Annotated in this window: 96 protein-coding genes and 2 tRNA genes (1 of these 98 running past the window's edge); 23 read left to right on the top strand and 75 right to left on the bottom strand. The window is 62.8% G+C overall.

The annotated features are described in order from the left end of the window. Window positions 1–81, bottom strand: the start of a protein-coding gene (locus HFRIS_RS10720; RefSeq protein ID WP_006463353.1) for an FMN-binding negative transcriptional regulator. It extends 555 nt beyond the left edge of the window; 81 of the gene's 636 nt are visible here — the first part of the coding sequence; it begins with the start codon at window positions 79–81; the stop codon falls past the left edge of the window. Window positions 82–159: 78 nt separating this feature from the next. After that, window positions 160–636, bottom strand: coding sequence for a PACE efflux transporter (locus HFRIS_RS10715; RefSeq protein WP_006463352.1), 477 nt, complete (start codon window positions 634–636; stop codon window positions 160–162). A 162-nt stretch (window positions 637–798) separates the two neighbouring features. Between HFRIS_RS10715 and HFRIS_RS10710 the strand changes: the two genes are divergently transcribed. Next, window positions 799–1,704, top strand: a complete 906-nt coding sequence (locus HFRIS_RS10710) for a LysR family transcriptional regulator (protein ID WP_006463351.1) — start codon at window positions 799–801, stop codon at window positions 1,702–1,704. Window positions 1,705–1,770: 66 nt separating this feature from the next. Here HFRIS_RS10710 and HFRIS_RS10705 read toward each other — a convergent pair whose 3' ends face one another. Both HFRIS_RS10705 and HFRIS_RS10700 read right to left on the bottom strand, forming a co-directional pair. Next, complete coding sequence (locus HFRIS_RS10705) at window positions 1,771–3,936, bottom strand: TonB-dependent siderophore receptor (protein ID WP_152486683.1); 2,166 nt, start codon at window positions 3,934–3,936, stop codon at window positions 1,771–1,773. 364 nt (window positions 3,937–4,300) lie between these two features. Beyond that, complete coding sequence (locus tag HFRIS_RS10700) at window positions 4,301–4,759, bottom strand: GNAT family N-acetyltransferase (RefSeq protein WP_006463349.1); 459 nt, start codon at window positions 4,757–4,759, stop codon at window positions 4,301–4,303. A 413-nt stretch (window positions 4,760–5,172) separates the two neighbouring features. Here HFRIS_RS10700 and HFRIS_RS10695 point away from each other — a divergent pair, with 413 nt between their 5' ends. After that, on the top strand, window positions 5,173–6,747 hold the full coding sequence (locus tag HFRIS_RS10695) for a DUF3300 domain-containing protein (RefSeq protein WP_006463348.1): 1,575 nt from the start codon (window positions 5,173–5,175) through the stop codon (window positions 6,745–6,747). 145 nt (window positions 6,748–6,892) lie between these two features. Beyond that, entirely contained in the window at window positions 6,893–8,590 is a 1,698-nt protein-coding gene (locus tag HFRIS_RS10690) for a peptide chain release factor 3 (RefSeq protein WP_006463347.1), read from the top strand. Window positions 8,591–8,833: 243 nt separating this feature from the next. Here HFRIS_RS10690 and ppa read toward each other — a convergent pair whose 3' ends face one another. The 5 genes from ppa to hemC all read right to left on the bottom strand — a co-directional run bounded on the left by ppa (window position 8,834) and on the right by hemC (window position 13,781). After that, a complete protein-coding gene (ppa, locus tag HFRIS_RS10685) occupies window positions 8,834–9,367 on the bottom strand; it encodes an inorganic diphosphatase (protein ID WP_006463345.1) in 534 nt (177 codons plus the stop codon). A gap of 206 nt (window positions 9,368–9,573) precedes the next feature. Then, window positions 9,574–10,773 carry a heme biosynthesis protein HemY gene (locus HFRIS_RS10680; RefSeq protein WP_006463344.1) on the bottom strand — a complete coding sequence of 400 codons (1,200 nt, stop codon included), beginning with the start codon at window positions 10,771–10,773 and terminating at the stop codon, window positions 9,574–9,576. 20 nt (window positions 10,774–10,793) lie between these two features. Next, window positions 10,794–12,008: a uroporphyrinogen-III C-methyltransferase gene (locus HFRIS_RS10675; protein ID WP_039875273.1), complete on the bottom strand. Its 1,215-nt coding sequence runs from the start codon at window positions 12,006–12,008 to the stop codon at window positions 10,794–10,796. Between the two features lie 35 nt (window positions 12,009–12,043). After that, entirely contained in the window at window positions 12,044–12,841 is a 798-nt protein-coding gene (locus HFRIS_RS10670; RefSeq protein WP_006463342.1) for a uroporphyrinogen-III synthase, read from the bottom strand. Then, window positions 12,825–13,781 carry a hydroxymethylbilane synthase gene (gene hemC / locus HFRIS_RS10665; RefSeq protein ID WP_006463341.1) on the bottom strand — a complete coding sequence of 319 codons (957 nt, stop codon included), beginning with the start codon at window positions 13,779–13,781 and terminating at the stop codon, window positions 12,825–12,827. The genes HFRIS_RS10670 and hemC overlap by 17 nt, the downstream gene beginning before the upstream one ends. 209 nt (window positions 13,782–13,990) lie before the next feature. On the opposite strand from hemC, the gene ppc reads away from it, so the two are divergent. Both ppc and HFRIS_RS10655 read left to right on the top strand, forming a co-directional pair. Continuing rightward, on the top strand, window positions 13,991–16,903 hold the full coding sequence (ppc, locus tag HFRIS_RS10660) for a phosphoenolpyruvate carboxylase (protein WP_006463340.1): 2,913 nt from the start codon (window positions 13,991–13,993) through the stop codon (window positions 16,901–16,903). A gap of 404 nt (window positions 16,904–17,307) precedes the next feature. Next, window positions 17,308–18,246, top strand: a complete 939-nt coding sequence (locus HFRIS_RS10655; protein ID WP_006463339.1) for a dienelactone hydrolase family protein — start codon at window positions 17,308–17,310, stop codon at window positions 18,244–18,246. A 120-nt stretch (window positions 18,247–18,366) separates the two neighbouring features. Here HFRIS_RS10655 and HFRIS_RS10650 read toward each other — a convergent pair whose 3' ends face one another. Then, the gene (locus HFRIS_RS10650; protein ID WP_006463338.1) at window positions 18,367–19,191 is read right to left on the bottom strand and encodes an HDOD domain-containing protein; all 825 of its coding nucleotides are present in this window, start codon (window positions 19,189–19,191) and stop codon (window positions 18,367–18,369) included. Window positions 19,192–19,650: 459 nt separating this feature from the next. Between HFRIS_RS10650 and argH the strand changes: the two genes are divergently transcribed. The 7 genes from argH (at window position 19,651) to HFRIS_RS10615 (ending at window position 26,462) form a co-directional block, all read left to right on the top strand. Continuing rightward, window positions 19,651–21,045 (top strand): argininosuccinate lyase, encoded by a 1,395-nt coding sequence (gene argH, locus HFRIS_RS10645; protein WP_006463337.1) that lies wholly within the window; start codon window positions 19,651–19,653, stop codon window positions 21,043–21,045. Window positions 21,046–21,495: 450 nt separating this feature from the next. Next, on the top strand, window positions 21,496–22,653 hold the full coding sequence (locus tag HFRIS_RS10640; protein WP_006463336.1) for an ABC transporter substrate-binding protein: 1,158 nt from the start codon (window positions 21,496–21,498) through the stop codon (window positions 22,651–22,653). Between the two features lie 275 nt (window positions 22,654–22,928). Further along, window positions 22,929–23,810 carry a branched-chain amino acid ABC transporter permease gene (locus tag HFRIS_RS10635; RefSeq protein ID WP_006463335.1) on the top strand — a complete coding sequence of 294 codons (882 nt, stop codon included), beginning with the start codon at window positions 22,929–22,931 and terminating at the stop codon, window positions 23,808–23,810. Between the two features lies 1 nt (window position 23,811). Beyond that, entirely contained in the window at window positions 23,812–24,687 is an 876-nt protein-coding gene (locus tag HFRIS_RS10630; protein WP_006463334.1) for a branched-chain amino acid ABC transporter permease, read from the top strand. Next, window positions 24,687–25,448, top strand: a complete 762-nt coding sequence (locus HFRIS_RS10625) for an ABC transporter ATP-binding protein (RefSeq protein WP_006463333.1) — start codon at window positions 24,687–24,689, stop codon at window positions 25,446–25,448. The genes HFRIS_RS10630 and HFRIS_RS10625 overlap by 1 nt, the downstream gene beginning before the upstream one ends. Continuing rightward, entirely contained in the window at window positions 25,445–26,176 is a 732-nt protein-coding gene (locus HFRIS_RS10620) for an ABC transporter ATP-binding protein (protein ID WP_006463332.1), read from the top strand. The genes HFRIS_RS10625 and HFRIS_RS10620 overlap by 4 nt, the downstream gene beginning before the upstream one ends. Window positions 26,177–26,377: 201 nt before the next feature. Further along, window positions 26,378–26,462, top strand: a tRNA-Leu gene (locus tag HFRIS_RS10615). Window positions 26,463–26,550: 88 nt separating this feature from the next. Here the strand turns inward: HFRIS_RS10615 and HFRIS_RS10610 are convergent. The 9 genes from HFRIS_RS10610 to HFRIS_RS10570 form a co-directional block, all read right to left on the bottom strand. Next, window positions 26,551–27,618, bottom strand: a complete 1,068-nt coding sequence (locus HFRIS_RS10610) for a LacI family DNA-binding transcriptional regulator (protein WP_006463331.1) — start codon at window positions 27,616–27,618, stop codon at window positions 26,551–26,553. After that, on the bottom strand, window positions 27,615–28,382 hold the full coding sequence (locus HFRIS_RS10605) for an alpha/beta fold hydrolase (RefSeq protein ID WP_006463330.1): 768 nt from the start codon (window positions 28,380–28,382) through the stop codon (window positions 27,615–27,617). Before HFRIS_RS10605 ends, HFRIS_RS10610 begins: the two co-directional genes overlap by 4 nt. Then, window positions 28,372–29,193 (bottom strand): HpcH/HpaI aldolase family protein, encoded by an 822-nt coding sequence (locus tag HFRIS_RS10600; RefSeq protein ID WP_006463329.1) that lies wholly within the window; start codon window positions 29,191–29,193, stop codon window positions 28,372–28,374. The genes HFRIS_RS10605 and HFRIS_RS10600 overlap by 11 nt, the downstream gene beginning before the upstream one ends. A 31-nt stretch (window positions 29,194–29,224) precedes the next feature. Next, the gene (locus tag HFRIS_RS10595) at window positions 29,225–30,364 is read right to left on the bottom strand and encodes a cupin domain-containing protein (protein ID WP_006463328.1); all 1,140 of its coding nucleotides are present in this window, start codon (window positions 30,362–30,364) and stop codon (window positions 29,225–29,227) included. A gap of 43 nt (window positions 30,365–30,407) precedes the next feature. Further along, a complete protein-coding gene (locus HFRIS_RS10590) occupies window positions 30,408–31,466 on the bottom strand; it encodes an ABC transporter ATP-binding protein (protein ID WP_006463327.1) in 1,059 nt (352 codons plus the stop codon). A gap of 46 nt (window positions 31,467–31,512) precedes the next feature. Then, window positions 31,513–32,355 carry a carbohydrate ABC transporter permease gene (locus HFRIS_RS10585; RefSeq protein WP_006463326.1) on the bottom strand — a complete coding sequence of 281 codons (843 nt, stop codon included), beginning with the start codon at window positions 32,353–32,355 and terminating at the stop codon, window positions 31,513–31,515. Next, window positions 32,356–33,231 carry a carbohydrate ABC transporter permease gene (locus HFRIS_RS10580; RefSeq protein WP_039875269.1) on the bottom strand — a complete coding sequence of 292 codons (876 nt, stop codon included), beginning with the start codon at window positions 33,229–33,231 and terminating at the stop codon, window positions 32,356–32,358. It lies immediately after the preceding gene. A 98-nt stretch (window positions 33,232–33,329) separates the two neighbouring features. Then, complete coding sequence (locus HFRIS_RS10575; RefSeq protein WP_006463324.1) at window positions 33,330–34,643, bottom strand: ABC transporter substrate-binding protein; 1,314 nt, start codon at window positions 34,641–34,643, stop codon at window positions 33,330–33,332. A gap of 23 nt (window positions 34,644–34,666) precedes the next feature. Continuing rightward, window positions 34,667–35,809, bottom strand: coding sequence for a porin (locus HFRIS_RS10570; RefSeq protein WP_152486681.1), 1,143 nt, complete (start codon window positions 35,807–35,809; stop codon window positions 34,667–34,669). 378 nt (window positions 35,810–36,187) lie between these two features. On the opposite strand from HFRIS_RS10570, the gene HFRIS_RS10565 reads away from it, so the two are divergent. Next, window positions 36,188–36,272 (top strand) — tRNA-Leu (locus tag HFRIS_RS10565). A gap of 66 nt (window positions 36,273–36,338) precedes the next feature. Here HFRIS_RS10565 and pbpC read toward each other — a convergent pair. From pbpC to HFRIS_RS10550, 3 genes are all read right to left on the bottom strand, one after another. Beyond that, a complete protein-coding gene (pbpC, locus tag HFRIS_RS10560; protein WP_006463322.1) occupies window positions 36,339–38,609 on the bottom strand; it encodes a penicillin-binding protein 1C in 2,271 nt (756 codons plus the stop codon). Beyond that, window positions 38,606–44,494, bottom strand: a complete 5,889-nt coding sequence (locus HFRIS_RS10555) for an alpha-2-macroglobulin family protein (protein WP_006463321.1) — start codon at window positions 44,492–44,494, stop codon at window positions 38,606–38,608. The genes pbpC and HFRIS_RS10555 overlap by 4 nt, the downstream gene beginning before the upstream one ends. Before the next feature lie 103 nt (window positions 44,495–44,597). After that, on the bottom strand, window positions 44,598–45,479 hold the full coding sequence (locus HFRIS_RS10550; protein WP_006463320.1) for a LysR family transcriptional regulator: 882 nt from the start codon (window positions 45,477–45,479) through the stop codon (window positions 44,598–44,600). A gap of 134 nt (window positions 45,480–45,613) precedes the next feature. On the opposite strand from HFRIS_RS10550, the gene HFRIS_RS10545 reads away from it, so the two are divergent. Both HFRIS_RS10545 and HFRIS_RS10540 read left to right on the top strand, forming a co-directional pair. Continuing rightward, complete coding sequence (locus tag HFRIS_RS10545) at window positions 45,614–46,795, top strand: MFS transporter (RefSeq protein WP_006463319.1); 1,182 nt, start codon at window positions 45,614–45,616, stop codon at window positions 46,793–46,795. A gap of 16 nt (window positions 46,796–46,811) precedes the next feature. Further along, window positions 46,812–47,897 (top strand): SDR family oxidoreductase, encoded by a 1,086-nt coding sequence (locus tag HFRIS_RS10540; protein WP_006463318.1) that lies wholly within the window; start codon window positions 46,812–46,814, stop codon window positions 47,895–47,897. Window positions 47,898–47,994: 97 nt separating this feature from the next. Here HFRIS_RS10540 and HFRIS_RS10535 read toward each other — a convergent pair whose 3' ends face one another. The 15 genes from HFRIS_RS10535 to ndk form a co-directional block, all read right to left on the bottom strand. Next, window positions 47,995–48,525, bottom strand: coding sequence for a phosphoribosyltransferase (locus HFRIS_RS10535; RefSeq protein WP_006463317.1), 531 nt, complete (start codon window positions 48,523–48,525; stop codon window positions 47,995–47,997). Window positions 48,526–48,575: 50 nt separating this feature from the next. Next, a complete protein-coding gene (locus tag HFRIS_RS10530; protein WP_006463316.1) occupies window positions 48,576–49,889 on the bottom strand; it encodes an adenylosuccinate synthase in 1,314 nt (437 codons plus the stop codon). Window positions 49,890–49,892: 3 nt separating this feature from the next. Next, window positions 49,893–51,053 (bottom strand): ATP phosphoribosyltransferase regulatory subunit, encoded by a 1,161-nt coding sequence (locus HFRIS_RS10525; protein WP_006463315.1) that lies wholly within the window; start codon window positions 51,051–51,053, stop codon window positions 49,893–49,895. 292 nt (window positions 51,054–51,345) lie between these two features. Further along, window positions 51,346–52,239, bottom strand: coding sequence for a protease modulator HflC (gene hflC, locus HFRIS_RS10520; protein ID WP_006463314.1), 894 nt, complete (start codon window positions 52,237–52,239; stop codon window positions 51,346–51,348). Continuing rightward, complete coding sequence (hflK, locus tag HFRIS_RS10515) at window positions 52,239–53,597, bottom strand: FtsH protease activity modulator HflK (protein ID WP_039875267.1); 1,359 nt, start codon at window positions 53,595–53,597, stop codon at window positions 52,239–52,241. Before hflK ends, hflC begins: the two co-directional genes overlap by 1 nt. Window positions 53,598–53,686: 89 nt before the next feature. Continuing rightward, the gene (gene hflX / locus HFRIS_RS10510) at window positions 53,687–54,811 is read right to left on the bottom strand and encodes a GTPase HflX (RefSeq protein WP_006463312.1); all 1,125 of its coding nucleotides are present in this window, start codon (window positions 54,809–54,811) and stop codon (window positions 53,687–53,689) included. A 39-nt stretch (window positions 54,812–54,850) separates the two neighbouring features. Beyond that, on the bottom strand, window positions 54,851–55,090 hold the full coding sequence (gene hfq, locus HFRIS_RS10505; RefSeq protein ID WP_006463311.1) for an RNA chaperone Hfq: 240 nt from the start codon (window positions 55,088–55,090) through the stop codon (window positions 54,851–54,853). A gap of 139 nt (window positions 55,091–55,229) precedes the next feature. Then, on the bottom strand, window positions 55,230–56,573 hold the full coding sequence (gene der / locus HFRIS_RS10500; protein ID WP_006463310.1) for a ribosome biogenesis GTPase Der: 1,344 nt from the start codon (window positions 56,571–56,573) through the stop codon (window positions 55,230–55,232). Window positions 56,574–56,600: 27 nt separating this feature from the next. After that, window positions 56,601–57,800, bottom strand: coding sequence for an outer membrane protein assembly factor BamB (gene bamB, locus HFRIS_RS10495; RefSeq protein ID WP_039875264.1), 1,200 nt, complete (start codon window positions 57,798–57,800; stop codon window positions 56,601–56,603). Between the two features lie 136 nt (window positions 57,801–57,936). Beyond that, entirely contained in the window at window positions 57,937–58,581 is a 645-nt protein-coding gene (locus tag HFRIS_RS10490) for a YfgM family protein (RefSeq protein WP_006463308.1), read from the bottom strand. Window positions 58,582–58,624: 43 nt separating this feature from the next. After that, complete coding sequence (hisS, locus tag HFRIS_RS10485) at window positions 58,625–59,986, bottom strand: histidine--tRNA ligase (RefSeq protein WP_039875262.1); 1,362 nt, start codon at window positions 59,984–59,986, stop codon at window positions 58,625–58,627. Between the two features lie 163 nt (window positions 59,987–60,149). Further along, a complete protein-coding gene (gene ispG / locus HFRIS_RS10480) occupies window positions 60,150–61,412 on the bottom strand; it encodes a flavodoxin-dependent (E)-4-hydroxy-3-methylbut-2-enyl-diphosphate synthase (protein WP_006463306.1) in 1,263 nt (420 codons plus the stop codon). A 14-nt stretch (window positions 61,413–61,426) separates the two neighbouring features. Next, window positions 61,427–62,503, bottom strand: coding sequence for a helix-turn-helix domain-containing protein (locus tag HFRIS_RS10475; RefSeq protein ID WP_039875260.1), 1,077 nt, complete (start codon window positions 62,501–62,503; stop codon window positions 61,427–61,429). 300 nt (window positions 62,504–62,803) lie between these two features. After that, complete coding sequence (rlmN, locus tag HFRIS_RS10470; RefSeq protein WP_039875259.1) at window positions 62,804–63,976, bottom strand: dual-specificity RNA methyltransferase RlmN; 1,173 nt, start codon at window positions 63,974–63,976, stop codon at window positions 62,804–62,806. A 96-nt stretch (window positions 63,977–64,072) separates the two neighbouring features. After that, a complete protein-coding gene (ndk, locus tag HFRIS_RS10465; protein ID WP_006463303.1) occupies window positions 64,073–64,498 on the bottom strand; it encodes a nucleoside-diphosphate kinase in 426 nt (141 codons plus the stop codon). Window positions 64,499–64,777: 279 nt separating this feature from the next. On the opposite strand from ndk, the gene HFRIS_RS10460 reads away from it, so the two are divergent. Further along, the gene (locus HFRIS_RS10460) at window positions 64,778–65,467 is read left to right on the top strand and encodes a Bax inhibitor-1/YccA family protein (RefSeq protein WP_006463302.1); all 690 of its coding nucleotides are present in this window, start codon (window positions 64,778–64,780) and stop codon (window positions 65,465–65,467) included. Between the two features lie 87 nt (window positions 65,468–65,554). Here HFRIS_RS10460 and rlmD read toward each other — a convergent pair whose 3' ends face one another. From rlmD to HFRIS_RS10360, 20 genes are all read right to left on the bottom strand, one after another. Next, window positions 65,555–66,916 (bottom strand): 23S rRNA (uracil(1939)-C(5))-methyltransferase RlmD, encoded by a 1,362-nt coding sequence (gene rlmD, locus HFRIS_RS10455; RefSeq protein ID WP_006463301.1) that lies wholly within the window; start codon window positions 66,914–66,916, stop codon window positions 65,555–65,557. A 177-nt stretch (window positions 66,917–67,093) separates the two neighbouring features. After that, the gene (rpoS, locus tag HFRIS_RS10450; protein WP_039875256.1) at window positions 67,094–68,116 is read right to left on the bottom strand and encodes an RNA polymerase sigma factor RpoS; all 1,023 of its coding nucleotides are present in this window, start codon (window positions 68,114–68,116) and stop codon (window positions 67,094–67,096) included. A 3-nt stretch (window positions 68,117–68,119) separates the two neighbouring features. Then, a complete protein-coding gene (locus HFRIS_RS10445) occupies window positions 68,120–69,106 on the bottom strand; it encodes a peptidoglycan DD-metalloendopeptidase family protein (RefSeq protein ID WP_039875254.1) in 987 nt (328 codons plus the stop codon). 229 nt (window positions 69,107–69,335) lie between these two features. Then, complete coding sequence (locus HFRIS_RS10440) at window positions 69,336–70,307, bottom strand: protein-L-isoaspartate(D-aspartate) O-methyltransferase (RefSeq protein WP_006463298.1); 972 nt, start codon at window positions 70,305–70,307, stop codon at window positions 69,336–69,338. Beyond that, window positions 70,304–71,041, bottom strand: coding sequence for a 5'/3'-nucleotidase SurE (gene surE, locus HFRIS_RS10435; RefSeq protein WP_006463297.1), 738 nt, complete (start codon window positions 71,039–71,041; stop codon window positions 70,304–70,306). The genes HFRIS_RS10440 and surE overlap by 4 nt, the downstream gene beginning before the upstream one ends. Window positions 71,042–71,113: 72 nt before the next feature. Further along, window positions 71,114–72,061: a flagellar brake protein gene (locus HFRIS_RS10430; protein ID WP_006463296.1), complete on the bottom strand. Its 948-nt coding sequence runs from the start codon at window positions 72,059–72,061 to the stop codon at window positions 71,114–71,116. A gap of 1 nt (window position 72,062) precedes the next feature. Beyond that, a complete protein-coding gene (locus HFRIS_RS10425; protein WP_006463295.1) occupies window positions 72,063–74,180 on the bottom strand; it encodes a DNA repair helicase YoaA in 2,118 nt (705 codons plus the stop codon). A gap of 254 nt (window positions 74,181–74,434) precedes the next feature. After that, a complete protein-coding gene (locus tag HFRIS_RS10420) occupies window positions 74,435–74,641 on the bottom strand; it encodes a YdcH family protein (protein ID WP_006463294.1) in 207 nt (68 codons plus the stop codon). A gap of 101 nt (window positions 74,642–74,742) precedes the next feature. Next, entirely contained in the window at window positions 74,743–75,663 is a 921-nt protein-coding gene (locus HFRIS_RS10415) for a hypothetical protein (RefSeq protein ID WP_006463293.1), read from the bottom strand. An 11-nt stretch (window positions 75,664–75,674) separates the two neighbouring features. Then, window positions 75,675–76,772: a cell division protein ZapE gene (gene zapE, locus HFRIS_RS10410; protein ID WP_006463292.1), complete on the bottom strand. Its 1,098-nt coding sequence runs from the start codon at window positions 76,770–76,772 to the stop codon at window positions 75,675–75,677. Between the two features lie 128 nt (window positions 76,773–76,900). Next, window positions 76,901–78,328: a dihydrolipoyl dehydrogenase gene (gene lpdA, locus HFRIS_RS10405; RefSeq protein ID WP_006463291.1), complete on the bottom strand. Its 1,428-nt coding sequence runs from the start codon at window positions 78,326–78,328 to the stop codon at window positions 76,901–76,903. Between the two features lie 212 nt (window positions 78,329–78,540). Further along, complete coding sequence (odhB, locus tag HFRIS_RS10400; protein ID WP_006463290.1) at window positions 78,541–79,782, bottom strand: 2-oxoglutarate dehydrogenase complex dihydrolipoyllysine-residue succinyltransferase; 1,242 nt, start codon at window positions 79,780–79,782, stop codon at window positions 78,541–78,543. 83 nt (window positions 79,783–79,865) lie between these two features. After that, window positions 79,866–82,730: a 2-oxoglutarate dehydrogenase E1 component gene (locus tag HFRIS_RS10395; RefSeq protein WP_006463288.1), complete on the bottom strand. Its 2,865-nt coding sequence runs from the start codon at window positions 82,728–82,730 to the stop codon at window positions 79,866–79,868. Window positions 82,731–83,103: 373 nt separating this feature from the next. Next, entirely contained in the window at window positions 83,104–84,405 is a 1,302-nt protein-coding gene (gene gltA / locus HFRIS_RS10390; protein ID WP_006463286.1) for a citrate synthase, read from the bottom strand. A gap of 159 nt (window positions 84,406–84,564) precedes the next feature. Beyond that, window positions 84,565–84,849 carry an FAD assembly factor SdhE gene (locus HFRIS_RS10385; RefSeq protein WP_008329929.1) on the bottom strand — a complete coding sequence of 95 codons (285 nt, stop codon included), beginning with the start codon at window positions 84,847–84,849 and terminating at the stop codon, window positions 84,565–84,567. Between the two features lie 132 nt (window positions 84,850–84,981). Next, window positions 84,982–85,692: a succinate dehydrogenase iron-sulfur subunit gene (locus tag HFRIS_RS10380; RefSeq protein WP_006463281.1), complete on the bottom strand. Its 711-nt coding sequence runs from the start codon at window positions 85,690–85,692 to the stop codon at window positions 84,982–84,984. An 11-nt stretch (window positions 85,693–85,703) separates the two neighbouring features. Next, the gene (sdhA, locus tag HFRIS_RS10375) at window positions 85,704–87,482 is read right to left on the bottom strand and encodes a succinate dehydrogenase flavoprotein subunit (RefSeq protein ID WP_006463280.1); all 1,779 of its coding nucleotides are present in this window, start codon (window positions 87,480–87,482) and stop codon (window positions 85,704–85,706) included. 2 nt (window positions 87,483–87,484) lie between these two features. Further along, a complete protein-coding gene (sdhD, locus tag HFRIS_RS10370; RefSeq protein ID WP_006463279.1) occupies window positions 87,485–87,850 on the bottom strand; it encodes a succinate dehydrogenase, hydrophobic membrane anchor protein in 366 nt (121 codons plus the stop codon). A gap of 2 nt (window positions 87,851–87,852) precedes the next feature. Next, window positions 87,853–88,263 (bottom strand): succinate dehydrogenase, cytochrome b556 subunit, encoded by a 411-nt coding sequence (gene sdhC, locus HFRIS_RS10365; RefSeq protein WP_039875248.1) that lies wholly within the window; start codon window positions 88,261–88,263, stop codon window positions 87,853–87,855. A 162-nt stretch (window positions 88,264–88,425) separates the two neighbouring features. After that, window positions 88,426–89,211: a GntR family transcriptional regulator gene (locus HFRIS_RS10360; protein ID WP_006463277.1), complete on the bottom strand. Its 786-nt coding sequence runs from the start codon at window positions 89,209–89,211 to the stop codon at window positions 88,426–88,428. A 464-nt stretch (window positions 89,212–89,675) separates the two neighbouring features. On the opposite strand from HFRIS_RS10360, the gene HFRIS_RS10355 reads away from it, so the two are divergent. The 5 genes from HFRIS_RS10355 (at window position 89,676) to HFRIS_RS10335 (ending at window position 96,681) form a co-directional block, all read left to right on the top strand. Next, the gene (locus HFRIS_RS10355; RefSeq protein ID WP_006463276.1) at window positions 89,676–90,665 is read left to right on the top strand and encodes a malate dehydrogenase; all 990 of its coding nucleotides are present in this window, start codon (window positions 89,676–89,678) and stop codon (window positions 90,663–90,665) included. 120 nt (window positions 90,666–90,785) lie between these two features. Next, complete coding sequence (locus tag HFRIS_RS10350; protein WP_006463275.1) at window positions 90,786–91,787, top strand: HpcH/HpaI aldolase/citrate lyase family protein; 1,002 nt, start codon at window positions 90,786–90,788, stop codon at window positions 91,785–91,787. A gap of 21 nt (window positions 91,788–91,808) precedes the next feature. Then, complete coding sequence (locus HFRIS_RS10345; RefSeq protein ID WP_006463274.1) at window positions 91,809–92,357, top strand: hypothetical protein; 549 nt, start codon at window positions 91,809–91,811, stop codon at window positions 92,355–92,357. A gap of 152 nt (window positions 92,358–92,509) precedes the next feature. Continuing rightward, window positions 92,510–95,221 carry an aconitate hydratase AcnA gene (acnA, locus tag HFRIS_RS10340; protein WP_006463273.1) on the top strand — a complete coding sequence of 904 codons (2,712 nt, stop codon included), beginning with the start codon at window positions 92,510–92,512 and terminating at the stop codon, window positions 95,219–95,221. A 212-nt stretch (window positions 95,222–95,433) separates the two neighbouring features. After that, window positions 95,434–96,681 (top strand): DUF2863 family protein, encoded by a 1,248-nt coding sequence (locus HFRIS_RS10335; RefSeq protein WP_006463272.1) that lies wholly within the window; start codon window positions 95,434–95,436, stop codon window positions 96,679–96,681. A gap of 236 nt (window positions 96,682–96,917) precedes the next feature. On the opposite strand, the gene HFRIS_RS10330 is transcribed toward HFRIS_RS10335, so the two are convergent. The 15 genes from HFRIS_RS10330 to phaC all read right to left on the bottom strand — a co-directional run bounded on the left by HFRIS_RS10330 (window position 96,918) and on the right by phaC (window position 112,534). Beyond that, window positions 96,918–97,424, bottom strand: a complete 507-nt coding sequence (locus HFRIS_RS10330) for a chemotaxis protein CheW (protein WP_006463271.1) — start codon at window positions 97,422–97,424, stop codon at window positions 96,918–96,920. A gap of 18 nt (window positions 97,425–97,442) precedes the next feature. Continuing rightward, window positions 97,443–99,638, bottom strand: coding sequence for a chemotaxis protein CheA (gene cheA, locus HFRIS_RS10325; protein ID WP_006463270.1), 2,196 nt, complete (start codon window positions 99,636–99,638; stop codon window positions 97,443–97,445). Between the two features lie 53 nt (window positions 99,639–99,691). After that, window positions 99,692–100,057 carry a response regulator gene (locus HFRIS_RS10320; RefSeq protein WP_006463269.1) on the bottom strand — a complete coding sequence of 122 codons (366 nt, stop codon included), beginning with the start codon at window positions 100,055–100,057 and terminating at the stop codon, window positions 99,692–99,694. A 130-nt stretch (window positions 100,058–100,187) separates the two neighbouring features. Further along, entirely contained in the window at window positions 100,188–100,742 is a 555-nt protein-coding gene (locus HFRIS_RS10315; RefSeq protein ID WP_006463268.1) for a hypothetical protein, read from the bottom strand. 72 nt (window positions 100,743–100,814) lie between these two features. After that, on the bottom strand, window positions 100,815–101,753 hold the full coding sequence (motB, locus tag HFRIS_RS10310) for a flagellar motor protein MotB (RefSeq protein ID WP_006463267.1): 939 nt from the start codon (window positions 101,751–101,753) through the stop codon (window positions 100,815–100,817). 66 nt (window positions 101,754–101,819) lie between these two features. Next, complete coding sequence (gene motA / locus HFRIS_RS10305) at window positions 101,820–102,680, bottom strand: flagellar motor stator protein MotA (RefSeq protein ID WP_006463266.1); 861 nt, start codon at window positions 102,678–102,680, stop codon at window positions 101,820–101,822. Between the two features lie 175 nt (window positions 102,681–102,855). Then, on the bottom strand, window positions 102,856–103,650 hold the full coding sequence (locus HFRIS_RS10300) for a class I SAM-dependent methyltransferase (RefSeq protein WP_006463265.1): 795 nt from the start codon (window positions 103,648–103,650) through the stop codon (window positions 102,856–102,858). A 103-nt stretch (window positions 103,651–103,753) separates the two neighbouring features. Continuing rightward, on the bottom strand, window positions 103,754–104,365 hold the full coding sequence (gene flhC, locus HFRIS_RS10295; RefSeq protein ID WP_039875244.1) for a flagellar transcriptional regulator FlhC: 612 nt from the start codon (window positions 104,363–104,365) through the stop codon (window positions 103,754–103,756). Between the two features lie 174 nt (window positions 104,366–104,539). After that, window positions 104,540–104,857: a flagellar transcriptional regulator FlhD gene (gene flhD, locus HFRIS_RS10290; protein ID WP_006463263.1), complete on the bottom strand. Its 318-nt coding sequence runs from the start codon at window positions 104,855–104,857 to the stop codon at window positions 104,540–104,542. A gap of 668 nt (window positions 104,858–105,525) precedes the next feature. Further along, entirely contained in the window at window positions 105,526–106,704 is a 1,179-nt protein-coding gene (locus HFRIS_RS10285; RefSeq protein ID WP_039875242.1) for a cystathionine beta-lyase, read from the bottom strand. A 134-nt stretch (window positions 106,705–106,838) separates the two neighbouring features. Then, complete coding sequence (locus tag HFRIS_RS10280; RefSeq protein WP_039875280.1) at window positions 106,839–107,249, bottom strand: hypothetical protein; 411 nt, start codon at window positions 107,247–107,249, stop codon at window positions 106,839–106,841. Between the two features lie 17 nt (window positions 107,250–107,266). After that, window positions 107,267–108,643, bottom strand: a complete 1,377-nt coding sequence (rimO, locus tag HFRIS_RS10275; RefSeq protein ID WP_006463260.1) for a 30S ribosomal protein S12 methylthiotransferase RimO — start codon at window positions 108,641–108,643, stop codon at window positions 107,267–107,269. A 196-nt stretch (window positions 108,644–108,839) separates the two neighbouring features. Continuing rightward, on the bottom strand, window positions 108,840–109,406 hold the full coding sequence (gene phaR, locus HFRIS_RS10270) for a polyhydroxyalkanoate synthesis repressor PhaR (RefSeq protein WP_006463259.1): 567 nt from the start codon (window positions 109,404–109,406) through the stop codon (window positions 108,840–108,842). 307 nt (window positions 109,407–109,713) lie between these two features. Further along, complete coding sequence (locus HFRIS_RS10265; RefSeq protein WP_006463258.1) at window positions 109,714–110,454, bottom strand: 3-ketoacyl-ACP reductase; 741 nt, start codon at window positions 110,452–110,454, stop codon at window positions 109,714–109,716. A gap of 253 nt (window positions 110,455–110,707) precedes the next feature. Then, window positions 110,708–112,534 carry a class I poly(R)-hydroxyalkanoic acid synthase gene (phaC, locus tag HFRIS_RS10260; RefSeq protein ID WP_006463257.1) on the bottom strand — a complete coding sequence of 609 codons (1,827 nt, stop codon included), beginning with the start codon at window positions 112,532–112,534 and terminating at the stop codon, window positions 110,708–110,710. A gap of 57 nt (window positions 112,535–112,591) precedes the next feature. Here phaC and HFRIS_RS10255 point away from each other — a divergent pair, with 57 nt between their 5' ends. Further along, complete coding sequence (locus HFRIS_RS10255; RefSeq protein ID WP_006463256.1) at window positions 112,592–112,855, top strand: hypothetical protein; 264 nt, start codon at window positions 112,592–112,594, stop codon at window positions 112,853–112,855. Window positions 112,856–113,008: 153 nt separating this feature from the next. Here HFRIS_RS10255 and HFRIS_RS24770 read toward each other — a convergent pair whose 3' ends face one another. Together HFRIS_RS24770 and HFRIS_RS10250 are read right to left on the bottom strand one after the other, a co-directional pair. After that, complete coding sequence (locus tag HFRIS_RS24770; protein WP_006463255.1) at window positions 113,009–113,266, bottom strand: hypothetical protein; 258 nt, start codon at window positions 113,264–113,266, stop codon at window positions 113,009–113,011. Beyond that, window positions 113,254–114,039: a sulfite exporter TauE/SafE family protein gene (locus tag HFRIS_RS10250; protein WP_006463254.1), complete on the bottom strand. Its 786-nt coding sequence runs from the start codon at window positions 114,037–114,039 to the stop codon at window positions 113,254–113,256. Before HFRIS_RS10250 ends, HFRIS_RS24770 begins: the two co-directional genes overlap by 13 nt. Window positions 114,040–114,226: 187 nt before the next feature. Between HFRIS_RS10250 and HFRIS_RS10245 the strand changes: the two genes are divergently transcribed. Next, a complete protein-coding gene (locus HFRIS_RS10245) occupies window positions 114,227–115,120 on the top strand; it encodes a LysR substrate-binding domain-containing protein (protein WP_006463253.1) in 894 nt (297 codons plus the stop codon). Between the two features lie 26 nt (window positions 115,121–115,146). Here the strand turns inward: HFRIS_RS10245 and HFRIS_RS10240 are convergent. Continuing rightward, a partial coding sequence (locus tag HFRIS_RS10240; protein ID WP_006463252.1) for a laccase domain-containing protein occupies window positions 115,147–115,343 on the bottom strand: 197 nt, incomplete at its 5' end.

Here is a 115,343-nt window from a genome sequence, read left to right as displayed (position 1 = left end):
CAGCACGCCGAAGGGATGCGCGGTGATCAGCTGATGCAGCTCGGCAGTATCGGTCTGGGCGAAATGGGCGGGGACGTACATGGCAGTTCCTGGCGGGATGGGTAGCGCGCTATTTTAAAACAATACGGCGGTCAGACAGTGGCGCTACCCGCGCCGGGATCAGCGGGTGCCTGCGATCGGTGCCGCCGGCTTCGCCTGGACAGGCTGCGACTCGAGCGGCAAGGCCGAACTGGGCAGGCCGAAGATGCGGTCGAACAGCAGGTTGAACAGGTAGGTATAGATCATGAAGAAGACGATCAGCCCGAAGTCCAGCACCAGCGCGTCCCAAAGGCTGATGTCCAGCCACCAGGCGAACAGCGGCACCAGCATCATCACCAGCCCGCCCTCGAAACCGATGGCGTGCACTGCGCGACGGCCGAAGCTGCGGCCACGACGCGGCTGGCGTGCTTCCCAGCGCTCGAAAAGACCATTGAACACGAAGTTCCACAGGAAGGCGATGGTGGAGGACGCCACCGCTGCCGCCCAGGAATGGCTGCTGTCGTGGCCGGCGAATACCGTCAGGCCCACCGTGGTGAAGACGATGGCCAGCGCCTCGAAAAGGCTGGCGTAGACCAGCTTGCGTTTGAAACCTTGCATGAGTTCTCCTGTTGCAAGCCCTGGCCGGCCACAGGCTGTGGTTGAAGCAACACGGCTGGTCTTGCAATGGAAAGCATTCTATGATGATGTTTTTGATAGAAGAAGTCGGCTTCTTTCAGTTTTTCTGATAGATCGCTGGCCGCTTCGCCACCCTTCCCTGCCATGGCTTTCTCCAGCGACAACGTCAAGGTCTTCCTGGCCGTCCTCGACAGCGGCTCCTTCTCTGCGGCAGCGCGCGCGCTGGGGCGCGTGCCCTCCTCGGTGAGCATGACCATCAGCCAGCTCGAAGCGGAACTGGACCTGGTGCTGTTCGACCGCACCGCCCGCGACGCCCGTCCCACCGAACTGGCGCGGGCACTGGAGCCGGATGCCCGCCTGCTGGCCAGCACCCTGCGCCAGCTCGACACCCACGCCCTGGCCATGCATCGCGGGCTGGAGCGCAAGTTGACGCTGGCCGTGGCGCCGGAACTGCTGTCCATTCCCTGGGCCCGGCCGCTGGCAGTCCTGGCCACGGAATTCCCCTCGCTGGAGGTGGAGGTGCTGTCCTCGCCGCAGGCCGACGCCATGCGCATGCTCTATGACAATACGGCGCAACTGGCACTGGTCTTCGAGCGCCATGCCGGCAACGACCGTGAGGCCTTCCAGGAATTCAGCAGCGAGATGATGGTGGCCGTGATCGCGCCGGATCATCCGGCGCGGCTGCGCAAGAAGCGCAAGCTGCGCTACGAGGACCTGTACGACATCCGCCAGATCGCCGTGGCCAGCCGCGATGCCCGCATCTCCGACCCGCGCTTCTTCCTGGCGCGGCAGATCTGGCGCACCGACAATCACCTGGCCACGCTGTCGCTGGTGCGCGAGGGCCTGGGCTGGGCCTACCTGCCACACAGCCTGGTGCAGACCCAGATCGAGGCTGACGCGCTGGTGGTAATCGACTTCGACAACATCAGCAACCAGCAGCGCATGTGGGTGGACGTGGTCTGGAGCAAGGACCGCCCGCTGGGCCTGGGCGCGCAGCGCTTCGTGGCCCTCATGCGGGAGATGGCACCGAGCCGGCGCAAGCGCAAATGAGCGGCCTGCGCCGGCATCCGGGCCGGCGCTGGCAATGGCAATGGCAATGGCAATGCGCCGCGCCGCTCAATACTTCCAGCGCAGGCTCACCGTGCCGTTGATCGGTGCCGCATAGTAGGACTGGCTCCAGTAGACGGTGGTCAGGTACTGCTTGTTGAGCACGTTGTTCAGGCTGGCCGACAGGGTCAGGTTCTTGCTGATGTCATAGCTGGCCATCAGGTTCAACACCGAATAACCGCCCTGGTAAGCGGTATTGCTGCTGTCGTAGCTGCTCTTGCTCTGGTAGTTCAGGCTGGCGCCGATCTTGGCCTTTTCCAGCTGCGGCAGGCGGTAGGTGGTCGACAGGCGCAGCTGGCGGCGCGGGACGTACAGGCGTACCTGCTTGCCCTCGTCACCGGTGATGCGTTGCCAGACCACGCCGGCACCGACCTGCCAGTCGCGGGTGAGCTCACCCGACACCTCATATTCGATCCCTTCTGAGCGCGCATTGATGCCACGGTAATAGGCGCGGGCGCCGATGGTACCGGCCTGTTCGGCCACATTGCTCTGGTCGACCTGGAACACGGCCAGCGAGGTATTGAGCTTGCCGTCGGCAAACTCCCCCTTCACGCCCAGTTCATACGAACGACCGCGGGCGGCGGCCAGCACGGCGCCGGCCGCATCGGTTCGGGTCTGGGGATTGAAGATCTTGGTGTAGTTGCCGTACACCGAGAAATGCTCATCCAGGTCCACCGTCAGGCCGACATAGGGCGACAGCGCCGACTGCGCCAGCGCATGCGGTTCGCCATAGGCGTAGCCGGAGGCGTCGGCCTGGGTGTAGTTGGCCCCCAGCATCAGTTTCGCCCGGTCCGACAGGTTCAGGCGGGTGGCCCCATAGACGCTCTTGCGGCGGTCGGTGTAGCGACTGCCATCGGTCCCGTCATCGAAGACCGGCAGCGCAAAGCTGCCATCGAAGGCCTGCTGCCCGAACAGCTCGGTGCCGATGCCACGGCCGTAGTTGCTGACATCGACTACACGGGAGTTGGAGAGATTCACGCCCAGGTTGAATTCATGCTCGCGCCCCAGCAAGTTGTATTTGCCGCTGAGGTTGCTGTCCAGGTAGGCCTGGCGGTTCACGCCGGCATACAGACTGGGATAGGCATACAGCCCGCCGCCGGTGCTCTTGTCGGGTGTGCCATAGACATAGAACAGGGCGGAATCGGTACGCATCTCGTTATAGCCCACCGTGCTCTTCCATTGCCAGCCTGCGCTGAGGTCCTGACTCAGTTCGGCAAAGACCCGCTGCTGTTCGGTATCCATTCGCGACCAGTCCGCAGATGTGCTGGTATTGCTGCCGTAATGCGTGGCCGTGCCATCGGTATAGCTCAGGGGCAAGGCTCCCCACATGGCGCCCTTGCCATGCACTTTCTGATAGCTGTAGCCCAGGGTCAGCAGGGTGCTGCTGCTGAGGTTGGCCTCCACCACGCCGTAGAACAGGTCGCGCGTAGGGCGATAGCGGTCGAGGTAGGAATTGCCCTCCTGATGGCTTGCCACCACTCGCGCCGCAACAGTGCCGGCCTCGTTGACGGCACCGGAGATGTCGGCTTCCAGCCGGCGGGTATTCCACGAGCCATAGCTGAGCGCCGCCGAAGCCTGGAAATCCGTGGTCGGCCGCTTGCGGATGAAGTTGATCGTAGCCGACGGGTCGCCCGTGGAGGTGGTGAGCCCGTTGGCGCCGCGCACAATCTCCACGCGGTCGAACATGGCCATTTCGGTATCGCCGTACATCAGGCCGTAGGTCATGGGGATACCGATGCCATCGAACATGAAGTTGGTGATGTCGAAACCGCGTGAGGTGTAGTAGGTACGGTCGGTTTCCACGCGGTCCACCGTCACTCCGGGCGTGGTGGCGAAGACATCGTTGATGCTGGTGAGATGGAAGTCTTCCATCCTGGCACGCGTGACCACCGACACCGACTGCGGCGTCTGGCGCGGCGAGAGCGAGAACTTGGTCGCCGAGCGGCTGCGCTTGACGGTATAGCTGTCGCTGCCTTCGGTGGGCGGCTGCTCGACCTGCGGGGCCGAGACGGTGACCTCGGGCAAGGCGCCACTCTGGTCGGCGACTGCTTGCTGTGCCTGCGCACACAGGGTGAACCCGGCCATGCCGGCCATCAGCATGGCACGGCACAGAGGACGCAGGGAGGGATGGGAGTTTGATGCGGGAACGGCAGATGCAAAGAGGGAGGGTGACATCAAAGTTATCCTGATCGAAGAAAAATTTGTCAGTTTCATTTATTTAAATACGAATGATAATGGTTCGTATTTGTGACAAATTTTATGCTGTATCGTAGATTTCGTCAGGGAATTTCGTTCATTTCGACGCGTCTTTACATTTGCCCTGGACGGCGAAGCAGCTTGCCGAGCGACGTGGACACGTAAGCAGACAAAGACGACAGTGGGAAATACAGGAAAAAGTACGGGGAAGGCGCGGAGGGTGCGGCGACAGCCATTCGACCAACGGCAGCGCAGTGCGGGGAAGGTAGAGAAGGCGGAGAAAAAAGAGAGCGAAGGTAGAGACCACGACGGAGCGACGCGCTGCGCTCCGCCGTCGATGCATTTACTGCGGACTGGCCTGCCGGTAGATGTCCGGCCGGGAGATGTGCCAGACGAAATCGCCGCGATTGATGGCTTCGAATCCACAGCTGGCATACAGCCAGGGGGCCGTCGAGGTGGTCAGCATGACCCGGCGCAGCTTCTGCAGGGTGGGATGCTGGTTCACCGACTCGATCATCCAGCGGCCCAGGCCCTGGCGGCGCAGGTCGCTGATGACGAAGACGTCGCACAGGTAGCCGAAGGTGGCGTGGTCGGTCACCACGCGGGCGAAGCCGATCTGCTCCTTGCCGCGATAGAGGCCGAAGCACAGGCTGTTGGCAATGGCGGTGCGCACGGTGTTCAGGTCGATGCCGGGGGACCAGCTCGATTGGGTCAATACGTCGTGGATGAGGGGGATGTCCAGCCGGTCGGGATCGGTGTCGATGAGGAAATCATCGCGCCGCCAGATCAGGTGATGGCTCATGGTCGTTCCTTGCTTGATGGCTTGTTGTCGTAAAAAGATTGCCTGATGCGGTGTTGCGAAAACAGTTTGGAACGTTTCCCCTCTTCCGGTCGTGTCAATGATTGATCTGCGCAAGGGCTAAAGGCCGCCCGATTAATTGCTCGATTGATCGATTCCATTGATGAGATTTGTTCCGTGGCCGTTCATGATGCCACACCCGCCCCCGCCTTGCGCAAGGCTTTCCACCGGGCAAGCGGCCTGCACGACCAAGTTGCCACCAGGTTGCGCCCCCATCCGGCCACTGAAACATCGCTTGCACTTCCGTTACACCTCCCTCTTGCCGGTTGACGGACTATAGGTTCACTTCAATGCGTTGGAAGCCGAATACTTCTTCAAGCCCCTTCCTTCCCGCGCAACTCGGCAAGGAGAATGACGTGAACAAGAAATCCCTGGCCTGGGCCGCCTGCCTGCTGTTTTCACTGGTCTCGGGCCTGCCCGCGCAGGCGCAAAGTGCCTACCCCGCGGTACCGGCCGCCCCGCCCGTCTACACCCAGCAACAACTGGACCAGATGCTGGCGCCGGTGGCCTTGTATCCCGATTCGCTACTGGCACAGGTGCTGATGGCCTCGACCTATCCGCTGGAAGTGGTGCAGGCGCAGCGCTTCGTGGAAGCCCGCCCCGGCCTGCAAGGCGATGGCCTGGCGCGGGCGGTGGCGCCCATGCCCTGGGACCCGAGCGTGAAGGCGCTGGTGCAATTCCCCTCAGTATTGGCCATGCTCAATGACCGCCTGGACTGGACCCAGCAGATGGGCCAGGCCTTCCTCGGCCAGCAGGCATCGGTGATGGACACGGTGCAGAACCTGCGCGAGCGTGCGCGCATTGCCGGTACGCTGGAATCCAGCCCGCAGCAGCGCGTAGTGGTGCAGGATGAAATGATCGAGATCGTGCCGGTCAACCCGCAGGTGGTCTATGTGCCCTACTACAACCCGGTGGTGGTGTATGGCGACTGGTGGTGGCCGTCGGCGCCGCCCGTGGTGTGGGCGCCGCCGCCACGCTATCGCCCGCCCAGCTATGCGCCGGGCTTCTCGGCCAGCATCAGCTTTGGCGCCGGCATCGGCGTGATGAACGCGGTGTTCGGCGATGCCCGTCCCGACTGGCGGCAACGGCAGGTGATGGTGAGCCAGACCCGCATCAATAACGTCACCAATGTCACCAACGTGAACAACATCAACAACACCCGGGTGGTCAATAACGTGACGGTCAACCAGCGGCCGGTGGTCTGGCATCACGATGCGCGCTATGGCGGCGGTGGCCGTTACGCCCGCCAACCGGCACCCGCCCTGACTCCGCCGCCCGGTCTGGGGCAAGCTCAGGCCCAGGCCGCACCATCGTGGCGCGATCACCCGATGCCGGGCGCCCAGCCGCGCCCGCTGCCGGTGGCGGACAATGTCCAGCAGCGCGTGGCCCAGCAGGATCAGTTGCGTCAGCGCCAGGCGGTGGAGCAGCAACACCAACGGGAGCAGCAGGCCAATGAGCAGCAACGCCAGCGCGAACAGATGATCCGCCAGCAGCAGGACCAGCGCGAGCAGCAAGGCCGGGAACAACGCCAGCAGCAACAGGCGCAGGAGCGGCAATGGCAGCAGCGCCAGCAGGAGACGCAACAGCAACTGCAACATCAGCAACAGACGCAGCAACGGCAATTGCAGCAGCAACAGCGTGAACAGCAGATGCGCCAGCAGGAGACGCAACAGCAACTGCAGCACCAGCAACAGATGCAGCAACGGCAATTACAACAACAACAGCGTGAACAGCAGATGCGCCAGCAGCAGCTGCAGAACCAGCAGCATGATCAGCAGCGCCAGATGGAACAGTCGCGGGGACAGGCCCGCCAACACCAGGAACAGGCGCAACGCCAGCAGGTTCAGCAGCAGGCACGCCAGCAACAGCAGAGGGAGCAGCAACGCGACCAGCATCCTCGGCGCGAAGAGCGCCGTGACGAACGTTCCTGAGGAGAACGTTCCTGAGCACCGTTACAAAGCACTCTTCGCAACGGCCCGCCCCGGCAGAGCTTGCCATCCGGCAAACATGCGGGAGCGCGGGCCGCTTCAGTTATAATCTCGGGTTCTCCAGAGCTTTCCAAACAGGCGACCCGCCATGCAAGAACCCAGCAACGCACTCCCCGACGTCGCCAGCAGCGCTGCCGACGACGCCTCCGACGCTTCGGACGTCTCCAGCGGTGGCCGCAAGGTCTCGTCCGACCTGATCGCGCGCGAAGTGAAGCGCCGCCGTACCTTCGGCATCATTTCCCACCCTGACGCCGGCAAGACCACGCTGACCGAAAAGCTGCTGCTGTTCTCGGGTGCGATCCAGCTGGCCGGTACCGTGAAGGCCCGCAAGAGCGGCCGTCATGCGACCTCGGACTGGATGGAGATCGAAAAGCAGCGCGGCATCTCGGTGGCCAGCTCGGTGATGCAGTTCGAGTACCGCGACCACGTGGTCAACCTGCTTGACACCCCGGGCCACCAGGACTTCTCCGAAGATACCTACCGCGTGCTCACCGCCGTGGACTCGGCGCTGATGGTGATCGACGCCGCCAAGGGCGTGGAAGAGCAGACCATCAAGCTGTTGAACGTCTGCCGCATGCGCAATACGCCCATCATCACCTTCATGAACAAGCTGGACCGCGAGACCCGCGATTCGCTGGAGCTGCTCGATGAGCTGGAGTCGGTGCTCAAGATCCAGTGTGCACCGGTGACCTGGCCGATCGGCATGGGCAAGAACTTCCGTGGCGTGTATCACCTGCTGCGCGACGAGATCATGCTCTTCAAGGCCGGCGAAGAACGCGCCAACGGCAACGTGGAAATCATCAAGGGCATCGACAACCCCAAGCTGGCAGAGATGTTCCCGTTGGAGATCGAACAACTGAAGATGGAGGTGGAGCTGGTGCATGGCGCCTCCCACCCCTTCAATCTGGACGACTTCCTGGCCGGCGTGCAGACGCCGGTGTTCTTCGGTTCGGCCATCAACAACTTCGGCGTGCGCGAGATCCTCGACGCGCTGCTGGACTGGGCGCCCGGTCCGGGCGGCCGCGACGCCACCGTGCGCGAGGTCAAGCCGACCGAGGAGCCCTTCTCCGGCTTCGTCTTCAAGATCCAGGCCAACATGGACCCGGCGCACCGCGACCGTATCGCCTTCCTGCGCGTGTGCTCGGGCCGCTTCGAGCGCGGCATGAAGTTGAAGCACCTGCGCCTGAACCGTGACATCAAGGTGTCCTCGGTGGTGACCTTCATGGCCTCCAGCCGCGAGCAGGTGGAAGAGGCCTATGCCGGCGACATCATCGGCCTGCCCAACCACGGCAACATGCAGATCGGCGACAGCTTCTCCGAAGGCGAGATGCTGCAGTTCACCGGCATCCCCTACTTCGCGCCGGACTTCTTCCGGGTGGCGCGCATCCGCAATCCGCTCAAGATCAAGCAGTTGCACAAGGGCCTGCAGCAGCTGGGCGAAGAAGGCGCGGTGCAGGTCTTCAAGCCGGTCACCGGCAGCGACCTGATCCTGGGTGCGGTGGGTGTGCTGCAGTTCGAAGTGGTGGCCAGCCGTCTGTTGAACGAATATGGCGTGGATGCCGTCTTCGAAGGGACCAGCATCAGCAGCGCCCGCTGGATCACCTGCGAGGACAAGAAGAAGCTGGCCGATTTCGAACGCTCCTCGGCCGGTGCCAACCTGGCTGTGGATGCGGCCGGCAACCTGGCCTACCTGGCCAGCTCGGGCGTGAACCTGCGCCTGACCCAGGAACGCTGGCCGGAAGTCACCTTCCACGCCACCCGCGAGCACGCCGCCAAGCTGGATTAAGACTAGCCTGAGCCCCTCTCCAGACCGTTCGGACTGAGTAGACGTGCAGCGTCGTATCGAAGACGCGGCAGCCGCAGACAAGGCGCTGACGGAGCGCCCCTTCGCCAGGCTCAGGACAGGCTTCGATACGGCCCATTCGGGCCTACTCAGTCCGAACGGGTGTGGTTGGTAACCGACGGATCAAAAAAAATCGCCCGACAGGTTTGCGCCTGTCGGGCGATTTTTCTTGGTACGGCGTCGGGATTACTTGGCGTTCTTGAACGCTTCCACACCGGCCAGGATTTCGGCGCGGGCAGCGTCCGGACCTTCCCAGCCTTCGACCTTGACCCACTTGCCCTTTTCCAGGTCCTTGTAGTGTTCGAAGAAGTGCTTGATCTGGTTCAGGCGCAGTTCGTTCAGGTCTTCCGGCTTTTGCCAGTGGGTGTAGATCGGCAGGATCTTGTCGACCGGCACGGCCAGCAGCTTGGCATCGATACCGGATTCGTCGGCCATCTTGAGCACGCCGATCGGGCGGCAACGCACCACCACGCCCGGGATCAGCGGGAACGGGGTGATCACCAGCACGTCCACCGGGTCACCGTCCTGCGACAGGGTCTGGGGAATGTAGCCGTAGTTGCACGGGTAGTGCATGGCGGTGCCCATGAAGCGGTCGACGAAGATGGCGCCGGTGTCCTTGTCCACTTCGTACTTGATCGGATCGGCGTTCATCGGGATCTCGATGATCACGTTGAAGTCATTGGGCAGGTCGCGGCCGGCGGGGACGTTGTTCAGGCTCATGGGATTCTCACTAGGGAAAGAAAACAGAAAGCTTTTTCGCGCAGGCCGTACGGCGGGCCTGATCGCGGAAAGCCGCAATTATAGCGGCAATCGGACTTGGGTCTGCATCTTGGCGGCTGCAACTTACGCCAACATGACAGTCGCCTGCAAAAAAGGCGGAAGGGCTTGCGCCGCTTCCGCCTTGGTCATTCCTGCCTGCAACAAGTTCAACGGATGGCCGTGGCCAGGGCGCATTGCTTGTAGTGGGCGGCGGCCTGGTCCGGCTGGTCCAGCGCTTCATGCAGCTGCGCCAGCGCCAGATGCGATTCGCGCACGGTGCGCGGCTCGATGGCGTCCGACAGGGCTTGCTCCAGATGGCGCTGGGCCTTGCCCCACAACTTCTGGCGCAGGCAGAACATGCCCAGGGTCAGGGCCAGTTCGGCGTCGGTGGGATTGCGGGAGAGCCAGGATTCGCAATGCTCGATCTGCGACAGCAGCGCCGGCGAGCCTGCCTCGGCCGTCGATTCGCGGTAGGCACGCAAGAGGCGGATATCCCAGTCGGCCGCCAGGGCGCGTTCCAGCAGGCTGCGCGCTTCGTCATGCAGGCCACGGCTGGAGAAGGCCTGGGCCGCGCGCACGGCGATGTAGGGCTTGAGCTTGTCGGTGCCGGGAACACCGTTCCAGAGCAGGCGGATCGATTCGGCATCGTGCGCCCTGTCCGACAGCAAGGCGTCGTAGGACATCTCGCGCAGACGGTTGGACAGCGCCGGATGCAGGGCATTGCGCTTGTCCAGGGTCTGCAGCAGACGCAAGACCTCGGGCCAGTTCTTGGCTTGCTGGTTGGCCTTGAGCGCCCACTGCAACGCCTGGATGTGGCGCGTACCGTTGGCGTTGAGTTCTTCCACCGTTTCCAGCGCCTGCTTGAAGTGGTGTTCATCCACCTGCAGTTCGAGCGCGGTCATCAGGCGCGCCGCCTTCAGGGTGGGATCGACCTCGGTGCTGGCCAGCCAGATGTCGCGGCGTTCGCCCTGGCGCATGCGATGCGCGGCGCGGGCGGCGATCAGGGCCGCGATGCCGGCATTGTCGGCCAGGTCGGAGGCACGGGTGGCCGACTTTTCAGCCTGGCCGAAGCGACCTTCGAAATAGGCCTTTAGCGCATCGCGCAGGGCCTTGTTGCTTTCGTTCTCGCGCTTGGCACGGCGATAGGCGATCACGCGGCCAGGCAGCTTCTGGGTCAGGCGCACGGCGCGGATGACCACGTAGATCGCCAGGAACACCGCCAGCACGGCGAAGATGAAGAAGTTCAGGGACAGGTCGATGCGGTACGGCGGGTAGAACAGCACCACATTGCCCGGGTTGAAGCGTGCCAGCACGGCCAGGCCGATGGCGGACGCGAAGAGGGTCAGGAGCCAGAGCAGTATTTTCATATCAGGTATGCGTCAGCGGCTCAGGGACGGGCCTTGTAGTTGCGCACCGCGTTGAGGCTTTCCGCCAGCGTGGGCAACTGGATGGACAGGTTGCTGCCCTGCACCTGCTTCAACAGCGACTGGGTGGTCTGGACCTGCTTGGCGCGGGTATCGAAATACTTGGCGATGGTGTCCTGGGCCGAGGCCAGATCGTTGCGGAAGGCGAACTCATTGCGCGAGAGCAGCGCCAGGCGGGCATTCAAGAGACGCAGCTTGAGGTTTTCGCGGACGAAATAGGCCTGACCGGGCGAGAGCAGGATCGCCTCGGGCGTCTGCACTTCGCGGATGCGCACCAACTGGCGCAGCTCGGACCACATCTCGGTGCTCATGCTCTGCCAGGTTTCACGGGCGCCGGCCAGCCATTGCGACCAGGCGGAGGCTTCGGCCGGTGCGGCTTCGGCCTTGGTGTTGGTCTTGGGATGCGCGGCATTGGCCTTGCTGACCGGGGCCGCAGCGGGCGCCGGGCTCACGCGCTGTGGCCGGGGTTCGGTGGCCGATTCCACCGGACGCTCGTCCACCAGCAACGGCATGTTGTCGATCTGGCCGATGGCGCTGTCCAGGCGCACGGCGATGCCGGCGATATCCACCGTCGGCAGTGCCTTCAGACGTTCGATGTCGCGCGCGATGGCGCGGCGGATGACGATGAACTGCGCCTTGTCCGAGCGCGACAGGCTCTTGTCGGCATTCTGCAGGGCGATCAGGGCGCCCTGGACGTTGCCGGCCAGTTCCAGCTGCTGGTCGGCGGTAGAGAGCACTTCCTCGATCTCGGAGAGTGCCCAGTCGTCGCGGTTCTTGTTGAGGTCCTGGTACATCTGTTCCAGGGCCAGTTGCTGGCTCTGGGATTCGGCCTGCTTGCTGTCGAGCACGCTGACCTTGGACTGCAGTTCCTTGGTGCTTTCCTGCACGCTCTTCAACACGCCCTTGAGCTCATTGCTGCTGTTGTCGCCACTCTGCAGGCGCTGCGCCACTTCGCTGCGCAGGTCGCGCAATTCGGTATGCGAGACCCACCACTGTGCGCCCAGGCCGGCGATGACCAGCAGCAGCACGACGGTCTGTGCCCGCTGGCGACGGCGGATCACGGCGGTGCCGTCCGGCGTGGTGAAGGTATAGGACGCCTGCGAGGCGGCCGCACCAGCGCTCTGGCTGGCTTGCGGCTGGGGCTCCGGCAATTGGGGAGTGGATTGCTGTTCGTTCATGGGCTGGATTGTAACGCGGCAAATTACGCGGCCACTCAAGTAGCAGAGGCAGCAAGGGCAGCAAGCAGGCGCTCATCGCCCGAACCGGTCTGGATCACCTGCACGAAGCCCTGCTCCCGTGCGTTCTCGGCGATCCTGTGGTGCGAGACGAAGATACGCTGTCGTTGCAGTTTTACCACACGTTCCTCGCCCCCGGCTAGTCTTGCCAACTCCAGCAAATTGCGCAAGGCCTCCGAACTGGTGATCACCCAGTCGGCTCCGCCGTCCAGCAAATCCAGCAGCTGCGGGCGAGTTTGCGCATCCAGCACCGGGGCCAGGCGGCGATAGGCGGTCAGGTGTTCGACCATCACGCCGTGTTGTTGCAATGCTTCACTCAGGAAGTCACGGCCGCTCTGGCCGCGCACGATCAGAGCACGACGACCGCGCAATTGTTCCAAGGGGAGGGATTTGAGCAATTCTTCCGAATCCATCTTGTCGGCCCGCTGCGGGCCATAGAGAGTGGTATTGGAAGCCTGTACGCCATGCGCGCACAAGGCCAGCCGGCTGCCCTCGCCGACGATGCCTATCGGCAGTTCACTTGGCCAGCCATCCAGGTGAGCGAATGCGGCATCGATGGCATTGGGACTGACGAAGACCACCAGCGCAAACTCCTGCAGCCGCGACAGTGTGGCCCGCAGGGTGCCGACATCCTCGACCGGCGCGATCTGCAGCAGCGGGAACACCACCGCTGCCCGCCCCAGCTGCCGCACGGCGTCGGCAAAGGCCTGCGCCTGCTGCAGTGGTCGCGTGACCACCACCGGCAAGCGGCTTGCCGGCTCAGCTGGCAGCGGCATCGGCCTGGGCCTTGCAGGCGGCCAGGATGGCGTCGGCGCCACGGGCCTTGAGCAGATCGGCAACCTGGGCGCCCAGTGCTTCCGGCGCGGCTGCCGTGCCTTCGGCTTCGGCGGCGGCAGCCTGTTCGCCGTCAGGCGTGGCGATCATGGCGCGCAGGTGCAGGCGATCGCCGTCCAGCGTGGCATAGGCCGCCAGTGGAATCTGGCAGCTCGCACCGAAGATGCGCGAGACCGAACGTTCGGCCGCCGAGACCACGGCGGCGGCTTCGTCATGCAGCGGCGCCAACAGGCGCTTGATGTCGTCGCGGCCCTCGGGGATTTCGATGGCCAGCGTCCCCTGCCCCGGCGAAGGCAGGCTCTGCTCGGGCGCCAGGAAGGCGCGGATGCGCGCCTTCAGGCCCAGGCGATTCAGGCCGGCCACGGCCAGGATGATGGCGGCATAGTCGCCGCGATCCAGCTTGCCCAGGCGGGTATCGAGGTTACCGCGCAGCGGCTTGACCACCAGTTCCGGATAACGGGCGGCGATCATGGCCTGGCGACGCAGGCTGCTGGTGCCGACCACGGCGCCGTCGGGCAGGTCGTCCAGCGAGGCGTAGTCGTTGGAGACGAAGGCATCGCGCGGGTCTTCGCGCTCCAGCACGGCGGCCAGCTCGAAGCCTTCGGGCAGATCCATCGGCATGTCCTTCAGGCAGTGCACGGCCAGGTCGGCGCGGCCTTCGGCCATCGCCACTTCCAGCTCCTTGACGAACAGACCCTTGCCGCCGACCTTGGAGAGCGTGCGATCCAGGATCTGGTCGCCGCGCGTGGTGGTGCCGAGGATATTGATGCTGCACTGCGGATATAATGCCGCCAGACGGTCTCGCACGTATTCGGCCTGCCACATGGCAAGGCGACTTTCACGCGAAACGATGACGATGTTGGAAGGAGGAAATTCTTTCAAGACGGGCTTTCCGATTCAGTCGTGGCACCCGCGGCAGAGGAGACAAGGAAAGCAGGAGACCGGCGAATCCAGACTGTAAAACGATCAAAAACGCAGTTCAGAAGCGAAACGCAACCATAAAAAACGAGGCAAATTCTAGCACGCACACCACTGGCAAACCGATCCACAAGCACGACTTTCCTCCCCGAAAACCGCAGCAACCGTTGATCATGGCGACTACAAATCCAACTACACGCAGTGCCCGCTCCGCTTCTTCCAACTCCCGTCCGGCTGGCGCCAAGACTGCCAAGCCTGCCATTGCACCCAGCAAACCCGCACGCGGCACCGACAAGGATGCTCCGCTCAAGGAAGACATCCGTCTGCTGGGCCGCCTGCTGGGCGAGGTGGTCCGCGAACAGGAAGGCGATGACGTCTTCGAGGTGGTGGAGACCATCCGCCAGACCGCCGTGCGCTTTCGCCGCGAATCCGATGCCAAAGCCGGTGCCGAGCTCGACAAGCTCCTGAAGAAGCTGACCCGCGACCAGACCAACTCGGTGGTGCGCGCCTTCTCCTACTTCTCGCACCTGGCCAACATCGCCGAGGACCAGCACCACAACCGGCGCCGCCGCGCCCACCTGCTGGCCGGTTCCGAAGCGCAACCGGGCAGCGTGGCCTATGCCCTGTCGCGCCTGGATGACGCCGGTGTTTCCGGCGCCCAGGTGCGCAGCTTCCTCAAGGAAGCGCTGGTGTCGCCAGTGCTGACCGCCCACCCGACCGAAGTGCAACGCAAGTCCATCCTCGACGCCGAGCGCGAAATCGCCCGCCTGGTGGCCGAGCGCGACCTGCCGCTGACGCCCCGCGAACTGCGCCACAACACCGAACTGCTGCGCGCGCGCATCGCCACCCTGTGGCAGACCCGCATGCTGCGCTACACCAAGCTGACGGTGGCCGACGAGATCGAGAACGCCCTCTCCTACTACCGCATCACCTTCCTGCGCGAGCTGCCGGCGCTGTACGACGACATCGAAGCCGAGATCGACAGCCAGTTCCCCTCGCGTGCCAAGGCGCGCGTGGCCGAGCTGCCGCCCTACCTGCAGATGGGTAGCTGGATCGGTGGCGACCGCGACGGCAATCCCAACGTCAATGCCGCCACCATGCAGCATGCCCTCAAGCGCCAGTCCACCACCATCTTCGATTACTACCTCGATGAAGTGCACACACTGGGTGCCGAGCTGTCCATCTCGACCCTGATGGTCGATGCCAGCCCGGAACTGCTGGCCCTGGCCGATACCTCGCCGGATCACTCCGAACATCGCGCCGACGAGCCCTACCGGCGCGCCCTGATCGGCATCTATGCGCGCCTGGCCGCCACCGCCCGCTCGCTGGGCGTGGTCAACATCCTGCGCCAGGAAATCGGCAGTGCCGCCCCCTACGCCAACCCGGCCGACTGCGTGGCCGAACTGGATGTGCTGGTGACGTCGCTGCAGGCCCATCACGGCGCCGCACTGGTCAAGCCGCGTCTGGCCGGCCTCAAGCGCGCCGTGGAAATCTTCGGCTTCCACCTGGCCACGCTGGACATGCGCCAGAGCTCGGACGTACACGAACGCGTGCTGGCCGACCTGTTCGCCAAGGCCCAGGTCGAGGCCGATTACGCGGCCCTGAGCGAAGAGCGCAAGATCGCGCTGCTGCTGGGTGAACTGTCGCGACCACGACTGCTGTACTCGCCCTACGTGCAGTATGCCGACGAGACCGACTCCGAACTGACCATCCTGCGCGCGGCCCGCGAGATCCGCCGCCGCTATGGCGAGCGCGCCATCCGCAACTACATCATTTCGCATACCGAGACCCTGTCGGACCTGCTGGAAGTGCTGCTGCTGCAGAAGGAGACCGGCCTGCTGCATATCGAAGGCAACCAGTTGCAGGCGCTGGAGCTGATGGTGATCCCGCTGTTCGAGACCATCCCCGACCTGCGCTGCGCCGCCGAGATCATGCGCGGCTGGCTGACCCAACCCCAGGTCAAGGGCCTCATCGCCAAGCACGGCAAGCTGCAGGAAGTGATGCTGGGCTACTCGGACTCCAACAAGGACGGTGGTTTCCTGACCTCCAACTGGGAGCTCTACAAGGCCGAGAACCAGCTGGTGGAGCTGTTCAACGAGGCCGGCGTCAAGCTGCGCCTGTTCCATGGTCGCGGCGGCACCGTCGGCCGTGGCGGCGGCCCCAGCTATCAGGCCATCCTGGCGCAGCCGCCGGGTACCGTAAACGGCCAGATCCGCCTGACCGAACAGGGCGAGATCATCGCCTCCAAGTTCTCCAACCCGGAGATCGGTCGCCGCAACCTGGAACTGCTGGTTGCCGCCACCCTGGAGGCCAGCCTGATGCCGACCAACACCGACAGCAAGGAAGCCAGGAAGCTGGCCGAGTTCGAGCGGGTGATGGAGGAATTGTCGGAACGCGCCTATCAGGCCTACCGCAACCTGGTCTATGAAACCCCGGGCTTCACCGACTACTTCTTTGCCGCCACGCCGATCGCCGAAATCGCGCAACTGAACATCGGCTCGCGCCCGGCCTCACGCAAGGCCAGCCAGCGCATCGAAGACCTGCGCGCCATTCCCTGGGGCTTCTCGTGGGGCCAGTGCCGCCTGCTGCTGCCGGGCTGGTATGGCTTTGGCAGCGCGGTCTCGGGCTGGCTGGGCGAGGCCGGCAACGCCAAGGAGACGTCCAGGCGCCTGGCGACCCTGCGCGCCATGTGCAAGGAATGGCCATTCTTCGCCGCCCTGCTGTCGAACATGGACATGGTGCTGTCCAAGACCGACCTCGCCGTGGCCTCGCGCTACGCCGGGCTGGTGGCCGACCGCAAGCTGCGCAACACCATCTTCGGCCGTATCACCGACGAACATGAACGCACCAGCGCCGTACTCTCCACCATCACCGGCAGCAAGGAACGGCTGGCCGCCAACCCGCTGCTGGCACGCTCGATCAAGAACCGCTTCGCCTACCTCGACCCGCTGAACCACCTGCAGGTCGAACTGATCAAGCGCCACCGCGCCACCGCAGCGGCCAAGCGCACGCCGGAAGAACGCGTGCAGCGCGGCATCCACCTCACCATCAACGGGGTGGCCGCCGGCTTGCGCAATACCGGTTGAGCGTCGCTGCATCAGATGTTTCACCGCAAGCTGCCCGGGATGACCGGGCAGCTTTTTTTTCGCCCTGCCATGAGAAGAGCGATCATCGCCGGGAGACGCCCCGTCTCAAGTTCAGGCTTTACATGCCGATAACAGATGGATGAAGTGACATTTGGCAAGACGGCAAGCTGTTGCGAAGGATGGACAGCCGCGCCCGAGGTTTGTGCAGGATCAGGTTTTTGCAGCGCAAAAAACCGATTTGCCACGCCGACGAGCTCTTCACTTTTGTAAAATAAAGGCTGAACGAATTTAGAACACGTCACCGTCGCAAACCCTGAAGGATATTGCTTCAGAGACCATTTTCCCGGGCCATGGGGCGGGCCTGGAAACAGACGGTGCGGCATCGATACGGGGAATCACACACTATGCAACACTGGGGAAAACCGGTAGCCGCGTTCTGCATTGCAGCAACGCTGGCCCTGATCGGCGCACGCGTGCAGGCTGCGCCCACTGCGGCAGCACCGCCGCCACTGGAAGCCCGCCGTGTCTCGCTGACCAGCGTGGACAGCAAGGGTGGCAAGGCGACCGCGCTCTATGGCGTGTGGATCAAGGCGCGCAAGTCGCTCAACAGCAAGGGACCTTATCCCACCGTGATCGCCCTGCATGGTTGCGGCGGCCTCTACAGCATGGTGCGTGATGGCAAGGGCGAATTCACGCCACGCCACCTGGCCATGGCGCGAGTGCTGACCGACGCCGGCTACAACGTCCTGTTCCCGGACAGCTTTACCCCGCGTGGCCGCCGTTCCACCTGCCAGGACACCGTGGCCCAGCGCGAGATCAGTGCCATGAACCGACGCTTCGATGTGCAGGCGGCCATGCACTGGGTCACCTCCCAGCCGGATGTGGACGTCAAGCGCGTGGCCCTGCTGGGCTGGTCGCACGGCGCCTCGACCCTGCTGGCCTCGATCAACCTGGCGGAAACCGATGTGGCCGTGCGCAAGATCCAGCCGCGCGCGGCGGTGGCCTTCTATCCCGACTGCCGCCCCTATGCCAAGACCGGCGAAGCCTTCAAGCCGGCCGCGCCGTTGTTGATCCTGATGGGCGAAAACGACGACTGGACCCCACCCCAGGCCTGCGAAGCGATCGAACAGAAGATGCAGGGCAGCGATACTGAAATCGCCCTGCGCCTCTACCCCGACACCTACCACGACTTCGACGCGCCCGGCCTGCCGGTGCATGTGCGCATGGACGTGGCCGGCGTGGGCAAGCGCGGCGAGGGTGTCACCAGCGGCGGCAACCCGGATGCGCGCAGCCAGGCCTACCGCTCGATGCTCAACTTCCTGGACGCCAAGCTGAACTACTGAGCGCAGCGACCACACTGACCGTACTGCGGAAGCACCAAGACAAAATGCCGGCCCCTTGCGGGTGCCGGCATTTGTCATTTGCAGCCTGCCAGAAGCAGGCAAAAGGCAGGCAAAAGGCGATCAGGCCACCAGTTCCTGCATGCCCTCGCTCAGCTCCGGCAGCGGCGGCATCTCTTCGGTGAAGGTCGCCAGCGTCAGGCCCAGCTTGGCGGCCACCTCGCTGGGGAAGGTCGATTCCATTTCATCGGCGGAGTATTTGTTTTCTTCGGCCCGGGCACGCCAGGTGGCCAGGTGGACGATGGCGGCGAAAGGATCGTACTTGCCTTCCAGCGGCTGCGGGAAAGCCTTGATGACCTGGCTGAACTCGTCCGGGAAGCGCCAGCGGCGGGCCAGTTCGGCGCCCACGTCGGCAAAGTCGTAACCGAAGGACTTGCGTTCCACATCCAGGCGACGGGCGTCCAGGGGGCCGGCCACCTTGTCCACCTGCAGCGCCTGTTCCGGCATGGCCGCATGCATCACCAGCTGGCCGATGGCATGCATCAGACCCACGGTGAAGGCGAAATCGGAATTGAGCTTGGCCTGCTTGGCCAGCCACTTGGACACCACGGCCGTATCCAGGCTGTAACGCCAGAACAGCTTCAGGTCCACGCCCGGCAGCTTCTTGAAGCTGCCCGCCATGCCGGTGCTGACCACCAGCGTACGCACGGTCATGAAACCCAGCATCAGGACCGCGTCCTCCACCGTGCCGATGGTGCGCGAGACGTGGTAATAGGAGGAATTGGCCAGGCGCAGGATCTTGGCGCTGAGGACTTGGTCGGCGGCCAGTTTCTTGGCGATCTCTTCGATCGAGACTGACTCGTTGTTGAAACTTTCGATGACTTCCTGCACTACCTTGGGAATGCTCGGCAATGCAGTTTGCTGCTGAAACAGTGCTTCCAGATTCATGCTTCTCTCCTGTAAGACGACCCCCAAACATCTTGCTCATGAGCGCTAACAGGACCACCCCCGTGGCAACTGCGACCCGCCGTCGTCCCGATTTTGCATCGGTTCATGCCGGCCTGGCCGGAAGAGGTAGCCCTTTCCTCACCGGGATTCCCGCTCCCCGGATCAGTCATCGCCAATCGAGTATAGCCTTAGCTTTTGTCATCAGTACAAGGGTTTTTTGCGCTGCAGGAAGACTTGCGCAAAAACAACAAGCAAAAATGATGCCATGTGGAAATAATCACATTTCATCGAGGCCAACGGAAGCTCTCCAACACCATCGGGCGAGAAGGGACGAAAAAAGCGTGCAGGCTGACCGCTGGCAAATGCGAAAAATCCGCGCCCCGCAGCATTTCCGGCTGCATTGGCGTGGCCTGGCGCAGTTGTGCTTGCTATAATCGCCCATTCTCCGGAATTCCCAATATGACAGACCAATTTGCTAAAAAGGGCGAAGCCTGGTCGGCTCGCTTTTCTGAACCCGTCTCCGATCTCGTCAAGCGCTATACCGCATCGGTGTTCTTCGACAACCGCCTGGCCCAGGTCGATATCCAGGGCTCGCTGGCGCACGCCGAGATGCTGGCCCACCAGGGCATCATCAGCGCGGCCGACCACGCCGAAATCCAGCGCGGCATGGCCCAGATCAAGGGCGAGATCGACGCCGGCAAGTTCGAATGGCTGCTGGACCTGGAAGACGTCCACCTGAATATCGAAAAGCGCCTGACCGAGCTGGTCGGCGATGCCGGCAAGCGTCTGCATACCGGCCGCTCGCGCAATGACCAGGTCGCCACCGACATCCGCCTCTACATGCGCGGCGCTGTGGACGACATCGTGGGCCTGCTGCGCGAACTGCGCCTGGCCCTGCTGGACCTGGCCGAGCAACACGCCGACGTGATCCTGCCGGGCTTCACCCACATGCAGGTCGCGCAACCGATCACCTTCGGCCACCACGTGCTGGCCTATGTCGAGATGTTCGGCCGCGATGCCGAGCGCATGCTGGATGCCCGCAAGCGCATCAACCGCCTGCCGCTGGGCGCCGCCGCCCTGGCCGGCACCACCTTCCCGATCGACCGCCTGCGCGTGGCCAAGACCCTGGGCTTCGACGACGTCTGCCGCAACTCGCTGGATGCCGTCTCGGACCGTGACTTCGCCATCGAATTCTGCGCCGCCGCCGCGCTGGTGATGACCCACATCTCGCGCATGTCCGAAGAGCTGGTGATCTGGATGAGCCCGCGCGTGGGCTTCATCGACATCGCCGACCGCTTCTGCACCGGCTCCTCGATCATGCCGCAGAAGAAGAACCCGGACGTTCCCGAACTGGCACGCGGCAAGACCGGTCGCGTCAACGGCCACCTGATCGCCCTGCTGACCCTGATGAAGGGCCAGCCCCTGGCCTACAACAAGGACAACCAGGAAGACAAGGAACCGCTGTTCGACACCGTCGACACGCTCACCGACACCCTGCGCATCTTCGCCGACATGGCCCGCGGCATCAGCGTCAAGCCCGATGCCATGCGCGCCGCCGCCCTGCAGGGCTACGCCACCGCCACCGACCTGGCCGACTACCTGGTCAAGAAGGGCCTGCCCTTCCGCGACGCCCACGAAGCCGTCGCCCACGCCGTGCGTACCTGCGTGGACAAGGGTTGTGACCTGGCCGACCTGTCGCTGGACGAACTGCGCGCCTTCTCGGAGCTGATCGGCGAAGACGTCTTCGCGGTCCTCACGCTGGAGGGCTCGGTGGCCGCACGCGACCATATCGGCGGCACCGCACCCAACCAGGTGCGCGCGGCCATCGCCCATATCCGCAAGGAACTGAACTAAACACAGGTGGCGAACCCGTTTTCCTTTCAATACCCGTTCGGACTGAGTAGCGGCGTAGCCGCGTATCGAAGGCGCGCCATTGCTGCGCCTTCGATACGGCCCTGACGGGCCTACTCAGTCCGAACGGGAATAGATGGATTTCGCCACGGCACCAGGCAACAGCACCACCCCGTCCGCTGGCCGGACGGTTTCGCATGCCGCTGCGGCGCACCCTACCCGGGTGCGTGGCGGCGGGTTGTAATTGCTGGCGCAGCCTGCTTTTTCGGGTATGCTGTGCCGGCTGTATCGAAAGAGGCCGCAAAACGGTCTTCAGAGGATGGAGCACAAGTCCCGGCCATCCCGGGCGTCTTTTGCATCATCCTCGATGAAGGAATCGCCTTGTGACGTGGCGCTGGTCTGCGCTGCCTGACGGGGACGGTTTCTACAATATCTAACTGAGGAGAGAACTCGATGCAATTCAATACCATGCTCAAGACCATTCCGGCCCTGCTGATCGGTGCCACTCTGTCTTCGGCCGCACTGGCCGCCGACATCAAGCTGGGCGTCGCTGAAGCCCTGACCGGCCCGGCCGCCAAGTACGGCGTGGCCATCAAGAACGGCTTCACCCTGGCTTCCGAAGAAATCAACGCCAAGGGCGGCGTCAACGGCGACAAGCTGGCCCTGGTGATCGAAGACGAACAAGGCAAGAAGGAAGAAGCCATCAACGTCTTCAAGAAACTGATCTTCCAGGACAAGGTGCTGGCGGTGTTCGGCCCCACCCTGTCCAACTCGGCCTTCGCTGCCGACCCGATCGCCAACGCCTCCAAGGTGGTGGTCTTCGGTACCAGCAACACCGCTGACGGCATCACGGCCATGGGCCCCTTCACCTTCCGCAACTCCGTCATGGAAGCCGACGTGCTGCCCGTGACCGTGAAGGCCGCCGTGAAGCACTTCGGCATCAAGAAGGTCGCCGTGATCTACGGTAACGACGACGCCTTCACCAAGTCCGGCTACGACGTCTTCAAGGCCACCCTGGAACAGCAGAAGATCCCCGTCACCACCACCGAGGCCTATGCCAAGGGTGACGTCGACTTCAAGGCCCAGCTGACCAAGATCAAGGCCGGCAACCCGGACGCCATCGTCTGCTCCTGCCTGGCCGAAGAAGCAGCCAACATCATCCTGCAGACCCGCGCCCTGGGCATGAAGCAGCCCTTCATCGGCGGCAATGGCCTGAACTCGCCGAAGCTGTTCGAGATCGCCAAGGATGCCGGCGACAACACCCTGATGGGTAGCCCGTGGTCGGCCGAGAACCAGACTCCGGCCAACAAGGCCTTCATCGCGGCCTACAAGGCCAAGTTCGGTTCCGATCCTGACCAGTTCGCTGCGCAAGCCTATGACGCCATGTACATCGTGGCCGATGCCCTGAAGAACGTGAAGCTGTCGGGCAACCTGGCCAAGGATCGTGACGCCCTGCGCGCCGCGCTGCCGGCCGTGAAGATCGATGGCGCCACCGGCAAGTTCGCCTTCCGCGCAGCCCCGGCCGTGGCCGGCAAGCAGGTCGGCTTCGATGCGGACCAGGAAGCCATCGTCAACATCGCCAAGGGCGGCAAGTTCGTGCTGCTGAAGTAAGCACGCGATACCTTGAAGCAAGGCTGCCGGTATGCCGGCAGCCGCAACGATACTCTCCCGCAGTTCCGCCGCAGGGGCATTGCCTTGCCCCTGCGGCGATCCTGGCGCGGGATGCGCAAGACACTGCCAGGCCGGAACGGGGAACCACAGGCAGCCAGTCGGGATGACAGGCCGCTGATTCCGGCAATACGACGTAACGAGGGACTTCGTCCGCGCCATGCATGCATGCAGTGCAGGCAGCGAGCGCCGCGCCCCATCACCTATCGCAGGTTCCAATGTTAGAACAACAGCTCATCAATGCCCTTTCGCTGGGCAGCGTGTATGCGCTCTTCGCGCTCGGCTTCACGCTGGTCTTCGGCGTACTGGGCGTGATCAATCTTTCGCACGGCGCGATCTTCATGCTGGGCAGCTATGCCGCCCTGCTGTTGGTCGAGCAGATGGCACTGCCCCTGTGGGTGGCCCTGCTGCTGGCCATGGTGGCCACGGGCCTGCTGGGTCTCATCATCGACGTGCTGGTCCTGAAGCCCTTGCGCCGCCGCAATGCGCCCCACCTGACCCCCATGATCGCCACCATCGGCGTGGCCATCATGATCACCAACATCTCGCAGGGCCTGTTCGGCGCCGAGAACAAGCGCTTCCCCCAGGGCACCATCCCTGAAGAGAGCGTCAGCCTGGGCAACCTGCACATCACCGCCGTGCAAGTGGCCATCATCGTCATTGCCTTCGTGCTGATGGTGGTGCTGCTGGGCGTGATGCGCAAGACGCAGCTGGGCCGGGCGCTGCGCGCCATCGCCGAGTCGCCCAAGGCGGCCTACCTGCTGGGCATCAACGTCGAAGGCCTGTTCCTGCTGACCTCGTTTGCCGCCGCCGCCCTGGGCGGTGCTGCCGGCGTGCTGGTGGGGGTGTCCTTCAACGCCATCTCCCCCTTCATGGGCCAGCCGATGCTGCACAAGGGCATCGCCGTCATCATCCTGGGCGGCATGGGCGATATCCGCGGCGCCATGATCGGTGGCCTGTTCCTGGGCTTTGCCGAGGTGCTGACGGTCGCCTATATTTCGAGCGACTTCCGCGACGCGGTGGCCTTCGGCCTCCTGTTCCTGATCCTGCTGGTAAAACCCTCCGGCATGTTTGGCAAAGTGCTGGAAAGGAAGGCATAAGATGGGCTTCATGGAATGGTGGGATGGCTTCTGGGCCACCTACAACACCGTCATTTTCAGCATCGGCGTCAACGCCATGCTGGCACTCTCGATCTACGTCACCCTGTCCTGCGGCCTGCTGTCGCTGGCCAATGCCGCCTTCATGGGCATCGGCGCCTACACCGCGTCGCTGTTGACGATGCAGTTCGACCTGCCCTTCCCCATCGCCCTGGCCGCAGGCGGCGTGCTGCCCTCGCTGGTGGCGCTGGTGATCGGCATCCCCACGCTGCGCCTGTCCGGCGTCTACCTGGCCATGGCCACGCTGGGCTTTGGCGAGGTGGTGCGCGTGATCGTGCTGAACCTGGACATCACCGGCGGCCCCATGGGCTTGAACGGTGTGCCGCCCATCACCGAGTGGTGGCATATCGTGCTGATCCTGGGCGTGACCATCTACGCGCTGGCGCGCCTGCGCCGCTCCAAGACCGGGCGTGCCTTCGAGGCCATCAAGGAAGATGAAGTGGCGGCCCGCCTGATGGGCGTGAACGTGGCCGGCTACAAGCTCTTGGCCTTCGTCATCGGTGCCGCCATCGCCGGCGTAGCCGGTGGCCTGAACGCCCACTACACCTTCACCATCGGCCCCAACAACTATGGCTTCGAGAATGCGGTGGACATCCTGACCATGGCCGTCTTCGGTGGCACCAGCAACCTGATCGGCCCGATGATCGGTTCGACCATCCTGTCGCTGCTGCCGGAAGTGCTGCGTCACTTCAAGGACTTCCGCCTGGCCATCAACGGCCTGATCCTGATCCTGGTGGTGCTGTATCTGCCCAAGGGCATCTGGGACCCGCGCCGCATCCGCGCCTTCCTGGGTCGCAACGCTGAGAAGAAGGTGAAGTAATGCTTTTACAACTGAACGACATCAGCAAGAACTTCGGTGGCCTGCAGGTGCTGCAGGGCGTGAACTTTAACGTCAAGGAAGGCGAGATCTTCGGCCTGATCGGCCCCAACGGCGCCGGCAAGACCACCGTCTTCAACCTCATCACGGGCCTGTTGCGCGCCTCATCGGGCAGCATCCGCTTCAACGACGACGACATCGGCGCCGTCGCCCCGCACAAGATCACCGAGCGCGGCATCGCCCGCACCTTCCAGAACATTCGCGTGTTCAAGGAAATGACGCTGCTGGAAAACGTCGTGGTCGGCATGCACGAGCACCTGAACTATGGCGTGGCCAGCATGCTGTTCAACCTGGGCGGTTTCCGCAAAGCAGAGAAGGAAGCCCGTGAACGTGCGCTGGAACTGCTGTCCTGGGTGCGCCTGGACCACAAGGCGCACATGCTGGCCGATAGTCTGTCCTATGGCGAGCAGCGCAAGCTGGAGTTCGCCCGGGCGCTGGCCACCAAGCCAAAGCTGTTGCTGCTGGACGAACCGGTGGCCGGCATGAATCCGGCCGAGAAGACCGAGTTGATGAGCGAGATCGTCAACATCAAGCAACGCGGTTTCACCATCTTCATGATCGAGCACGACATGCGCTTCGTCATGGGCCTGTGCGAACGCATTGCCGTGCTCAACTTCGGCAAGATCATCGCCGAAGGCACCCCGGACCAGATCAAGAACAACCAGGAAGTGATCGAGGCCTATCTCGGCAAGGAAGAAGCATGAGCGCCAGCGGTAACAAGCAACCCATCCTCCAGGTGGAAGACCTGGCCGTGGCCTATGGCCACATCGAAGCCGTCAAGGGCATCAGCCTGTCGCTCAACGAAGGCGAGATCACTGCCCTGGTCGGTGCCAATGGCGCCGGCAAGAGCACCTCGCTGCTGGCCATCTCGGGTCTGGTGAAGGCGCAGCGCGGCCGCGTGCTCCTCAATGGCCAGGACCTGCTGCAGATGTCGCCGCACCGCATCGTCGAATCCGGCGTGGTGCAGGTGGCTGAGGGCCGTGCCACCCTGACCACGCTGACCGTAGAAGAGAACCTGTCCTTGGGCGCCTATACCCGTCGCGACAAGGACGGCGTGGCCCGTGACCTGGAGTGGGTGTACTCGCTCTTCCCGGTGCTGAAGAACCGCGCCGCCGGCCTGGCCGGCAATCTCTCCGGCGGCGAGCAGCAGATGCTGGCGATCGGCCGCGCCCTGATGGCCAAACCCAAGGTGCTGCTGCTGGACGAACCCTCGATGGGCCTGGCACCGCTGATCATCCAGGAAATCTTCCGCATCGTGCAGGAGATCAACAAGACCGGCATGACGGTCCTGCTGGTGGAGCAGAACGTACGCCAGGCACTGCGCATCGCGCAGCGCGGATATGTGCTGGAGACCGGCAAGATCGTGCTGCAGGACAGCGGCGCCAACCTGCTGGGCAATCCCAAGGTGGTGGAAGCCTACCTTGGCGGATGAGCTTCATCGGCCTCTGATACGGCACTTCAAAACGGCGGCCCGAGGGTCGCCGTTTTTCTTAGTTTTTCGGGACCTGTTGCAGGTGGAGACAGGCAGGCGAAAAATAATAAAAGATTTTTCAATTAAGTGTTGACCACCTTCCTGATAGGCCTTAATATGCAGCCTCTTTCAAGCACAGCAGCTTACCGCTGATGCCAGAAGGCCCACGTGGCGGAATTGGTAGACGCGCATGGTTCAGGTCCATGTGCCGCGAGGTGTGGGGGTTCGAGTCCCTCCGTGGGCACCAAAACATAAAAGGTCGATTGATGAAAATCAATCGGCCTTTTGCGTTTTGGGGACCACGAGCAAAGCGCCTGCGCCCTAGCCAATTCCTTCTATGCCCTGCCCGCCCGCACCGTCCCCCGCATCACCAGTTCCACCGCAAGTTCGCGAATCACCGGCGCACCACCACCCTGCTCCATCTGCGCCATCAACAGGTCGCAGGTTTCCTGCACCAGTCGCGGAATATCCTGGCGGATGGTGGTCAGTTGATAGGAAGCCCAGCTTGCCTCCGGCGCATCGTCGAAGCCAATGACCGAGATATCTTCAGGAATGCGCACCCGATAGGCGCAGCGCAAGGTATCCATGAAGCCCAGGGCAATCATGTCGCTGGCGCAGAAGACGCCATCGGTGCGCGGTGCTTCCTGCATCAGGCGATGCGCGGCGGCGCAGCCGTCCTGGTAGGAAAATGCGGCGTCGATCACCAGCGGCACCTGCACCTGCGTTTTCTTCAGATGGGCGGCAAATCCTCGGAAGCGTTCTTCATTGGTGGAGGTACCCGGGTTGCCGGCGATGTAGGCCAGCGAGGTGCAAGCGGCGGCGACCAGCGTGCTGGCGGCCAGCTTGCCGCCATGCTGGTTGTCGCTCAGCACCGCGCTGATGCTGGGATCGCGTTCGCGGCGGGCGAACTGGATCACCGGCAGCCCCTGCTCCGCGCATTCGCGTGCGAGGCTGGAAGACAAGGTCGCGGAGGCCACCACCAGGCCTTCGATCTGGTAATCGAAGAAGGTGCGCACGGCTTCATCGGCATTGCTGAAATTCTCGGCCGTGACGATCAGGGTCTGGTAGCCGGCCTGGTGCAGTCGCTGGCAAAACTCCGCCAGCGCCAGTGAATAGATCGGCGTGGCCTGCTGCGGGAAGACCAGGCCGATCAGGCGCGAGTGACGGGTGATCAGGCCGCGCGCAAAGGCGTTGGGCTTGTAGCCCAGTTGACGGGCCGCGGCCTGCACCCGCTCGCGCGTGGCGTCCGAGACCGATGCGCCCGGCGTGAAGACCCGCGAGACGGCCGACTGCGAGACCCCCGCCAGCCTGGCCACGTCCTTGGAGGTGGGCGCAGCGCGGGCGATGTCGGGCTTCTTGCCACCGTCGGCCGCGCTGTCGATTTTCTTTGCTTGGTTGTTCATGCCGCCTGTTCAGGTATCCCGTTGCATACGCAATCCAGCCATTTTTCCATCGAGATGATACTGGAACGCTCTGCCTCGATGGGGAGAAAGTGACCGCAATCCGGGACCCTGACCAGCGAACATCCACTGCGCACGAACACCATTTCGGCTTGCCGCTGCGGCGGGCACAGCTGGTCGTTCTGGCCGCACTGCACCTGTACCGGCACCTGCATGGCAGCCAGGGTGGACATGGAATCGGGCCGGCTGATGGCATAGCGGACCTGGTTGCGGAAGACCGCCGCCGGCGTCTGCCGCGCCATGGTCAGCACCAGTTCGTTCCAGCGCTGCCGACTCTCGGCATCAGCACCCGGATGGAAATAGCCGGGCAACATCTCCTGCTCCATCAGTGCCTGCACATCGCCAGCCTCGAAGCGTTCCAGCTGCAGGCGCCGCAGCGTCAGGTTGCGCGGCGCATCAGCACGGGCGGTGGACGACACGATGCACAGCCCAGCCACCCGTTGCCTGGCCTGGCGCACCAGTTCGAAGGCCAGGATCGCACCCAGCGAAAAACCGCCGAGCGCGAAACGCCGGGGCAGCATTGCCAGCAAACGGCTGGCTTCGCCGCTCAAGCTGACTTCCAGCCCGATCTGCGGCACGATGACCTCGCGCTGTCGTGACAGCGCAGCCACATGCGCGAGCCAGATGCGGCTGTCGCACAGCGTGCCGGGCAGCAGCACCAGCGGCAAGGCATCCGCCGCGCCGCCGTGCCCTGCTTCAATAGCCACCGGCTCCTCCGCCCTCCCGCGCAGCCGGCTGGGGAGCATGCCCGGAGAGACTGCGTCCACCGCGACTGCGTTCCAGACGCCGTCGCAATTCGCTGCCCAGGCTACCCACGTCATTGCCCGGGGTGACCAGCGAGAAGCCCTGCTGCAGCCGCGCCTGCGCGCTGTCGCCATCGGCGCAGAAAATACCGGTCATCAGATTGCGTTGGCGTGCCGCTTCCAGGATGGCAGCGATGGCCTCCTCCACCCGGGGCGCGAAGGCAGCGCCCGGTCGCTCGCCCAGCGACAGCGCGAGGTCATTGGGGCCGACATAGATGCCATCGAGCCCATCGGTCTCCATGATGCTTTCCATGTTGCGCATGCCCTCCACCGATTCGATCATGGCCAGCGTCAGCACGGTGTGATTGGCGTGGTCGAAATAATCCGGGCCGCCATACAGGAGACCCCGGGCCGGCCCGAAGGAACGATTGCCCATGGGCGGGTAACGGCACGCCGCCACGAACTGGCGCGCGATCTCCGGGGTATCGACCTGCGGGCAGATGACGCCGTAGGCACCGGCGTCCAGCAGGCGCATCAAGTGGCTGGGCTCGGCGCTGCTACTGCGCACCAGGGGCACCGCTTGGGTGGTGCTGATGGCCTGCAGCATGGCGACCGCCTGCGCGAAGTCCATCATGCCATGCTGCAGATCGACCGTGACCGAATCAAAGCCCTGGGCTGCCGCCACCTCGGCGGCATAGGCGCTGGGAATGGAGAGCCAGGCGTTGACCAGTGGCAGGCCGTTCTCCGATTTGCTCCTCAAGTCGTTGGGGCGCATGCGGTTTCCTTTCGTATCGGGATAAGGGACATCACTTGAGCCAGTGACTGGTGCTGGGCATCAGTTCGGTGCGGCACAGGTAGTCGCTGGCATCCAGCGCCACGCCACGGGCGCCGACGGCCACCTGGATGGTTTCGGTGAAGCGCGGGCGCTTGCGCTCGTCACCGGCGCAGATGAGCAAGAGTTCGACATCGCTGCCGGAGGCATTGGCAAAGCAGCGCCAGACCTCACCCGGGATGGACAGGGTGTCCTGCTCCTGTAGCTCCACCACGCTGGAGGCATCTTCATTGAAGGCCACGCGCACGCTGCCCCGGATGCAGATGACCACCATCTTCTGGCTGATCAGGAAGGGACCGGCCTCCTGCCCGGGTGGCAAGCGCATCCATTCGATGGAGAAGCCCTGCGGGTCCTGCACCCGGGGGCGCTGGTTGCGGTCCTGGGTGATGCCGTAGCCGATCACCGGCGCCAGCTGGCTGGCATGGCCGGGCAGGCAGGCATCAAGCAGCGCGTGGCTGCTGAAGGCGCGGTCCTCGGCGGTGGTGACACGGCCTCGCATTTCTTCCGGCGAGACCTTGCGCAGGCGCGCCACTTCCTCCGCCGGGAACGGCGCCATCCACTTCAAACCCAGGGGCAGGAGCTGGCCGGCGCGGCGGTCGATGAGCTGGTTGTCCTCGGCCAGATAGAGGCCGGTCTCGTTGGCCTGGCCCATGATGTCCGGGCTCCAGATGACGCCGCCGGTGTCGTCCCCGCCCAGGCAGGAAAACAGCCAGCCGTCATCCGGCCCGACGTTGGTAAAGCCGCGGAAGATCCAGGTCGGCAGGCAGACGATATCGCCGGCCTTGAGCACATACTCGCCCTCTTCTCCTTGCGGCCCCCAGCGCAGCAACCACTCGCCACGGGTGCAGATGAATACTTCGCTGGTGAAGTGGATGTGCAGGTTGTTGGTCACGCCATGGGGCATAGCGGCGGCGCCGATGTTGAAACCGTGCGGCTCCTTCAGGTTCACCACCTGGCTGGCGCTTTGCGTCACGCCGGGGCCGATGATGGAATAGTTTTCCTTGGGCATGGAGCCCGGCAGGCGGCAATCCAGGAAGGCTTCGTCGCAGGAGACGTATTGTGTCTTCCGGATATGGCGTGCCTCGGCTTGTTCTTGGGTCAGATAGATGCTCATCTCATTGTTCCTGTGTCTTTGATCCTGTGTCGTTGGTCTTGCCTCATTGATCGATGCGGTCGCCGCTTTCCGCGTCGAACCAGTAGAGGCGTTCCGGGCGGATGCAGAAGGCGATCGGGTCGCCTTCCTTGACGCGCTCGCCCTTTTCCAGCTTGGCCACGAAATACTGGCCCTCCAGCTTGACCGTCACCAGCGTGTTGTCGCCCAGCAGTTCGAAGGCATAGACCTCGCCCAGCAGGTTGGCTGTGCCGGGTTCCCTGGCCAGTTGCACATCCTCGGGACGCACGCCCAGGATCAGCTTGCCCGCGCGCGGTGGCTGCACCGCCACCACATGGCCACCGCCGACCAGGAAGCGGTCCTGGTCACCGTCGCCGTGCAACAGGTTCATCGCCGGCGAGCCGATGAAGCCGGCCACGAAGGCGTTGGCGGGACGGTTGTAGATGTTTTCGGGCGTATCGATCTGCTGCAGCACGCCCTCCTTCATGATGGCCACCCGCGTGGCCAGGGTCATGGCCTCGACCTGGTCGTGGGTGACATAGACGGTGGTCACCTCCAGCTCCCGCGCCAGGTGACGCAGCTCGGCGCGCATGGTGCCGCGCAGCTTGGCGTCGAGGTTGGACAAGGGCTCGTCCATCAGGAACACGCGTGGCTTGCGCACGATGGAACGTGCCAGGGCCACGCGCTGGCGCTGGCCACCGCTGAGTTCAGCCGGCCGGCGCTGCAGCAGGTGCTGCAATTCCACCCGACCGGCGGCGCGCTGCACCGCGGCCTCGATCTCGGCCGCCGGCTGGCGGCGCAGCTTGAGCGGATAGGCGATGTTGTCGCGTACCGTCATGTGCGGATAGAGCCCGTAGTTCTGGAACACCATGGAAACGTCGCGCAGGCGCGGCGCGATGCCGTTGACGCGTTGTGCGTCGAAATACAGGTCACCGGAGGTCGGCTCTTCCAGCCCGGCGATCATGCGCATGGTGGTGGTCTTGCCGCATCCGGACGGCCCCAGGAGGACCAGGAATTCGCGGTCCTCGATCTGCAGATCGAGATTCTTGACGGCATGGAAGCCGTCCCATTTCTTGTCTATGCCTTGCAGGCGCAGCGTGGTCATTCTGTCTTCTCCATTCTTGATATTGGCTGGGCTGATAGGGGGTGCGCTATCGCACCGAACCCTGGGTCAGGCTCTTGATGAATTGTTTTTGCACCGTCATCGACAGCAGGAACATGGGCAGCGCGATGATCATGCCGGCCGCCGCCATCAGCTCCCACAGGTCGCCGCGCTCGGTCCTGAGCGCCACCAGGGCGATGGGTAGCGTGACCGCGTTCTGCTTGGAGGTGATGAGGGCGAAGATGAACTCGTTCCAGGTCAGCGTGAAGCTGAAGACAGCCGAGGTGATGATGCCCGGCAGCGCCGTGGGAACGACGATGGTGGCGATGATGCGGCCCAGCGATGCGCCGTCGATCATGGCGGATTCTTCGATATCCACTGGCACGGCATCGATGAAGCCCTTGATCATCCAGATCGAATACGGCAACACGATGGAGAGGTTGACGATCACCAATGCGCTGCGGGTGTCGAGCAGCCCCAGCTGCTTGAACATCAGGAAGTAAGGCAGCACCACGATGGCCGCCGGGATGAACTGCGAGGCTACGATGCCCACGAACAGTGCCTGCCGGCCGGGGAAACGGAAGCGCGAGAACGCATAGGCCGCCGCCACCGCCAGCGGGATCGCCACCAGCACCGTCCCCAGCGCCACCCAGAGGCTGTTGGCGAGCTTGTCGCCGAGATGCCAGGGGGCGGCGAAGACGGTCCTGAAATTGTCCCAGGTGGGGCTGAACCAGAGCTGCAGGGTGTAGACATCGCGCGGGGTCTTGAAGGACGTCAGCACGATCCAGAGGATGGGCAGCAGGATGCAGCCGATGATGGCGTAGACGCCGATCAAGCCGCCGATCCGCGCCAGCCGCGATGTCATGACGCCGGGGTTGCAGGGCTTGCTCATTCAGATTCCTTTCTTGAAAGCGAGGCGCATGTAGAAGCCGGCCAGCACCAGCATCACCGCCGTGAGGACATAACCGGCCGCCGCCGCATAGCCCATGTCGTAGTACTTGAAGCCGATCTGGTAGACCAGGTAGGCCAGCGTGGTGGTGGCATTGCCCGGCCCGCCATCGGTGAGGGCGAAGACGGCGTCGAAGGCCTTCAGTGCGAACACGGTCTTTAACAGGATCACCACCGCCACCACCGGCTTGAGCTGCGGCAGCGTGATATCGACGAAGATGCGCAGGGGCGAGGCGCCATCGACGGCGGCCGCTTCTTCGGTCTCCTTGGGGACCGAAGCCAGGCCACCCAGCAGGATCAGCGTCATGTAGGGCGCCCAGTGCCAGACATCGCTGATCACCAGCGCCACCATGGCCCAGGCCGGATGCGCCAGCCAGATCAGGCTGGCCAGTCCGGGAAAGAGCTTGCCCAGCGATGCGGCGATGACGCCGTATTCCGGGTTGAGGAAGAAGCGCAATGAAATGCCGATCAGCGCCGGGCTCATCACGAAGGGCAGCATCAGCAGCGCCCGCGCCACCGAGGTCACGCGGCCGGCGCGACGCAACAGCAAGGCGCAACCCAGCGCAATGAGGCAGGTCGCCAGCACGTCGATACCGACGAAGGACAGCGTGGTCGCAATGGAGGCGACGAATTCGGAATCACCGGCCAGCAGCTCGGCATAGTTGTCCAGGCCGACGAAGGGGCCGGGTGCCGACGAATACGACAGCTTCCAGCTGCGGAACGACAGCGCCAGGGAATACAGCAAGGGGAATACGGTAGTGACGGCGATGACCAGCAGCGCCGGCAGCATCAGCAAGTACGCCAGACGATTGTTTTTCATGGAACGGGGTTGGAATCAGGTTGGGACGGCCGGCCTGGCCGCCATGGCAGGGCTGCCTGCCCTCCGGGTGGAGGACAGGCAGGCCAGGTCAGACTGGGTCAGACCAGCTTGCGGACCTTTCTGGCAGCGTCGTCAAGTCCCTCCTTGACCGGGACGGTGCCCAGCGCCATCTTCGAGATCGCCGTATCGAGGATGTCGGAGATCACCGGCCACTGCGGGATGAGCGGCAGCACGCGGGCGTTCTTCAAGACTTCGCCGGCCATCTTGTGCATGCCCTGCGAGAGCGCATTGACGGCGGGGTCGGCCAGATTGGCGTTCTGCACGCTGACGATCTCGTGCTGGGCCGGGTCCAGCAACAGGGATTTCTCGATGGCAGGCTGGGTGAGCCAGGCCAGGAATTCCATGGCTGCTGCCTTCTTCTTCGAATGACGATCGATACCGTAGAGCCACAGGTTGGTGTGGGACGGCGTGGCCACGCCGGGGTAGCCTGGCATGGGCGCAAAGCCCACTTTCTCCGGCGAGAGCGTGGAGGACTTGGCATCCGTCAGCCCCTGGTAACGCCACCACCAGGTGGGCAACATGGCGCACTTGCCCTGGGCCATGGAATTGACGGCATCGGTCTCGTTGAAGCTGACCGAACCGGCCGGCGTGACCTTGTGCTTCAACATCAGGTCCAGGTAATCCTGGGTCGCCGCGATGCCGGCCGGGGACTGGAAGGCGGGCTGGTTGCGCGCATCCAGCAGTTCACCCCCGCGTCCCCACAGGAAATCGAACCAGACCATCAGGTTCTGTCCCGAGTTCTTGCCGTAGTACATGGCAATGCCCGGCATGCCGGCACCGGCCTGGATAGCCTGCGACACCTTCACCACCTCAGCCCAGGTCTTGGGGACGGGCAGCTTGAGATCGGCCAGCACATCCTTGCGATAGAACAGCAATTGCACGTGACCGCGAATGGGCAGGCCGATATAGCCGGACTCGTTGCGGCTGGCGCGCAGGTAGGCATCGGGATAGCGCGTCATGTCGATGCCCTTGTCGCGAATGCCGTCGTTGAGCGGATGCAGCAGGTTCTTCAGCGAGGGCGCCCAGACATCCATGACGGAGACCACATCGTAGTCGCCGTTCTCGGCCACCATCTCGGCGGTGAGCTTGTCGCGGATGCTGGTGAAGGGCACGTACTGGTACTTGACGCGGATGCCGGTCAACTCTTCGAAGGCCGCCAGGCGTGCCTCGTGGGCGCGGAACTGCGGCGCCACCACGGTCAGCACGTTCAGCTCGACACCCTTGAAGGGCTTGCCCGGCGTCACCCCGTTCGCTTGCGGTTGGGCCCGTGCCAGCAGCGGCAGGCTGCCACTTGCGCCTGCCCCCAGCATGGCTGCGGACGACAGCAGGAAACCTCGACGATCTTGTTTCATGTTCGACTCCTCCCCTGGGCCATTCAGAAGGCCGTGCGCATGGCCACGCGCGAGACCACCTGCACCCCATTGGACGACGGTGTGCCGGCGCCGAACACGTTCAATGCACCGAAGGCGCGATCATGCTGGTAAGCCACGGTGGAATAGAGCGAAGTGCGCTTGGACAGCGAATAGGAAAGCGAAGCCGTGACCTGATCGGCCGCCCCCAGATCGCTGTTGCGGGTCTGGTGCTGCCAGGACAGACCGCCGTTGACCACCGGCGTGAACTGGTAATCGGCGCCGATATCGAGCGTGTCCACCCGCGCGCCCTTCCAGCTGATCCCGCGTGCCGCGTAACTGACCAGACCGTCGAAATGCACCTGGGTGTAGGAACCGTAGAGGGCCAGCTTGTCCAGCGTCAGCTTGGCACCCGCGCCGGCCAGCCGCTTGGTGGCGTACTGGCTGTCGCTGCCCGGCACGCTGGAGACGCCCGCCACAGCGCCGATGAGGAAGTTGCCCTGTCCGTAGTTCAGGCCTGCCTGCGCGGTGCTGCCACGCGACTGCGAACCGGCCTGCTCACCCAATCCCAGCAAGGCCCCGAAACGGAAACCCGAAAAGCTGTTGCTGGAAAACTTGAGCGCATTGTTGACCCGTGCGCCGTAGGTGTGATTGCCCAGCTGTGCCGTCGCAGCGATGGCGCTCATGCCATCCAGGCCCTGTCCGCTGGCGCCGATGTTGTTGTGACCGGCGTTGGTATACCCCATCAGGTTGAGGTAATCGAACATGAAGTCGTACTGGCGTCCGATGGCCCACAAGCCGGCGGCCGTGTTCAGTCCCACGTAGGACTGGCGTCCGAACAGCAGACCGCCCTGCCCCATGCTGCCCTTGGCCGCGTCGAAGCCGTTTTCCAGCTTGAAGACCGCCGACATGCCGCCGCCCAGGTCTTCGCTGCCGGAGAAGCCGACGCGATTGCCGGCCGCGATGCCGTTATCCAGCCGCAGCGCCGAACCGGATGCTGCAATCTGGCCGCCATTGAGCGCGACGCTGTTGCTGTAGTAGCTCAGCCCGGAATCGACTAGGCCATAGATGACGATATTGGACGTTTCATGGGCCTGGACGGGCTGGACGAAAGTAGCGAAATGGCCGAGCGAAAGCGCAGCCATGCCGAGAGCAGCATGGATCCTCAAGGTGGTCTCCTGTTGATGTTGTGGTTTTGAGAGGGAGTATGCAAAGCTGACTTGAGCTGTTTTGCATACGTATGCAATATAGCCAAAGAATTGCCTTGTGTAAACTATTTAGTGAAGGATTGAGGCTGCGCAAGAACCCCTGCCTGAAAATCCGGCAGGGAAATGGGCGTGGGAAGGTGGGTGTCTCGCCGGAATCGCATCCGGCTGAAGGGGGGGTGTTGAAGGCTTGGACGACGCGCACGCAGTCGCAGCAGTGCAACCTGCGCCGGGTGGAAACAGCAGGGATAAAAAATTGAAATTAGGTAGTGACGGCGAAGAAAAATGCCATTAGAATGCAGCCTCTTTCAAGCACGGCGGATTGATTGCTGCTGCGAAAAGGCCCACGTGGCGGAATTGGTAGACGCGCATGGTTCAGGTCCATGTGCCGCGAGGTGTGGGGGTTCGAGTCCCTCCGTGGGCACCAAACAAAAAAGGTCGATTGATGAAAATCAATCGGCCTTTTGCGTTTTGGGGACCACGAGCAAAGCGCCTATTTCTTTTGCGGCAAAGCGGGCCGCTCCACCGCCCCCCTCACCTCAAATCGCAGACTATCGAGCTCCTTGCCCGACGCATCCTGCAAGGCCAGCACATGCCGGCCCGGCCAGGGCATCCAGTCGAAACCGAGTTCTTCCACATCGCTCTGCTGCGATGAAGCAGCCACCTTCTGCGCCTTGACCCGCCCTGTTTGCATGACCGACTCCGGCATGCGTTTGCCATCCAGCACCCAGCGGCTGCCAGCCGGCGCACCCTGGGCGCGGAAGCGGATACGCTGGCGCGCCGGTGGGATGTCCGGGTCCAGCGCCACCAGCATGCCGGCGGTCGGATAGGTGATGGCCGGACGGATTTCGCGCGCGTGCGCGATGCGGATCTCGGACTGCGCCGTGCCGGGCAGGAAGTATTCGGTGCGGGCGGCCTCCACATTCTGTTCATAACGTATCGTCTGGGCCTGTACGCCGGCCGGCTTCTGCGGCGGGCTGCTGCGGCCATCCCGACTGCCGCCGCGGCCGCGTTCATGCAGGTACTGCATCACCTCCTGCCACACCGGTGCGGCGCCGGTCACGCCGGAGACATCCCACATCGGGGCACCGGAAGCATTGCCGACCCACACGCCGACGGTGTAACGCGAGGAATAGCCGACGCACCAGTTGTCGCGCATGTCCTTGGAAGTGCCGGTCTTGACCGCGGTCCAGATACGGGTGGACAGCGCATTCTCCAGGCCGAAGGTACGGGCGCGAGCGCTGCGGTCGGAGAGGATGTCGCCGATGATGTAGGCGGCATCGGCGTCCATCACCGGTACCGGGCGCGGCGCGGTGCGGGCGTCATCCAGTCGGCTGCGCAAGGGGGAATAGCGGCCCTGGTTGGCCAATGCGCGATAGGCATTGGCGAGGTTGGCCAGAGTCACGTCGGCACTACCCAGGGCCAGGCTGTAGCCGTAGTAGTCGCCACTCTCGCGCAGGTTGAAGCCCAGTGCCTGCAGGCGGCGGAAGAAGCGTTCCGGCGTGACCATCACCAGCGTGCGCACGGCGGGGATGTTCAGGGAAGAACCCAGCGAGGTGCGCAGGCTGACCAACCCCTTGTATTGCTTGTCGTAGTTCTGCGGGATGTAGAGTCCGGCGCTGGTGGCGAGGTTGACGGGGGAATCGTCCAGCAGCGAGGCCGCCGTGAGCCACCTTTTTTCGATCGCCAGTTCGTAGAGGAAAGGCTTGAGCGTCGAGCCGGCCTGGCGCTGCGCGACCACGCCATCGACATTGGCGGCCGCCGACAAGCTGCCACTGGAGCCGACCCAGGCTAGGACTTCACCGGTGGCGTTGTCGATGACGATGATGGCGCCATCCTCGATGTTGCGTTCGGCCAGGCCGGCCAGTTGATGGCGCAGGGCTTGCGAGGCGAAGCGCTGCAGGGGCGCGTCCAGCGTGGAGCGCACTTGCTGGCCGGCCGTGTTCAAGAGCTTGCGCGCCAGGTGAGGGGCCAACTGCGGTGCATCGCTGGCGCCCGGCAGGTCGCGTTTGGCGGCGGCACGGGCCAGGACCAGTTCGGTGCGGCCATCCATGCCATTGCATTGTTCGGCAGCGCCCTGCTCCTTCAAGATGGCGCAGGCGCGCTCGGCCACGCGGCGCGGGGTGGCGTTGGGGGCGCGGATCAGGGCGACCGCGATGGCGGCTTCACCCTGATCCAGGCCACTGGGATGCTTGCCGAACATGACGCGCGACAAGGCATGCACACCCACCAGCTCGCCCCGGAAGGAGACCAGGTTGAGGTAGGCCTCCAGGATCTGGTCCTTGCGCCAGCTGCGTTCCAGCGATTGCGCGATCCACGCCTGCGAGACCTTCTGCGTCAGCGTGCGTGCGCCGGATTTGCGACGCAGGTCATCATGGAGCAGGCCCGCCAGTTGCATGGTGATGGTGGAGGCACCGCGGGTCCGGGTATTCCAGAGATTGCCCCAGGCCGAGGCCGCGACGGCATTCCAGTCGATGCCGCTGTGCTGGTAGAAACGTCGGTCTTCGGAGGCGATCAGGGCCTGGCGCAGGGCGGGGGAGACATCTTCCAGCTTCACCCAGGCGAGCTTGCGTTCGTCCATGTTCACACGCAGGCGCTGCAGCAGCTCGCCGTTGCGGTCCAGCAGGCTGGCCTCGGAGGGGAGGAAGTCGCGCTGCACCTCGGCAAACGAAGGCAGCGCGCTTGCGCTGCCTGGCAGCAGCAAGGCCAGCACCAGCGCGCAGCGTACGGCGGCGCGGGACCAGGGCGTGCCGCTGGCGATCACGGTGCCGCCTTGACGACCAGTTTGGCGTTCGGCACTTCGCCAAACATTTCCGGCGCATACATGGCCTCCACCCGCGTAGGCGGCAGGTTGAATTCGCCGGCATTGTTCAGGCGCACGGTGTAGCTGATGCTGGTGCGGCCCTTGGGCATGGACTCGTAGTAGGCGCGATAGGCTTCGAAGCTGCGTTCCTCGTAGGCCAGCCAGCCCATGCCGCGATCACGCGGGCTGTCCTGCTTGCCCTGGGCGATGGCGGAATCACGCCCCAGGCCGGAACCCAGCAGGGTCGCGCCGCCCGGCACCGGATCGCTGACCACGACCCAGGTCATCTCGCTCTGGGCATCGATGTCCAGCGTCACCCGCAGCACATCGCCACGGGTATAGATGCCGGCCTGCTTCTGTTCGATGGCCTCGACCTTGCGGCTGATGCGGTAGCCGGCCGCGAACGCTTGTTTCAGGGGCACGGCGGCCAGGCTTTGCAGTGTGACCCAGGGCTTGCCATTGCCCTCTTGCGTGAAGCGCACATTGCCGCCTTGCGCATTGCCGTCGGGCCAGGGCAGTTGCAGCTTGCCGCCGCTGGCGGCGCTGCTCCAGGCCTGGCTCTGGGTGGCACCGGCGGCACTGGTGGCACTGGCAGCACTGTTGCCCCCACCCTGCTCCAGCGTGGCGCGGGTGCTGCCGGTGACCGGTTCGGATTCGAACTTGCGGGCGAATTTCTCCAGGGCCAGGCTGCCCCAGACGTTGGCGGTGGTGGTGCTCCAGTGCCCGCGCTGCTGGCGGCCGATGGCGCCGGCCACCAGACGCGGCAGGTCGTCGCGCCAGGCCGGGTTGTTCAGTGCCAGCAGGATCAGGCGGTTGGCATTGGCGTCGCCGCTGCTCATGAGCCACCACCAGTAGTCGCCCTCTTCATTGGAGAAGCCCATGCGCGTGCCCTGGAAGTTCAGACGGGCGCGCAGGATCTGGTCGGCTTCGTCGAGCTTCTTCTGACGTTCGGGGATGGCAGTGACTCGCTGCAGGATGGCGATCCAGTCCAGCAGGCCGGAGGTGGGCCACTGGTTGGGGTTGATCTGGATCGATCCGAGCATGGCAGGCTGCACGCGGTTGTAGCGCGACAGAGCTTCCAGCGCGGCCAGCTTGCGCACGTCCAGGTCCTTCTGCGGCGACCAGAATTCGCGCATCACCTTGCCCTCCACGAAGCCGGCCAGGCCGTCCAGCATCTTGTCGCGGCTGGCGGGCGGGATGGCATAGCCGGCCTCGTTGGTGGCCGCCAGCAGGTAGGCGGTGAGCGTGTCGCTGCCACGCCGCGCGCCGCTGTCGCTGGGCGGGAAGTAGTAGGCCAGGCCGTCGCCGTCGAGATAGGTCGGCAGGTCGGCCACGATCTTCTGCCACGCCGCTTCATCGCGCAGGCCGATGGCCTTGGAGGTCTTCTGCTCCAGGCAGGCAAAGGGGTAGTTGACGAAGTAGCGGGTCAGCGCATCACTGCCACCGGCCAGGCTGGGCTTGAGCGAGATGGCCAGGCCACCGCGTCCGGGGAGGCTGTCGGCCGGGCGGGAGACGCTGAGGGCGGCGCTCTTGTCCAGCTGGAACAGGGTCGCCTGCTGCACCGTCACCGGGACCGCCGGCACCACGCGCTGGCTGAACTTCATGGCGTCCTTGGCCTTCTGGCCGCCCTGCTCCTGGGCGCTGATTTCCCAGGCCAGCTGATTGATGCCTTCCGGCGTCTGCACCGGCCACATCACTTCGGCCGACTGGCCGGCCGCGATCTTGATGTCGCGCTCGGGCAGCGTCAGGGTGCTGGCGGGCGTTCCGCCCTGGGCGCGTGCGCTGACCTTGAGGGTCATGTCATGGGTAGTGGTATTGCGCACGGTGACGCTGCCGTTGAAGCTGTCGCCTTCACGCACCAGGGGCGGCAGGCCGGAGATGACCTGCACATCCTGGGTGGAGCGGATGCTGATACTGCCGGTCCCGAAATCGCTGACGCCATTCTCGGCAATGGCCACGATGCGGAAGGAGGTCAGTGCATCGTTCAACGGCACCTCCAGTTGCGCCCTGCCCTCTGCATCCAGGGTAACGTTGGGCTTCCATACCAGCAGGGTGTCGAACAGTTCACGCGTGGGGGCGCGACCACCGCCGCCACCGGCCGGTGTGGCCTTCTTGCCGTAGTGGCGCTTGCCGACCACCTGCATCTGCGCGGTGGAGGTTTCCACGCCATAGCTGCGTCGTTGCAGCATGGCGCGCAAGACATCCCAGCTGCCATTGGGCTGCAGCTCCAGCAGGGCTTCATCGACGGCGGCCAGGGCGAATTCGCCCCCGGCGGCCGGTTTGCCGTTGGGCAGCTTCACCTGCACTTGCACCTTGGCGATGGCGCGGATGGGATAGGTGGGCTTGTCGGTCGTCACCGCCACCTGCAGGCGATGGCCGGCATCGCCGATGTTGACTTCGGCGATGCCGAACTTCCATGCCGGCTTGGAGAGATCGACGATGGGGCCGGGCCCCTGATAGGTGCGGAATTCATGCCACCAGTTGAGTGGCTCCTTCCAGCCCCAGACGAAGAAGGAATACCACGGCACCTCGCGCATGCGACCGCGCACGGCCAGCACCGAGACATAGACATTGGGACCATACTCGGCTTTCATCGGCACGCTGATGGTGGGGTCCTGGCCGGACAGTTGCACCACGCGTGTATCGATGACGCCTTCACGCTCCACGGCAACCAGCGCGGTCGCGTGACGGAAAGGCATGCGCACCTGGAAGGTGGCGGTCTCGCCGGGCTGGTAGTTCTTTTTCTCGGGCAGGATGTCGATGCGGTCCTGGTTCTCGCCATCGAACCAGACTTCGCCACGCCCGGTGACCCACACCGAGGAACGGGCGGCAGCCGCATTGGCATTGCCATCCCTGGCGCTGGCGATCAATTCCACATTGCCGGCCTCGGAAAGTTCGGTGTCGCAGGTGAACATGCCGTGCTGGTCGCTCTTGCCGGCGCAAAGCTTGCCGAGGTCTTGCTTGCTCTCGTCGTTTTCATAGGCGTAGAAGCCGCCCACCATGCGCTTGCGGTGCGAATTGGTCTTGCGCGCCAGGCCACGGATTTCCACCGGCACGCCGGCCTGCGGCTGACCGGCGGTATTGAGGGTGACGGCGGTCAGCGTCAGCTTTTTCTTGACTGACACCCAGTTGCCCGTGCGCAGGCCCACCACCACCGCCGATGGCCACAGCGGCGTGACGCTGGAGATGGTCTGCACTTCGCCATTGGGGTCGCTGTAGGTCATCTCGGTGAGCAGTTCCTGCGGGCGTTGCAGCACTGGCAGCTTGCCGATGACGGCGCGACCGCTGCCGTTCTTGTCGAGGGTGACGGCGAGCTTGTCGGCGACGATCTTCTGGTCGTCGGCATTGCTGTCGTCATCGCTGCGCGGAGGGTAGAAGGAGAAACCGTCGTAACCCGCGATGTTCACCCCGCGCGAACGCAGCAGCGACGATACCCGCACGGCCTGGTTGGCCGCGCCACCGCCGTTGATGTAGTTCAGTTGCAGGTCCAGCGGCAATTCCTTGATGGCGACCTGGGCGCCCTTGGGCGGCGTGATGCGGCCCTGCATCAGCGGCAGGCGGAATTCTTCCACGCGGAAGCTGCCGGTGACGTAGCTGCCGCGTCCGTAGCCGTCTTCGGCCTCGTCCTCGTTCGCGCTGGCGCTGGTATCGACCTCGCCCTGGTCCAGCACCACTTCATAGGTTCCCAGCTTGGCTTCGCGTGGCAGGACGAAGCTGGTCTCGGCGCTCTTGTTGCCGCGCCAGGTCAGGGGAAACTGGTATTGCTGGCCACTGCCCAGATGGCTGATGCGCACGCGGGTAGGCAGGTCTTCCTTGCGCAGCAGGCCGAAGCCTTGCAGGGTCTCAGTGCGGATGACGTGCTTCATCGAGACCGTTTCGCCGGCACGGAACAGGCTGCGGTCGAAGATGGTGGTGGCGCGCACGGTGGCGGCGCGGTCCATGTCGGTGGGCAGGTTGAAGCGCCAGGATTCGATGCCGTCGTTCCACGACGTAAGCGCAAAGGCCATGTCCTGGCGGCCCCGCTCATCGGTCTTGCGGGCGCTGACGAAGAGGCCGTTGATGCTGTCGGCATTGTCCTCGCTGTAGGGACGATGGGCGCAGGCGTCCTCCAGTGCTGGCATCATCGCCACGCCATTGGCATTGGTCTTGCCCTGCCAGAGCGACGTGCCTTCGCAATTGGAGACGCGGATCTCGGCGTCGGCCACCGGTCTGGCGTCGTCCAGCCGGGTCACCCATACGGCGCCGTTGGCGCGGCCCAGCTTGACGTGGACGGCCAGGTTGGTCACCAACGCGCTGGTGCGCACGTACATGGGCTGCGGCTTGCCCAGCAGGGAGGCACCCAGTTTCTGCGATTCCAGTTCGACCACGTAGAAGCCGGGGTCCTTCAAGGGGATGCCGATCACTTCGAAGGGCCACTCGCCGTCCTTGGCCTCCTTCTGCGCGGGGAGGTCGAGCTTCTTCGCGCCCGGTTCCTTGGCCAGCAGGCTGACGCTGCGCGAATCCACCTTCTTGGGGTCGCCCCATTTCTCGTGATACTTGTTCAGGCGCGTGAGCCAGGCGATCACCGCCTGGTCGCCATCGACCTTGAGATCGGCCACCTTGCCGGGCATGGCGCGACCATCCTTGCCGCGCAGCTGCAAGCCGGCTTCGACCCGGCGCAGGGTCATCGGCAGCGTGGGATCGGCGTTGAGTTCGATGATGCCGAAGGGCGCGGCCGGGAATTTGGCCAGCGGCGGGAAATCGGCCAGGGCTGATTTCAGCGGGAAGGCGGCGGCGTTGGAGAGCGTGCGACCATCTTCGTCCTTGAAACCGGAAGGCAGGCTGATGCTGAACTCGGATTTTTCCGGGAATGGCGGCTTGAAGCGCAGTTCGCGCACGGCGGCATCCTTGTCGCCGTCCAGGGCGGGCTTGATCTTGCCGGTGCTGGCGTTCATGACGATCTGCTCGGCCAGATTGCGCGGCACCGGGGCCGAGAACGACAGGGTTACCGGCAGGATGGGCGAGCAGGCGGCATTGGCGTTTTCGCGCTGGCAGGAAAGGCTGGCCGTGAATTCGCTACGCACCTGGAAGCTGAAGACCTGTGGCTTGGTGGTAACGATGGCCGGTGCGGCCGCGGCGGCAATACCGCGATCCCAGACCAGCTTGACGTGCGCTTCATTGGGCAGGCGCTGCTGGCACTGGACGATGGTCACCGAGGCCGGATCGACGCCCTTGGCGAACTGCTGCAGCAAGGCCTTGCGGTCGGACTCACCGACTGCCTTGGTAGGGATGCGCTCGTTGATACCCTCGGCTTCGCAGTACAGGTGTTGACGTACCGAGGCTTCGGTGGCCGGGCCATTCTGATAGAGGATGAAGGCCTGGTCTTCAGTGATGCGCGCATCGTCATAAGGCTGTACGCGGCTCACGACCGGTCCGCCGGTGCTGAACTGGAAGCGGGTCTTGCCGGACACCGCATTGCCCGCCGCCGAGCGGGCATCGCTGCGCAGAGTGAAGCTGCAGCGGGTACCGGGCGGCAGGTCGCGTTCGAAGTCATAGACCCAGTTCTTCTCATCGGCCCAGCGGGCAGTGCCGGCCACGGCGCAATCGGCGTCGAAGGGCGAGGCAGCCTTGGGGTCACCGAACTTGATCATGGCTTCGGAGAAGCGCGCCCTTACCTGGCGGATGCGCTGGACTTCGCCCTGGGGCGAAAAGGTCTGCACGCTGGCAGCGGCGGCGCTGGCGGACGGCGCCGGCAGCAGCAGCGCGGCCCCCAGGGCGAGCGCAGCCAGCAGCAGGCGACGGACCTGCCGTGGCCAGTGGGTGATCCATGGGCGACCTGCAGCCCTACCGGTGGGTATTTGCTTCATCTTGTTCTCTCCGGATCAAGTTCGTGTGATGGCGGCCACAGGTCGTTTCCCCCTTGCGGCAATGTTGGCGCTCAGACTTGGTTTAAGGCAAAACGTTTCCGATTTAAAGCTTGCACTGCAAAAAATCGAGGAAGCAGCTGATGCGGCGCGACAGCTGGGTGTTGTGATAGTAGACCGCTGAAATCTTCTGGCGGAAGCCACTATCGTTCTGCGCCAACAGGCGCACCAGCCGTCCTGCCGCGATATCGTCGTCGGTCATGAAACTGGAGAGGCAGGCGATGCCCTGCCCCTGCAGCGCCAGATGGCGGATGGTCTCGCCGCTGGAAGCGCGCAGCGCCGGCCGGGTCTGGTAGCGGTCGCCGGCGTGGTGGCGCAGGGGCCAGTGATTGAGGATTTCCGGCTGCGAAAAGCCGATCAGCTGGTGCTGTTCCAGCGCCTCCACCGATACCGGCGCGGGGTGCCGCGCCAGATAGGCGGGACTGGCGACGATGTTGAGCCGCGCCGAACTGAGGGGACGGGCATGCAGGGTCGAATCCTGCAGCTCGCCGATGCGAATGGCGATGTCGGCACGCTGCTCCACCAGGTCGATGAAGCGGTCATTGGTGGTGAGCTCCAGTTCGATGTCCGGATAGGCCTCGCGAAAGGCGCCGACATGCGGGACGATACAGTGCAGCATGAAGGGCACGGCGGCGTCCACGCGCAGCTTGCCGACCGGCTTGCGGGTGCGCATGCGCACCGTTTCCTCAGCCTGCTCCATGGCTGCGAGGATGGCCCGGGCCTGTTCCAGGAAGGCACCGCCCTCTTCGGTCAGCTCCATGCGGCGGGTGGTGCGGGTCAGCAGGCTGGCGCCCAGTTTTTCTTCCAGCCGCGACAGCGCGCGGCTCACGCCCGAGGTGGTCTGCTCCAGCACTTCGGCCGCCGCCGACAGGGTGCCAGCCTCGACCACGGCGACGAAGGTGCGCAATTCCTCGGACTGGATATTCATTGTTGACTCCGGATCAAATATTCTTTGATTGTAACGGCATTTTTCTCAACAAAGACTGCGGGCACAATCCTTCACATCGCTGGCAATCCAACTGGAGAAGCCGGCCTACTCCACACCACAACAAGAGGATTGCCATGCCAATTGCACTTTGGGCGCTGACCATCAGCGCATTCGCCATCGGGACTACCGAATTCGTCATCATGGGGCTGCTGCCGGAAGTGGCCTCCAACCTGGGCGTGAGCCTGTCCTCGGCCGGTCTGCTGGTGACCGGCTACGCGCTGGGCGTGTTCGTGGGTGCACCGCTGGTGACCGCTACCACCGGCCGCCTGCCGCGCAAGACGCTGCTGATTGCGCTGATGGTGGTCTTCGTCATCGGCAATCTGGCCTGTGCCATTGCACCGGGTTACGCCACGCTGATGCTGGGCCGGGTGGTGGCTTCCTTTGCCCACGGCGCGTTCTTCGGGGTCGGCTCGGTGGTGGCCACCAGCCTGGTCCCCAAGGAAAAGCAGGCCTCTGCCATCGCGCTGATGTTCACCGGCCTGACGGTGGCCAATGTGCTGGGCGTGCCTTTCGGCACCTGGCTGGGCCAGAGCTACGGCTGGCGCGCCACCTTCTGGGCAGTGACCGTGATCGGGGTGATCGCCCTGGCCGCCACCGCCGTGCTGGTGCCGCGCTCGCAAGGCGGTGAAGAGGCTGACTTCGGCAAGGAAGTGCGCGTACTGATGCGCCCGCAGGTGATGCTGGGCCTGCTGATGACGGTGCTGGGCTTCGGTGGCGTGTTCGCGGCCTTCACCTATATCGCCCCGATCCTGACCGATATCAGCGGCTTCCCGCCTTCCGCAGTGTCGCCCATCCTGCTGCTGTTCGGCCTGGGGCTGGTGATCGGCAACCTGGCCGGCGGCAAGCTGGCCGACAAGCGCCTGATGGCCACGCTGCTGGGCAGCCTGGTGCTGCTGGCAGTGGTGCTGGTGCTGTTCGGCCTGACCAATGGCAACAAGATCGCAGCCATCGTCGGCGTCGGGCTGATGGGCATGGCGGCCTTCGCTACCGTGCCGCCGCTGCAGATGCGGGTGCTGGAAAAGGCCACCGGTGCGCCCAACCTGGCCTCCTCGGCCAATATCGCGGCCTTCAACCTGGGCAATGCGGCAGGGGCCTGGCTGGGCGGCGTGACCATCGACCACGGCCCGGGCCTGCATGCCGTTCCCTATGTGGCCGCCCTGCTGCCGCTGGCGGGCATCGCGGTGGCCCTGCTGAGCTGGAAGATGGATGGCAAGCCGGTGCAGTCGCCCGCCAGCCAGCGTACCGAAACCTGCTGAACTGATGGAGGCCCGCATGTCCCCGAACGCAACCCCACGCAAGACCGCCCTGGTGGTCGGCGCCCACGGCGTGATCGGCAGTCAGCTGATCACCCACCTGCTCTCCCTGCCGCAATGGGAGGTGATCGGCCTGTCGCGTCGTGGCGGAGAAAGTCGCAAGCAGGATCGCCTGCGCCACGTCGCCGTCGATCTACTCGATGCCAGTCAAACCGAGCGCCAGCTGGCGCCGCTGGAACAGGTCAGTCATGTGTTCTACGCCGCCTACCAGCATCGTCCCAGCTGGGCCGAGCTGGTGGCGCCCAACCTGGCCATGCTGCAGAACACGGTGGAGGCGGTGGAGAAGCACGCGCCAGGGCTGCAGCACGTGAGCCTGATGCAGGGCTACAAGGTGTATGGCGGCCATCTGGGTCCCTTCAAGACACCGGCACGCGAAAGTGATGCGCAGTTCATGCCGCCCGAATTCATGTTCGACCAGCAGCGTTGGCTGGAACAGCGGCGCATCGATTCCGGCCGCTGCTGGAGTTGGTCGGCGCCACGCCCGGCGGTGGTGGGTGGCGCAGCACTGGGTAATCCCATGAACCTGGCGCTGGCCATTGCGCTGTATGCCTGCATGTCCAAGGCGATGGGCTTGCCGCTGCGCTTTCCCGGCAAGCCCGGAGCCTATGACAGGCTGCTGGAGATGACCGATGCCGGCCTGCTGGCCAAGGGCACGGTCTGGGCGGCCACCCACGAGGCGGCCGCCAACCAGGCTTTCAATATCGGCAATGGCGACCTGTTCCGCTGGAGCGAGATGTGGCCCAGGATCGCTCAGTATTTCGGCATGGAAGTGGGGCCGCCGCTGCCGCTGAAGCTGGCCGAGGTGATGGCGGACAAGTCGCCCATGTGGGAAAGTATCGTCACCGCGCATGGACTGAAAGCGCATCCTTATGCTTCACTGTCGGCCTGGGAATTTGCCGATTTCGTGTTCTCCTGGGATTACGACATGTTCGGCGATGGCAGCAAGGCGCGCCGGCTGGGTCTCCATGAATACGTGGAGACGGAGCAGATGTTCTACCGGCTCTTCGATACCTTCAAGGAGCAGAAGGTCATTCCTTGGTCCTGATGCTCCTGACCCGCGCATCAGACAAGTACGACAAAAAAAAAGAGCTTGCCGCGGCAAGCTCTTTTCACATCTGAAGCATCGTTGGTGAAGACGATGCTCAGGCACCCTTCTTGATCCAGGCCGCCAGCTGGTGCGGGCCCAGACCGTCGTACTCTTCGAAGGGCTGGTGGATCCACGGATTGGTGGGCAGGTAGTCGATGTGGAAATCAGGTTCCACGACCGAGCAGGCCTTCCACCACAACACGGCACTCTTGATCTCAGTGACGGCCGGATAGTGCTCCTTCAGGTGCAGCATCACCTTTTGCAGGGTGACGCCGGAGTCGACCAGGTCGTCCACCAGCAGGATGCGGCCACCCAGGGTTCCCTTGGTGATGGTGATGTACTTGGCGATGTCCAGCGAGCTGCGGATGGTGCCGGCGGCTTCGCGGTAGGAGCTGGTCGAGAGGATGGCCAGCGGGACATCGAAAATGCGGGACATCACGTCACCCGGGCGCAGGCCACCACGCGCCAGGCACAGCACCTGGTCGAACTGGTAGCCGGATTCATAGACCTTCAACGCCAGTCGTTCGATCTGGCGGTTGTAGTCGTCCCAGGAGACCCAGAGGTCTTTATCGTCAGAGATCTTCATATTATTGATTGCTTCGTGTTGCTTTGTTACGTGGTACGGCGATGGCCTGATTACTTGAACGGGTGACGCAGGACGATGGTCTCTTCGCGGTCGGGACCGGTGGAGATCATGTCGATGGGCACGCCCACCAGTTCCTCGATGCGCTTGATGTAGGCACGGGCATTGGCCGGCAGTGCATCCAGCGACTTGGCGCCGACGGTGGTCTCGGACCAGCCCGGCATTTCTTCGTAGATCGGTTCGCAGGCTGCGGCTTCTTCGGCGCCGACCGGGAAGATGTCGACGGTCTTGCCGTTCAACTTGTAGCCGGTGCACAGCTTCAGCGATTCCAGGCCGTCCAGCACGTCCAGCTTGGTCAGGCACATGCCGGAGACACCGTTGATCTGCACCGAGCGCTTGAGCAGTGCGGCATCGAACCAGCCGCAACGGCGGGCACGGCCGGTGACGGTACCGAATTCATGGCCGACCGACGCCAGGTGCTTGCCGGTGCCGACATCGGTGGGCAGTTCGGCCGGGAACGGGCCGGAACCGACACGGGTGGTGTAGGCCTTGGTGATGCCCATGATGTAGTGCAGCATGCCCGGGCCGACACCGGCACCGGCGGCGGCATTGCCGGCCACGCAGTTGCTGGAGGTGACGAACGGGTAGGTGCCGTGGTCCACGTCCAGCAGGCTGCCTTGCGCGCCTTCGAACAGGATCTTGCCGCCGGCCTGATGGATGGCGTACAGGTCGCTGGAGACGTCGGTGACCATGGGCTTGATGCGCGGCACGTTGGCCAGGGCTTCGTCCAGGGTCTTCTGGAAGTCCACCGGCTGGGTCTTCAGGTAGTGGGTCAGGACGAAGTTGTGGTAGTCCAGGTTGGCCAGCAGCTTTTCGGCAAAGCGCTTTTCGTTCAACAGGTCGGCCACGCGGATGGCGCGACGGGCTACCTTGTCTTCATAGGCCGGGCCGATGCCCTTGCCGGTGGTGCCGATCTTGGCATCGCCACGGGCGGCTTCGCGGGCCACGTCCAGGGCCACGTGATAGGGCAGGATCAGGGGACAGGCGTCCGACACCTTCAGGCGCGAGCACACTTCCACGCCGGCGGCTTCGAGCTTGTCGATCTCGCGCAGCAGGTCGGGTACGGACAGCACCACGCCATTGCCGATGTAGCAGGCCACGCCTTCGCGCATGATGCCCGAGGGAATCAGTTGCAGCGCAGTCTTCTTGCCGCCGATGACCAGCGTGTGGCCGGCATTGTGGCCGCCCTGGAAACGCACCACGCCTTGCGCGTGATCGGTCAGCCAATCGACGATCTTGCCCTTACCTTCATCGCCCCACTGCGTACCGATGACGACGACATTCTTTGCATTGCTGTTCTGTAACATGACTCAACCCAAGTTTTTGATAATCCAGTTTCCATTGCTGAAATCGAGTGCGCGATCGCAATCGAATTCGTCCTGATCGTGTTCGTGGCCGGGAAGGCTTTGGATCACGATCTCTCCCGCTTGCCGCAATTGCGCTATTTTCTCACGCAGACCGGCTTCCCTACCCCAAGGGGCAAGAATGGCGCGTTTTCGTTCTGCGCCTGGCATCAGTCGTGCCAGTTCACGCAGGTCCAGGGAGAAGCCGGTAGCCGGCCGCGCACGGCCGAAGGCTTCACCCACATGGTCGTAGCGGCCGCCGCGCACCACCGCATTGGGCAGGCCCGGCACATAGGCGGAGAACATCACGCCGCTGTGGTAATGATAACCGCGCAGGTCGGCCAGATCGATGGTGACGGCCGCACCTTCATGGCCGGCGGCCAGTTCCACCAGGGCCTGCAGCTCGTCCAGCGCCTGGCCGATGCCGGGCAGTGCCGGCAGGGTGATGCGGGCGCGGGCGATGACGGAGATGTCGCCGTACAGGTTGGGCAGGGCCAGCAACGCGGCACGGGTGCCTTCCTGGAAGCCGGCGGTGATTTCCTGCAGGCCAGGCAGGTCCTTGGCCTGCAGCAGGCCGAACAGGTTGGCTTCCTGACGCTTGGCGGCGGGGTCATTGGCGATGATGGCGCGCAATACGCCCACGTGGCACAGGTCCAGGCGGATGGTGCGCATGCCGGCCAGGGCCAGCGAATTCAAGGCCAGTTCCTGGATTTCGGCATCGGCTTCGATGCCGGCATGACCGTAAATCTCGGCGCCGATCTGGATCGGTTCGCGCGTAGCATGCAGGCCGGTCGGGCGGGTATGCAGGACGCTGCCGGCATAGCACAGGCGGGTCACGGAAGCGCGATTGAGCAGGTGGGCGTCGATACGCGCCACCTGGGTAGTCATGTCGGCGCGCACGCCGAGGGTACGACCGGAGAGCTGGTCGACCAGCTTGAAGGTGCGCAGGTCGGTGTCCTGGCCGGCCCCGGTGAGCAGGGATTCAAGGTACTCCAGCAGCGGCGGCATGACCATTTCGTAGCCATAGAGGCGGAAATTGTCGAGCAGGCGGCGACGCAGTTCCTCGATCTTGCGCGCTTCGGAGGGCAAGACATCGGCGATGTTTTCGGGAAGAAGCCAGTTAGGCATAAACAAAAGTCAAAGCTAAAAAAACGGATACGTGGACCGGCGATATGCATTGCGACGGCCATCATGGCAATGGCGACCACGGCAATAACAAGCGGCCAGACGAAAAACCGGGGCGGTACAGGAAAAGCTGCCGCCCCTCTTCTTGCATCCCGGGAAAATTGCATCCCGGAACATTGTGTCCGACCAAAAAAGGAAAGATGCCCTCTACCAGCGGCATCCATCCTGTTCGCCCTGCCCGCTTCACTCGGAGGCGGCGCAGGAAGCTTCACATTATCGCCTGTTCGGCGGATTTTTACTTCTTTGCAGCGCTGGTGGTGTTGCCACCCACACCCTTGAAGTATTTGAAGAATTCCGAGCTCGGGTCTACCACCATCAGATCGTGACGGTTCTTGAAGCTGGCGCGGTAAGCCTCCAGGCTGCGATAGAACTTGTAGAAATCGGCATTCTGGCTGAAAGCCTGGGCATAGATCTGGGAGGCCTTGGCGTCGCCGGCACCGCGAATCTTTTCGGATTCACGATAGGCTTCGGCCAGGATCACCACGCGCTGGCGGTCGGCATCGGCGCGGATCTTTTCCGATTCGGCTGCACCGGTGGAACGCAGTTCGTTGGCTACGCGCACGCGTTCGGACTTCATGCGCTCGAACACCGAGGCGTTGATCTGGTCCACGTAGTCCACGCGACGCAGACGCACATCGATGACTTCCACGCCAATCTGCTTGGCCTCGTTGGCCACGCGGGCCTGGATGGCATCCATGACGTTGTTGCGCTGGCTGGAGATGACTTCGCGCACGGTGCGCTTGGTGATTTCATCGTTCAGCGCGGCCTTGACGATCTGCGACAGGCGGTCCTGGGTACGGCGCTCGTCAGCACCGAAGCTGACGAAGTACAGGCGCGGATCGACGATGCGCCACTTGACGTAGGCATCGACCAGCACGTTCATCTTTTCAGCCGTGATGAAACGGTCGGCGTCCGGGGTATCCAGGGTCTGGATGCGCTTGTCCAGGTACATCACGTTCTGGAACGGCGGCGGCAGCTTGAAGTGCAGGCCAGGCTCGTTGATGACCTGCTTGACCTCGCCCAGGGCGAAGACGATGGCCGAAGAGCGCTGGTCCACCACGAAGATGGTGGAAGAGGCCAGCCAGATCGCGACGACGGCGACGATGACGGAAGTGACGAGGCGGCCCATCAGCGCACCTCCCTTTCACGCGACTCACGGGGATCGCGGTTTCTGGTATCACGCATCAGCTCGGAAGAATACACAGTGTCGTTTCCTGCAGTCGAATTGGAGGACGCTGCGCCCAGCGACGGTTGGCTGGCCGCGGGCGCCTGCTGCTTGCCGGCGGCCGGAGCCGCGTCGCTGCCGCTTTGCTGGATCAGCTTGTCCAGCGGCAGGTACAGAAGGTTGCTGCCTGATTTGGCATCGACCATGACCTTGGTGGTATTGGCGAAGATCTGCTGCATGGTCTCGATGTACATGCGGTCGCGGGTGACGGCCGGGGCCTTGGCATAGGCTTCCTGCACCTGGGTGAAGCGCGAGGCATCACCTTCGGCATTGGCCACCACGCGGGAGCGGTAGGCTTCGGCTTCTTCCAGCAGGCGCGAGGCGGCACCGGAGGCGCGCGGGATCACGTCGTTGGCATAGGCCTGGCCTTCGTTCTTGAGGCGCTCACGGTCCTGACCGGCCTTGACGGCGTCGTCGAAGGCAGCCTGCACCTGCTCGGGAGGTTGCACGCCTTGCATGGTGACGTTGGTGATCTGCACACCGGACTTGTAGCGGTCCAGGATCTGCTGCATGCGCTGGCTCACGTCCAGCGCGACCTTTTCACGGCCTTCGTAGAGGACGAAATCCATCTTGCTGCGACCGACGATTTCGCGGATGGCGGTTTCAGCGACCTGGCGCACGGAATCGTCCGGATCGCGGTTGTTGAACAGCCATTCGGCGGCATTCTTGAGCTTGTACTGGACGGCGAACTGGATGTCGATGATGTTTTCATCATCGGTGAGCATCAGGGATTCTTTCAGCTGCTTGTTGCGCACGCTGCCGCGGTAGCCGATCTCGGCGGTACGCACCTGGGACATGTTGACGATTTCATGGCCCTGGATGGGGTAAGGCCAGCGCCAGTTGAAGCCCGGCAGCGTGGTGTGGCTGTAGCGGCCGAAGGTGGTGACCACGGCGGTCTGGCCTTCCTGCACGATGAAGAAGCCACTGGCCAGCCAGAGGAAGGCAACGATGACGGCGATGACGCCCACACCGATGCCGGCGCCCTTGACGTCGCCGCGATTGAAGCCGCCGCCACCGTTACCGCCATCGGAGCCACCACCACCCTTGCGGCCGAGCAGGCCGGCGACGCGCTGGTTGAAGTCGCGCCAGAGCTGGTCGAGGTCGGGCGGACCGTCGTTGTTGCCGGACGGTTTTTCGGGCCGTTTGTCGCCGTTACTTCCGTTATTCTGATTCTCGCGGTTGTCGTTTTGCGAACCACGTCCCCATTGGGGGTCGTTCAACGAAAACTTGACACCGATTTTCCTGAATAAAGACACAAGCATGCGTTTGCGATCCGTCTGAAGTGATGGATTAAGAGAATCAAGGAGGAATGCGCGCCGGGAACGTGCGAAAGGCCGTCCCCTCGAACGGCTCAGGCGTGCATGTCTACGGAATCGACTGGCGTGGAACGGCTGCGACCCCTGGCCTCCAAGGCGGCCTTGAGCGAAGCGGCGATCGCTTCGCGCAGCAGATCCAGGCCAGCACCAGACTTGGCACTGACGAAAACCCGCTGGATTTTACCATACTCGTCATACTCGACCGCCGGTTCCAGGCCGGCAGCGTCGATCTTGTTCCAGACCAGGATCTGGGGCACGTGGTCGGCGCCGATTTCCTTCAAGACCAGGTTGACCTCGTCGATCTGCTCCATCCGCACCGGGCTGGCGGCATCCACGACGTGCAGCAGCAGGTCGGCATGGATGGTTTCTTCCAGCGTGGCACGGAAGGCTTCCACCAGTTGGTGCGGCAGTTCGCGGATGAAGCCGACGGTGTCGGAAATAACCACGTGTCCCACCTCGCCCAGGTAGACGCGACGTGAGGTCGTGTCCAGCGTGGCAAAAAGCTGGTTGGCGGCATACACGCCCGCCTTGGCCATGGCATTGAAGATGGTCGACTTGCCGGCGTTGGTATAACCCACCAGCGAGACCGAGAAGGTTTCGCTGCGCCCACGCGCACGACGCTGGGTGGCATGCTGCCGACGCAGCTTGGCCAGCACGGCGCGCAGCGCCTTGACGCGCTCGCCCAGGAGGCGGCGGTCGGTTTCCAGCTGGGTTTCGCCGGGACCACGCAGGCCGATACCGCCCTTTTGCCGTTCCAGGTGGGTCCAGCCGCGAATGAGACGGGTCGAGAGATGCTGTAACTGGGCCAGTTCGACCTGCACCTTGCCCTCGTGGCTCTTGGCGCGCTGCGCAAAGATATCAAGGATCAGGCTGGTACGGTCGAGCACACGGACCTTGAGCACTCGCTCCAGGTTGCGTTGCTGGGCCGGTGACAGGGCATGGTTGAAGATGACCAGTTCGAGCTGGAGGTCGGCGACGGCGTCGGCGATTTCCTGTGCCTTGCCGGTACCAACGAAGAGAGCGGCATCCGGGCTGGCGCGACGACCGGTGATGGTGATCACCGGTTCTGCACCAGCCGATTTTGCCAAAAGGAAGAGCTCATCCAGACTTGCGGCGAAGTCGTTCTTGCCGAAGTCCAGGCCGACTAACGCGGCACGCATGTCAGAATGCCCACGGCGTCAAGCCGGCCAGGTAGACCATTATTCGTCGGACGAGGATTCGAGACTGAGGTTGACCGCACGTGCAGGCACGACGGTGGAGATGGCGTGTTTGTAAACCATTTGCGTAACAGTGTTGCGCAGCAGGACCACGTATTGATCGAAAGACTCCACATGGCCTTGCAGCTTGATGCCGTTGACCAGATAGATAGAGACGGGAACGTGCTCTTTTCTCAATGCGTTCAGGAATGGGTCTTGTAACAATTGCCCTTTGTTGCTCATGGCAGCTCCACGGTGTTGTTGTGATTAGGACTTGGAGGCACTTCAAAGAATATCAAGTGCTTTACCAACTTTATGCTATTCAATTTAAACGATTTTCGCTCCAACGCCAAAAACATTGATCGAATAGCAGGTTTACGATTTATTTTTCCTGCCGGATGAAAGGATTCTTGCCCGACTTGAACTCGATACGCAGTGGAGTGCCCACCAGAGAGAAAGTTTCCCGGAAGTGCTTTTCCAGATATCTCTTATAGTTGTCGTCGATGGCTTCCAGGGCATTGCCGTGGATCACCACCACCGGCGGGTTCTGACCACCCTGGTGCGCATAGCGCAGCTTGGGACGGATCGAACCCTTGCGTCGCGGCTGCTGGTGCTCCAGCGCCTCTTCCAGCGCACGGGTCAGGCGCGGCGTGCTCAGCTTGGCCATGGCGGCGGCGTAGGCCGAATCGATGGATTTCATCAGCGGGCCGATGCCGGTCGACTTCAGCGCCGAGATGAAGTGGAATTTGGCGAAGGACAGGAAATTGAGCTTGCGCTCCAGATCCATCTTGATCTGGTCGCGCTGGTCACTCTGCATGCCATCCCATTTGTTCACCCCGACCACCAGCGCCCTGCCCGACTCCAGCACGAAGCCGGCAATGTGGGCGTCCTGTTCGGAGATATCCTGCTGGGCGTCCAGCAGCAGCAGCACGACGTTGGCGTCTGAAATCGATTTCAGGGTCTTGACCACCGAAAACTTCTCGATGGCTTCGAACACCTTGCCGCGGCGACGGATGCCTGCGGTATCGATCAGGGTGTAGTGACGGCCTTCGCGCTCGAATGGGATCTCGATCGAGTCGCGGGTGGTGCCGGGCATGTCGAAGGCGATCACGCGCTCCTCGCCCAGCAAGGTATTGACCAGGGTCGACTTGCCGACGTTGGGGCGGCCGACGATGGCGATCTTGGTGCCGCGCACGGCAGCCTCTTCCGGCTCCGGCTCCTGGGCGCGCTGGGCTTCGATCTGGTCCAGTGCTTCCTCCACCAGATCGGCCACGCCATCACCATGGGCAGCAGAGATCACGTAAGGATCGCCCATGCCCAGTTCGTAGAAATCGGCCGTGACCGAGGTGTACTTCATGCCTTCGGACTTGTTGACCACCAGCATCACCGAACGTCCGCATTTGCGCAGGAAGTCGGTGATGGTCTTGTCGTGCGGCGTAAGCCCCTGGCGGCCGTCGACGATGAAGACCACGACATCGGCCTCGACCACGGCCTGCTTGGTCTGCTTGGCCATTTCATACATGATCCCGTCCTTGGCGACGGGTTCGAAGCCACCGGTATCGATCACCAGGAACGGACGTTCGCCGACCCGGCCTTCGCCGTAGTGACGATCGCGCGTCAGGCCGGGCAGGTCCGCCACCAGCGCATCGCGGCTGCGGGTGAGCCTGTTGAACAACGTCGATTTGCCGACGTTGGGACGGCCTACAAGTGCAATTACCGGTTTCATTTCTTTTCTTTAAGGGTCGTTCGTCACTTATTCAGCGACGACGGAGACCACTGTTCCTGATTTGGTTTGGAAAACGACAGACGACCCGGTCGAGACCGGAGGCGCCTGGATTGCGCTACCGTCGGTGGACAGACGCGCCACGAAGGCACCATCTTCACGCGACAGGAAGTGAATATAGCCCTGGTAGTCAGCCACTGCCACTGCCTTGCCCACGGCGATCGGGGCCGACAGCATGCGATTCTTCAGACGATCGTTACGCCAGATGACGGCACCGGTATCGCGGGCGAATTCGGTGACGGCACCGCCGATATCGGCGGCATAGACATAGGCATCGTCCAGATTGACGCCGACGTCACTGGAGAACTCCTTGATCCAGCGCACATTGCCATTCAACAAGTCGAAGCAACCGATACGGCCCTGGTAGGACGCGGCGCAGATATCACGCGAACCCAGCGCCGGCACACCGGACACATCGGAAATACGCTCCAGCTCGGTGGTGCCGCGCGGATCGCCGACCGGCACTTCCCAGCGCGGACCGCCGTTATTCAGAGCCAGGGCCGACAGACGGCCACCTGGCAGCGCCACGAAGGCAGTCTGCGAACCGATCGCGATGCCCGGCGCATTGCGCAGCGTCAGCGAGGGTACGTTACGCTGGACCATCCAGCGCTGGCTGCCGTTGTCGGCATCATACGCCGTCACGCGGTTGTCGATACTGCGGATGACCACCAGACCTTCACCCACTGCCGGCGAGGATAGCACTTCGCTGGGCGCCTGGGTGCTCCAGGTAGGCTTGCCGGAGGTGGCATCGAAAGCCTGGATACGGCCCTTCTGCCCCACCACCACCACGGTGCTGCCATCGGTGCCGACACCGGCGGTCAGGTCCATGTCGGTACGGCTGCGCCACAGGGTCTGGCCGTTCTGGGCGTTGATGCGAACCACGCTGCCATCATTGGCGGCGGCAAAGATGCTGCCGGCGGCGTAGGCCGGGCTGAACTGGAAGCTGCCGGATTTGCCCACCGAGACCGACCAGGCGGTCTGAACGCGCAGTTTCTGCGTGAATTCGACCAGCGGTGCCGGCGGATTCGGATCCTTCTTGCTGGAAAACAGCGAGCAGCCGGACAAGGTAACCACGGCTGCAACTGCAGCCAGCTTCAGCACCAGCCTACCGGTGCGAGGGGAACGAGCAAAGGATGTTGCCTGGGCAGCGGTGGCTGTCACACTACGCATATTCTGTTTCCTCTAAGCGATGAATGGATTCGCGGTGGGATTGCGGTTCAATTCCCGGGATGCTCTCCGCAACCCGGGCGGCAGGCACGACGCCCGCCGTGACGGACCTCATGCCGGCGCGATATCAGTCAGCCGATCAGGCCTTGGGCGCTTCGCCGCCGATGGCGTCCAGCTTGATCTGGATGAGCTGGCGACCGGGATCCTTGGCGTCGCTCTTTTCCAGGGCCAGCTTGTAGGCGGAGCGCGCTTCATCGCGCTTGCCCTGGGCCAGCAGCACATCACCCTTGCGGTCGGCGATGGCACCGGCAAACTGGGCCGGATAGTCGCCGGAGAGCAGCTTAAAGGCTTCATCATAGGACTTCGCATCCAGCAGCACGCCAGCCAGACGCACTGCGGCGATTGCCTTGTATTCCTTGCCGCGACCGTGATCGATCACCCATTGCAGCTGCTTCTTGGCGGTCTCGATGTCATTGGCATCGAAGGCCGAACGGGCAGCTACCAGGGCGCTCATCTCGGCGTAGGCCGTGCCGCTGAACTTGTCCTGGATGTCGCTGGCAGCGCGCTGCACCTTGGCATTGTCCTTGGCGGCGAACGACTTCTGCTGCTCTTCGTACAACACCGAGGCCTGTCCGGACTGGCGGGCCTGGTAGGTGTTCCAGCCGGTCCAGGCCGCATAGGCGGCCAGCGCGATGATCAGCGCCCAGGTCACCAGGTTGCCGTACTTCGCCCACCAGGCCTTGATGGAATCAAGCTGTTCTTGTTCTTCGAGATCGTATGCCATGTAACTCTGCGATTAGAAAACTGTGTTGACGGATGACGCTTGCTCAGGGGTGGTAGTGCACGTGGTCATGATCATGATCGTGGTCATGATCGCCGACGATCTGCTCCACGATGTAGTCGACCACGGCATCGAATGCCATGTTGCTCTGGTTGGCGCGCCCTTCCTCGGCGTTGCCTTCGCGCATGTGTTTGACGGTGGCAGTGCCTGCCTTGAGCTCGTCCTCGCCGATGATGATGGCGAAGGCGGCGCCGCTGGCGTCAGCGCGCTTCATCTGCGCCTTGAACGAACCACCACCATTGGACGATGCGCAATGTAGCACAACATCGAGCCCGGCAGTCCGCAAACGTTCCGCCAGGACGAAAGATTGCAGCTGGGCATCATCACCCTGGTGAACCAGATAGACATCGCACTGGTTGGGCGCATATTGCTCGCCGTTGGCCTTCATCAGCTCCAGCAGGCGCTCCACGCCCATGGCAAAACCGCAGGCCGGCGTCGGCTTGCCGCCGAACATTTCGATCAGCGGGTCGTAGCGGCCGCCGCCACAGACCGTGCCTTGCGAACCCAGCTGGTCGGTGACCCACTCGAACACGGTACGGTTGTAGTAGTCCATGCCGCGCACCAGGCGCGGATTGATGGTGAACGGAATATTGTTGTGACGCAGGATCTTCTGCACGCCTTCGAAGTGCGCGCGGGACTCCTCGCCCAGGTAGTCGAGCAGCTTGGGGGCGGCGTTGACCATTTCCTGCATGGTCGGATTCTTGGTGTCGAGGATGCGCAGCGGATTGGCGTGCAGGCGGCGCTGGGCGTCGGTGTCCAGCAGGTCCTTGTGCTGCTCGAAATAGGCGATCAGGTCGGCACGGTGCTTGTTGCGCTCTTCGGCGTTGCCGATCGAGTTCAGCTCCAGGCGGATGTCGGACAGGCCGAGGTCATCCCACAGGCGCTGGCACATCATGATCAGTTCGGCATCGATGTCCGGGCCGCTGAAGCCGACCGCCTCCGCTCCGACCTGGTGGAACTGGCGATAACGACCGCGCTGCGGACGCTCGTGGCGGAACATGGGACCGACGTACCACAGGCGCTTGGGGCCGTCATAGGTCAGGTTGTGCTCAAGGGCGGCACGTACCACGCCGGCAGTGTTTTCCGGACGCAGGGTCAGGTTGTCGCCGTTCATGGAGTCGGTGAAGGAATACATTTCCTTCTCGACGATATCGGTCACCTCGCCCAGGCCGCGTGCGAACAGCGCGGTCGGTTCGACGATAGGGGTGCGGATCTGCTGGAAACCATAGCTCTTGAGCACCGATTGCACGGTGTTCTCGAACAGCTCCCACAAGGGCGCATCGGCGGGCAGGATGTCGTTCATCCCTTTGACGCCAACGATTTTTTCGACTTTCTTTTGTTCTGACATACCGAATACCGGAGAGTGTTGTCTTGAAACTTCAATTCTGGAAGCTATCACCTGTCGCATCATTCATGCGAGCGGTCCAGCGCAAGTGGGCAAGTGTAACGCATGGCCTGCCGCCTCCAGCCACGCTGGGCGGCCCAAGCTGCAGCCCAATCCTGCAGCTCAATCAGGCATGGCTGCCCTGGCCATAGTGTGATTCGACGTATTGCAGCACCACATTCTGGAATTCCTCGGCGATGCGTTCGCCGCGCAGGGTCATCTTCTTTTCCCCATCGATGAACACCGGTGCCGCCGGGGATTCGCCGGTGCCAGGCAGGCTGATGCCGATATTGGCGTGCTTGGACTCACCCGGGCCGTTGACGATGCAACCCATCACGGCCACATTCATGGCCTCCACACCAGGGTACTTGCCCTTCCACACCGGCATCTGCTCGCGCAGGAAGGTCTGGATCTTGTCTGCCAGGTCCTGGAACACGGTGGAGGTGGTGCGACCGCAACCTGGGCAGGCGATCACCATGGGGGTGAACTTGCGCAGGCCCATGGTCTGCAGGATTTCCTGGCCGACCACCACTTCCTTGGTACGATCGCCGCCCGGTTCGGGGGTGAGCGAAATACGAATGGTGTCGCCGATGCCTTCCTGCAGCAGCACCGACAGCGCGGCAGTGGACGCCACGATGCCCTTGCTGCCCATGCCGGCCTCGGTCAGACCCAGGTGCAAGGGATAGTCGCAACGGCGTGCCAGTTCGCGATAGACCGCGATCAGGTCCTGCACACCGGAGACCTTGCAGGACAGGATGATCTTGTCGCCGGCCATGCCCAGCTCTTCTGCACGCTGGGCGTTTTCGATGGCCGAGGTGACCAGTGCTTCGTACATCACCGCCTGCGCCGACCAGGGTTCGGCACGCCCGGCGTTCTCGTCCATGATGCGCGCCAGCAGCGCCTGGTCCAGGCTGCCCCAGTTGACGCCGATGCGCACCGGCTTGTCGTACTTGCAGGCCACCTCGATCATCTGGGCGAACTGGGTGTCGCGCTTGGCGCCCTTGCCGACATTGCCGGGATTGATGCGGTACTTGGAGAGCGCCTGGGCACACTCGGGATAGTCGGTCAACAGGGTGTGGCCGTTGTAGTGGAAATCGCCCACCAGCGGCACATCCACGCCCATGCGGTCGAGTTGCTCGCGAATGGCCGGCACCGCTGCCGCCGCTTCGGGCGTATTGACGGTCAGCCGGACTATTTCGGAACCGGCGCGGGCCAGGTCCTTGATCTGGATCGCCGTCCCGATGGCGTCGGCGGTATCGGTGTTGGTCATGGATTGCACCATCACCGGTGCCCCCCCGCCGACAACGATCTCCCGCGCACCGTGGCTGATGATCACGCGGCGGCTGTTGCGGCGGGCCAGCGGCCCGGAAGCGATCGGGGAGGAAGACATGATAGGCAGACGGTTCAGTTCAGGTTCAGCCGTGCGACGTTGCTGCCGCCCGGGGATTTCAGGTCCAGCGGCTGGCCGCGCAAGGTGGCGTCGACGCCGGAGGCATTGCCGATGATCAGGGTCGTGGCGTCGGAGACGTCGAAGGTTTCGGTGGTGCCGGCCTTGAGCAGGCGCGAAATCACGGTGCTCTTGTCGGCACGACGGATCTCGACCCAGGAGTCCTCGCGGAAGGTCAGACGCAGCAGGTCTTTGCTGTTGACGATGTTGAGGCCACTGGGAACAGTGGTCGCGGCCATCTGGGCAGACGACGAGGGTGATGAAGACGATGTGGCCGAAGCAGGCGCCGCCGTCACGGTCGAAGCCGGTTGCGCAGCGGCCGGGGTCGCCGCCTCCACAGGAGCAGCGACGGACGCTACCGGAGCGGGCGCGGGCGTTGCGGTGGCAGCAGCCGATGATTCCTTGGCCGCCTCATTTCCGGTCGGCTCGACAATCGTATCGACACGGGCATTGACCGGTGTATCGGAAGAGACGGTTTCAGCATTTTGCGCCGCTTCCGGGGCCGACGCTTCGTTCTTGTGCGACTTCAACCAGGCCAGTTGCGGCACTGCTGCACCCAGATCGGTCCAGCGCACCGCAGCCGCACCGGCCAGCAAGGCGACCACGATCACGCCCGCCACGATGGGCAAGGCCGAGCTATTGCCGCGGGTGCTCATCATCATGGCCGGCAACGGACCTTCCGAGAAAGGCGTAGACAGCGAATGCTGCGGCACGATGTGATCGCGCTGCGCCACGGCCGACTCCTGCGGCATGGCAGCGGTCAAGGCATTGGCGTCCAGCCCCAGCACCTTGGCATAGCTGCGCACGAAGCCCCGCGCCACGGCCAGGCCAGGCAGGGCGGCGTAATTGTCGGCCTCGATGGCCTGGATCTGGCGCGGTGCCAGCTTGACCAGGCTGGCCACCTGCTCCACCGACCAACCCTTCTTCTGGCGTGCAGCGGCCAGCATGGCACCCGGCAAGAGGACGGCCTGGGACGATTGACCTGCATCCTGCGGTTGTTGCGACGACATTTCGTTCATTTGTTGATCACTCATCAAATGCTCCACATGGAAAAGCTTTTTTTAACCGGCCCTGGCCGGATTCTTCTGGAGCGTCCCTGCGCGACGAGCGTCGCGCCCCTCCCGGGAATTTCGACCACATCAGCATGCCCTGCCGGTCAGCGGCAGCACACGCAATCATTTCAACAAGAACACAAAAAGGACGTGCGATGCTTGCGCCCCAGCGCAACATCGACGCCCCTGCAACGGATTCAAAAAAAAGAGGTGCATCTGCCCTCGCCACCACGGCAAGGGCTGGTGATGCGCAACCAGCCAGGGTATCCAGGCACCTTGCCGTCACCCGGAGATCTCCACGATGCGGCCGAAATCACGGCCGTACTTGTCCTGATACTCCGCCATCTTCTGCATGCGCTCCTGCACCCGGGTGCGATCCTTGACCTCACCAGCCAACTGCCCGCAGGCAGCGTCGATGTCGTCACCACGCGTCTTGCGGATGGTGGTCACGATGCCGGCATCCATCAGGATTTGCGCGAACGCCTTGATGCGAGGATTGTGGGAACGCTTCAGGCCCGACTCGGGGAAGGGATTGAAGGGGATCAGGTTGAACTTGCACGGGATGGCCGTCTCGCCTTCCTTCACCAGCGCGACCAGTTCGCGGGCATGGGTGTCGGTGTCATTGACGCCATCGAGCATGCAATACTCGAAGGTGATGAAGTCACGCGGCGCGAATTCGAGATAGCGCTTGCATGCCAGCATCAGCTCGCGCAGGGGGTGCTTGCGGTTCAGCGGGATCAGCGAATCGCGCAGCGCGTCGTTGGAGGCATGCAGCGACACCGCCAGCGCCACTGGGCACTCCTGGGACAGCTTGTCGATCATCGGCACCACGCCGCTGGTGGACAAGGTCACGCGACGGCGCGACAGGCCATAGGCATTGTCGTCCAGCATCAGGCGCAAGGCGGTCACGGTCGGCTCGAAGTTGAGCAGCGGCTCGCCCATGCCCATCATCACCACGTTGGTAATCTGGCGCTCGCCCTTGGGACCGCCCTCGATACCCTTGGTCTTGCGCAATTCGAATTCCGCCATCCACAGCTGGCCGATGATCTCGGCAACGGTCAGATTGCGGTTGAAGCCCTGCTTGCCAGTCGAGCAGAATCGGCAATTCACGGCACAGCCCGCCTGCGTGGAAACGCACAGCGTGCCGCGATTTTCTTCAGGAATGAACACGGTTTCCACCGCATTGCCCTGGCCCACGTCGACCAGCCACTTGCGTGTACCGTCGGTGGAAGTATGGTCACTGATGATGGCCGGCGCACGCACTTCGGCGCGGGTCTTCAATTTGTCGCGCAGCGATTTGGCCAGATCGGTCATCTGATCGAAATCAGACACCCCGAACTGGTGTATCCAACGCTGCAACTGCTTGGCACGAAACGGCTTCTCACCCAACTCGCCGCAGTAGGCGACGAGTTGCGCGGGATCCATATCCAGCAGATTGGTGAGAGCTGTAGTCATGATGCTTGCGGCCGGGACCAGGACGGAAAGACGCGACAGGAATTGCAGCGCCGGTTTCCGCTCCGATCCGGAAGACCGATGGAAAACAGGAACAGATTAACGCGAATAGACGTTCAGCGCCGGGAAGAAATAGGCGATTTCGCCCTTGGCGGTTTCTTCAGCGTCCGAACCGTGCACGGCGTTGGCATCGATGGAGTCGGCGAAGTCGGCGCGGATGGTGCCCTTGTCAGCCTTCTTCGGATCGGTAGCGCCCATCAGGTCGCGGTTCTTCAGGATCGCGCCTTCGCCTTCCAGCACCTGGATCATGACCGGGCCGGAAATCATGAAGTCCACCAGATCCTTGAAGAAAGGACGCTCGCGGTGCACGGCGTAGAAGCCTTCCGCCTCGGCGCGCGACAGTTGTGCCATACGGGCAGCGATGACCTTCAGACCAGCGTTTTCGAAACGGGTGTAGATCTGGCCGATCACGTTCTTGGCGACGGCGTCGGGCTTGATAATCGACAGGGTGCGTTCAATTGCCATGAGAAAAACTCCAATAAAAATAATGGCTTAAAGCCAAGAATTGATAATTCAATGAACCTTGTATTTTAGCATGAAACCATCAGATATCATGTCAATTCACCTCCTTTGAGATGTCTGGCACACATCTTTCGCGGCGTGCACTGCAGTGGGGCATTGCTTGTCGGTTCAAGTGGCAGAACAAGTCAGCAAAGTGGGCGCGAACCATGAGGAGGGAAGACTTGTCTTAACAACGAGCCGCCGTGTTATTCTCTGGCTCGCATTCAACGCTTCGGAGGACACATGAACCAACTGGACACGACCTTCGGCCACTCGACCACGAGCCTGGCCACCCGCAACCGCGTGCTGCGCAACACCTACTGGCTGCTGGCGCTGTCGATGATCCCGACCGTGCTGGGCGCTTGGCTGGGCGTGCAGATGCACCTGAACCTCTTTGCCGCCAGCCCGATGATTGGCTTCGTGCTGTTCCTGGCGATCGCCTTCGGCTTCTTCTACGCCATCGAGAAGACCAAGAATTCCGGCTGGGGCGTGGCCTTCTTGCTGGGCTTCACCTTCTTCATGGGCCTGATGCTGTCGCGCCTGATCGAGTTCACGCTGGGCTTTTCCAACGGCGCCGGGCTGATCATGACCGCCTTCGGCGGCACCGCGATCATCTTCTGCGGCATGGCCAGCATCGCCACCGTTTCCAAGCGTGATTTCTCGGGCCTGGGGAAATTCCTGTTCGCGGGCGTGCTGGTGATCCTGGTCGCTTCGCTGGCCAACATGTTCCTGCACCTGCCGGCGCTGCAACTGACCATTTCGGTGGTGGCCATCGCCATCTTCTCGGCCTACATCCTGTTTGACGTGCAACAGGTGGTCAACGGCGGCGAAACCAACTACATCTCCGCCACGCTGGCGATCTACCTGGACGTGTACAACGTCTTCGCCAACCTGCTGTCGATCCTGGGTATCGTGGGCGGCAACCGCGACTGACAAACGTTGCCTCTTGCATCCTGAGCAACAAAAAAGCCGGCGCAAGCCGGCTTTTTCATTGGTACGCCGGATCAACCGGCCCCGGCCTTACTCCGGCAGGTCGAACACCGCGATCGACTCGACGTGGGCGGTATGCGGGAACATGTTCACCACGCCCGCATACTTGAGTGAATAACCGCCCAGATGGACCAGCATTCCGGCATCGCGCGCAAGGGTAGCGGGATTGCAGGAGACATAGACGATACGCTTGGGCTTGAGGTGCTGTTGCTCCGGCGGCAACTCCACCAGGGCCTTGCAGACTTCCATGGCACCTTCGCGCGGCGGGTCGATCAGCATGCGGTCGAACTTGCCCAGGGCCACGAAATCCTCGGGCTTGGCCTCGAAGAGATTGCGGCAGTAGAAGCTGGTCTTGGCATCCACACCATTGACCTTGGCATTGTCCAGGGCGCGCTCGGTCAAGGCCGTGCTGCCCTCGATACCCACCACCTCACGCGCCAGCGTGGCGATGGGCAGCGTGAAGTTGCCCAGACCGCAGAACAGGTCAGCTACGCGGTCTTGCGGCTGTACATCCAGCAGGCGCAGCGCGCGTGCCACCAGCACGCGATTGATCTGATGGTTGACCTGGGTGAAATCGGTAGGCTTGAAGGGCATGCGGATGCCGAATTCCGGCAGCGTGTACTGCAACTTTGACTGGGCCGGGTAGTACGGCGCGGCCGTGTCCGGCCCCTTGGTCTGCAACCACCATTCGATCCGGTACTGGTCGGCGAAGGCCTTCAGCAAGACCTCGTCGGCCGGGGCCAGGGCCTCCATGATGCGCAACACCAGTACGGTAACCTTGTTGCCATCATCACCCTCGCCCACCGCCAGTTCGATCTGCGGCATACGATCGCGGATGGTCAGCGCGGCCACCAGCTCGCGCAGCGGCACCAGCATGGCCGAGACATTGGGGGGCAGGATCTCGCAGGTCTTCATATCGGCGATGAAGGAAGAGCGCTTTTCGTGGAAGCCCACCAGCACCCCGCCCTTCTTGGCCACATGGCGCACCGAAATACGGGCGCGGTAACGGTAACCCCAGGTCGGACCATAGATGGGCCGCAACATGACCTCTGCCTTGGTCTTGCCCAGATGCCAGAGATTGTCTTCCAGCACGCGCTGCTTCATGGCAACCTGGGCCGAAGGCTCCAGATGCTGCATGGCGCAGCCACCGCACGTACCGAAATAGTCGCAGCGCGGCTTGACCCGCAGAGAAGACTCGCGATGCAAGGCGGTCATCTCACCGGCTTCCCACTTCGGTTTCTTGCGATAGGACTGGAAACTGACCCGTTCACCGGGCAGCGCGCCTTCGACGAAGATGACCTTGCCTTGCGTGCCATCCTCGTTTTCGAGGTGACCAACGCCGCGCCCGTCCATATCGAGCGACTTGATTTCAATGATGATGTCTTGTTGCATGAGGGAAACCACTGGGTGGGACCGAAGTCCGCGGCCGAAAACAAAAGCGGTATTGTCCGCGATCCGGGACCGGGAGGGAAGCGCGTCGCACATCCGGACGCGGCTGGATGAAGGAAATCGAAAGAAATCAGCGAAAATTCAGCAGGAGCGTAGATGGGCCACGCCCCACAGGTCGACTCAGAACAGGGCGTCCCGCCCCACGCCGCGCGAAGTCAGCAGCCGCTTGAGCTTGACCAGTGCCTCCTGCTGCACCTGGCGCACGCGCTCGCGGGTGATGCCCATCTCGCCGGCAAGCTGCTCCAGGGTGGACGGATCGTCGTTATCCAGGCCGAAGCGGCGGGCCACGACCACCCGCTGCTTTTCCGACAGGCTCTTCAGCCACTCCCGGATCAGCAAGGCGGTTTCCTGGCTTTCGGCACGGGTATCGGGATGCTCCTCCACCGCGCTGGGCAAGAGGTCCATCAGACTGGCCTGGGGATCGTTGTCCAACGGCGTGTCCAGCGAGGCCGCATGTTCGGACAAGGCCAGCACGTCCTGCACCTCTTCCACCGGCCGCCCCACCAGATGGGCGATATCTTCCGCCCCGGCATCGCGACCATCCCGATGCTGTGCTTCCAGGTGGTACTTGGCGCGCAGGATCTGGTTCAGCTCGCGCACCATGTGGACCGGCAGGCGCACCGTGCGCGCCTGGTTCATGATGGCGCGCTCGATGCTCTGGCGTATCCACCAGGTGGCATAGGTGGAAAAACGGAAACCGCGTTCGGGTTCGAACTTGTCGATGGCGCGCATGAGGCCCAGGTTGCCCTCCTCGATCAGGTCCAGCAGGGCCACGCCACGATTGATGTAGTGCTTGGCGATCGACACCACCAGTCGCAGGTTGTGCTCGATCATCTTCTGGCGCGCCTCGAACTCGCCCTGCTTGGCCAGGGTGGCGAAATGCAGCTCCTCGGCGGCCGTCAGCAAGGGCTTGGCGCCGATCTTGTTGAGGTAGTGCTGGGTGGTGTCGGTGGAGAGTTCGGCGGCCAGCACCTTCTTGAGCTCGTCCACTCCCTCGGCGGGTGCCGCTTCCTGGGGCTGCTCGGCGGCCGCATCGGCATCGCCATCGATCACTTCCGGTTCATCGATCTCATCAATGGGATCGTCGATGTCCTCTTCGCGAGGGTCCTGGTCTGGCAAGTGATCGCGGCGATTGCTTGTCATACGCTAGCGTGGCGGTAAGTATTTGGAGGGATCAACAGGTTTGCCCTGTTGGCGGATCTCGAAGTGCAACTTGACGCTGTCGCTGTCGGATTTACCCATCTCAGCGATCTTTTGACCCTTGGTCACGCTCTGGCCTTCCTTCACCAGGATGGTCTTGTTGTGGGCATAGGCCGACAACAGGTTGTTGGTATGCTTGATGATCACCAGGTTGCCATAGCCACGGATACCGCTACCGGCATACATGACCTTGCCACCGGCGGCCGCCAGCACCGACTGACCGTCCTTGCCCGCAATATCGACGCCCTTCTTGCCGCCTTCGAAGGTCCCGACCACCTTGCCGTCGGCCGGCCACATCCAGGACACGCCCTCATCGTCACCGGCGGCCGGCTGGCTGGCGGCTGCCGGCTTGTCGGCGGCATGCGGCGCCTCAGGCTTGGCCGTGGCCACAGCGGGTGCCACCGGAGCTGCCGCCGGGGCTGCATCCGGCTTTTCCAGCTCGGCCAGGGCGCTGTCCGAATAGGCACGCTTGTCACCACGCGGCCCGGTCTTGTTGCCGCCCGACGCCATCGGCGCGGACGTTGCCGGTGCCGCTGCTCCCGGCGCGCCCAGCGGCTTCACATCCAGCCCGGCGCCTGGTGCCGCGACCACGGCAGCGGTCTGCGGCGCACCGCCGACGCGATCAGGCGGCGCCACCCGCAACACCTGGTCGACCTTGATGTCGTTCGGGTTGGTCAGGTTGTTCCAGGCCACGATATCACGCCAGTTCTGCCCGACATCCAACGCGATGCGATACAGGGTATCGCCCTTCTTGACCGTGTAATAGCCACGCCCAGAAGGAACCGGAGCCGGCGCCACGACGGCATTGTCCACTGGCTTGACGGTGCTGGTGGTGCGGTCGACGACGGGCGCCGGCTGCTGATTCGGTGTCGAGCCGCAGGCGGCCAGCAAACTGACGACACTGCCCAATACAGCCAAACGAATTTTCTTCATGCTCTTACGTAAGATTTTGTACGACGCTAGTTGACACGCAGCCAGCGCCAGAAGTTCATCAGGGAAATGCGGCCCCCTTGCCTGCCCATCCGCTCTCTTCATCGATCCGCGGCTTGGATGCTTGTGCTTGTTGCCGCCCGTTCCCTGTTTCGATGATGCCTGGCGGATCCTGATATCCGCCGATGCTGCCTGCCACCTGTGACCATCGCCCCTTGCCGGGGCGACCGCATCACACCGTACCCGGCCGTAACGGCACGAAATGGCATTGTTCCAGGGTACTGCGCCGCCAATCACGCTGGCCGACGCGTTCTATCAATTCCAGCACTTGCTGACGTTCGCCCACCGGGGCGACCAGCCGGCCACCGATGGCCAACTGCTCCAGCAGGGCCTGCGGCACTTCAAGTCCGGCTGCGGCAAGGATGATGCCGTCGAAAGGCGCCACTTGCGGCAGGCCAAGCATACCATCTCCGTAATGCAAGCGGATATTTGCTATCCGCAATGGACGCAGATTGGTCTTGGCCAGTTCATGCAGGGGCTTGATGCGCTCGATCGAATAGACTTCGCCGGCCACCCGCGATAGCACTGCGGCCTGGTAACCGCAGCCGGTGCCGATTTCGAGCACGCGGTCCAGGCGTCCGCCGTGACGGTTCTGGCGCATGATCTCGATCATCCGCGCCACGATGTAGGGCTGGGAAATGGTCTGGTGGTGGCCGATCGGTAACGAAGCGTCGATATAGGCCTGGCTGGCCAGGCCCGGCTCTACGAACATGTGCCGCGGCACCGCCTCCATCGCTGCCAACACCTTGGCATCGGCCACGCCTTGCTTGGCCACGCGCGCCACCATGGCCTTGCGCACGGCTTCCGAGGCCAGCGGCGAGGCATGGTGGGAATCGTTGGTCTGGGTCACCGTCATGACGTTCTTGATCGCCGTACGCGGCGCCGGTGCGGCACTGAGCAGACGCTGGGCGGGAACCACCGGAGCCCGTGGTGGCACCGGCGGCGCGCGCAGGGCCTGTGCCAGCCCCTGCTGAACCGGCTTGAGCGCAGCCCGCTGGGATGACTGGGCGGCATTCTTGGCCGCAGTCTGGGTCGTCGCCTGGGGCCGGCCTGCCACATCTCGATCCCGGCCGCCGCCAGAGCTCTTTTTCTTGTCCACCACCGAGGACAGGCTCAGCGGGAAGCGGCTGGACTTGTCGCTCATGCAAGCGCTTTCTTGAGGTTGTCCAGCTGGGTGGCGTGGGTCAGGTCGATCTGCAGCGGCGTGATCGAGACATAGCCATTGGCGGTGGCGTGGAAATCGGTTCCCTCACCGCCATCGCGAGCGGCCCCGGCCGGACCGATCCAGTACAGGTCGCGACCATGCGGATCGGTCAGCTTGTGCACCGGCTCGGACATGTGCCGCTTGCCCAGGCGCGTGGCCAGGCTGCCCTTGATCTGCGCATACGGCAGGTTGGGAATATTGACATTGAGCAGATACGGCTGCGGCAGGGCGTCGAAGCGACGCTCCACGATCTCGCGGGCGATGCGCGCCGCCGCATCCAACTCGGCCCAGCCCTTGTGCAATTGCGAAAACGCGATCGATGGAATCCCGAACAGGAAACCCTCGGTGGCCGCCGCGACGGTGCCCGAATACAGCGTATCGTCGCCCATGTTCTGGCCCTGGTTGATGCCGGAGACGATCAGGTCCGGACGCTCCTTGAGCAGGCCGGTCAACGCCACGTGAACGCAGTCGGATGGCGTGCCATTGAGGTAGTAGAAGCCGTTGGCGGCCTGCTCTACCCACAGCGGACGATCCAGGGTCAGGGAATTGGAGCTGCCGGAACGGTTGCTGTCCGGCGCGACGACGGTAATGTCGGCGATGGGGGCAAGTGCCTCCGCCAGGGCGTTGATGCCCGGGGCGAGGTAGCCGTCGTCGTTGCTGATGAGGATTTTCATGGCCTGAATTTTAACCGAAGCCGGGCGTTGGGCAGCCCCCGCCAGCGACATTCTTGGCACCCTGCTGCGGCCCTACTCCTGCTGGCTCAGTTCCTGGTAGACATAGGCCGCAAGCACCAGCTTGTCGCGCACGCTCAGGCCGGAGAACTCTACGCCGTACTGATGGAAATCAGCCTCGCCCAGCGCCTCGACGGCGCGCAGCACCACCCGCAGGTCCAGGCTCAGTTGCTGGTCGGCCACGGCCGCCACGAAGCGCAATTGCCCCACCACGCCCTTCTGCGCCGCCACCTTGCCCGACAGCGAGGTCGCCACCAGCGAGGCCCCGCCCAGGCTGAGATCGATCACGCTGGCCGGCAGCGGATTGGCACCGTCCAGCGCCAGATAGCCTTCGGCACCCACCGCCACCCGCGTGGCCTGGCGGATCACGGTGGAGCGTATTTCCTTGGGCAGTGAAAGATGCAGGTAGACGAACGGTGTCTGCTGGTACTTCAGCAACTGGGCTGCAAAGGCATAGGCGCGACGCCCCGTCAGGGCACGCACCACAAACGGCTGGCCATCGCGCACGAAGAGCTGCTTGCCCTCCTTCTGCGGCGCGGTGACCAGGATGCTCCGATTGGGCAGGCAGCCCACCAGCGAGACTGCATAGCGCTGGGTCGCATCGTCGGCAAACTGCAGCCACAGGGTGTCGCCGATATTCCAGCGCACCTCGTCCAGCGTGATCACACTTTCCTGGCCACGCACGTTTGCCGTGGGCTTGACCGCCTTCTTGCCACCTTGCTTGCGGCGCAGTACGTCACGCGCCTGCGGCAGCGGCACCGACTCGGTATCAGGCTCGGCGATCCAGCGGGCATTGCGATAGAGACCGTTTTCGATCAGCCCAGCCAACTGATCGGCAGTGTCGATCAAGGTACCGCGCGCCAGCAACAATTTGCCGGCTTCGTTGTAGATCGGCCAGGGCGCCGGCTTGCCTACCATCAGCGCGGAGGCCCGTACCGGCACCAGGGAGGTGAGGTCGGCCATCTCAGCCGGCTTCCGGGCCGTTGCCCTCGCCCGCTGCAGCGGCCGCCCGGCGCTCATCCTGCTCGCGGAAGAAGGCCTGTACCACGTCCAGCTCGCGGGTACGCTTGAACGGCGGCAGGCTCTGCCAGATGCGACGGCCGTAGTTCTTGGTGATCAGGCGCGGATCGCAGATCATCAGCACCCCGCGATCACCCTCGTCCCGGATCAGGCGCCCGGCACCTTGCTTTAGATTGATGATCGCCGCCGGCAACTGATGATGCACGAAACCGTTCAGGCCCTGCTTTTCCATCTCGCTGATCCGTGCTGCCAGCACCGGATCGTCCGGCGGCGAGAACGGCAGCTTGTCGATGATCACCAGAGACAACGCATCGCCACGCACATCCACGCCTTCCCAGAAACTCTGGCTGCCGATCAGCACGCCATTGCCGGCGGCGCGGAAACGGTCCAGCAGCTCGGTCCGACCGGCCTCGCCCTGCACGAACAGGGGAAACGCGTGCCCGCGCGCCTCGAACTCCGCCCGCAAGCGTTCGGCGGCACGGTTGACGGCGCGCAGCGTGGTGCACAGGAAGAAGCAGCGCCCACCCGCAGCTTCGATGGTGGGCAGCGCGGCGTCGATGACGGCGTCGGTGTATTCGTAGGAATTGGGTTGCGGCAGGTTCTGCGGCACATACAGAAGACCCTGCTCGCCATAGTTGAAGGGACTGGGCCAGGATTGGGCGGGCGCGTTCCACAGCCCCATCTGGGCCGCATAGTGATTGAAATCCTTCTTCACCGCCAATGTGGCCGAAGTGAAGATCCATGAGCGCGGGGTGCCTTCCCGCTGCTTGTTGAAGATGGGGGCAATCGACAGCGGCGTGCGATGCAACTGCAGCGACGACTGAAAGGCCTCGATCCACAGCACATAGAAAGGCTTCTGGGCAGGCTCGTCGCCGCCTTCGCCTGGCTCGCCTTCGGACTTGGCGGCAGCGCTCGCCTTGGCAGCCGCTTCCGCCTGTGCCTTGGCGATTTCATCGGGCGTACCCCAGTTTTCCAGCTGACGCAGCAACTCATTGGCGCGGTCGCGGCATTGTTCGATGGTCTCGGCACGCTCGGCCTGCTTGTCCAGCACGGCGATCATGTCGTCCATGCAATCCTTGAGCGTGTCGAGGGCCGGGAAGAATGCGCTGGACGGGGCGATCTGGTTCAGCGCCAGGCGGATCGAATCCTCCGGGAACGCCAGGCGCAGGTCACGCGCAGCGCGCTCCACCGGTGCCACCAGGCGCGCCCAGTCGGCGCCGTCGCGGGCATGACTCAGGCCTTCGGCCAGCACATCGCGGCACAGCTCCAGGATCTGCGAGGTGGAGATGGTCTCGCCGAAGAACAGCGTGGCCGTATCCGGCAACTGGTGCGCCTCGTCGAAAATCACCGTATTGGCCGAGGGCAGCAGCTCGGCGATACCGCTGTCCTTCAGGGCGACATCGGCGAAGAACAGGTGATGGTTCACCACCACCACGTCGGCCTGCTGCGCTTCCTTGCGCGCCTTCATGACGAAGCAATCCTGGTAATACTGGCATTCGGCGCCGAAGCAGGTATCGCGGGTCGAGGTCACCAGGTTCCACACGGAGGCGGTCTCGGGGACCTTGGTCAGTTCGGCCTTGTCCCCCGACGAGGTGGATTTGACGAAGCGGGAGATCTCGCGCAGATAGCCAACATCCTCGCGCGCAGTCAGTCGGCCATTCTGCAGCGTGCGCTCCAGGTGGAAATGGCACACGTAATTGCTGCGGCCCTTCAGCAGCGCTACCGACACCGGCGCATGCAGCGCCTTGCGCACGGTAGGAATGTCGCGGTTGAACAGTTGGTCCTGCAGGGTCTTGGTCCCGGTGGAAACGATGGTCTTGCCGCCCCACAGCAAGGCGGGGACCAGGTAGGCGAAGGTCTTGCCGGTCCCGGTACCGGCCTCGGCGATCAGCGTTCCCTGCTCGGCAATGGCCGTGGCAATGGCCTTGGCCATCTCGGTCTGGGCATGGCGTGGCCGGTAGCTGCCCACGGCACCACCCAGCGGACCGCCGGCACCGAAGAGGCGATCGATCTCGGCATCGTGTACGCCAGGAGACGCATCCTCGTCACCCGCGGGAACCATGCTGGCGCTGCTATCGACGATATCGGTGGGAGTTTCTGGAGCAGTCACTGCGGCAAACCTGTAGAAAAAACGGGAAGGCAGGCTTGATCAGCTACCTGCGGCTTCAGCACGTCAATGGAAGAAGCCGCTATTCTACGCGGACTCGGCCGGTCACTTCGAAGTGGTGAGAAAGCGGTAGTGCCGCACTCGCGGCAATTCGAGGGAGAGCCTCATCGGTGGGCGCACGCAGCGGTGGCGGCGCCAGCAACAGGCGCTCAGGCAGGGATGTCGGGAACCAGCTGCATCTTCAGCAGGGCGATGTGATCCTTCAATTGCAGCTTGCGCTTCTTGAGGCGCCGCAATTGCAGATCCTCGGAACGGGCATCGCGGATGAGCATGTCGATCACGCTGTCGAGATCACGGTGCTCGACTTCAAGTTCGATGATGCGGCGCTGGATATCTTCGCGATGCGTACTGGTCATGATGGCTGGCTGGTTGCGGATGTGCTTGCTAGTGTAATCCAGTGGCAGGCGCGCGCCAATCCACGCGCGCGTACCGCTGGGTCGCCACCCTGCTTAAGCAGTTATTTGGCTGCCGGAGCAGTGGTCGACGAATCCTGTTGCTGCTTCTTCTTGCGCTCGGCACGTTCGCGCTCGTTCTCGGCCTTCTTGCGCTCCACTTCCAGACGGTGCTCTTCTGCTTCCTGGATGCGCCGCTGGCGCTGCGCGGCATTGGCTGCGCGCTCAGGTGCGCGGGCGGCCTCCTCGGCCTGCTGACGACGCACTTCGGCTTCATGCTGACGTACGCGGTAATCGGCCGGTACATCCTTGTTCTGGTCGATACGTTGCTGAACCTCGCGGTTCTTGGCGTTGCTTTCCTCCACCTTGCGTGCGGAACTGGCTTCCTTGTCCTTCTGTTCCTGCTGGCGGCGGGCGGCGTCCTGCTCATCCTTGGCGCGTTGATCGGCCAGGGAACGGTCACGGTCGTCCACCGTCGCCTGGCGCTGGAAGACCTTGGCCTCGTACTCGACCTGCTTGATGCGCTTTTCCGCCAGACGCTTGCGGTCGCGTGCTGCTTCCAGGCAATCCGCCACCAGGAACTTGGGGTAGCAGGCGCGCTGGTCCAGGATGTAACGCAGGTCCATTGCCTGCCGGTCTTCGGCGGCTTCGTCCAGCGCCTTCTGCGCCTGCTCGTCGGACTTGATGGTGCCGGCCGGGAAACGCGTGGTAATCGGTGCGCGGGCTTCCAGCTCGTCAAACCGCTCACGGCTCATGGGCGCGGCCGAGGTTGCCGGTGTGGCCGAGGATGTCGAAGGTGTCGCGGCCACCGGTGCCGTGGCTGCCGGCACCGGCAGCGACGGGGAAGCCGCTTCAGGGCTGGCGGCAGTCGTCCCCTGTGCCTGCGCCACGCAGGTGGCACTGGCCAGCGCCAGCATCAGGCCGCACAAGGAAGAGGTGACGCCCTTGGCATCGGCGAAAAGACCTTGCATGTGGTTCTTGTCCATCAGGTAAATGTTCAGGAGAGGCTGTCGGCAATCGAGCGCCGGTCCGCGTCCAGGTATTCCTTCGATTGCATCTCAATGATACGTGAAACGGTACGGTGGAACTCGTTGGACAGGGTCCCCACCGTGTAAAGCTCGTCCGGCTCTACGGCCGCCGACATGATCAGCTTGACCTTGTGGTCGTAGAACACGTCGATCAGCCAGGTGAAGCGGCGCGCCTCGGAGGACATGGCCGCCGACATGCGCGGGATGCCCGAGAGGATCACGGTCTGGAAGCGGCTGGCCAGCTCCAGGTAGTCGTTCTGCGAACGCGGGCCGCCGCACAGGGTCGCGAAATCGAACCAGATGGCGCTGCCGGCGCGGCGCAGGGCGCGGATCTCGCGCGCCTCGATGTGCACCCGCGGATCTTCATCGGCCGCCTCGGCCACGGCGGCGAAGGCACTGCGCAACTCCTCATCGGTCTTGGCGTTCAAGGGCGTGTGATAGACCTTGACCTGTTCCAGCACGCGCTTGCGGTAATCGATGCCGGCGTCGATGTTCATGACGTCCAGCTTTTCCTTCAGCAGTGCGATGGTGGGCAGCATGCGGTCGCGGTGCAGGCCGTCCGGATAGAGCGTGCTGGGCTCGTAATTGGAGGTCATGACGAAGGAGACGCCATGATCGAACAAGCCCTTGAGCAGGTTGTAGAGGATCATCGCATCGGCGATGTCGGAGACATGGAATTCGTCGAAGCAGATCAGGCGGTATTTCTTGGCGATGCGCTTGGCGACCTCGTCCAGTGGATCGGCGATGCCCTTGAGCTCATCCAGCTGACGATGCACATCGCGCATGAATTCGTGGAAGTGCAGGCGCGTCTTGCGCACCACAGGCACCACCGAATAGAAGCTGTCCATCAGGAAGGATTTGCCACGCCCCACCCCGCCCCACATGTAGACGCCGCGCGGCACGGCCGGCCGGCTGATCAGGCGCTTGAAGGTCGAGGCACGCTGGGCCTTGTAGGCGACCCATTCCTCATAGGCGCGCTGCAGGCGCTCGATGGCGCGCAATTGCGCCTCGTCGGATTGATAACCGCGCTGGGACAGCGACTGTTCGTAGAATTGACGGACATCCATGGTGTGGTCTTGTAAAACGACAATGGGCGAGCCAGGCTCGCCCATTGGGTTGGCATCTCAATGCTCAATACGCGTGCAACACAAGCGTGGCAGGTGCGGGCGACGCGTATTGTCGCATTGATCGCGCATCAGAAGTTCAATGCGCGCTTGTCGACGGCCAGGGCCGCTTCCTTGGTCGCTTCGGACAGCGACGGGTGAGCGTGGCAGATGCGGGCGATGTCTTCCGACGAAGCACGGAATTCCATGGCCACCACGGCTTCGGAAATCAGCTCGGAAGCCATCGGGCCAACAATGTGCACGCCCAGGATTTCGTCGGTCTTGGCGTCCGCCAGGAACTTGACCATACCCGAGGTATCGCCCAGCGCGCGGGCGCGACCATTGGCCAGGAACGGGAAGGTACCGGCCTTGTACTGCACGCCGTCGGCCTTCAGTTGCTGCTCGGTCTTGCCGACCCAGGCGATTTCCGGCGAGGTGTAGATGACCCAGGGAATGGTGTTGAAGTTGACGTGACCATGCTGACCGGCGATACGCTCGGCCACGGCAACGCCTTCTTCTTCGGCCTTGTGGGCCAGCATCGGGCCGCGCACCACGTCACCCACCGCCCACACATTGGGCAGGTTGGTCTTGCAGTCGCCGTCGACGGCGATGAAGCCGCGCTCGTCCAGCTTCAGGCCCACGCCTTCGGCGTTCAGGCCGATGGTGTTGGGGGTACGACCGATGGAGACGATCAGCTTGTCGAATTCGCCGGTGTGGGCTTCACCCTTGGCATCGGTGTATTCCACGGAGACGCTGTTCTTGCCGGCCTTGATGGTACCGATCTTCACACCCAGGTTCACGGCCAGGCCCTGTTTGGTCAGCAGCTTCTGGGCTTCCTTGGCGATCTGTTCATCGACGGCACCCAGGAAGGTCGGCAGGGCTTCCAGCACGGTCACTTCCGCGCCCAGGCGACGCCAGACCGAACCCATTTCCAGGCCGATCACGCCGGCACCGATCACGCCCAGCTTCTTGGGCACTTCGGAGATGGCCAGTGCGCCGGTGTTGGAGAGGATCAGCTTTTCGTCGAACTCGGCGCCCGGCAGTGCGCGGGCGTTGGAGCCGGTAGCGACGATGACGTGCTTGGCGATGATGGTTTCTTCGGCAGCGCCGGCAACCTTGATCTCGTAGCCGTTGGCATCACCCTTGACGAAGGAGCCGCGGCCGTGGAAGAAGGACACCTTGTTCTTCTTGAACAGGTACAGGATGCCGTCGTTGTTCTGCTTGACCACGGTGTTCTTGCGACCCAGCATCTTGTCCAGGTTCAGACCCAGACCCTTGACTTCGATGCCATGCTCGGCGAAGCCGTGGTTGGCATGTTCGTAGTGCTCGGACGATTGCAGCAGCGCCTTGGAGGGAATGCAACCGACGTTGGTGCAGGTACCGCCCGGTGCGGGGCCGCCCTTTTCGTTCTTCCATTCGTCGATGCAGGCGGTGTTGAAGCCCAGTTGCGCTGCGCGGATGGCAGCGATGTAGCCGCCGGGGCCGCCACCGATGACGACGACGTCAAAATTCTTGCTCATGTCATTTCCAATTCTGTTTGTCGCGGACAAGCTATCCGCGGATACAAAAAAGCGCTGAACGCTTTGAGCTTTTCAGCGCCTAGACAACTCTGTGGGCCGTCGGAGGGGCGTAGCGAGCAGCCCGAGGTCGCTGCGAGAAGCGCAGCCGTACTGTCGTACGGCGAGCATCGCAGCAGCGAGATCGGGTTGCGCAGTAGCCCCTCCGGCGGTCATTACAGGTCCAGCAGCAGGCGGGCGGGATCTTCCAGGGCTTCCTTGATGGCCACCAGCGACAGGACGGCTTCGCGGCCGTCGATGATGCGGTGGTCATAGGACAGCGCGAAGAAGTTGATCGGGCGCACCACGACCTGGCCGTTTTCGACCACTGCACGTTCCTTGGTGGCGTGGATGCCCAGGATCGCCGATTGCGGCGGGTTGATGATCGGGGTCGACAGCATGGAACCGAAGGTGCCGCCGTTGGAGACGGTGAAGGTACCGCCCGACAGTTCTTCGATGGACAGCTTGCCGTCCTTGGCCTTCTGGCCGAATTCACCGATCTTCTTCTCGATGTCGGCGATCGACATCTGGTCCGCATCACGCAGGATGGGCACCACCAGGCCGCGTGGCGAACCGACGGCCACGCCGATGTCGAAGTAGCCGTGGTAGACGATGTCGTTACCGTCGACCGAGGCGTTGACGATCGGGTACTTCTTCAGGGCGTGCACGACAGCCTTGACGAAGAAGGACATGAAGCCCAGCTTGACGCCGTGTTCCTTCTCGAACTTGTCCTTGTACTTGTTGCGCAGGTCGATGACCGGCTGCATGTTGATTTCGTTGAAGGTGGTCAGGATGGCGTTGGTCGATTGCGATTGCACCAGACGCTCTGCCACGCGGGCACGCAGGCGGCTCATCGGCACGCGTTGTTCCGGACGGCTTTCCAGACCAGCCTTGACCGGTGCGGCAACAGCAGCCAGGGCCGGCTTGGCGGCAGCGGCGGGAGCAGCAGCAGGAGCCGACAGTGCGCCCAGGACGTCGCCCTTGGTCACGCGGCCATCCTTGCCGGTACCGGTGACTTGCGAGGTCGACAGGTTGTTGTCGGCCAGCAGCTTGGCGGCGGCGGGCATGGCGACATCGCCCTTGGAAGCCAGCTCGGGAGCAGCCACCGGGGTCGGTTCGTTGGTCGATTGCGGAGCAGGAGCAGCCTTGACTTCGGTCGGGGCGACCTGGGCGGAGGCGTCGGTGTCGAGGATGGCGATGACTTCGCCGGCCACGACGGTAGCGCCGTCAGCCTTGATGATCTGGGTGATGACGCCGGCGTCCGGCGAGGGCAGTTCCAGGACGACCTTGTCGGTCTCGATGTCGATCAGGTTTTCATCACGGGCGACAGGTTCGCCGACCTTCTTGTGCCATTGCAACAGGGTCGCTTCTGCGACGGATTCCGACAACTGCGGGACTTTTACTTCGATTTGAGCCATTAGGGTTCTCCGATTTTCGGGTGATTCGTTTTATGGAAACAGGGACGTACTGCCCTCGCAGTACGCCCCGTTCGCAACAATGCTTACTTGGTCAGGACAAAGCCCTTGAGCTTGGCGAAGGCGGTTTCGATCAGCGCCTTTTGCTGTGCGTAGTGCTTGTCGTAGTAACCGACGGCCGGCGAGGCGCTGGCCGGGCGGCCTGCATAGGCCAGCTTCTGACCTTCGGAGAGATTCTCGAAGATGTTGTGCTGGATCTGCAGCCATGCGCCCTGGTTCTGCGGCTCGTCCTGCGCCCACACCAGTTCGTTGAAGTTCGGGAACTGCTTCAGTGCAGCCGCGAACGCCTTGTGCGGGAACGGGTACAGCTGTTCGACGCGGATGATGGCGGTATCGGTCTGACCACGTTCCTTGCGGGCGTTGACCAGGTCGTAGTACACCTTGCCCGAGCAGGCGACGATGCGCTTGACCTTCTTGGCGTCGATGGTTTCATCGACTTCCGGGATCACGGTCTGGAACGAACCCTTGGCCAGGTCGGACAGGGGCGAACCGGCATCCTTGTTACGCAGCAGCGACTTCGGCGTCATGATGATCAGCGGCTTGCGGAACAGGCGGATCATCTGGCGACGCAGCAGGTGGAAGATCTGCGCAGCGGTGGTGGGCTGCACGACCTGCATGTTGTTGTCGGCGCACAGCTGGAGGTAACGCTCGATACGTGCCGAGGAGTGTTCCGGACCCTGGCCTTCGTAGCCGTGGGGCAGCATCTGCACCAGACCCGAGGCACGGCCCCACTTCACTTCGCCGGAGCTGATGAACTGGTCCATGACGACCTGGGCACCGTTGGCGAAGTCGCCGAACTGGGCTTCCCAGATGGTCAGGGTGTTCGGTTCAGCGGTCGAGTAGCCGTATTCGAAGGCCAGCACGGCTTCTTCGGACAGCACCGAGTCGATCACGGTGAAGGTGGACTGGTTTTCAGCCACGTTCTGCAGCGGGATGAAGGTACCGGCATCCCAACGCTCGCGGTTCTGATCGTGCAGCACCGAGTGGCGGTGGGTGAAGGTGCCGCGGCCGGCATCCTGACCGGTCAGGCGCACGGCATAGCCGGAGGAGACCAGGCTGGCGTAGGCCAGGTGTTCACCCATGCCCCAGTCCAGGTTCATCTCGCCACGGCCCATGGTGGCGCGGTCGTTCAAGACCTTCTCGACCAGCGAGTGCACCTTGAAGCCTTCAGGGACGGTAGTGATCTTGGCGGCCAGGCGCTTCAACTCGGCCATCGGCACGGCGGTCTCGGCAGCATCGGTCCACTTGCGGTTCAGGAACGGCAGCCAGTCGACGGCGTACTTGCTCTTGAAGTTGGTCAGCACCGGGTCGATGGCGTGCTTGCCGGCATCCATCGCGGCGCGATAGGCCTTGACCAGTTCTTCACCGCCGTCGGCGGGGATGGTCTGCTGGGTGACCAGCTTGTCGGCGTACAGCTTGCGGGTACCAGGGTGCTGGGCGATCTTCTTGTACATCAGCGGCTGGGTCAGAGCAGGCGTATCTTGCTCGTTGTGGCCCAGCTTGCGGAAGCAGATGATGTCGACCACGATGTCCTTCTTGAACTTCATGCGGTAGTCGACAGCGATCTGGGTGGCGAACACGACGGCTTCCGGATCATCGCCGTTGACGTGCAGCACCGGGGCTTCGATCATCTTGACCACGTCCGAGCAGTACAGCGTCGAACGGGAGTCGCGCGGGTCGGAAGTGGTGAAGCCGATCTGGTTGTTGATGACGATGTGGACGGTACCACCGGTGCCGTAGCCACGGGTCTGGGCCAGGTTCAGGGTTTCCATCACCACGCCTTGGCCGGCGAAGGCGGCATCACCGTGTACCAGGATCGGCAGCACTTGCGAACCATCCTTGTCGCCGCGGCGATCCATACGGGCCTTGACCGAACCTTCGACCACCGGGTTGACGATTTCCAGGTGGGAGGGGTTGAAGGCCAGCGACAGGTGGACCGGGCCGCCCGGGGTGGACACGTCCGAGGAGAAGCCCTGGTGGTACTTGACGTCACCGGCCGGCAGGTCGTCGGCGTGACGGCCTTCGAACTCGGAGAACAGTTCCTGCGGGGTCTTGCCCAGGATGTTGACCAATACGTTCAAGCGACCGCGGTGGGCCATGCCGATCACGATTTCCTGCACACCCTTTTCACCGGCGCGCTGGATGGTTTCATCCAGGGAGGCGATGAAGGATTCGCCGCCTTCCAGCGAGAAGCGCTTCTGGCCGACGTACTTGGTGTGGAGGTAACGTTCCAGGCCTTCGGCAGCGGTCAGGCGCTCCAGGATGTGCTTCTTCTTGTCCGAAGAGAAGCTGGGCAGGGCACGGGTCGGCTCCAGGCGCTCTTCCAGCCAGCGCACTTCGGCCATGTCCGAGATGTAGGTGAACTCGGCGCCGATGGAGCGTGTGTAGGTGTCGCGCAGCATCTGCAGCAGGTCACGCAGGGACGCGGTTTCCGGGCCGAAGTAGGTGTTGTTGATGTTGAACACGATGTCCATGTCGGCATCGGTGAAGCCGTAGAAGGAGGGATCGAGTTCGGGGATGTTGGGGCGTTCCTGGCGTTGCAGCGGGTCCAGGTTGGCGAAACGGGAGCCGAGGTCACGGTAGCCGGCGATCAGCTGGGTGACAGCGACGCGCTTGCGACCCATGTCGGAGTCGGCGGATGCGATGACGGTGCGGATGGGGCCTTGCTTGGCACGTTCGGCGAAGGATGCGATCACCGGAGCGTGGGCCACATCGGGACGGGTGGAGCCGTCGGTGGCGGGGACGTGTTGCACGGCGTCGAAATAAGCACGCCAGTTATCGGGGACAGAGCCAGGATTGTTCAGGTAGGCTTCGTACAGTTCTTCGATGTACGGAGCATTCCCACCGAACAGGTAGGAGTTGATGTTGTATTGCTCGTAGAGCTTTGTCATTTGCTCACCTTTCTTCGCGCTTCGCGAGATTAGCGGGTTTCTACACCTTCCGCGACACGGCCTGACCGGTTAGCGGATTGCATCAAGTTGTGGGGAAGGACCTTGTCTACCTGAACTTCTGTACGTCATCCAGTCAGCGCATCGGAATTATATCTCCTAATATCAAATAAAAAAGCGAATCCTAAGGGATTCGCTTTTTTATTTGAAACCAGAAGCAATGGGCGTTTCCGGCAACCAACGCTGGACCGCAAAGCCTTGTCGCACGGGCTTCTCACCCTCCCCCATCGACTCCCGGGGGACGGGATGATGCCTCTTGCACCACCCGTTGTCTGTCCGACAACGGGCAGACAACAAGCGACAGCTGGCAGACCGATCAGCGCTTGTCGATCGGCGGCACGTCGCGACGCGGCGAGCCAACGAACAGCTGACGGGGACGGCCGATCTTCTGTTCCGGGTCCGAGATCATTTCGTTCCACTGGGCGATCCAGCCGATGGTACGGGCCATGGCGAAGATGCAGGTGAACATCGAGGTCGGGATACCCAGAGCGCGCTGCACGATGCCCGAGTAGAAGTCGACGTTCGGATACAGCTTGCGGGAAACGAAGTAGTCGTCTTCCAGAGCGATCTTTTCCAGCTCCATGGCCAGCTTGAACAGCGGGTCATCGTGCAGGCCCAGTTCGTTCAGGACTTCGTAGCAGGTTTCGCGCATCAGCTTGGCACGCGGGTCGTAGTTCTTGTAGACGCGGTGACCGAAGCCCATCAGCTTCACGCCGGAGTTCTTGTCCTTCACCTGCTTGATGAACTCGGGGATGTTTTCGACCGAGCCGATCTGTTCCAACATGTTCAGTGCAGCTTCGTTGGCACCGCCGTGGGCAGGGCCCCACAGGCAGGCGATGCCGGCGGCGATACATGCGAACGGGTTGGCACCGGAGGAGCCGGCCAGACGCACGGTCGAGGTCGAGGCGTTCTGTTCGTGGTCGGCGTGCAGGATCAGGATGCGGTCCAGCGCGCGGACCAGCACTTCATTGACCTTGTACTCTTCGCACGGGTTGGCGAACATCATGCGCATGAAGTTGGCGGTATACGACAGGTCATTGCGCGGATACACGAAGGGCTGGCCGATGCTGTACTTGTAGGCCATGGCCACCAGGGTCGGCAGCTTGGCAATCATACGGATGGCCGACACTTCGCGGTGATTCGGATTGGAGATGTCCAGCGAGTCGTGGTAGAAGGCCGACAGCGCGCCAACCGAGCCGGTCAGTACGGCCATCGGGTGAGCATCGCGACGGAAACCACGGAAGAAGAAGTTCATCTGCTCGTGGACCATGGTGTGCTGGGTCACGGTGGTGACGAACTCGGCCTTCTGGTCGGCAGTGGGCAGCTCGCCGTGCAGCAGCAGGTAGCAGGATTCCAGGAAGTCGCAGTTCACTGCCAGCTGTTCGATCGGATAGCCACGGTACAGCAGCTCGCCCTTGTCGCCATCGATATAGGTGATGGAGGAGTTGCAGGACGCCGTCGACATGAAGCCGGGGTCGTAGGTGAACTTGCCGGTGGCGCCGTACAGCTTGCGGATATCGATCACATCAGGACCGATGCTGCCCTTGTAGATAGGAAAATCTACGGACGGAGACCCGTCGGAGAACGACAGGGTAGCTTTGATATCGGTATTGGACATAGCTTTTCCTTTTGCTGGGATGGTGAAACCGTTAATCAAAAGCCGCGACCGCAAGCCGGGCGGCATCATGGTTCGGATGCGCCGGGTGGCGAGTTGGAACAGGCCGCGATCGAGCAAAATCGGTCTGGCTTGTGGCCAGGCGCAATATTCGTGCAACAGTCAGGCAGTACGCAGTTTCTTCAGCAACGCATGCACTTGGGGCAGATCAACCGCCGCTTCCGGCTCCTTGCGGGCCAGCAGCAGATCCATCAGGTCGTTGTCGGTCAGGTCCATCAGGCGCGAGAAGGCATCGACCTCGTCGTCGCTCATCTGTGCCTCGTTGGCATCCAGATAGCGCGTCAGGATCAGGTCATTCTCCAGCAGCCCGCGGCGCGCGCGCCAGCGCAGTCTCGCTCGCTTGGCTGGATCATCCTGATGACGCTGTTCAGTCATGAACTCGCTCATTTCTTGTCTTTCCAATCACTTCAACCGGACCAAACCTGAAGGAACCGGTCGGGGAAGCCGCTTCCAGCCCTGCTTCCCCTCGCTGCAGCCCGCCATGCACGGCGGCTCTGGCAGGCATCACACCCATTCGGCTTACACCGAGCGACGGACCATCAATTCCTTGATCTTGCCGATGGCCTTGTTGGGGTTCAGACCCTTGGGGCAGACATCGACGCAGTTCATGATCGAACGGCAACGGAACAGGCGGTACGGGTCTTCCAGGTTGTCCAGACGCGCGCCGGTGGCTTCGTCGCGGCTGTCGGCGATGAAGCGGTAGGCTTGCAGCAGACCGGCCGGGCCGACGAACTTGTCCGGATTCCACCAGAACGACGGGCAGGAGGTCGAGCAGCAGGCGCACAGGATGCACTCGTACACGCCATCCAGCTCTTCACGCTGCTCGGGCGACTGCAGGCGCTCCTTCTCGGGCGGGATGCTGTCGTTGATCAGGTAGGGCTTGATCGAATCGTACTGCTTGAAGAAGTTGGTCATGTCCACGATCAGGTCGCGGATCACCGGCAGGCCGGGCAGCGGCTTCAGAACGATGGGTTCGGTCAGCTCGTTCAGGTTGGTGATGCAGGCCAGACCATTCTTGCCGTTGATGTTCATGGCGTCGGAGCCGCACACGCCTTCGCGGCAGGAGCGACGCAGCGCCAACGAATCGTCGACGTCGGACTTGATGCGTTGCAGGGCATCCAGTAGCATCTTGTCGGTGGGCTTGAGTTCCACCGTCAGGTCTTGCATGTACGGCTTGTCGTCCTTGTCCGGATCGTAACGATAGATCTTGAATTTCAGGGTGCGAGTCATGTTGCGACCTCTTAGAAAGTACGTGCTTTAGGTTTGAAGGTCTCGACGGTCAGCGGCTGCAGGTTGACCGGCTTGTAGTCGAGACGATTCCCCTCGGAGAACCACAGCGTGTGCTTGAGCCAGTTCACGTCGTCGCGCTGCTCGTGGTCGCTTTGCGCGTGGGCGCCGCGCGACTCCTTGCGGGCTTCGGCCGAGGTGATGGTGGCCTTGGCGGTTTCGATCAGGTTGTCCAGCTCCAGCGCTTCCACGCGGGCGGTGTTGAAGACCTTGGACTTGTCCTTGAAGGAGACGTGCTTGCGACGCTCATCCAGTTCCATGATCTTCTGATAGCCTTCCTTCAACAGGGCGTCGGTACGGAACACGCCGCAGTACTTCTGCATGGTGGCGCGGATGTCGTTGGCGACGTCCTGCACACGCTCGGAACCGGTGCTGTTTTCCAGATGGGCGATGCGCTCCAGCGAACGGTCCAGGGCGCCGGCCGGGATAGGCTTGTGGCTCTGGTCCTGCAGGCGGCTGCCGACAATGTGGTTACCGGCGGCGCGGCCGAAGACCACCAGGTCCAGCAGCGAGTTGGTGCCCAGGCGGTTGGCGCCGTGCACCGACACGCAGGCGCATTCGCCGATGGCGTACATGCCCTGCACCACTTCCTTCATCGAACCGCCCTTGGGCGCGACCACCTGGCCGTGGATGTTGGTGGGGATGCCACCCATCTGGTAGTGGATGGTCGGCACGACGGGAATCGGTTCCTTGGTCGCATCGACGTTGGCGAACTTGTGGGCGATTTCCAGGATCGAGGGCAGACGCTTCTTGATGGTATCGGCGCCGATGTGACGCAGATCCAGCAGCACGTGGTCCTTGTGGGGACCGACGCCGCGACCTTCCTTGATTTCCTGGTCCATCGAACGCGAGACGAAGTCACGCGGTGCCAGGTCCTTCAGGGTCGGCGCATAGCGCTCCATGAAGCGTTCGCCGTTGCTGTTGATCAGGATGCCGCCTTCGCCGCGCACACCCTCGGTAATCAGCACGCCCGCGCCGGCCACGCCGGTCGGGTGGAACTGCCAGAATTCCATGTCCTGCAGCGGCAGGCCGGCGCGTGCCGCCATGCCCATGCCGTCGCCGGTGTTGATGAAGGCATTGGTCGATGCGGCCCAGATACGACCCGCGCCGCCGGTGGCGAACAGGGTGGTCTTGGCGTGCAACATCATGATTTCGCCGGTTTCCATTTCCAGTGCCACCACGCCGAGGACGTCGCCCTCTTCGTTGCGGATCACGTCCAGCGCCATCCACTCGACGAAGAAGTGGGTCTTGGCGCGCACGTTGCGCTGGTACAGGGTGTGCAGCAGTGCGTGACCGGTACGGTCGGCAGCAGCACAGGCGCGCTGCACCGGCTTTTCACCCAGGTTGGCAGTGTGGCCGCCGAACGGACGCTGATAGATGGTGCCATCAGGGTTGCGGTCGAAGGGCATGCCGAAGTGTTCCAGCTCGTAGACGGCCTTCGGTGCTTCGCGGCACATGAATTCGATGGCGTCCTGGTCACCCAGGTAGTCCGACCCCTTGACGGTGTCGAACATGTGCCAGTACCAGTTGTCTTCCGACATGTTGCCCAGCGAAGCGCCGATGCCGCCTTGGGCAGCCACGGTGTGCGAGCGGGTCGGGAAGACCTTGGACAGGACAGCGACGTTCAGACCGGCTTCGGCCAGTTGCAGCGAGGCGCGCATGCCGGAGCCACCGGCGCCGACGATGACCGCATCAAAGCGGCGGGTAGTGATGGCGGATTTGATTGCAGCCACGATTAGTTTCTCCAGAGAATCTGCGCAGCATAGCCAGCGCAACCGATCAGCCACAGGATGGTGGCAACTTGCAGGACCAGGCGAATGCCGACCGGCTTGACGTAGTCCATGAGCGCATCACGCACGCCGATCCAGGCGTGGAAGAACAGCGCCATGAACACGGCAAAGGTGGCGACCTTGAACCATTGATGCGAGAACAGCGCCGCCCAGCCCTGGTAGCTGAAGTTGGTCGAAGTGAAGAAGCACACCAGCAGGATCACGGTGTAGACAGCCATCACGACGGCGGTGGCACGTTGCGCCAGCCAGTCACGCAGGCCATAGTGGGCGCCGACGACCAGGCGCTTGGGTCCGATGTTGTTATCAGCCATTTTCAGAAAGCTCCGAACAGTTTCAATGCGACCAGGATCATCAGCGCGATGCTGATCACCAGGACAGTTGCCGAGGACTTGCGTGCGCTGTCCTTGTCCAGACCGATGTGGTTATCCATGATCAGGTGGCGGATGCCGGCGCAGAAGTGATGCAGGTAGGCCCAGGACAGGGCCAGGATGACCAGCTTGACGAACCAGCCGGAGGTGAAGCCCTTGAGATAGGCGAAGGTACCTTCCGAGAGCAGGCTGCTGTCCAGAAGGAACAGGATGAAAGGAAGCATCAGGAACAGGAACAGACCGCTGATGCGGTGCATGATCGAGACCAGAGCGGCCAGGGGCATGCGATAGCCGGCAATTTGGGTTAGGTGTATGTTACGAAATTGCGGCCGTTGTGGTTTAGCGGCTTCAGACATACAAGGTTCTCCTCAGTTTAAAACAATATGCAATTTTCGCCGATTTTCGAAATCACCATCAACTTTTATTGCGCTTCGCAGCATGCCGGCAGGGCCTAGCGCCCGGCCCCTCCCGCTGCACGGGCGGTTGCCACCGACCCGGGACAAAACAGCGTCGTCCGCTCAGCTCAACTCGCTTTGGTAATGATGATTCGTCGTCAGGTACAGCCCGCGCCGCATTTCCACCGGCTTGTCGCCATAGGTAAATGAAGCCCGCTCCACACTCAGCAACGGCGTTTGGGGCGCCACGCCCAGAAACTCTGCCGCATCCATATCCGCCCCGACGGCACGGATGCGCTCTTCGGCACGGATCATGCGCGTGCCGAACTCCGACTCGAACAGGCCATACAGCGGCCCGCGGTATTCCACCAGGCGTTCGGCCGTCAGCCCCTTGAAGATGGCGCCGGGCAGCCAGATGTCTTCGAGGATGATAGGAACGCCATTGAACGATTTTACCCGGCGAATGAAAATGACGGAGTCGCCCGACTTCATGTCGAGCTGACGGGCCACTTCGGCCGACGCGCGCACGCGCTTGACTTCGATGATCTTGTTCTCGGGACGCTGCGGCTCGTCGCTGTCGGCCATCAACCGCAGGAAGCGGAACTGCGCCTGGGTCTCATGATGGGTGGCAACGAAGGTCCCCTTGCCCTGGCGGCGCACCACCAGGTTTTCGGCCGCCAGTTCGTCGATGGCCTTGCGCACCGTGCCCTGACTGACCTTGAATCGATTGCCCAGCTCCACCTCACTGGGAATGAGCTCGCCGGGCTTCCACTCACCGGCCTCCAGGCGCTGCATGATGAGCGCCTTGATCTGCTGGTACAACGGACTGAAGGTGGGCGCAGGACTGGCAGCACCCGCCCCCGCGGCATGCGCGTCGGCGTTGTTCGAATTAGGCAGGATCGAGCTCATAACCTCGAATTTCACCACAAAATCCCTTCCGGCGTCCAGCAAAAACTAGGCAATAATATGTCTTATATAAGACATAAGATATTGATTGACAGCGCTCTTTCGCAGGCCTACACTCGCGAGCAACCTGAAGACCTGCAAGGCAGACCGGGTGCGATTTACAGGCCGGAGGGCGCTAACGAGAATCGCTCTCATCCAGACCCATCGAAGGCGGCGTTTTCATGCAGGCAGAGCACAAGTTTGACAGGTTTTTGATTTGTCGGCAGAGCCCGAACCGAAAGCAACTGACTCGCTGCGTTTTCGACGGTATCATGGCGGCCTAACAAGAATTCGAGGAAGTCGCGCAATTTCCTGCGCAAACCAGAAGCAACCGCAGACGGCCCTGCCGCGCTCTCCGCGACGCGACCGCAACGTGCGCTTCATGCAGTCTGAACGCTTTTTTTCATCACCTCTTTTGGAGATTCAACATGGCTAAAGCCCCCATGCGTGTTGCCGTCACCGGCGCCGCCGGTCAGATCGGTTACTCCCTGCTGTTCCGCATCGCCAACGGCGACCTGCTGGGCAAAGACCAGCCGGTCATCCTGCAACTGCTGGAAATCCCCGATGAGAAGGCACAGAAGGCGTTGAAGGGCGTCATCATGGAAATCGATGACTGTGCCTTCCCGCTGCTGGCTGGCGTGACCGCCCACAGCGATCCGATGACCGCCTTCAAGGATGCCGACATCGCCCTGCTGGTGGGCGCCCGTCCCCGTGGTCCCGGCATGGAGCGCAAGGACCTGCTGGAAGCCAACGCCCAGATCTTCACCGTGCAGGGCAAGGCACTGGATGCCGTCGCTTCGCGTGACGTCAAGGTCCTGGTGGTCGGCAACCCGGCCAACACCAACGCCTACATCGCCATGAAGTCGGCACCGAACCTGCCGGCCAAGAACTTCACCGCCATGCTGCGCCTGGACCACAACCGTGCGCTGTCGCAAGTGGCGGCCAAGATCGGCAAGCCGGTCTCGGCCATCGAAAAGCTGTGCGTCTGGGGCAACCACTCGCCGACCATGTACGCCGATTACCGCTTCGCCACCGCCGATGGTGCCTCCGTCAAGGACACCATCAACGACCAGGAATGGAACAAGAACGTGTTCCTGCCCACCGTCGGCAAGCGCGGCGCGGCCATCATCGAAGCCCGCGGCCTGTCCTCGGCAGCATCGGCAGCCAACGCGGCCATCGACCACGTGCGTGACTGGGTGCTGGGCACCAACGGCAAGTGGACCACCATGGGCATCCCCTCGGACGGTTCCTACGGCATCCCCGAAGGCACCATGTTCGGCTTCCCGGTGACCACCGAAAACGGCGAGTACAAGATCGTCCAGGGTCTGGAGATCGACGAGTTCTCGCAAGAGCGCATCAACATCACCCTCAAGGAGCTGTTGGAAGAGCGTGAAGGCGTGAAGCATCTGGTCGGCTAATTGACCAGGGCGCGGCGGTCTTCAATCGCCGCGCCCGTCGTCTTACTGAAATACCGGCAATACCCGCAATATCGCAATACCGATCGATCCGACAACCTTACCCCAGTCCCATTCGCAGCAATGCATCCTTCCCAGGTCTTGTTCCCAGGTGCCCAGCAGCCGGTTTCGCTCCCGGTGTGCGATCACTACGCCGGCTCCGAAAAGCTGATGCGCAAGTCGATGGCCCTGCAGGAGGAACTCGGTCCCCGGTTCGACATCACCTTCGACTGCGAAGACGGCGCCGCCGCCGGCAATGAAGCCGCGCACGCCGAGCTGGTCGCCTCGCTCATCGCCGGCCCCGACAATGTCCACCGCCGCATCGGCGCGCGCCTGCATGACGTGGGCCATGCGCATTTCGAGCAGGACGTGGCCATCGTCTGCGGCGCCGCTGCGCGCGAGCTGGCCTACGTGATGTTGCCCAAGCCGGAAGGCATTGCCGACGTGCTGCGCGCACTGGAGAGCATCAATCGCGTGGCCGCTGGCGCCGGCCGTGCGCAACTGCCGGTGCAGGTGTTGATCGAGACCCACGGCGCGCTGGCCGATGCCGCACGCATCGCCGCCCTGCCCCAGGTCCAGTCGTTGTCGTTCGGAGTCATGGATTTCGTCTCGGCGCACTACGGCGCCATCCCCGGCAGCGCCATGCGCTCCCCCGGGCAGTTCGACCACCCGCTGGTGCGCCGCGCCAAGCTGGAGATTTCCGCCGCCTGCCATGCGCACGGCAAGGTGCCGTCGCATAACGTGACCACCGACATCAAGAATCCCGCCGCCGTGGCCGATGATGCGCGCCGGGCGGCACAGGAATTTGGCTACACCCGGATGTGGAGCATCCATCCGGACCAGATCCGTCCCATCGTGCAGGCCATGTCGCCCTCCACCGAGGAGGCCGAACTGGCGGCACAGATCTTGCTCAAGGCGCAGTCGGTGCAATGGGGTCCGATCCAGCACCTGGGCAACCTGCACGATCGGGCCAGTTATCGCTATTACTGGAGTATCCTGCAACGCGCCCACGCCACTGGCGTGGCGCTGCCGCCGGAAATCCTAGTCTGGTTCGCCGCCGGCGACTCCCCCTCAACCACGCAGTAAAGACCGTTTCGATCACCGCACATGAAAAAGCACCTGACCCTGATCGCCCTGCTGGGCGCCCTGTTCGCCACCGCCGGCATCAGCCCGGCACAGGCCGAGACCGCCACCGCCGCCAAGCCCGCTGCCAAGAAGAAGGTGGTCAAGAAGGTGCCGGCCAAGAAGGCCGCAGCCGCTGCCGCCGCGGCTCCGGCTTCCAAGATGCCCTTCTCGTCGGACGCCGAGGATGACGACAGCGAACCCGAACTGGGCGGCACCCTGTCGGCCGACTTCCAGTGCGAAATGGGCCACAAGCTGACCATCTGGAAGAACGAGACCGACGACAAGCACATCGCCATCCGCTGGGACAAGCGCATCCACCGCCTGACCCGTGTGGAAACCACCACCGGCGCCAACCGCTTCGAAAACCGCAAGATGGGCCTGGTCTGGATCGGTATCCCCGCCAAGGGCCTGTTGCTGGACTCCAAGAAGGGTCAGCAGCTGGCCAACGAATGCAAGAACGCCGAGCAGATGAAGGCCGCCGCCGCACCGGCAGCGAACCCGACCGTTGCCGCAGCGCCGCAGCAGAACTGACACGGGAAGCCGCGCTTCCCGGACCAGACCCCAGCCGTACCAGAGAAACAAAGAATCACAGAATCAGGCAGCACCCCGCAGTTCACCATTGCAGCGCAAACCGGATTCGACTAGCTAGCATCACTAAATTGCCAAATTAAGGAGAAGAGGCCATGTCTCGCAACACATTGAACACCCTGAAGGAATTCAAGATTTCCGATTCCAAGAAGGGCAAGTTCTACTCCCTGCCCGCCCTGCAAAAGTCGCTGGGCGTGAATATCTCGCGCCTGCCGGTGTCCATCCGTATCGTGCTGGAATCGGTGCTGCGTAACTGCGATGGCCAGAAGGTCACCGAAGAACACGTCAAGCAACTGGCCAACTGGGGTGCCAAGGCTGCCCGCGTGGATGAGATCCCCTTCGTGGTCGCCCGCGTGGTGCTGCAGGACTTCACCGGCGTGCCGCTGCTGGCCGACCTGGCCGCCATGCGCAATGTCGCCAGCAAGCTGGGCAAGAACCCCAAGAACATCGAACCGCTGGTCCCGGTGGACCTGGTGGTGGACCACTCGGTGCAGATCGACCACTTCCGCGAGAAGAAGGCGCTGGACCTGAACATGAAGCTGGAATTCTCGCGCAACAACGAGCGCTACCAGTTCATGAAGTGGGGCATGCAAGCTTTCGATACCTTCGGCGTGGTGCCCCCGGGCTTCGGCATCGTCCACCAGGTCAACCTGGAGTACCTGGCACGCGGTGTGCACAACAAGACCGGCGTCTACTACCCTGACACCCTGGTCGGCACCGACTCCCACACCACCATGATCAACGGCATCGGCGTGGTCGGCTGGGGCGTGGGCGGCATCGAAGCCGAAGCCGGCATGCTGGGCCAGCCGGTCTATTTCCTGACCCCGGACGTGGTCGGCGTGAACCTGACCGGCGCCCTGCGCGAAGGCGTCACCGCCACCGACCTGGTGCTGACCATCACCGAACTGCTGCGCCAGACCAAGGTCGTGGGCAAGTTCGTCGAATTCTTCGGTGAAGGCACCGAATCGCTGTCGCTGACCGACCGCGCCACCATCGCCAACATGGCTCCGGAATACGGCGCCACCATGGGCTTCTTCCCGGTTGACGATGCCACCATCGACTACTTCAAGGGTACCGGCCGTACCAAGGCCGAGATCGACGCCTTCGAAGCCTACTTCAAGGCCCAGGGCCTGTATGGCGTGCCCAAGGCCGGCCAGATCGACTACACCCAGGAAGTCTCGCTGGACCTGGGTACCGTCGCTCCCTCGCTGGCAGGTCCGAAGCGTCCGCAAGACCGCATCGAGATCGGCAACGTCAAGTCCACCTTCGCCGACCTGTTCACCAAGCCGACTTCCGAGAACGGCTTCAACAAGAAGGCTGAAGACCTCACCGCCGCCTACAAGAACGCCGACGGCGTGGATGTGCACAACGGTGACGTGCTGATCGCCGCCATCACCTCCTGCACCAACACCTCCAACCCGAGCGTGCTGCTGGCTGCCGGCCTGTTGGCCAAGAAGGCGGTCGAAGCCGGCCTGAAGGTCGCACCGCACATCAAGACCTCGCTGGCCCCTGGCTCGCGCGTGGTGACCAAGTACCTGGAAGCGGCTGGCCTGTTGCCCTACCTGGAAAAGCTGGGCTTTGGCGTGACCGCCTACGGTTGCACCACTTGCATCGGCAACGCCGGTGACCTGACTGCGGCCATGAACGAAGCCATCGTCAAGAACGACGTCGTGGCTGCCGCCGTGCTGTCGGGCAACCGCAACTTCGAAGCCCGTATCCACCCGAACATCCGCGCCAACTTCCTGGCTTCGCCGCCGCTGGTGGTGGCCTACGCGATCGCCGGCAATGTCACCCGCGACCTGATGACCGAACCGGTCGGCAAGGGCAAGGGTGGCAAGGACATCTACCTGGGCGACATCTGGCCGACCTCGCAAGAGATCGAAAAGCTGCTCAAGTTCGCCATGAACGCCAAGACCTTCAAGGAAAACTACGCCGACGTGAAGGGTGCCCCGGGCAAGCTGTGGGAAGCCATCAAGGGCGTCGCCAAGGGCGAAGTCTACAACTGGCCGACCTCGACCTACATCGCCGAGCCGCCGTTCTTCGAGAACTTCAGCGAAGAGCCCAAGATCGCTGCCGCCGGTATCTCCGGTGCACGCGCCCTGGGCGTGTTCGGCGACTCGATCACCACCGACCACATCTCCCCGGCCGGTTCGATCAAGGAATCCAGCCCGGCCGGCAAGTGGCTGCAAGCCAACGGCGTGCTCAAGGCTGACTTCAACTCCTACGGCTCGCGCCGCGGCAACCACGAGATCATGATGCGCGGCACCTTCGCCAACGTGCGCATCAAGAACCTGATGATCCCGGCCAAGGAAGACGGCTCCCGCGTCGAAGGTGGCATCACCCTGCACCAGCCGACCGGCGAACAGATGTCGATCTATGACGCCGCCATGAAGTACGTGGCCGAAGGCACCCCGACCATGGTGTTCGGTGGCGAAGAGTACGGCACCGGCTCCTCCCGTGACTGGGCCGCCAAGGGCACCCAGCTGCTGGGCGTGAAGGCCGTGATCGCACGTTCCTTCGAGCGTATCCACCGCTCCAACCTGGTCGGCATGGGCGTGCTGCCGCTGCAGTTCCTGGGTAGCGACAGCGTGCAGACGCTGGGCATCACCGGTGACGAAACCTTCGACCTGAAGGGCCTGGACGGCGAGATCAAGCCGCAACAGGAAGCCACCCTGGTGATCCACCGCAAGAACGGCGAGACCAAGGAAGTCAAGCTGCTGCTGCGCATCGATACCCCGATCGAAGTGGACTACTACAAGCATGGCGGCATCCTGCCGTTCGTGCTGCGTCAACTGCTGGCAGCCTAAGCAGGACGGGCAGCGCGGCGCCCCCCGGTGCCGCTGCTGCCATGCAGTCTGCACGTTTGCTGAAACGAGAAACGCCGGATTCGTCCGGCGTTTTTTATTTTGTCGCTGCCGCAGGCTGCCCTTTGGAATCGGGTCAGCAGTCTGAAGACGGATAGCGCTGCCAAATCATCTACAATAGACGGTTTCGTTTCCACAGATTACAGATAGCCTACATGCGTCGTCCTGCCAAACGTTCCTCCTCCAAGCTCTCTGCCGACAGCCAGCACCTGGTCACCTTTGCGCAAGCCATCGCGCAGGCGTCCAGCCGGCTCGAAGAGCGCGCCTGGCTGAAACCCCTGGACGCCCTGCTCAACAAGCTCCTGCGCGCCGGCAACCAGGGCCTGATCGACACCGCGCTGGACCACCTCTTCAAGGCCGACCTGGACGCCTACGATGTCCTGATCGAGGCCGTCGAGGCCGGCAGCGAAGCCACCACCCTGGAACACGACGGCCAGGACTACGATGTCCAGCTGCTGGTCCTGCCGGTGCTGGCCTGGACCCGCTTCGCCATCGCCTCGGGCCCCATTGCCGGCGACCTGCAGAACGCCATCGCGGCCCACCTGCACGCCCACATCCTGGCCAAGGACGCGCGCCTGGCGCTGGCACCCAGCCTGTTCTCGATCGAGCAGCTGCCGCGCATGCACGCCGACGTGTTCGCCCTGACCCGCCAGTTGGGCCAGAGCGCACTCAAGAACACCCCGGTGCAGCTGCGCGGCGAACAGCCGCCGACCGCCGCCTTCCTGGCTGATACCCGCTATGCCATCGCCGCCGTGGTGCTGCCCGCTGGTGGCGCCCTGTTCCACTGGCAGGAAAGCGAACAGCAGAGCCACTTCTCGGCCAACAAGACCGCTGCCTTCGACGCCTGGACGCAGCAGGTCACGCCGATCTTCACGCGCCTGCTGCCCGGCTGCAATGTCGAGCTGCTGCTGCCGCAAGCCTATTTCTTCGGCTGCCGCGAGGCCGACAAGCATATCCGGCCGGCGTCGATCCGTGCCGCCGACTACTTCCTCACGCAGACGCTGGATATCGCGTCCTCCGAGCTGCATGCCAGCATCGGCGGCTTTTCCGAAGACATCAACGGCCAGATCGACGAATACCGCATCGGTTTTTCCATCGGCAACGACCCCACCGTGGTCTACGGTACCGTGTGGCCGCTGTACGAGCAGGAAAGCGGCGAAGACCTGCCCATGATGATCCCCGGCGGTGCCGGCCTGCTGGAAGGACTCCCGGCTAGTCCGCTGCAGCAGATCCTGGCCACCCTGCGCGAATGCGGCATCGTCCAGATCAAGCATCACAGCGAGCGTTTCACGATGGAATTCTGCGATGACTGCGGTGCGCCCCTGTTCCCCGATCGCGAGGGTGAACTGGTGCATGCCGAGATGCCGGAAGATACCCCGCCTCCGGTCGAACACTTCCATTGACACACCATCGGGCTGTGCGGCCTGCCGCATAGTCCGTGGGAGGCGCCACGCCGTACCTTGCCTGACGGCATTGGGAGCGGGCAATAAAAAAGGCATCCACCACACGGCGGATGCCTTTTTCTCTTCTGTATCGGGCTAGCCTGCCCGCTTTTCCTGCGGTACCGAACGACGAAAAACGTCAGATCCGGACTGCGTCTCCTCCGGATCCCTTAGCTTCCTGACAGACCTGAGGGCGATCAGGCAGCCAGCTTCTCGATCAGGCCCATTTCGGCGCTGGACATCAGCTTGTCGATATCCACCAGGATCAGCATGCGCTGTTCCAGGGTACCCAGACCGATCAGGTAGTCGGAGTCAAAGGTGGTGCCCATTTCCGGGGCCGGCTTGATCTGTTCCTGGGTCAGGGTGATCACGTCGGAGACGCTGTCGACCACCATACCCACCACACGACCACCGATGTTGAGGATGATCACCACGGTGAACTGGTCGTAGGTCGGCTCGCCCAGCTGGAACTTGATGCGCATATCGACGATGGGGACGATGATGCCGCGCAGGTTGACCACGCCCTTGATGAAATCAGGCGAGTTGGCGATACGGGTCACGGCTTCGTAGCCGCGAATTTCCTGAACCTTCAGAATATCGATGCCGTATTCTTCCTTACCCAGGGTGAAGGCAAGAAACTCGTTTCCATTGCTGTCGGTTTTTTCGCCGAAGCCGGAAAGATTCTTGGTTGCAGTGTCAGACATGTTGTGGCCCTTTAAATATCAGGAAAATACAGATTCGTCGTTCAGTTGGCGGCTGGATCGCAGCAAGGCTGCCACATCGACAATCAGGGCGACGCCGCCGTCGCCCAGAATGGTTGCTCCGGAAATGCCGGCGACCTTCCGGTAGTTGGATTCCAGATTCTTGACAACGATCTGCTGTTGTCCGATCAGGTCATCCACGAAAAGTGCCGCCTTCTTTCCATCTGACTCCAGAATGACCACCAATCCTTGCGAGGGATCGGTGAAGGAGGGTTCGATGTTGAAAATCTGATAAAGCGGGATCAGGGGCAGGTATTCGCCGCGTACGCGCAGCACCTGGCCCTGACCGGAAATCTCTTTGATATCTTGCGCCAATGGCTGCAAAGATTCAACCACATATCCCAGCGGCAATATGTAGACTTCTTCACCAATCCGGATCGACATGCCGTCCAGGATGGCCAGCGTCAGCGGCAGCGAGATCGAGATGGTGGTACCAAAGCCCTTGCTGGAGCGGATATCCACCGCCCCGCCCATGGCCAGGATGTTGCGCTTGACCACATCCATGCCCACGCCACGTCCCGACACGTCGGTCACCTGCTCGGCGGTGGAGAAACCGGGCTCGAAGATCAGTTGCCAGACCTCGGCGTCCGACAGGTTGTCGGTGACCGGCATGCCCTGCTGCTTGGCCTTGGCCAGGATCTTGTCGCGGTTCAGGCCACCACCGTCGTCGGTGACCTCGATGATGATGTTGCCGCCCTGATGTTCGGCCGACAGGGATAGCACACCTGCCTCACTCTTGCCGGCGCTGCGACGGGCATCCGGCAGTTCGATACCGTGGTCGATGCTGTTGCGCACCAGGTGCGTGAGCGGATCGACGATACGTTCGATCAGGCCCTTGTCCAGTTCGGTCGCGGCGCCATGGGTGACGAATTCGACCTGCTTGCCGAGCTTGTGCGCCAGATCGCGCACCATGCGCGGGAAGCGCGAAAACACATAGTCCATGGGCATCATGCGGATCGACATCACCGATTCCTGCAGATCCCGGGTATTGCGGCTCAACTGGCTGACACTGTTGAGCAGGTGCTCATGCTGCATCGGATCCAGCTTGCCGACACGCTGCTCGATCATGGCCTGGGTGATCACCAGTTCGCCGACCAGGTTGATCAGTTGGTCGACCTTTTCGATGCTCACACGGATCGACGAGGATTCCGGTCCCTGGGCGGCGCCCCCCTTGGCGGATTTCTTTTCCGAGGAGGCATGCTCGCCATGCAGATGGGCGTCGTCGTGATGGCCGTTGGCACCATTGGTGCCATGGGCGGCGGCAGCGTGGGCGCTCTCCGGCTCAGGCTTCTTGGCGCTGATGTCCAGCGGCACGAAGGGAGCGAAGAAGCCGTAGCCCTGCTCGCGCTCCTTGTCTTCCACGGTCGTCTGGGTGTCGAAGAAACCGTAGCCCTGGGCGCGTTCGCGCTCTTCCTGGGTCACGAAGTTATCGAAGAAACCATAGCCGCGCTCTTCATCGGCGGTCTTGCCGGGATCGACAGCCTGCGAAATCTTCAGATCGGCCACATTGACGATGAAGGCGCAGATGGCGACCACGTCATCGATCGGTTCGGCCGTATCGAGAATGAAGACCCAGTTTCCTTCGGCAGACTTGGTCTTTTCAATCTTGCCCAGCATGGACAGCTCGTCGGCCAGCGCCTCGGCGTCCTTGTCAGCGATGACCGGCATCTCCAGCCGATAGCGACGGGCGCCGTCGGGGCCCACCACGGCCGCGGCCGCGGCCGCAGCCGGTCCTGCAGCAGCCCTGGGAGTGCTCGCGCTGGAGCTCTTGCCCTGCGACAGGGCTTCGAGCAGCATGCGTACATCACCCACGGCATCCTGATCCACCTCGGCGCCATGCTTGTGGCCGTCGAGCATGGACTTCAATACATCCTTGGCCGCCAGGAAGGCGTCCACATGTTCCGCGGTCAGGGCCATCTGGCCCTGGCGGATACGGTCCAGCAGCGACTCCAGTACGTGCGTGACCTCGGCGATGTCGGTCAAACCGAAGGTCGACGAGCCGCCCTTGATGGAATGCGCGGCACGGAACACGGCATTGAGGTCCTCCGGATCGGGCGAGGCCACATTGACGGCCAACAACAGCTTTTCCATTTCCGCGAGCCCTTCCTCGGCCTCGTCGAAAAAGACCTGGAAAAACTGGCTCATATCAATGCTCATGCCTGGGCTCCATGCTGGATGCGGTTCGTGTCGTTCTTGTTATCCCGGCAAGATCAGCCGATCACCTTGCGCACTACCTCGGTCAGGCGCTGCGGGTCGAAGGGCTTGACCAGCCAGCCATTGGCGCCGGCCGCCTTGCCCTTGGCCTTCATCTCGTCACTGAACTCGGTGGTCAGCATCAGGATCGGCACCCGCGCATAGCTGGTCAGCTCGCGCAGTGAGCGGATCAGGGTCAGGCCATCCATGCGTGGCATGTTCTGGTCGGTCAGGACCAGGTCGAAGGTATGCGTCTTGGCCTTTTCCAGCGCGTCCACGCCGTCAACCGCTTCGGTCACGTTGTAACCCGCAGCCTTCAGACTGAATACCACCATCTGGCGCAGTGACCCGGAATCATCTACTGCGAGAATCGTTTTGGACATCGTTACTCCCTGTTTCTTCAATAAGGCTCATGCGCATGTGCATTATGCCGCAGCTCCGGCCGCCGACCTATTGCCCTGCGCCCGGCCGGAATGACCTAGTTCAATCTTGACCCACTCAGCCCGCAAAGGCTTAGAACAACTCGATATCGCCGCTTTCCATGCGTGTCTGGCGCACCGCTTTCCACAGCCCGGTGTCGAGCACGGTCAGCCGTTCCTCCATCGCCTGCACGGTGCTGGCCAGCAGCTCCCTGAGTTCCTCGTCGGTCTGCCCCTGCTCCGGCACGATCTCGAAACTGTTGGCGCTCAACACCCCCAGCGCTTCACGCAGGCCGATCACGCGCCGCACGATACGCTCCAGCAGCTGGCTGGTCATGTCCTGGAACTGCAGACCGGTGACCGCCGCGTTCACATGGTGGCTGACCTGCGCCTGGGTCGCCTTGAGCTGTTCGATACTCTCGCTGTCGAACTCGCCCGTGCCATTCATCAGTCCCTCGAGGATGGTCTGCTGGGTCTGCACAGAACGGTGCAGCTCCATGAAACTGGTACCCAGCTTGCCGATGGCTTCGCCCAGAAGGATGTTGGTCTGGACCAGGTCCGACTCCACTTCCGTCAATTGGCGGCTGCCGCCGCTGGCAGTATCGAGCAACAAGCGCTTGAGCTCCTGCAGCATGGTCTTGGTCGGCATATCCAGCTCTCTTCCCCTGTTCAGTTGGAACACTTCTGCTTCAATGGCAAATCCCCGCCCGTCACGCCTGCCTCAGTTCTTGGGCGGCGCGGTCAAACCCTGCTGAATGTCGTCGTCGCTGGCGTCGGTGGGCACGTTCAGCGAGCCACTATCCTTCTCGACCAGTTCCTCGGCCTTCTTGTTCATGACGATGATGCTGATGCGACGGTTGATGGGGTTGAACGGATCTTCCTTGTCCAGCAGCACCGCCGAGGACAGGCCCACCACCCGCAGCACCTTGGATTCGTCCATGCCACCGGTGATCAGCTCGCGGCGCGATGCATTGGCGCGGTCGGCCGACAGTTCCCAGTTGCTGTAGCCCTTCTCGCCACGGGAATACGGCGTGGCATCGGTATGCCCGGACAGGCTGATCTTGTTGGGGACATCGTTCAGGGTGCGCCCGATCTCGTGCAGGATTTCCTTCGTATAGGGCTGCAACTGGGCGCTGGCCAGGGCGAACATGGGGCGGTTCTTCTCGTCCACGATCTGGATGCGCAGGCCTTCAGAGGTGATGTCGATCAACAGCTGGTTCTTGAACTGCTTCAGGGTCGGATTGGAATCGATGGCCTTTTCCAGGCGCGACTTCAGCTGTTCCAGGCGCGAGCGCTCGGCCTTCTCCAGTTCCTGCTGGGCCTGCTTGAGGGTCTGCTTGCGAGTGACCACATCGTTCTCGCCCTTGCGCAACTGGCCGTCCTGGCGGGTCAGGTCCTTGCCGCCGCCTGGCAGCACCGTATTGGCGTCGCCGCTACCGGAGCCGCCGGCCATGGCGACCTTCAGCGGTGTCTTGAAATATTCGGCGATACCGTTCAGGTCGCCCTTGGCGGTCGAACCCAGCAGCCACATCAGCAGGAAGAACGCCATCATCGCAGTCACGAAGTCGGCGTACGCGATCTTCCAGGCGCCGCCGTGGTGACCACCGCCGCCCTTCTTGATCCGCTTAACGATTATGGGACGTAGCCCTTCGTCGGCCATGCCTTACTCCTGCTCAATGCTGATGTCTGTGTGAATCGATGCGCGTACCATCCGCCAACGGCAGGATTACTTGCTCTTGGCCTGCTTGACGTGCTCTTCCAGTTCCAGGAAGGTCGGACGCTCGGTCGAGAACAGGACCTTGCGGCCGAATTCGATCGACAGCGCCGGCGCGTAGCCATTCAGGCTGGCCAGCAGCGTCACCTTCACGCACTGGTAGATCTTGGTCGATTCGTGCAGCTTCTGTTCCAGCAGGCTGGACAGCGGGCCCACGAAACCGTAGGCCAGCAGAATACCGAGGAAGGTACCCACCAGCGCGTGCGCAATAAGCATACCCAGCTCGGACGGCGGAATACCCACCGATTCCATGGTGTGCACCACCCCCATCACCGCGGCCACGATACCGAAGGCCGGCATACCGTCACCCAGCTTGGCGATGCAGTGCACCGGAATCTCACCCTCGTGGTGGTGGGTCTCGATTTCGTTGTCCATCAGGTTTTCGATCTGGAACGCATCCATGTTGCCCGACACCATCAGGCGCAGGTAGTCGGTCATGAACTCGATGAGGTGATGGTCGGCCAGCACGCCGGGGTACTTGCTGAAGATGGGGCTGCTTTCCGGCTCTTCGATGTCACCTTCGATGGACATCAGGCCTTCCTTGCGAGACTTGGTCAGGATCTCGAACAGCAGCGCCATCAGCTCCATGTACAGCGCCTTAGTGTAGGTCGAGCCCTTGAGGACGGTCGGCAAGGCCTTCATCGTGGCCTTGATCGCCTTGCCGTTGTTACCCACCAGGAACGCGCCACCGGCGGCGCCGCCGATCATCAGCAGTTCAAGTGGCTGAAACAGCGCCCCCAGATGGCCGCCGGACAGGGCAAAGCCGCCGAAGACGGAGCCCATGACAATGACATATCCGATAATGACTAACAAAGTGCCTGCTCCCGTCCCAGTGGCGTTGCATGTATTTTCACGTTCGTCAGATTACAGGTATTCCAATCAAGCAAATGAGGGAATACATATCCGAAAAACGCCCTTCCTTTTCGATTTACGGCTCAATCCGGGCAAACTTGATACGTCGCGTCTCGCATTGCGTCACTTTATGCGCTCACATGCGCCAGCCATGCAGCACCGGCCCGCCCCCCTCGGGCTGGATCACCAGGTCCGGCGTGGTCCCCGGAATATGGAATTCGTAGCTCAGTAACAGCGTCCCCGGCCGCATTTCGGCCCGGGCCTTGTGCCACAGGGCCAGCATGGCGGCTGGCGAAAGATAGGCGAACACCACGTCATACTCTGCGAAATCGAGCAACAGATAATCGCCCCGCACGAAGCGGCAGCGATTGCCCGCCAGCGCCGCGCGCAGGCGGCTCACCAGCCAGGGCAAGGGCGCGATCTCGATGCCGGTGAATTCACTTTCTGGCCGACGATGCGAAAGATCCAGCACCGCGCCACCCAGGCCGCTGCCGATATCCATGAAGCGGATCGCCCGTCCCTGGGGCAACAAGGCGGCCACCGCATCCCAGGCATTGCGGCCGGAGGGATAGAACGGCACCTGGCTGCGGAAGGTGGACCAGAACAGCACCAGCATGAACAGGAATACCGCCAGGAACAGCCAGGGCGGCAATTGCAGCCGCCCTACCAGCAGCGCCGCCAGCGGGAACACCAGCAGGATCAGCCACCACCACACGGCCATGCGGCGCAGACGTGCCAGCAGCGCGGCAATCGCACCGTGCAGCACGGAGGTTTGCAAGGGAGAAAAGGGAGAAAGACCGGCGCGCTGGCACAGCACGTCGATCACGTTGGCGCCCACCAGGCCCAACACGAACAGCAGCAAGGCCTGGATCGCCGGCGCCTGCAGCAGTGGCCTGCGGCGGGCGCCGGGGTGGTTCTCTAGGTCAGACATCTAGACAATCGGCCTCATTCTTCCTGGCAGAGTAGCGGCGCCACTGTCACGGTCAAGCGGCCGAACCGCGACCGCATCGACAGCGATGGCGCAGCACTGCGGATCAGGCAACGGCCGCCAGCACCGGCTCGGCGACCATCGGGGCGGAGGCTGCCACCGGCAGGGCTTCCACCAGACCCATGACCACCGCATCCTTGGCCTTCTTGGTCTTGCCAGCACGCGAAGGCATGTGGCACAGGCCGCACAGATAGTCCTGATGCAGGTCCAGGCGATGCACCACGAAGTGGCCGCCGCACTTGCAGCAGGGCGTGGTCATGAGCATCTTGCTTTCGAAGAAGCGTACCAGCGTCCAGGCCCGCGTGAGCGAGAGCACCGGCTCGCCAGCATCGCTCTGACCGACCTGTTCCAGATAGAGCTTGTAGGCCTTCATCACGGCTTCGATGCCGCTGATGCGGGCATGCTCCACCAGATAGCGGTGCACGTTGATGAACAGCGACGAATGGATATTGGGCTGCCAGGTGATGAACCAGTCCGTCGAGAACGGCAGCATGCCCTTGGGCGGCGAGACGCCCTTCAATTCCTTGTACAGCTTCAGCAGGCGCTCGCGCGACAGCGAAGTTTCCGATTCCAGCAACTGGAGGCGCGCCCCCAGGTTGATCAGTTCAATGGCCAACTGAATTTCCTGCGCCTCTGTGACAACGCTCTTTTTAGCCATGGTGCTACCCCCCGGTGATTTCGTAGTGACACTGCCTGCCCCCTCTCCATGTGCACAAGGCAGATGGACATCAGGCTGCAAATCCAAGACACAAACTCATTAACTGCTACGGTACGTCTTCCCCTCCGGCGCATTGACCCCTGCCCGCGCCGGTCCTGCTCTTGTCTTGTTGTTTTACGAAATTTGTTCGCTGGGCTGACAGGCCATCAGGATGGCCGCATGCGACTGGGCCAGGCTTTTGTCCTTGTTGTAATTGGTGAGCATGCCGAGGATGGCACCATCGTCGAAACGGAAGCGCGTCAACATCATGTTGGTCGCGGCCAGTTTCATGATCTGGGCATTGGACAAACCCTCGATCAGATCGGCGATCTCTGCGCTGATACCCAGCCGGAAGATTGCGGTCGGCTTGTCCTGACGGATCATCTGCTGTGCCAGCATCAGATAGCTCAGGTTGGCATCGCGGATCTCCGCCATCATGTCGTTGGTATTCATTTGCACCCCACCTCGGTAAGAACTCCATACTGCTCTGTGCTGCTCTCGGCTGCATTGAGCTGCTTACAATCGCTTACATTTACTTGACTGCAAGCCAATTCTGAGGGGGGGCGGACAGGCGGGAAATTAGACTTGATCGGTATTTTTCGTCCGAAACAAAACCAACAGGCTTGTCAGACTTTGTCTTACAAGAAGACCTATTTCGCCTGCAGTTTTGATGCCAGGGAAATGAACAGCCAGAGTCCTTGCGACTTCCGGCGACAATCAGGAATTTCCTGATCAAAAGGTTTCTTGACCGAAATGGCTCAACAAAATTGACACCAAAGCAACAAAATAAATTGTAAATTTTGGCGGTTTTCTTGTGCCATGTTGCTGTGTAACGACTAGCTCAGCCGCATTTCTTCTTCGACTGCCGAGCTAAACTGTAGTTTCCTTCAACACGGGGCCGCAGAAAAATTGCAATGTTTTACGCGGTCTGACATCTTTTGCGCCACTGGACGAGAAAATGCGAAGCGGCCCAGCGGTATGAGGATGCCGTATCAAGAATGACTAGCATTTTATGACCGCCTCCTTCGCACCAAAACGAGAAACAGAGGCAACATTTACCTTTATTCAATTTCTGGACGGCAAACTCGGTGCAGACGCACCGCGCCGGGTTGGCTCGACGCTTACATGCGTGCCAGGGCCTGTTCGATATCGGCGATGAGATCTTCCGGCGCCTCCAGGCCGATGTTGAAGCGCACCAGCTGCCCTTCTCGCATCCAGTCCCGACGCATGCCCCGCATCCGGTATGGCACGCACAGGCTGTGTGCACCGCCCCAGCTGTAGCCGATCTTGAACAGGCGCAGGCTGTCGACAAAGCGGTCGGTCTGCTCTTCCACGTAGCGCGGATCGAAGATCACCGAGAACAGGCCGCCTGCGCCGGTGAAGTCCCGCTTCCAGTGCGCATGGCCAGGGCATTCCTCGAAGGCCGGGTGCAGCACCGAGACGATCTCCGGACGCTGCTTCAACCACGTCGCCACCTTGCGCGCGGCCGCATCGTGCGCCTCGAAGCGCAGGCGCATCGACGACAGGCTGCGCAGCACCAGATAGACGTCGTCCATGCCCACGCCGAACCCCAGGCGCATGTGCGCCAGCTCCAGCTTTTCATTGAGGGCCTGGTCGCGCACCACCACCGCGCCCATCAGCACATCAGAACCACCGGACTGGTACTTGGTGACGGCTTGCATGACGATGTCCACGCCATGCTCGAAGGCCTTGAAGGCCAGGCCGGCGGACCAGGTATTGTCGATCGCCACCAGCACGCCCCTGGCGTGGGCCGCCCGGCACAGCGCCGGAATATCAGGCACTTCCATCGATACCGAACCCGGTGCCTCGGTCCACACCAGACGGGTATTGGGCATGATCAGGTCGGCCAGACCCTCACCGATCATCGGGTCATAGAATCGCGCCGTGATCTGGAAATCACGCTCCAGCCACTGGCCCAGGTCCTTGCTGGGCCCGTAGACGTTGTCCGGCAGGAGCACATCGTCGCCACTCTTGAGGAACGCAAAGTTGACCATGGCGATGGCGGCCAGCCCGCTGGGCGTAACACGACAGTAATTGCCGCCCTCGATCTCGGCCAGCCGGGCCTCCAGCACGAAACTGGTGGGCGTGCCGTGCAGGCCATAGGTATAGCCCAGCTTTTCGCGCCAGTCGCGCGAGCGCATCGCCTCGACGTTGGGGAATACCACCGTGGAAGCGTGATGGATGCCCACCGGGAAGGCCTCGAAACCGTCAGGGGCGCGATAGCTGCTGTGGATAAGGGAAGTTTGCGGCGTGAGAGAAGTCTCTTTGGGGTCGGACACGATTCTGCCTCTGAAAACGAGACGCGCAGCGAAGGGCTGCGCGCAAAGGCATCACTATACGCGCAGCCTGCCGACACCGAAAGCCGGCGTCAGCAAATCACGCGATCAAGGGTTCGGAGACGATCAGCCCGGCCTCAGGGCAGTTGCAACGCGAATGGCTTGGTGACGGCACCATCGGCACTGGACCAGGTACCGGTGATGGACTGGCCCTGCCGATGCCCTTCCCACTGGCCCGACACATCCTTGCCATTGACTGATTCTTCCATGATGAAATCATCGCCATCGACCTCACCGGCAACCAGGATGTCAGGCGATCCGCCGAAGAAGAAGTAACGCCCTTCCACGCCGTCCTCGTTCTTCTTCGGTTGCAGCGAAAGCTGCATGTCGCGCCCGTCGATCTGGCCACGCAGCACCAGCGCATGGGTCATCAGCAGCTGTTGCAGCGAACCCTCCGGAGCGCTGGCGGCCGGTCCTGGCCTGGCGGCCCAGGTCGATGCCGGCATGAGGACCGAGCAGGACAGCGCCGCCACCAGCAGGCTGCGCATCAGCAAACGCTGCGCCTTCACTCGGCCGCGCCCCACAGGTCGTGAGCATCGGCAGCGGTGATGCGCACGTCCACGAACTGGCCCACTTCCAGCTTGCGATGCGGCTCGAAAGGTGGCTTCACATAGACCACGCCGTCGATTTCCGGGGCATCGGAATAGGTGCGGCCGGTACCGCCGTTACGGTCCACCTCGTCGATCAGCACGCGCAGTGTCTTGCCGACCTTGGCCTGCAGGCGCTTCTTGGAAATCTCTTCCTGCAATTGCATGACACGGCCGCGACGTTCTTCGCGCACTTCTTCCGGGACCGGATTGGCGATCTCGTTGGCGGTCGCGCCTTCCACCGGCGAATAGGCAAAGCAGCCCAGGCGATCGATCTCGGCTTCCTTGAGGAAGTCCAGCAGATATTCGAACTCCGCTTCGGTCTCGCCAGGGAAGCCGGCGATGAAGGTGGAACGGATCGTGAGGTCCGGACACATGGCGCGCCAGGCCTGGATGCGTTCGATGTTCTTTTCGCCGTTGGCCGGGCGCTTCATGCGCTTGAGCACATCCGGATGAGCATGCTGCAGCGGCACGTCCAGGTAAGGCAGGATCTTGCCTTCGGCCATCAACGGGATGATGTGGTCAACGTGCGGATACGGATAGACATAGTGCAGGCGCACCCAGGCACCGTACTGCTGGGCCAGCTCACCCAGCGCACCGACCAGCTGGGTCATGTGGGTCTTGATCGGCTTGCCGTTCCAGAAGCCGGTACGGAACTTCACATCCACACCATAGGCACTGGTGTCCTGCGAGATCACCAGCAATTCCTTGACGCCGGCCTTGAACAGGTTCTCGGCCTCCAGCATCACGTCGGCGATGGGACGCGAGACCAGGTCCCCGCGCATGGAAGGAATGATGCAGAAGCTGCAGCGGTGGTTGCAGCCTTCGGAAATCTTCAGGTAGGCGAAATGCTTGGGCGTGAGCTTGACGCCCTGCGGCGGCACCAGGTCGATGAAGGGGGCATGGGGCTTGGGCAGGTGCTTGTGTACCGCCTGCATCACCTCGCCCACCGCGTGCGGACCGGTCACTTCCAAGACCTTGGGGTGAATCTTCTGGATGATGTCGTCGCCCTCGGCGTCCTTCTTGGCGCCCAGGCAGCCGGTGACGATCACCTTGCCATTTTCGCTGAGCGCCTCGCCGATGGCATCCAGCGACTCCTGCACGGCAGCATCGATGAAACCGCAGGTATTGACGATCACCAGATCGGCGCCGTCGTAGGACTTGGCGGTGTCATAGCCTTCGGCCCGCAACTGGGTCAGGATCTGTTCGGAATCGACCAGTGCCTTCGGGCAGCCGAGGGAGACGAAACCGACCTTGGGCAGGGCCGGGCTGGCGGGAGAGGATGGGTTGGACATGGCAGATGGCTCAATGAGACGGGCCGCAAGCGGCCGAAAATACGGGAAAAAGCGAAAAATGCTTTAAAAATCAGGGCGCTATTGTACATGGTCCGCTCATTTGCGCCTGTTTTCGGGTCATGACCGCCCTGGCAGCCCAGAAAAGCGAAACGGCCCACGCGGGGCCGTCGGGTCGGGCAACTTTTGTTCCGGCTGCTTACTTCTTCTGTTCCGGCGGGGTACCGGTGGCGCCGAAGGGGAAGGTGCCGAACATGTTCTTGGTCTGGCTCTGCATCTGCTCCTGCATCTGGATGAACAGGTTCTTGCTCTGCTCGATGTAGTTGCTCATCATGCCCTGCATCATCGGCCCCTGCACGTTCATGAACTGGGTCCACATCTCCGGGCTGAAGGGCTTGCCTTCGTAGAAGCCCTTGGAATTTTCGGCCAGCTTGTTCTGGATATCGATGAAGGTCTGGATGTTCTTTTCCAGATAGTTGCCCATCATGCCCTGCATGGCATGGCCGTAGTAGCGGATGATCTGCGACAGGGCACCGCTGGAGAACATCGGGACACCGTGCGACTCTTCTTCCAGGATGATCTGCAGCAGGATGCTGCGGGTGAGGTCATCGCCGCTCTTGGCGTCGACCACGGTGAATTCCTCATTGTCCAGCACCAGCTGCTTGACGTCGGTCAAGGTGATGTAGGAACTGGTCTGGGTGTCGTAAAGACGGCGGTTGGGGTACTTCTTGATCAAGCGGTCTGCCGAATTTTTTGCAGTAGTCATCTGAAGTCCAGTCTCTCTCATTGCAGCCGTTGGCCGGCCTTGGTTTGCAGCGGTGCGGGCCGTTTCGATGCGCTCCCGACCCGCGGGCGTCCGGGACATTGATGCTGTCCTCTCCTTGCTTCTTCTACTGTGATGCAGCTTGCGTCGTCCTCGCGACGCGGTCGCGGTCCTTTTGCAGGGCAGCAACGCAAGCCATTATAGGGGGGAAGACGCACAATGGGGAGCCCGATCGTGCAGTGCGGAGAAATTCTCCGCCGATGGCCGCAGCAGAGGCAGGCGGACAACCTGCCTGCTGCAGCAAAGGACATCAGCCCATGTACAGGCCGCCGTTGAGGGAGAAGTCCGAACCGGTCGCGTAACCGCCCTCGGAAGAGGCGATCCAGGCCACGATGGAGGCGATTTCCTCCGGCTCGCCCAGACGCTTGACGGGGATGCCGGAGACGATCTTCTCCAGCACTTCCGGGCGGATGGCGCGCACCATGTCGGTACCGACATAGCCCGGCGAGACGGTGTTGACGGTCACGCCCTTGGTTGCCACTTCCTGCGCCAGCGCCATGGTGAAGCCGTGGATGCCGGCCTTGGCGGTGGAATAGTTGGTCTGGCCGAACTGGCCCTTCTGGCCGTTCACCGACGAGATATTGACGATACGACCGAAACCGCGCTCGCACATGCCTTCGATGACCTGTTTGGTGACGTTGAAGAGCGAATTGAGGTTGGTGTCGATGACCGCATCCCAGTCGGCCTTGCTCATCTTGCGGAACTGGCCGTCGCGGGTGATGCCGGCGTTGTTGACCAGCACGTCCACTTCACCGATCTCGGCGCGCACCTTTTCGAACGCCGCCTTGGTGGATTCCCAGTCAGAGACGTTGCCTTCAGAGGCATGGATGTCGAAGCCGTGGCCGCGCATGGTGGCCAGCCAGGTATCCTTGCGGGTGGAATTGGGGCCGCAGCCGGCCACCACGGTGTAGCCGTCCTTGCACAGACGGGTGCAGATGGCGGTCCCGATGCCGCCCATGCCACCGGTCACATATGCGATACGCTTGCTCATTTGCTGCCTCCTATTGGATGGTGATTATTGGGGTTCCAACTGCTGCCTGTTACCCCTGTTTCGGGTCTGCTTTGCACCGCATTGGTCGGGAGGCCGGGTCTTGCCTGGCTTCCCCGTATTGGTCTGGCCGATGCCGCCGCGGATGCGACGCCGGTCGTCTCTCTCTGTCGGCGGCTCCGGTCTGCCGGATCACCGCCCTCTTTTCATCATCGCCGCCGACTTCTGGGCCTCCCCTGGCCGGCTGGCTGATCCTTCAGGCCACCAACTGGTCGGCCTTGACCTTGACATAGCGGCCCGGGGCCGGCTCGATGTGCTTGTAGCGGGTCGAACCCGGCGCCTTGGGCGCGGCCACCTTGCGTCCGCCATGCTTGGCCAGGAAGGCCGCCCACTCGCCCCACCAGCTGCCGGGATGCTCGGTGGCGCCGGCCAGCCAGGTATCGGCATCGGCGCCGGCACGGGCCTTGTCGTTGGTCCAGTAATTGCGCTTGTTCTTGGAGGCAGGATTGATCACGCCGGCAATGTGTCCCGACGCGCCCAGCACGAAACGGTTGTTGCTGCGTTTGCCGGCGTTGACCAAGTCCAGCGAGGCATAGGCGGATTTCCAGGGCACGATGTGATCATCACGCGAGGCATAGATGAAGGCCGGGGCGCTGATCTTGCGCAGGTCGATCTTCTCGCCGCCCACCGTCAGGCGGCCCGGTTCCTTGAGCGCATTCTCCAGGTACATATGCCGCAGGTAATAGCAGAACATCGGTCCGGGCAGGTTGGTGCTGTCGGCATTCCAGTACAGCAGGTCGAAGGCGCTGGGCTTTTCGCCCTTGAGGTAATTGGATTCGACGTAGTTCCACAGCAGGTCGTTGGGACGCAGGCTGGAGAAGGCGCTGGCAAAATCGCGCCCGGCCATCAGGCCGCGCTGGCCGATCATCTGCTCGCGCAGGGCCAGTTGCATCTCGTCGATATAGACGTCGATGGCACCGGTGTCGGAGAAATCAAGGAAGGTGGTCAACAGCGTCAGGCTGGCCACCGGGTCTTCGCCACGGGCGGCCAAGAGCGCCAGCGCGCAGGACAGCAGCGTGCCGCCCACACAGAACCCGAGGGCATTGATCTGCGGCTGCTTGCTGATTTCCTGGACGATGTGGATGGAACGTGCCACGGCATCATCGACGTAATTGTCCCAGGTCGCTGCCTCCACCGCCTCGTCGGCATTGCGCCAGGAAATGAGGAACACAGTGTGTCCCTGCTCCACCGTGTAGCGCACCAGCGAATTCTGCGGCTGCAGGTCGAGGATGTAGAACTTGTTGATGCAGGGCGGCACGATCAGTAGCGGCACCGCATGCACGGTCTTGGTCAGCGGCTTGTACTGGATCAGCTGGAACAGCTCGTTCTCGAAGACCACCGAACCCTCGCTGGCGCCGACGTCACGCCCCACTTCGAAGGCGGTCTCGTCGGTCTGCGAGACATGGCCCTTCTGCAGGTCGGCCAGCAATTGAGCGATGCCCTTGGTGAGACTCTCGCCGCGGGTCTCGATGATCTTTTGCTGGGCCACCGGATTGGTCGCCAGGAAGTTGGCCGGCGACATCGCATCAATCATCTGCTGCACTGCAAAACGTAATTTGTGCCGCACCTTATCGGTGCCCTTGACCGCATCGGCCATGGCCAGCAGGAAGCGCGAATTGAGCTGGTAGGCCGCCGCCTGGAACGCGAAGTAGGGATGCTCCTGCCAGGCCGGTGCCGACAGGCGGCGATCGGTGATGGTCGGCGCCTTGGCCGACAGCATCGACTGCCACAGTTCGCCGAACTCGCGGGTGTATTCCTGCTGCAGGCGGACCGCATCGGCGGGGTCGAGCGTGGCGCCCATGTCGCCCAACTGCCTGGCCAGCAGTGTCGGATCGATCTGACCTGCACCGGGCGGCATGCCTGCCATGCCGGCCATATTGGGCATGGGCGGCAGATGCGACCTGAATTGCTCGAACTGGGATTGGAATTGGGACTGCAGCGAGGTCCAGAACTTCGGATCGGACATCTGTGCCAGCCACGCGGATACATCGGGAGAGGGTTGCTGCGGATTCTGCTTGTTCATGCTCGGATCTGCAATTTTCGCGTATCTTTACGGTTTGTCTCGAAGCGCCATCTCACCATGTATATCGTCGCTATCGCATGGCTCTACGTCGTCTTCATGATGTCGATCACCGAACAGTCAGCGATTGCCGGCATCGCCACTTTCCTGCTGTACGGGATAATTCCCCTGACCATCGTTTTATACCTGATGGGTACGCCGCAACGCAAGCGGAATCGTCAAAATATGAAGAAATTGGCAGCGACCCGCAAGGAAGACTTGGAACATGACAGTTCCGTGAAACGCGAGTCCGGGTCCGAGCCAGAGGACCGTCACCCTTCCTGAAAAGACTTGACGGCCACTCAATCCGGCGAACAGGAAAACTTAGAAAATGGCAGGCCGCACGCACCATCATCGTGAACCCGCGCGCTATACGGCACACAGGTTTGCGCAGTGCATCATGGGAGCGGACTGCACCGAAAACCTCAGTCCTGGCACTCAGCGCCTGCGGGAACGACGCAGGGCAATCGGTCGGTAACACGGCTTGAGGACGGCCAGCATGTCACGCAGGACGGCCGAGCCTCGCCACGGTGGCGAGACATAGGCCATACGTAACTTCAATCCTTGACTGTCACGTAACTCACAATCAAGCATGGCAATCATGCAGCCATCCAGCCAGGCATAGACATGCACTTCGCCGGGCAACTTCTGCTTCGGCCCCTCGATCCGCCAGGTCGGTGAGGTCATCGCCACCATGGCGCCAGCTCGGTGATGTGCCAGGCCAGATGGAGACCCAGCAGCAGCAAGCCGATGAAAAAGGCGCGCCGGAAGCTGGCTGCACGGACCATGCCGCGCACCCGGGTGCCGATAGCCATGCCCAGCAAAGCCGGCACCAGCACCACCAGCGAGGCCCAGCCTACGCCACCGCTAAAGGCTCCACCCTGCCCCAGGTTGACGGCCAACGCCAGGGTGGAGACCGTGAAGGACAAGCCCAGCGCCTGGATCAACTGATCGCGCTGCAAGCCCAGCGCCTGCAGATACGGGACAGCGGGAATCACGAACACACCGGTGGCCGCCGTCACCAGCCCGGTCAATAGCCCGATGACGGGCGACCACCAGCGCTCCCGCCCGGGCCGTACGCTCGGCGTCCACGCCGCCAGTCCGGCGATGGCATACAGCATCAGTGCCAGGCCCAGGATGACAATGGCATGGCGGCCACCGTCCACTCCCATCAGACCGCTCCCTGCCAGCGTACCCACCACGATGCCGGCCAGCATGCCCCACAGGCGGCGGGCCAGCGCCAGGAAGGCGCCGCCGCTGGCCAGCTGCCAGCCATTGGTGACCATCGACGGCAGGATCAGCAAGGCCGCCGCCTGTACCGGCGACATCACCAGGCTCAGCAAACCGATCGCCACCGTCGGCAAGCCCAGGCCGATCACGCCCTTGACGAAGCCGGCCAGCAGGAACACCGCCAGGCTCGCGGCCAGGACGGTGGCATTCATATCGAGGAAGGAAAACAGGCTGGGCATGGCGAAAGGAGAAGTCGAAGGTGCTTGCTACAAGGCGTTCAGTCTGCCAGCCTCGGTCGGCTCTGCAAATGTGGAATACACTTAGGCAGCCTTCGGCCTGGCCGAAGGCACAATCCGGCTGCCTGCCCCATTTTGCCTGTTGTGGACCTGCGCCCCTCCCCACACTCCACACCACGCCCTACACACCATGAGCAACCGATTCGAACTATCCGACCTGCGCCTGTTCCTGTACGTGGTCGAGAGTGGCAGCATCACCGCCGGCGCCACCCGCGCCCATATGGCACTGGCATCGGCCAGCGCCCGCATCCGCAATATGGAGGACGCCCTGGGCACGCCCCTGCTGGAGCGCGGCCGACGCGGCGTGCAGACCACCGATGCCGGGCGCGCGCTGGCCCACCACGCACGCATGATGGCGCAGCAGATGGAACAGTTGCGCGACGAACTGGGCCAGTACGCGCAGGGCCTGAAGGGGCATATCCGGCTGCTGTGCAATACCTCGGCCATGACGGAATTCCTGCCGGAAGTGCTGGCACGCTTCCTGGCGCGGCATCCGCATACCGATATCGAACTGGAAGAAAAACTGAGCTACGAGGTGGTGCAGGCCGTGGTAGACGGGGTGGCCGATGTCGGCATCATCGCCGACTCCACCGACAGTGGCCCGCTGCAGACCTATCCGTTTCGCCAGGATCACCTGGTGGCCGTGCTATCGAAAAAGCATCCGCTGGCCCGCCGTAAGTCGCTGGCCTTCAGCGAGCTGCTGGGTGAGGATTTCGTCGGCCTGTCCGGCGACAGCGCCTTGCAACAGCATCTCTCGGGCCACGCCACACGGGCCGGCCGACGGCTGCAATACCGGGTCCGGCTGCGCAGCTTTGACGGCATCTGCCGCATGGTCGAGCATCAGGTAGGCGTGGCGGTGATACCGGAAACGGCGGCCCTGGCCAGCGCCGGCCACATGGATATCCGTGCCATCCCGCTCAGCGACGGCTGGAGCCGCCGCCAGTTGCTGATCTGCGTACGCGGACTGGAAGGCATGCCGGGGCATACGCGGGAGCTGATCCAGGCCTTGCAGCGCCATCCCTGACGGCGCGCAAAGCACGAGGACCGGAATTATTTCAGCCAGATCAGTGAGGCCATGCGGCCCGTGGTCTTGTCACGCCGGTAGGAGTAGAAGCGTTGGTCGGCGACCGTGCACAGACCACCGCCGCTGACGTCGTGCACCCCGACTGCGGCCAGGCGCTGGCGCGCCAGCTGGTAGATGTCGGCCAGGTACTTGCCGGGGCGACCGGGATAGTCGCGAAAGGCGG

The organism is Herbaspirillum frisingense GSF30 (assembly GCF_000300975.2).
GTDB lineage: Bacteria > Pseudomonadota > Gammaproteobacteria > Burkholderiales > Burkholderiaceae_D > Herbaspirillum > Herbaspirillum frisingense.
This window is presented reverse-complemented; position numbering and strand designations above follow the sequence as displayed.

What these genes read in the sequence shown, in the direction of transcription:
- HFRIS_RS10715 (WP_006463352.1), bottom strand. Translation starts at nt 636, where the DNA reads ATGCAAGGTTTCAAACGCAAGCTGGTCTACGCCAGCCTTTTCGAGGCG.
- HFRIS_RS10710 (WP_006463351.1), top strand. Translation starts at nt 799, where the DNA reads ATGGCTTTCTCCAGCGACAACGTCAAGGTCTTCCTGGCCGTCCTCGAC.
- HFRIS_RS10705 (WP_152486683.1), bottom strand. Translation starts at nt 3,936, where the DNA reads ATGTCACCCTCCCTCTTTGCATCTGCCGTTCCCGCATCAAACTCCCAT.
- HFRIS_RS10700 (WP_006463349.1), bottom strand. Translation starts at nt 4,759, where the DNA reads ATGAGCCATCACCTGATCTGGCGGCGCGATGATTTCCTCATCGACACC.
- HFRIS_RS10690 (WP_006463347.1), top strand. Translation starts at nt 6,893, where the DNA reads ATGCAAGAACCCAGCAACGCACTCCCCGACGTCGCCAGCAGCGCTGCC.
- ppa (WP_006463345.1), bottom strand. Translation starts at nt 9,367, where the DNA reads ATGAGCCTGAACAACGTCCCCGCCGGCCGCGACCTGCCCAATGACTTC.
- HFRIS_RS10680 (WP_006463344.1), bottom strand. Translation starts at nt 10,773, where the DNA reads ATGAAAATACTGCTCTGGCTCCTGACCCTCTTCGCGTCCGCCATCGGC.
- HFRIS_RS10675 (WP_039875273.1), bottom strand. Translation starts at nt 12,008, where the DNA reads ATGAACGAACAGCAATCCACTCCCCAATTGCCGGAGCCCCAGCCGCAA.
- HFRIS_RS10670 (WP_006463342.1), bottom strand. Translation starts at nt 12,841, where the DNA reads ATGCCGCTGCCAGCTGAGCCGGCAAGCCGCTTGCCGGTGGTGGTCACG.
- ppc (WP_006463340.1), top strand. Translation starts at nt 13,991, where the DNA reads ATGGCGACTACAAATCCAACTACACGCAGTGCCCGCTCCGCTTCTTCC.
- HFRIS_RS10655 (WP_006463339.1), top strand. Translation starts at nt 17,308, where the DNA reads ATGCAACACTGGGGAAAACCGGTAGCCGCGTTCTGCATTGCAGCAACG.
- HFRIS_RS10650 (WP_006463338.1), bottom strand. Translation starts at nt 19,191, where the DNA reads ATGAATCTGGAAGCACTGTTTCAGCAGCAAACTGCATTGCCGAGCATT.
- argH (WP_006463337.1), top strand. Translation starts at nt 19,651, where the DNA reads ATGACAGACCAATTTGCTAAAAAGGGCGAAGCCTGGTCGGCTCGCTTT.
- HFRIS_RS10640 (WP_006463336.1), top strand. Translation starts at nt 21,496, where the DNA reads ATGCAATTCAATACCATGCTCAAGACCATTCCGGCCCTGCTGATCGGT.
- HFRIS_RS10635 (WP_006463335.1), top strand. Translation starts at nt 22,929, where the DNA reads ATGTTAGAACAACAGCTCATCAATGCCCTTTCGCTGGGCAGCGTGTAT.
- HFRIS_RS10630 (WP_006463334.1), top strand. Translation starts at nt 23,812, where the DNA reads ATGGGCTTCATGGAATGGTGGGATGGCTTCTGGGCCACCTACAACACC.
- HFRIS_RS10625 (WP_006463333.1), top strand. Translation starts at nt 24,687, where the DNA reads ATGCTTTTACAACTGAACGACATCAGCAAGAACTTCGGTGGCCTGCAG.
- HFRIS_RS10620 (WP_006463332.1), top strand. Translation starts at nt 25,445, where the DNA reads ATGAGCGCCAGCGGTAACAAGCAACCCATCCTCCAGGTGGAAGACCTG.
- HFRIS_RS10610 (WP_006463331.1), bottom strand. Translation starts at nt 27,618, where the DNA reads ATGAACAACCAAGCAAAGAAAATCGACAGCGCGGCCGACGGTGGCAAG.
- HFRIS_RS10600 (WP_006463329.1), bottom strand. Translation starts at nt 29,193, where the DNA reads ATGCGCCCCAACGACTTGAGGAGCAAATCGGAGAACGGCCTGCCACTG.
- HFRIS_RS10595 (WP_006463328.1), bottom strand. Translation starts at nt 30,364, where the DNA reads ATGAGCATCTATCTGACCCAAGAACAAGCCGAGGCACGCCATATCCGG.
- HFRIS_RS10590 (WP_006463327.1), bottom strand. Translation starts at nt 31,466, where the DNA reads ATGACCACGCTGCGCCTGCAAGGCATAGACAAGAAATGGGACGGCTTC.
- HFRIS_RS10585 (WP_006463326.1), bottom strand. Translation starts at nt 32,355, where the DNA reads ATGAGCAAGCCCTGCAACCCCGGCGTCATGACATCGCGGCTGGCGCGG.
- HFRIS_RS10580 (WP_039875269.1), bottom strand. Translation starts at nt 33,231, where the DNA reads ATGAAAAACAATCGTCTGGCGTACTTGCTGATGCTGCCGGCGCTGCTG.
- HFRIS_RS10575 (WP_006463324.1), bottom strand. Translation starts at nt 34,643, where the DNA reads ATGAAACAAGATCGTCGAGGTTTCCTGCTGTCGTCCGCAGCCATGCTG.
- HFRIS_RS10555 (WP_006463321.1), bottom strand. Translation starts at nt 44,494, where the DNA reads ATGAAGCAAATACCCACCGGTAGGGCTGCAGGTCGCCCATGGATCACC.
- HFRIS_RS10550 (WP_006463320.1), bottom strand. Translation starts at nt 45,479, where the DNA reads ATGAATATCCAGTCCGAGGAATTGCGCACCTTCGTCGCCGTGGTCGAG.
- HFRIS_RS10545 (WP_006463319.1), top strand. Translation starts at nt 45,614, where the DNA reads ATGCCAATTGCACTTTGGGCGCTGACCATCAGCGCATTCGCCATCGGG.
- HFRIS_RS10540 (WP_006463318.1), top strand. Translation starts at nt 46,812, where the DNA reads ATGTCCCCGAACGCAACCCCACGCAAGACCGCCCTGGTGGTCGGCGCC.
- HFRIS_RS10535 (WP_006463317.1), bottom strand. Translation starts at nt 48,525, where the DNA reads ATGAAGATCTCTGACGATAAAGACCTCTGGGTCTCCTGGGACGACTAC.
- HFRIS_RS10530 (WP_006463316.1), bottom strand. Translation starts at nt 49,889, where the DNA reads ATGTTACAGAACAGCAATGCAAAGAATGTCGTCGTCATCGGTACGCAG.
- HFRIS_RS10525 (WP_006463315.1), bottom strand. Translation starts at nt 51,053, where the DNA reads ATGCCTAACTGGCTTCTTCCCGAAAACATCGCCGATGTCTTGCCCTCC.
- hflC (WP_006463314.1), bottom strand. Translation starts at nt 52,239, where the DNA reads ATGGGCCGCCTCGTCACTTCCGTCATCGTCGCCGTCGTCGCGATCTGG.
- hflK (WP_039875267.1), bottom strand. Translation starts at nt 53,597, where the DNA reads ATGCTTGTGTCTTTATTCAGGAAAATCGGTGTCAAGTTTTCGTTGAAC.
- hflX (WP_006463312.1), bottom strand. Translation starts at nt 54,811, where the DNA reads ATGCGTGCCGCGTTAGTCGGCCTGGACTTCGGCAAGAACGACTTCGCC.
- hfq (WP_006463311.1), bottom strand. Translation starts at nt 55,090, where the DNA reads ATGAGCAACAAAGGGCAATTGTTACAAGACCCATTCCTGAACGCATTG.
- der (WP_006463310.1), bottom strand. Translation starts at nt 56,573, where the DNA reads ATGAAACCGGTAATTGCACTTGTAGGCCGTCCCAACGTCGGCAAATCG.
- bamB (WP_039875264.1), bottom strand. Translation starts at nt 57,800, where the DNA reads ATGCGTAGTGTGACAGCCACCGCTGCCCAGGCAACATCCTTTGCTCGT.
- HFRIS_RS10490 (WP_006463308.1), bottom strand. Translation starts at nt 58,581, where the DNA reads ATGGCATACGATCTCGAAGAACAAGAACAGCTTGATTCCATCAAGGCC.
- hisS (WP_039875262.1), bottom strand. Translation starts at nt 59,986, where the DNA reads ATGTCAGAACAAAAGAAAGTCGAAAAAATCGTTGGCGTCAAAGGGATG.
- ispG (WP_006463306.1), bottom strand. Translation starts at nt 61,412, where the DNA reads ATGTCTTCCTCCCCGATCGCTTCCGGGCCGCTGGCCCGCCGCAACAGC.
- HFRIS_RS10475 (WP_039875260.1), bottom strand. Translation starts at nt 62,503, where the DNA reads ATGAGTGATCAACAAATGAACGAAATGTCGTCGCAACAACCGCAGGAT.
- rlmN (WP_039875259.1), bottom strand. Translation starts at nt 63,976, where the DNA reads ATGACTACAGCTCTCACCAATCTGCTGGATATGGATCCCGCGCAACTC.
- ndk (WP_006463303.1), bottom strand. Translation starts at nt 64,498, where the DNA reads ATGGCAATTGAACGCACCCTGTCGATTATCAAGCCCGACGCCGTCGCC.
- HFRIS_RS10460 (WP_006463302.1), top strand. Translation starts at nt 64,778, where the DNA reads ATGAACCAACTGGACACGACCTTCGGCCACTCGACCACGAGCCTGGCC.
- rlmD (WP_006463301.1), bottom strand. Translation starts at nt 66,916, where the DNA reads ATGCAACAAGACATCATCATTGAAATCAAGTCGCTCGATATGGACGGG.
- rpoS (WP_039875256.1), bottom strand. Translation starts at nt 68,116, where the DNA reads ATGACAAGCAATCGCCGCGATCACTTGCCAGACCAGGACCCTCGCGAA.
- HFRIS_RS10445 (WP_039875254.1), bottom strand. Translation starts at nt 69,106, where the DNA reads ATGAAGAAAATTCGTTTGGCTGTATTGGGCAGTGTCGTCAGTTTGCTG.
- HFRIS_RS10440 (WP_006463298.1), bottom strand. Translation starts at nt 70,307, where the DNA reads ATGAGCGACAAGTCCAGCCGCTTCCCGCTGAGCCTGTCCTCGGTGGTG.
- surE (WP_006463297.1), bottom strand. Translation starts at nt 71,041, where the DNA reads ATGAAAATCCTCATCAGCAACGACGACGGCTACCTCGCCCCGGGCATC.
- HFRIS_RS10430 (WP_006463296.1), bottom strand. Translation starts at nt 72,061, where the DNA reads ATGGCCGACCTCACCTCCCTGGTGCCGGTACGGGCCTCCGCGCTGATG.
- HFRIS_RS10425 (WP_006463295.1), bottom strand. Translation starts at nt 74,180, where the DNA reads ATGGTTCCCGCGGGTGACGAGGATGCGTCTCCTGGCGTACACGATGCC.
- HFRIS_RS10420 (WP_006463294.1), bottom strand. Translation starts at nt 74,641, where the DNA reads ATGACCAGTACGCATCGCGAAGATATCCAGCGCCGCATCATCGAACTT.
- HFRIS_RS10415 (WP_006463293.1), bottom strand. Translation starts at nt 75,663, where the DNA reads ATGGACAAGAACCACATGCAAGGTCTTTTCGCCGATGCCAAGGGCGTC.
- zapE (WP_006463292.1), bottom strand. Translation starts at nt 76,772, where the DNA reads ATGGATGTCCGTCAATTCTACGAACAGTCGCTGTCCCAGCGCGGTTAT.
- lpdA (WP_006463291.1), bottom strand. Translation starts at nt 78,328, where the DNA reads ATGAGCAAGAATTTTGACGTCGTCGTCATCGGTGGCGGCCCCGGCGGC.
- odhB (WP_006463290.1), bottom strand. Translation starts at nt 79,782, where the DNA reads ATGGCTCAAATCGAAGTAAAAGTCCCGCAGTTGTCGGAATCCGTCGCA.
- HFRIS_RS10395 (WP_006463288.1), bottom strand. Translation starts at nt 82,730, where the DNA reads ATGACAAAGCTCTACGAGCAATACAACATCAACTCCTACCTGTTCGGT.
- gltA (WP_006463286.1), bottom strand. Translation starts at nt 84,405, where the DNA reads ATGTCCAATACCGATATCAAAGCTACCCTGTCGTTCTCCGACGGGTCT.
- HFRIS_RS10385 (WP_008329929.1), bottom strand. Translation starts at nt 84,849, where the DNA reads ATGAGCGAGTTCATGACTGAACAGCGTCATCAGGATGATCCAGCCAAG.
- HFRIS_RS10380 (WP_006463281.1), bottom strand. Translation starts at nt 85,692, where the DNA reads ATGACTCGCACCCTGAAATTCAAGATCTATCGTTACGATCCGGACAAG.
- sdhD (WP_006463279.1), bottom strand. Translation starts at nt 87,850, where the DNA reads ATGGCTGATAACAACATCGGACCCAAGCGCCTGGTCGTCGGCGCCCAC.
- sdhC (WP_039875248.1), bottom strand. Translation starts at nt 88,263, where the DNA reads ATGTCTGAAGCCGCTAAACCACAACGGCCGCAATTTCGTAACATACAC.
- HFRIS_RS10360 (WP_006463277.1), bottom strand. Translation starts at nt 89,211, where the DNA reads ATGAGCTCGATCCTGCCTAATTCGAACAACGCCGACGCGCATGCCGCG.
- HFRIS_RS10355 (WP_006463276.1), top strand. Translation starts at nt 89,676, where the DNA reads ATGGCTAAAGCCCCCATGCGTGTTGCCGTCACCGGCGCCGCCGGTCAG.
- HFRIS_RS10350 (WP_006463275.1), top strand. Translation starts at nt 90,786, where the DNA reads ATGCATCCTTCCCAGGTCTTGTTCCCAGGTGCCCAGCAGCCGGTTTCG.
- HFRIS_RS10345 (WP_006463274.1), top strand. Translation starts at nt 91,809, where the DNA reads ATGAAAAAGCACCTGACCCTGATCGCCCTGCTGGGCGCCCTGTTCGCC.
- acnA (WP_006463273.1), top strand. Translation starts at nt 92,510, where the DNA reads ATGTCTCGCAACACATTGAACACCCTGAAGGAATTCAAGATTTCCGAT.
- HFRIS_RS10335 (WP_006463272.1), top strand. Translation starts at nt 95,434, where the DNA reads ATGCGTCGTCCTGCCAAACGTTCCTCCTCCAAGCTCTCTGCCGACAGC.
- HFRIS_RS10330 (WP_006463271.1), bottom strand. Translation starts at nt 97,424, where the DNA reads ATGTCTGACACTGCAACCAAGAATCTTTCCGGCTTCGGCGAAAAAACC.
- cheA (WP_006463270.1), bottom strand. Translation starts at nt 99,638, where the DNA reads ATGAGCATTGATATGAGCCAGTTTTTCCAGGTCTTTTTCGACGAGGCC.
- HFRIS_RS10320 (WP_006463269.1), bottom strand. Translation starts at nt 100,057, where the DNA reads ATGTCCAAAACGATTCTCGCAGTAGATGATTCCGGGTCACTGCGCCAG.
- HFRIS_RS10315 (WP_006463268.1), bottom strand. Translation starts at nt 100,742, where the DNA reads ATGCCGACCAAGACCATGCTGCAGGAGCTCAAGCGCTTGTTGCTCGAT.
- motB (WP_006463267.1), bottom strand. Translation starts at nt 101,753, where the DNA reads ATGGCCGACGAAGGGCTACGTCCCATAATCGTTAAGCGGATCAAGAAG.
- HFRIS_RS10300 (WP_006463265.1), bottom strand. Translation starts at nt 103,650, where the DNA reads ATGTCTGACCTAGAGAACCACCCCGGCGCCCGCCGCAGGCCACTGCTG.
- flhC (WP_039875244.1), bottom strand. Translation starts at nt 104,365, where the DNA reads ATGGCTAAAAAGAGCGTTGTCACAGAGGCGCAGGAAATTCAGTTGGCC.
- flhD (WP_006463263.1), bottom strand. Translation starts at nt 104,857, where the DNA reads ATGAATACCAACGACATGATGGCGGAGATCCGCGATGCCAACCTGAGC.
- HFRIS_RS10280 (WP_039875280.1), bottom strand. Translation starts at nt 107,249, where the DNA reads ATGCGCAGCCTGCTGGTGGCGGCGCTGTCCTGCTCGGTCCTCATGCCG.
- rimO (WP_006463260.1), bottom strand. Translation starts at nt 108,643, where the DNA reads ATGTCCAACCCATCCTCTCCCGCCAGCCCGGCCCTGCCCAAGGTCGGT.
- phaR (WP_006463259.1), bottom strand. Translation starts at nt 109,406, where the DNA reads ATGACTACTGCAAAAAATTCGGCAGACCGCTTGATCAAGAAGTACCCC.
- HFRIS_RS10265 (WP_006463258.1), bottom strand. Translation starts at nt 110,454, where the DNA reads ATGAGCAAGCGTATCGCATATGTGACCGGTGGCATGGGCGGCATCGGG.
- phaC (WP_006463257.1), bottom strand. Translation starts at nt 112,534, where the DNA reads ATGAACAAGCAGAATCCGCAGCAACCCTCTCCCGATGTATCCGCGTGG.
- HFRIS_RS10255 (WP_006463256.1), top strand. Translation starts at nt 112,592, where the DNA reads ATGTATATCGTCGCTATCGCATGGCTCTACGTCGTCTTCATGATGTCG.
- HFRIS_RS24770 (WP_006463255.1), bottom strand. Translation starts at nt 113,266, where the DNA reads ATGGTGGCGATGACCTCACCGACCTGGCGGATCGAGGGGCCGAAGCAG.
- HFRIS_RS10250 (WP_006463254.1), bottom strand. Translation starts at nt 114,039, where the DNA reads ATGCCCAGCCTGTTTTCCTTCCTCGATATGAATGCCACCGTCCTGGCC.
- HFRIS_RS10245 (WP_006463253.1), top strand. Translation starts at nt 114,227, where the DNA reads ATGAGCAACCGATTCGAACTATCCGACCTGCGCCTGTTCCTGTACGTG.